Origin of the sequence: Phaeobacter sp. A36a-5a (assembly GCF_037911135.1) — a bacterium.
GTDB classification, from domain to species: Bacteria; Pseudomonadota; Alphaproteobacteria; order Rhodobacterales; family Rhodobacteraceae; genus Phaeobacter; species Phaeobacter bryozoorum.
In genome coordinates this window covers 225,901-341,243 of record NZ_JBBLYU010000001.1, presented here as the reverse complement: position 1 = coordinate 341,243, position 115,343 = coordinate 225,901, and the positions used below count along the sequence as shown (strand labels likewise).

The following is a 115,343-nucleotide window of genomic DNA, read 5'->3' as shown; positions in this document are numbered from 1 at the left end:
ATGTCGGAGCCCGGCATCAGCGCCACCGGTCGTTGTGCCAGCCGTGACAGCCAGACAATGGGCCGCCCATCAGCCACCACGAAATCCTGTGCGGCATAGGCTTTCAGAAAGGCAGGCGAGCTGTGCATTTTCACCAGGTGATCCAAATTCACCGTCGCCAGCGCAAAGCCACGACGGGTCTGGAAATGCCCCATCACCGCCTGTTCCAGCCGCGCCGGATCGGCAATGTTCACATCAATCCGTGTGTCCCGAATATCAAAATACACCCGCATCCCCCCTCATGCGCCAAAAGCGACGCCCCTCTTCGATCACATGGCCTTGCATCTGTTTCAAGAGTTTACCTCAGAATACGAATGCGGGCGACAGCGCAGACATCTGGGGCTAAACTTATGGTCACGGGGGCAAATACAGGAGCGCAGGGCCGCACGCGATGCCAAATGCTTTGGCCTATCTTATGCTGATCGCCTGGCCGGTGATCGCATACAAACTGTTTCGGCGTCTGCCGTTGCAGCAGGCTATTCTTTGGTGCGTCATCGGCGGCTATCTGTTCCTGCCACCGCTTGCGGTGTTCGACCTGCCATTGGTCCCGGATATGGACAAGGATTCCATTCCGGCCGTCGTCGCTTTTGTGATCTGTGTCTATATCCTGCGTAAGCGGGTGGAGATCTGGCCCCGCCATCCGGTGATGCGGGCGCTTGTGGCTCTCTTTCTCGGTTCGGTCATTGCAACCGTGCTGACCAATGGTGACCCGATCGTGTTCCGCGTTCTTGAAAACGCCGAACCCATCGTCTTTCCGACCTATGCCCTGCCCGGGCTGCGCTGGCGCGACCTCGGATCGGTGATGATCAACCAGTTGATCGTCTTGCTGCCATTCTTTCTGGCGCGCCGCTACCTCTCACATCCCGACCAGCAGCGGCAGCTGGTGATGGTGCTGATGGTGGCCGGGCTGAGCTATTCGATACCCTCGCTGTTCGAAGTCCGGTTCAGCCCGCAGATAAACACCTGGGTTTATGGGTTCTTTCAGCATGATTTCAGCCAGACCATGCGTCAGGGCGGGTTCCGACCGATTGTATTCCTGCCCCATAGTCTGTGGCTGGCGCTGTTCGTGCTGATGTCAGTGCTGGCCGCAACATCGCTGGCCCGCAGTGCCGAAGGCCCGGACAAGCGACGCTATACCATGGCGGCGATTTACCTTTTTGCGGTGCTGATCCTGTGCAAGAGCATCGCCTCGCTGGTCTATGGCCTGATCTTCACACCCATTGTGGCGACGGCTTCCTACCGGATGCAGATGCGGCTGGCGCTGGCATTGGGGGTGGTGGCGATTGTCTATCCGATGCTGCGCAACCTCGGGCTGGTGCCCGTGGATGCCATCCTTGCGCAGGCCCAGGCCTTCAGTCCCGAACGCGCGCAATCGCTGGGCTTTCGGTTCACCAATGAGGCGCTGATGCTGGATCGCGCCGCCGACAAACCCTGGTTCGGCTGGGGCGGCTGGGGGCGCAATCTGGTACGCAACCTCGAAAGTGGAGAGATCGAATCGATCCCGGACGGTCGCTGGATCCTTGTCTTTGGTACCTTTGGCTGGGTTGGCTATATCGCGGAGATGGGCCTTCTGGCCGGGCCCTTGGTGCTGCTGTGGCAACAGATGCGCCGCCATGCGGCTGCAACGCTGTCGCCCTTTGCCGCGCCTCTGGCGCTGATGCTGGCGGCGACGCTGGTCGATATGCTGCTGAACGCGACGCTGACCCCGGTGACCTGGCTCTGTGCCGGGTCGGTGCTTGGCTATGCTGAGCGCCTGCGATACCCCGGCCTGTTCACGCCAAAACGGCAGCTGTTCGACGGCCATCAGGCGCTCGCCACCGCGCCGCTGGCCAAGGCACGGCGCAGTGTGCTGTGATGCCGCATTCTCTTCGCAATTCAGGCCGAATTGGACACAATCTGTCCCTATCGATACCGTATATATTTTGCAGGGTTCACACTGCGCACAGGGTAATCCGTCGGCTTGGGGGCCAGCGGGCGCACGCCCTGTTCACAGATTGGGGACCAATTCGTGCCACTGTTGCAAGACCTTTGCGCTCGCAGGGTCAGTGTTGTTGATTGGTTAGGGTTACGTCCGGGCAAGGCTCTTGTCTCGGACACATGGGTTGAGGACGATTGGGGCAATTGAAAACATCCGCGAAAACCACAGATCGCACTCCGTTTGACGCGTCACGCTACAGTGGCGATATCGCCATTGTCGGCATGTCGCTCTGCGTGCCGGGAGCGCAGTCGCCGCAGGCGTTCTGGCAAAACCTGCGTGACGGTGTGGAATCGATCAAACCCGTCAGCGAGCAGGATCTGCTGGCCGCAGGCGAAGACCCCGAGACGCTGTCCGACCCCAATTACGTCGCCGCTACCGCTGCGCTGGACGGCTACGCCGAATTTGACGCCGAGTTCTTTGGCTTCAGCCCAAAAGAGGCGGCCATTCTCGACCCTCAGCACCGCAAATTCCTCGAAGTCGCCTGGGGCGCGATGGAGGATGCAGGTCACCCGCCCGAAAGCCAGAACGGCCCCATCGGGGTTTATGCGGGCTGCGGCATGGGCAGCTATTTCTACTTCAACATCTGCTCCAATAAACCGCTGGTGGATGACGTGGGCATGTTCCTGCTGCGCCATACCGGCAACGACAAGGATTTCCTGTCGACCCGCGTCAGCCATGTCTTTGATCTGAAGGGACCATCGGTCAACATTCAGACGGCCTGCTCCACCTCGCTGGTGGCGGTGCATTATGCCAGCAAGGCCCTGCGCGAGGGCGACTGCGACATGGCTCTTGCCGGCGGCGTCACCATCGAACTGCCACAGGGCCGCGGCTACCTGTTCAAGGAAAACGAGATCCTGTCGCCCGACGGCCACTGCCACGCCTTTGACCACCGCGCACAGGGCACGGTCTTTGGCTCCGGTGCCGGTGCGGTTGCCCTGCGCAGGCTGGAAGATGCGCTGGCGGATGGCGATCATATCTGGGCGGTGATCAAAGGCTCTGCGATCAACAATGATGGCGCCGACAAGGCCGGCTATCTGGCCCCCTCGGTCGAGGGGCAGGCCAGCGCCGTGCGACAGGCGCTGCGCGCCGCCAAGACCCCGCCGGACACCATCGACTATGTCGAATGCCACGGCACTGGCACCTATCTTGGTGACCCGATCGAGGTCACCGCGCTGACCGAAGCCTACCGCGAAACCACCGCCGCCGTGGGTTACTGCCGTATCGGATCGGTCAAGACCAATATCGGCCATCTGGATACCGCCGCCGGCGTCGCCGGGCTGATCAAGACCGCCTTGTCGCTGCATCATGGTCAGATCCCGCCCAGCCTCGGCTATGAGGCACCCAATCCGGCGATTGATTTTGAAACCGCGCCTTTTGTGGTCAATGACCGGTTGCGAGACTGGACCTCGGTCAAGGGACCGCGCCGCGCTGCGGTCAACGCCCTCGGGGTGGGCGGCACCAATGCCCATGTCGTGCTGGAACAGGCCGCACCCCGCCCCGCACCGGAGGACAGCGATTTTCCGTTTCAGGTGCTCTGCCTCTCGGGCCATTCGAAGGCCGCGCTGAATGCCAATGCCAGTGCCCTGGCCGCGCATCTGCGCGCGAACCCGGATCTGCCTCTAGCCGATGTGGCCTATACGCTGAAGGAGGGCCGCCGAAGCTTTGCCAAGCGTCGCACCCTAGTCGCCGAAACCGCCGAGGAGGCCGCCGCGCTGCTTGAGGCGGGCGACCCCAGACGCGTGTTTGACCACGACAGCGCCGACCGTCCGCCGGAGGTGGTTTTCATGTTCCCCGGCGGCGGCGCGCAATATGCGGGTATGGCGCGGGATCTCTACGAAACCGAGCCTGTCTTTGCCGATTGGATGGACCGGGGCCTCGACCACCTTCAGGCGCAGCTGGACTATGACATCCGCGCGCTGTGGCTGCCGGAACCGGGGGAAGAAGACGCCGCCAATGCCCGGCTGCAACAGCCGTCGGTGCAATTGCCGCTGATCATGATCGTGGAATTTGCGCTGGCGCAGCTCTGGATCAGCTGGGGCATCCGCCCTGCCGCGCTGGTGGGACATTCGATGGGTGAAAACACCGCCGCCTGTCTGGCCGGTGTGCTGTCGTTTGAGGATTGCATCGATCTGGTGCTGCTGCGCGGACGGCTGTTCGACAAGGTGCCTGCCGGCGGGATGCTGTCGATTTCCCTTCCACTGGATGGGGTTGAGGCCCGGCTTTCGCCGGATCTGGACATCGCCAGCGTCAATGCCCCACGCCTCACTGCCGTGTCCGGCCCGCAGGAGGCGCTGGATGCGCTTGCGGCTCAGCTCACCGCCGATGAGGTGGATCACCAGCGGATCCAGATTGATATTGCTGCCCATAGCCGAATGCTGGAGGGCATTCTGGATGAATACCGCCAGTTCCTGCGCGGGTTGACCCTGACAGCACCAGGACGCCCGATCCTGTCGAACCGCAGCGGCCAGATCCTGACCGACGCCGAGGCCACCGATCCCGAATACTGGGTTGCCCAGCTGCGCAATACGGTCATGTTCGCCGCCTGTCTTGATACGCTGGCTGACGTGCCGAACCGCATCTATCTGGAGGTCGGCCCCGGTAAGGCGCTGTCCTCGCTGGCGCAGATGGCGCCGAAGATCAAACCCGGTCAGGTGCTCAGCTCATTGCGCCATCCCGAGCAGATGATGGCGGATGATGCCTATTTCTTTGGGGTGATCGGACGGCTCTGGGCCTGCGGGCTGGACGCCGATTGGGATCAGATCTGGGGCGATGCACGGCGTCAGCGCCTGCCGCTGCCAACCTATGCGTTTCAGCGCAGCCGCTATTTCATCGAGCCCGCGGCCCCGGCCCGCGCCGAGGCTGCCATCATCACCCCGGCCCGCCACGACCAGCTGTCGCACTGGGGATCGCGCCCCAGCTGGCGGCCCGCATTGGCAAGCTGCGACCTGGACGTCACCGGCGAACTGGATCAGCAGCCCGAAACCTGGTTGCTGTTTGAAGACGACGCCGGACTCTGCTCTGAACTGGCCGCAAGGCTGGATCAGGCTGGCCACCGGGTGGTGCGGGTGTGCCCCGGCGACACCTATGCGCAACTGAGCGAGACCCGCTATATGCTGGCGCCCGAACAGGGGCGCGCGGGCTACGATGCGCTGCTTGCCGATCTGGCGCTGGCCGATCTTCTGCCCAGCCGTATCGGCCATTTCTGGCTGGTAACCGAGGGCGAGACCTTCCGGCCCGGCGCCTCCTTCTTTGATCGCAATCTGGAGATGGGATTTTATGCGCTGACCGCGCTGGGGCAGGCTCTGGCCCAGATCGACCTACCGCAGCCACTGCATATGACAGTGTTTACCACTGGCGCGGCCCAGCTGCGCGACGAGCCGCTGCCCTACCCCGAAAAGGCGATGATCGCCGGCCCTGCCGGTGTGCTGCCGCGCGAAATTCCCGACCTTACCTGCGCCACGGTCGATATCGAACTGCCGCGCCGCCCCGGTGGGCTGCGGCGCTGGCTGGCGGAGGACCAGCCCGCGTCGATTGCGGATCGCCTGCTGGAGGAGCTGCTGGCGGAGCCTGCAAATGACACCGCACTCTGGCGTGGTGACAAGCGCTACACCCTGCGGTGGCGCCCTGTGGAGCTGTCGGAGGAGGATCAGATCACATCGTCACTCCCCGGCTTCCGCGAGGGTGGCACCTATCTGATCACCGGCGGCTACGGCGGCATCGGACGCACCATCGCCGCGGATCTGATGCAGAGCTATGGCGCCAATGTGGTGCTGATCTCGCGCGGTGGCCTGCCCCCGCGTGACCAGTGGGACAGCTATCTGAACCGCCACAGCCCGGCCAATACAACCGCCCAGCGCATCCGCGCCGTGATGGCATTGGACGCCATTGGCAGGGGCCGGGTCTTGCCGCTGGCAGCCGATGTCTGCAACAGCGAACAGATGCGCGCCGCCGTCGCCAAGGCCGAGACCGCCTTTGGCCCCATCACCGGTGTCATCCATGGCGCAGGCCAGATCAATGACGCGCCGGTTCTGGCCAAGACCGAGGACGACATTTCCCAGGTGCTCGCCCCGAAAGTCAGCGGGTTGCGGGTACTGGACGCCATTTTCGGCACCGACACGCTGGAGCTGATGGTGCTGTTCTCCTCCTCCTCGACGGTGACGCGCCCGATCGGCCAGGTCGATTACGTCGCCGCGAATGAATATCTCAACGCCTTTGCCAAGCACCGCAGCGGTGCCGGGGCTGCGGGCAACACAACCCGTGTCGTTGCCGTCGATTGGGGGGTCTGGGCAGATGTCGGCATGGCGGCAGATGCCATTGGCGCCCGCCAGCAGGAGGTCGGTGATGATCCGATCCCCTGTGATCAGCCGTTGTTTGACAGCCGCCAGTTTGCCCCGGATGGCGGGGTGCTGTTTCATCGTCGGCTGAGCAGCGACCAGTGGATCCTTGATGAACACCGCACCAAGGATGGCACTGCATTGATCCCCGGCACCGGCTACATCGAATATGCCGCCGAGGCACTTGCCGAACTGGGGCATGAGGCGCCTTTTGCCCTGCGTGATCTCTATTTCCTGCGCCCGCTCGTGGTCTCGGAGACAGCCCCCTGCGATATGGTCGTGCGGCTGCTGCCGGTCGAGCGCGGTTATGAGTTTGCCGTCTACAGCCGCACGGCGGAGGGCTATGCCCTGCATGTTCAAGCGCTGCTGGAGACGGATATCGCGGCGCGGCAGCCCGGTCGGCACCCCCTGCCCGATCTGCTACCGGTGGCCATCGAAACGTCACCCTGTACCAAGCGCGAACGGCTACGGACACCACAGGAGGCGCATCTGAAGTTCGGCCCGCGCTGGCATGTCCTGCAACAGATGCGACAGGGGACGGGCGAAGGCATTGCCCGGCTGCAACTGCCGGCCATCGCCGCCAAGGACGGCACGCTGCTGCCACCCGGCCTGATGGATCTTGCCACCGGATGGGCGATTGACCTGATTCCCGCCTATCGCGGTGCCGCGCTCTGGGTGCCGGTGTCCTATGACGGTATCGAGGTCTTTGCTCCGCTGCCCTGCGACGTGCTCAGCCATATGCGGCTGATGGACAGCGATGCGACCAGTGCCCGGTTCGACATCACCCTGACCACCGAAGATGGCACCGTGCTGGTTGAGGTCCGGGGCTTTCAGATGCAGCAGCTGCCCGGTGCAACCAAACTGGCCCCGGCAGAGGGAGCAGACGCCAGCGGCGCGGATCTGGGGCTGGCCGCATCGCCGGGCGCACAGCCGCTGTCGCCCGAGGAACGCCGACTGCATCGCAATATCAGCCAGGGCATCCGCGCCGAAGAAGGCCCGGACGCGCTGCGCCGGGCGCTGGCGACTGGCCTGTCGCAGGTGGTGGTATCCTCCCTCGCGCTGCCGGATCTGATGGCACAGGCCGATCAGCCTCCGCAGCAGGCGCGCGAGGACAGCCAGAGCTTCGAACGGCCACAGCTCGACACCGACTACCTCGCCCCGCGCAACGCGGTAGAGGAGGAGATCGCGGCGCAGTTTGCCCGGCTGCTTGGGGTGGCGCAGGTCGGGGTCGACGACAGCTTCTTCGACCTTGGCGGCCATTCCCTTGTCGCGGTCCGGCTTTTTGCACAGATCAAGCGCAGCTTTGGAGTCGATCTGGCTATTTCCACCCTGTTTGAGGCACCCTCCGTCGCGAGGCTCGCCGAACTGGTGATCGCCCGCACCGGCGGCGGCCTCACCACCGAAACCTCTGCCGACCACACAGGCACGCCCCAGGCCGAGACGCCGGCATATACCCATCTGGTGCAGCTCCACCCCGGCGATGGCACCGGGCGACGGCCTTTCTTTCTGGTGGCCGGCATGTTCGGCAACGTTCTGAACCTGCGCCATCTGGCGCTGATGGTTGGCAAGGACCGCCCGGTCTACGGGCTGCAGGCCCGTGGCCTGATCGGCGACGACGCCCCGCATGACCGGCTTGATGCGGCAGCCCGCGACTATCTCGCCGAAATCCGCAGCATCCAGCCGGAGGGGCCTTATCTATTGGGCGGGTTTTCCGGCGGCGGGCTGACCGCCTATGAAATGGCCCAGCAATTGCGCGCCAGCGGCGAAGACACCGCCGCGCTGATCCTGCTGGACACACCGTTGCCGATGCGACCTGAGTTGAACCGCCGCGACAAGGCGCTGATCAAATGGGCCGAGCTGCGCCACAAGGGCATCGGGTATCTGGGCGAATGGATCGGCAATCGCATCGCCTGGGAGATCGAAAAACGCCGGTATGCCGCCAGCGAAGACAGCAGCGCACCGGTGTTCAACAACCGCAAGGTCGAACTGGCCTTCCGCGCCGCCTTGCCCGCTTATGAGCTGCGCCCGTGGAGCGGACCTCTCACATTGTTCCGCCCGCCGCTTGATCGCCATTGGCAGGTCTCGGCAGGGAACTGGGTCAGCCGCGAGCGCGAATATGTCTACGACGACAACGACTGGACCCGCTGGGCGCCAGCGATCGAGGTCGTCGAGGTGCCGGGTGATCACGACAGCATGGTGCTGGTGCCCAACGTCAGCGTGCTGGCAGGCGAGGTCAAGGCGCGGCTTGATGCAGCCGACGCCGCCGCGCTGCGCCAAAGCGCGCCAAAGGCGGCAGAATGACCATGACCGACAGCCCCGCCCCACAGCAGACGGAGACCTGCGCGCGCCCGGCAGCCGGGGCCGAACAGGCGCGTATTCTGACCATCATCCTGAACTACAAGACGCCCGAAATGACGCTGGACTGTGCCGCCGCCGCGCTGGAGCAGGTGAACGCGCTGCAAGGTGAGGTGGTGATCATAGACAATGGCTCTGGCGATGGGTCCTATGACAAATTACTGACGGCGGTGCAGGAGCGTGGCTGGCTGGACAGCGGCCGCCTGCGCCTGATCGCCAGCGACCGCAACGGCGGGTTTGGGGCGGGCATGAACATCGGCTTTCGCCTCGGCCTCGCCGATGGCAGCGCGCCTGAGTTTTATTATCTGCTGAACTCGGATGCCTTTGTGCAGCCGGGAGCGATCCGCGCATTGCGGGATTTCTTGCAGGCCACACCAACCGCCGGGCTGGTCGGCTCTTATGTGCGGGGCACCGATGGGACGCCGCATTGCACCGCCTTCCGGTTCCCGACCATTGCGGGGGAATTCGAATCCTCGGTGCGGACCGGCATCGTGACCCGCCTGCTGAAAGATGCCGTGGTGCCCATGGAGATCCCGACCGAGCCAACTCAGCTGGATTGGACCGCTGGTGCCAGCCTGATGATCCGACGCGAGGTGATCGAGGCGGTTGGAGGTTTTGACGAGACCTTCTTTCTCTATTTCGAGGAAACCGAATTGTGCCACCGTGCCGCCCGCGCCGGATGGAGCACGCATTATCTGCCGGAAAGCGAGGTGGCCCATGTGGGATCCGCCTCAACCGGGATGAAGGATTGGCAGCGCACACCGCAATACTGGTTCGACAGCAGGCTGCACTACTTTCTCAGCACCCATGGGCGCGCCTATACGGTCGGAGCCACATTGGCGCTGATCACGGGCAGCCTGCTCTATGGGCTGCGGCGGCTGGTGTCGGACAAACCCGCCTCGGATCCGCCCTATTTTCTGCGGGACCTGATCGTTCATCATAGCCGCGCGATCTTTCTCCGCCGCCAAACCCAGCCTATGGAAACGCGCCAGACCCCGTCTCAACCGGAGGAGCAGAAATGACCCCATTCTCCTGTATCGTGCTTGGCAATGAATCGCTGCTTGTCGCCTGTGCCGACACCTTGATGGCCCGTGGCCACAGCATCGCCGCCGTGGTGACCAAAGACGCCGAAATCCGCCAGTGGGCCGCTGACAAGGGGCTGAGCGTGCTGGAGGATGCGCGCGACTTTGGCGGATCGGTGGACTGGCTGCTGTCGATTGCCAATCTCGAAATCATCCCCGACAGCGTGCTGAGCCGCGCGACCAAGGGCGGCGTCAATTTCCATGATGGACCGTTGCCGCGCTATGCCGGTCTCAATACGCCGAACTGGGCCCTGATCGAAGGGGCGACGGAATACGGTATCACCTGGCATATGATCGAGGGCGGTGTGGATGAGGGCGACATCCTCGCCCAGCGCCTGTTTGAGATTGCCGGGGATGAGACGGCCTATAGTCTAAACGCCAAATGCTACGCCGCGGCGATGGACAGCTTCGGCGATGTGCTGAGCCAGCTGGAAACCGACACGCTGGCGCGGCAGGCGCAGGATTTCAGCACCCGCAAGCTCTATACCCGCGCTGATCGGCCCGAAGCCGGCGCCCTGCTGGACCTGTCGCAGCCCGCGGCTGATGTGCACCGGCTGATCCGCGCGCTTGATTTCAACGGCTATTGGAACCCGCTCTGCGCGGCCAAGCTACATCTGGGCACGGAGGACAGCGCGCCGGTGGTACTGATCGGCTCTGCCGAGGTGGTGCCGGGATCGGCGGCACCGGGCACCGTGCTAGCCATCGACGACACCAGCGTCACGCTGGCCTGCGGCGACGGCGCGCTGCGGCTGCTGGGGTTGCACCATAGCGATGGTCGCCTGATCCGCGCCGGCACCCATGTCCAAATCGGGGATGTGCTGCGGCAGCTGGATGCGGAGACGCGCCGCGATCTGACAGGGCGGCTGGCCGCAACACAGGCAAGCGAAGCCAGATGGCGCGCGGCCCTCGCCGCGCTGCCTGCCACGGATCTGCCGCTTGCCAGACCCGCGGGCGATGCCAGAGTCGATATCACCAGCCACGCGCTGAACCTGCCCGACGGCCATGCCATGACGGAGGCCGATGCGGTGACCACGGCGCTTGCCCTGGCGCTGTGCAGTTCAGGGTCCGGGGCTGCGGGGATCGCGCTTAGCAATGATGCGCTGCAACAGGCGGCGATCACAGGGATGATCTGTGACTGGGTGCCGATGCAATCCAGCCGCGACAGCTACCTGGCAGACCTGCAAACCCGCCTGCGCGAGGATCTCGACAGCATCCGCAACAGCGGCGGATTCGCATCCGATCTGATCGCCCGCGCACCAGAGCTGCGGCAGACCGCAGGCAGCGGCCTTTGCCCCGACATCGGCTGCAATCTGGGGAGCGACCGGCACATTGCGAGATGTGCGGCGACGCTTTGCCTGACGGATGGCAGGCTGACTCTGGAGGCCGATAGCACACGCCTTGATGCGCAGGCCGTCGACCTGCTGATCGCTCGGATCAACATGCTGGTCGCAGCGCGCGACGCAGCGGCCGAGGGGACTTTTGCCGATCTGCCCGTGCTGCCAGAGACCGAACGGCAACAGATGCTGGTGGCCTGGAATGAAACCGCTCTGACCGGGACGCAGGACACCACCATCCCGGCAGAATTTGCAGCCCAGGTGGCGCGGACCCCGGAGGCCACAGCGCTGGTCTACGAAAATCAAAGCCTGACCTACGCGGAGCTATCTGAGGAGGTCGAACAACTGGCGGCGCTGCTGCGCCACCGGGGTGTTGCGCCGGGCAGCCATGTCGGCATCTATCTGGGGCGGAGCCCTGCGCTGGTCATCGCGGCGCTGGCGACCATGGCCGCGGGCGGGGCCTATGTGCCGCTTGATCCGGCCTATCCGGCGGATCGGATCGCGCATTTCATCACCGACAGCGCGGCCAGTGTGATCCTGACCGACAGCCGTCTGCGCGACCAGCTGCCCGGCACCGCATCTGCCGATGTTCTCTGCCTGGATGATCTGCCGGAGACACCCGCAGGCAGCGGTGGGCCGACCACCCAGCCGGGACCGCAGGATCTGGCTTATCTGATCTATACCTCCGGCTCTACCGGCACCCCAAAGGGGGTGATGGTGCGCCATGGCAATGTGGCAAATTTCTTTGCTGCAATGGACCAGCGGGTTCCGCATCAGCCGGGCGATTGCTGGCTGGCAGTGACCAGCCTGTCGTTTGATATCTCCGTGCTTGAGCTGTTCTGGACCCTGTCGCGCGGCTTCAAGCTGGTGCTGTCCAGTGATGAGGCTCGGTTGCAGCTGTCCAATGGCCCCATCGCAACCAGCGACCGGGGCATGGACTTCAACCTGTTCTATTGGGGCAATGACGACGGCCCCGGTCCGCGCAAATATGAACTGCTGCTGGAGGGCGCGAAATTCGCCGATCAGCACGGGTTCAACGCGGTCTGGACACCGGAGCGGCATTTCCACGCCTTTGGCGGCCCCTATCCGAACCCGGCGGTAACCGGCGCGGCGGTGGCTGCGGTGACGAAGAATATCGGGGTGCGCGCGGGCTCCTGCGTGGCGCCGCTGCACCACCCGGCCCGGATTGCCGAGGAATGGTCGGTGATCGACAATCTGACCGGCGGCCGCGCCGGTATTGGCTTTGCCTCGGGCTGGCAGCCGGATGATTTCATCCTGCGCCCCGAAAACACCCCCCCCGCCAACAAGCCTGCGCTGTTTGAGGCGATCGAGACCGTGCGCAAGCTCTGGCGCGGCGAGGAGGTTGCCTTCCCGCGCAAGGATGGCGGCGACCACGCGGTGCTGACCCAGCCGCGCCCGGTGTCAAAGGAACTGCCGGTCTGGGTGACAACGGCCGGCAACCCCGAGACCTGGCGCGAAGCGGGCAGCATCGGGGCCAATGTGCTGACCCATCTGCTGGGCCAGAGCATCGACGAAGTCGCGGGCAAGATCGCCATATACCACGACGCCCTGCGCGCGGCTGGTCATGATCCGCGCGATCACAAGGTCACGTTGATGCTACACAGCTATCTTGCCGATACCCGCGAGGAAGCCCGCGCCACGGCCCGTGAACCGATGAAGGATTACCTGCGCGCAGCGGCCGGTCTGATCAAGCAATACGCCTGGGCCTTCCCCGCGTTCAAGAAACCCGAGGGGGTGAAAAACCCGTTTGAAATGGATCTCGGGATGCTCTCGACAGAGGAGCTGGAGGCCATTCTGGACTTCGCCTTTGAACGGTATTTCGAAGACTCCGGCCTGTTTGGAACCATTGCCGATGCCATGCAGCGGGTCGAACAGCTGAAGCGGATTGGCGTTGATGAAATCGCCTGTCTGATCGACTATGGCATCGCGCCCGAGGTGGTGCTGGAGGGGCTGAAACCCCTTGCGGAGGTGCTGCGTCTTGCCAATGCCCCGCAGGAACTGGCGGCGGAGGATGTCTCGCTGGCGGCACAGATCCTGCGCCATGGCGTCACCCATATGCAATGCACCCCGTCGATGGCGCGGATGATCACCGCGGATGCCGATGCGCGCCCGGTGCTGGGGCGGCTGTCGCACCTGCTGATCGGCGGGGAGGCGCTGCCGGGAGATCTGGTCGCGGATCTGCGCGGGGCGACCAGCGCAGAGATCCACAATATGTACGGACCGACCGAGACGACGATCTGGTCAACCATGCAGACCCTATCCGGCGTGCCCGCCGGGACCGCCCAAATCGGGGCGCCGATTGCCAATACCACTGTTTATGTCGTCAAGGAGGATCTGTCTCCGCAGCCGGTCGGAGTGCCGGGGGAGCTGCTGATCGGCGGCGCAGGCGTCACCGCCGGGTATTGGCAGCGCCCCGAGCTGACTGCGGAACGGTTTATTCCCGATCCCTTTGGTGATGCGGGCGCCGGGGTGACCTCGACCCGTCTGTATCGCACCGGCGATCTGGTCCGCTGGCGCGGCGATGGCCAGCTGGAATTCCTCGGCCGTAGTGACCATCAGGTCAAGATCCGGGGCCAGCGGATCGAGCTGGGCGAAATCGAGGCCGCGCTTGCTGCCATGGACGGGATAACCGGCGCGGTTGTGGTGGCGCGCGACAGCGGGGCAGACACCCGGCTGGTTGCCTATGTCACCGGCGCGCTGCCGCCGGATCAGGCAGCGCTCAAGGCCGCGCTGGCGCAGCAGCTCGCTGCCGTCATGGTGCCAAGCCATATCGAACATCTCGCCGCCTTCCCGCTGACGCCGAACAAGAAGATCGACCGTAAGGCCCTGCCGGACCCGAAACCGGTGCGGATCACTGCTCCCACCTCCGACACCCCGCTCAGCGCCGGAGCACAGAGCAAGATTGCCGAGATCTGGGCCGGGATCCTTGGGGTCAGCGGTATCGGGGCGGAGGACAATTTCTTCACCCTGGGCGGTCATTCCTTGCTGGCCGTGCAGGCCCATCGCGACATTCGCGGCGCTCTGGATGTGCCGAAGCTCTCGATCACGGATATCTTCCGGTTTCCGACGCTGTCGGGGCTGGCCAGCCATATCGACACGCTGACCGGAGCGGCCCCGGCAGAGGACACCGCCGCCCCCGCGGTCGATGCGGCGGCAAAATCCGATATGATGTCGAAACGCCGCGCGATGCGGGCCAACCGCAAGGCCCGCAGCGGATGAGCCTTGCCGATCCGCTCTCACGCAGCGCCCGGCACAAGGCGCTGATCCGCCGGTTGTTTGACGCCTGTGTCGTGGTGGAAACCTGTGATCCGCAGGACGATCCGCCTCCGCCCTTCCCTGAGGAGGCCGCCTGCCTGTCGCCAAATGCCGTGGAGAAGCGGCGGCGCGAGTTTGCGGCGGGCCGCGCTGCCGCGCATCGCGCGATGTCGTCCCTCGGCATGACGCCCAGCGCCATTCCGGTCGGCCCCAAACGGGCGCCGGTCTGGCCGCCTGAGGTTGTCGGCTCGATCAGCCATTGTCACAGCGCCGCCGTCGCCGTTATGGCCCTGCCCCAACAGATGCGCGGGATCGGGGTCGACGTGGAGGAGGACACGCCGCTGGCGGATGACCTGATCCCGCAGATCTGCCGCCCCGCCGAGCGTGACTGGCTCGCACAACAAAACAGCCCCGGCCAGCTCGCCAAAGTGATATTCTCGGCCAAGGAAGCGGCTTATAAATGTCAGTACCGCCTGAGCGAGCGGTTCTTTGGCTTTGACGGGATGGAACTGGAGATGGATTTGGCGCAGGGCACCGATCAGATCAGCGGGACGTTTTGCGCGCGGTTCACGGCGGATCAGCTGCCGTTTCGAAAAGGCGACGCCATTGACGGGCGTTTTGTTATCGGGGAGGGGCTGATCGCGACCGCCGCACAGCTGCCACAGGTACGATGATCGGACGGCGCGGATTTCTCGCCCTCTTGTCGCTGCTGCCACTGCGCGCGCAGGCCAGCCCCTTTGCCCTGCCCTTGTTGAAGGCCCCGACGGGCCCAATGCGGGTGTTCCACCTTGGCCATTCGCTGGTTGGTCGCGATATGCCGCATATGGTGCGGCAGCTGGCACCGGAAGGGCACAGCTACAACAGCCAGCTGGGATCGGGCACCCCGTTGCAGGATCACTGGGAGCCGGATCTGGATATCCTGCATTTCTATCAGGTCAATCACCCTCCGGTCTGGCGGGATGCACGCGAGGCGGTTGGCTCCGGTGAGTATGACGCCGTGATCCTGACGGAGATGGTCGAACTGCGCGACGCGCTGCGCTATTTCAAAGGCGCGCGATACTTTCGCCGCTGGGCTGATCTGGCCCGGGCGGGGTCGGATCGGACGCGGATATACCTCTATGAAACCTGGCACCCGCTGGATACGCCGGATGGCTGGCTGAAGCGGATCGACGGTGATCTGGAACAGCTCTGGCTGGGCGGGCTGGCCGGATCTGACAGCCGCCGCAATCCGAGACGTCCCGCCTATCTGATCCCCGCAGGACAGGTGATGGCCGCCGTCGTGCGCGCCGCCGAGGACGGCCAGATCGACGGGATGACTCATCGCGAGGCGCTTTTTGCCCGCACATCCGAGGGGGCGCTCGACCCGATCCATATCAACGATCTGGGCGCCTATGTTGTGGCGCTGACCCATGTCAGCGTGCTTTATCACAAAAACCCGGTTGGCCTGCCGCATCAGCTGCAACGCGCCGATGGCTCGCCTGCGGATGCTTTCAGCGCCAAAGCCGCGCGGCAGGTGCAGGAGATCGTCTGGCAGGTGGTCACGCGCCACCCCCGCACCGGTGTTTCCCCATGACGCTGGCAGATCTGGTGGCCAGTGTCGTCATGGTCGGGCATTCCCTGTTCGGACCCGACAATCCGGTGATGCTGGACCAGCTCCTGGCCCGGCAACCGGCCGCGACTGCCGGACAGATCGCCGAAGAGGTCAGGGTCGAGGCGCAGATCATCAACGGCGCGCCGCTCAGCTACAATTGGACACATGCCGATCAGGCCGAGGGGATCAATGCCCGCACCCGTCTGGCCGAAGGCGTGGATGCGCTGATCGTGACCGAGGCGATCCCCCTCACCAACCATCTGAAGTGGAGCGATACCGAGGGGGCGCTGACGCAGTTCTACAACCTTGCCCACACCGCCAACCCTGAGGTTGAGGTCTATCTGCAGGAAACCTGGCACAGCCTGAACAGCGGAACCGGGGTTGAGGTGCCTTTTGATCCGGGGGCGACCATGCAATGGCGCGACCGGCTGGCGGCGGATCTGCCGCGCTGGCAAAACGTCGTCGACACGGTCAACAAAAAGACCAGCGGAGAGATCAGGCTGCTCAAGGCCGGTCAGGCGATGGCGCGACTGGATGACGCCATACAGGCAGGTACGGTGCCGGGCCTTGCACGGATCGAAGATGTCTTTGCCGATGATATCCACCCCAATGATCTTGGGTTTTATTTTCTGTCGGCGCTGCAATACGCGGTGCTGACCGGTCAGTCTCCGGTGGGGCTGCCGCACCAGCTGCGCTCCAAATGGGGCGGTCGCTACGAGGCGCCCGCGGCGGACCTGGCGCGACGACTGCAGGAGATTGCCTGGGATGCCGCTCAGGACCGAACACAGCGGGCAGCCCTGCCTGCCGATCCGCCGCCGCTGCCCGACGACCCGATGCTGCCTGCGCTGAACCGAGTGGTTCCGGCCAGCCAGACCAGCGCGCCGCGCGACATCGCCGCAGCGCAGGGGCTGCCCCAGGGCGCCGAGGTGCCGCCTCAGCCGATTGCGATGAACCTGGCCTCGATTGCCGATTGGAGCCCGCAGGCTCCGTTTCTCGACCATTTCAAAACTGCCCGTCCGTGGATTGGTCATCTGGCCGGGCAATGGGGGGGCGCGGATTATGCCGATCTTGCAGCAGCGGGATATCTGGACCCTGATGGCTGGCCGACCGCAATTCCACCGGAGCTTGGCTCGGTCGGGACGCTGATCCTCACCGATTTGCCTGCGGAGGCCGCCAGCCTCGCTGGGCGCTATGTCCTGCTGTTTGACGGCGACGGGATTGTCGAGGTGACGGGGCGGGCCAAGAACATCCGCTACGGCAAGACCGAAATCCGCTTTGACTATACGCCCGGTCCCGGCGCGGTCGAAATCCGCATTCAGCGCAGCGACCGGCAGGGAACCGGTGACTACATCCGCAACATCGCGGTGGTGATGGAAAAACACCTGTCGGACTGGCAGGCCGGCGCCATCTTCAATCCGGATTTCATGGCGCGGATGCGTGGGTTTGCAGCGCTGCGATTCATGGACTGGATGGCCACCAACGACAGCACGCAGGTTGGCTGGGAGGATCGCCCAAGGGTGCAGGACTACAGCTGGGCGGCCAAAGGTGCGCCAGCGGAGGTGCTGGTGGCGCTGGCCAATCAGCTTGGCACCGCGCCCTGGTTCACCCTGCCCCATATGGCCGACGACAGCTATGTCCGTAACTACGCGCGGCTGGTGCGGGAGCAGCTGGACCCCGCGCTGACCGCCTATGTGGAATATTCCAACGAGGTCTGGAACTGGCAATTCGAACAGGCGGTCTGGGCTGATGATCAGGCCCGCGGCCGCTGGGGTGGCCAGGATCTGTGGATGCAATTCTACGGTGGCCGCGCTGCCGAGGTTGCCGCGATCTGGACGGAGGTTTTTGGCGCGGCGGCCGATGACCGGCTGGTGCGCGTTATCTCTACCCAGACCGGGTGGCTGGGGCTGGAGGAACAGGTGCTGACCGCGCCGCTCTGGGTTGCCGAAGATGCCACGCGCCGACCGCCGGCCCGCGCTTTTGACGCCTATGCGGTGACCGGCTATTTCGGCGGCGTTCTCGGCCTGCCGGAACGCGCGCCAATTCTGCGCGCCTGGATTGCCCAGAGCCGCGAGCAGGCTGAGGCCGCCGCCAGGGCCAAGGGTCTCAGCGGAACCGCCGCAGCCGATTTTGTCGAGGCGCATCAATATGATGCCGCCAGCGCATTGGCCGCGGCAGAATTGCAGGACGGGCTGGTTTCCGGCAGTTCAGACGACACGATCAGCGATCTTCTGGGCCGGGTTCTGCCCTATCATGCCAAAGTTGCAGAGGCCAACGGGCTCGACCTGATCATGTATGAGGGCGGCAGCCATGTGGTTGGCTTGGGTCCGATGGTCGATGACGACATGCTGACCGGTTTTTTCAGCCATTTCAATTACACCGAGGAGATGGGCGGCCTGTATCGCAGCCTGTTGCAGGGCTGGCCCGCCTTGGGCGGAAGTCTGTTCACCGCCTATTCGGATGTTTCGACACCCGGAAAATGGGGCAGCTGGGGCAGCCTGCGCTATCTGACCGACGACAACCCGCGCTGGCGCGCTGTGGAGGCGGCGAAATGAAACCGCTGTTGAGCGTGCTGATCCCCGCACATAATGAGGCGGGCTATATCGGGTCGTGTCTGTCGGCGCTGTTTGCCAGTGATCCGCTGCCGGATGGTGCCACCGCCGAGGTCTTGGTGATCGCCAACGGTTGCACTGACACCACGGTCGCGGCGGCGCAGGCGGTGACGGTGCCGCCCGGGTGGGATTGCAGGGTGATTGATCGGCGCGAGGGCGGCAAGATCGGGGCTCTTCAACGGGGAGAAGCGCAGGCCACCGGTGGCATCTTGGTATATCTTGACGCCGATGTGTGTGTCGCCCCACCGCTGATGGCGCAGATATGCCACGCGCTGGATTGCACCGCGCCGCGCTATGCCAGCGGGTCGCCCCGGCTGGCTCCGGCCAAGAGCCTGATCAGCCGCCTTTACGGGCGGTTCTGGGAAACACTGCCCTTTGTCCAGCAGGGGGTGCCGGGGTTTGGCCTCTTTGCGATGAACCGGGCCGGGCGCGGGCGCTGGGAAGACTGGCCGGACATAATCGCCGACGATATCTACGCGCGCCTCAGCTTTGCGCCCCACGAGCGGCTCCGGCTAGAGGCAAGCTACCAATGGCCGCTGATCGAGGGGTTTCGCAATCTGGTGCGCGTGCGCAGACGCCAGAATGCCGGGGTTGCAGAGATTGCCGCGCGGTTCCCCGCACTGCTGGCCAATGAGGACGTCACCCGCCCTGGCCCCGCAGCAATTGGGGCGCGGGCGCTGCGCGACCCGGCGGGATTTATGTCCTATGCGGCTGTTGCCATCGCGGTGAAGTCGCCGCTGTTTCGCGGCCGACAGGAAACCCGCTGGACGCGGGGCCGCTAGGCGGGCCATTGCGCTGGCCTAGCTGGACTGCCCAGCAATCGCCGATCGGAAATGCGCCGCCAGCTTTGCGGCCTCTGTGTCGCTGTCGTGCCGCTCCAGAACCCGGGCGCGCCCGGCCTGCCCCATGGCAACCCGTTTGGCATGGGGCGTCGCTGCCAGATCCCGGATGGCCTGCGCCAGAGCAGCAGGATCACCCGCAGGCACCAGCCAGCCGGTCTCTCCCGGCAGCACCAGTTCAGGCGTACCCGCGATATAGGTGGCAATAACCGGACGTGCGGCTGCCATGGCCTCCATCACCACCATGGGCAGACCTTCGGCAAAGGAGGGCATCACCAGCGCCTGCGCGCGGGCCAGTTCGGCCCTGACATCAGCCTCGGAGAGCCAGCCGGTCAGCGTGACATGATCGCCAAGCCGGTGCTTCGCTATGGCGGCCTCCAGATCGGGGCGCATCTCACCATCGCCGATCAGCGCAAGATGCAGATCGGGATAATCCGCGACCAGACGCTCCATGGCCTCGATCAGCATCATCTGGCCTTTCTGCTCCACAAAGCGACCGATGGCGGCAATCCGCAATGCGCCTTCCGGCAATGGCGCGGGATCTGCAAAACGTGCAGGCTCAATCCCGCAATGCACCACCTTCAACCGCTCCCAGCTGCCAAAGGCCGCCCATCGGCTCAGTTGACTGCGGCCAAAACTGCTGATGGCTACCGCAAATCTGGCGCGGTTCAGTTTCTCCCCCAGGGACAAGGGTTGCGGCGCGTCGAATTCCTCTGGCCCGTGGGTGGTGAAACTATAGCCCGGCCCGCCCAGTTCAGAGGCCAGAAGTGCAACGGTGGTCGCATTGGTGCCGAAATGCGCGTGCAGGTGAGCGATCTCCTGCTGCGCGGCATAATCGGCGACGTAGGCAGCCTCGGCCAGATAGATCAGATGACGCAGACGCCCCACGTGCGACGCCGCCCCCAGGCGCCAGGCCATACAGAGCGCGCCGATCAGACGTCGCGGCGTCCTGCGAGCAGACCGCATCAGCGCCCGGAGCAGACCGATTGCACCCCGGTCGAGGACGTAGATGGTGCGCGCCTGCTCGGCCTGATCGCCGGGATCCACCAGAGGGGCACTGCTGCGCCGCATGGCGATCCGATGGATCACGTGACCCTGGCGCTCCAGCGCCTGTACCTCGCGCCGGATGAAACTATGCGACGGCTGCGGATAGGTATTGAGAATATACGCTATTTTCACGAGGACGATGGCCCATTTTATGCAAGACTTGTCGCAGGCTATCGTCAGTTGTCACACTTGCCCAGCATTGCCGCGATCATGCCGCGGAATTGACGCCTTTTGGGATCAGTATCGCAAGTGTATCGCAAAACCTCGAGGATATTGATGCCGCAGGTCCTGTCGCTTTTCCAAGGAGAACGCCTCGCCGCCCGCGTGTTGCGCTCGGCCTCCTGGCTGATGATCGGCTATGGCGGCAGTCAGGCGCTGCGGTTGGCGGCGAATCTGGTGATGACGCGGCTGCTGTTCCCCGAAGCCTTTGGCCTGATGGCGCTGGTCAGCGTTGTGGTCACCGGGCTGGCGCTGTTTTCCGATATGGGGATCGGTCCGTCCATTGCCCAGAGCAAGCGCGGCGACGATCCGGATTTCCTCGACACGGCCTGGAGCGTGCAGGTGGTGCGTGGCTTTGTCCTGTGGGGGTTGACCCTGCTGTTGGCCTGGCCTGTTTCGCAATTCTATGGCGCAGCGGAATTGCTGTGGTACCTGCCGATTGCCGGTATCGCGCTGGTGCTCAACGGATTTGACCCGATCCGCGTGGAGACGGCCCATCGCCATTTGCTGGTCGGTCGACTAACGGCGCTGGAGCTGATCAGCCAGGCCATTGGCATTGGCGCCATGGTTCTGCTGGCCTGGTGGACGCAATCGGTTCTGGCCTTGGTCCTGGGCAGTGTCCTGCAGGCAGGCGTATTCCTGCTGAGCATGCATCTGGGACTGCCGGGACGGCCCAGCCGGTTTCGATGGGAGCCGACGGCGCTGCGTGAATTGCTGCATTTCGGCAAATGGATTTTCCTGTCGACCGCCTTCTGGTTTCTGACCTCGCAGGGCGATCGGGCCATTCTGGGCAAGTTCGTCCCGCTGGACGTGCTTGGTATCTACAATATCGGATTTTTCCTGGCGAGCTTCCCGATGGCACTCGGCCATGCGGTGAACCAGCGGCTGATGATCCCGGTTTACCGCGACAAGCCTGCCCATGCCGCACCGGAGTACCGGCGCAAACAGCGCCAGCTGCGCGCCGGGCTGAGCATGATGATCCTGTCGATCCTGCTGACGATGGCCTGGCTTGGCCCTTGGCTTGTCGATCTGCTCTATGATGCGCGATATGGCGATGCCGGTCCGATGGTGGTTCTGATCGCGCTTGCCATGGCTCCGGCTGTGATCACCATGACCTATGATCAGGCCGCGTTGGCCGCCGGGGACAGCCGGTCATTCTTTGTTTTTACGGCGGCGCGAGGGATTGCGCAGACGGTGCTGTTTCTGGCCGGGGTGATGCTGTTTGGCCTGACAGGCGGGATCGCCGCGCTGGGGCTGGCGATGGTAATGGCCTATCCGGTGATGATCTGGCTGGCCTGCAAACACCATGTCTGGGATCCGCTGCATGACCTGCTGTTTATGGTTCTGGCTCTGATGGTTGGCCTGTCCGCGATCTGGTGGCACTGGGACAGGCTGACGGCGATGATCGCCGCGGTTGGCTAAGAACCAGGACCGAACGCCTCTTTCAGCCGCTTGCTTCGGCCCCCGGCGGGCGCCGCCTGTTGAAGCCTCTGCGCAGCCGCGCGAGGAAGCCGCGCCGCCGGGGTGCCGTGTCCAGATAGGGGATCGCAACAACCGGTGTCAGGCCCGTTTCCCGCTCCATCTGCGCCACGCTGCGCAGCACCGGGTGCCGCAGCTCAAGCAGGAAGGCGATGCCAAGGGCCAGTCCGATACTGGCAACACCGCCCATCAGTGCCTTTTTCTTGCGCCCGCCTGTTGCCGGATAGTCCGGAAGCGGCGCGGATTCGATGATATTCAAGCGCTCCGACTGGCGCGAGGCTTCCAGACGAAAGCCCACTTCCGCCTCGGTCCGGCGCTGAGAAATCGCATCCAGCTCGCTTTGCAGCTGGCTCATCCTGCGCTCATAGACGCCGAGCTGGCGCTCCACCTCCGGTGTGGTTTCCAGCGATCGCTCAAGCGTCGACCTGCGGTTCAGCAGCAGTTCGCGCTGCGCGTCCAGCGTGGCCAGTTTCTCCTCAAAGACTTCAAGCATGCGACGGGCCGTGGCCTGACGCTGGTTCGATGTGGTCTGATCCGCCTGTCTGCGCAGCTCGATCTGCTCGCGCTCGATCTCCAGCAAGCCGGTATTGAGCGATGAAATCTCCTCGCGGCGCATCTCGATCCCGCCGGGAAGTGCAACGTTATTGGCGTTGCGATAGGCGGTGATCTCATTCTCGAGCTCGGCCACCTCGCCGATGAGCGCGGCTTCCTTGTCGGCAAAAAAGGTCAGGGTTTCCCGGGCCTGTTCGATGCGCGAGCTCTGGCTCAGTTCAATCGTGCGGGTGGCGAATTCACTGGCAACGGCCTGCGCCTGTTCCGGCGTCGGCATCAGCGCCGAGATGGTCAGCACCGAAATCGTGCCGTCATCGGCAAACCCCTCCCTCGCGGCAGCAACCCCGGTCAGCGAGACGGAGTCGCGCAGCAGCGCCACCTTTTCAGAGGGGACAAGGCCTGGCAGTTCCTTGTAGAGACCGTATTTCTCGATGATTTCCAGGACCGAACCACGCGCCATCAGACGCTGCTCGATCAGTTGCAGCCGCCGCGCCGAAGATCCGTCAACGGTGGATTTGGCAAGTTCGTCGGCGATCTTCGGCCGGGTGATCTGCAGGACCGCCGAGCTTTCGTAGAAATGCTGCTGCTTTGCCGCGACCCATAGCGACACCATGGCACCCAGCAGGACAACCCAAAGGATCACCGACGCGCGCCGTCGCAGCATATCCAAAATGTCATCCAGAGTGCGGATCGGTCCCATGTGTCGGCTCGTTTGATGGTTGGTTGCGGTTGGTCGTCGGTTCAGAAACGGCGCGCGCGCCGGGAGGCGGGATCAGGGACCTCGGCGAGGTCCCCGGTCGGATCTATTGGCCAAATTGCAGCAAACCGGCGCCCCGCGCGCGGTTCAGGCTGACGCCCAGCAACTGGGTTTGACCATCAAAGAGTTTTTCACAGGCCGCGAGATGTGCCGCCGTGGTACGGGTGCCGTCGGCAATCAGCAGAACGCCATCGACCTGCGGCAGAAAGGCGGCGGTATCGTCATGTTCCAGAACCGGCGGCAGATCGAACAATGTCACATCCGCGCTCGTGCTTAGCACCATGTCGTCGATCACGCTGGCGCACCGCCCGTCATGCAGGATTTCGGCGGCGTTGCGGTCCGGGGCTGCGGTCAGCCCGACGGCCAGAGACGCGGCGGGGCGGATCAGATGCTCTGCCAGTGTCAGCTCCCCTGATAGAAAGCCCGGCATATCGCCGGCCGGTGGCAGTTTCAGCGCGGAGGCGACACCGGGTCTGCGAAAATTCAGATCCATCAGCACCGTGCGTGTCCCCGGAACCCGCGCCATGCTGAGCGCGAGGTTGACGGCAGAGAACGTGGCCCCGCACCCGGCTGTCGGCGCCGCGACGGCAACCCGCTTCCAGCCCTGTGCCTTCAGACTGTGAAGCAGGCGGGTGCGCAGCAGGTCAAAGGCGTTTGCGGTGGGGGAGTTGCGAAAGAAATTCACCAGCGGCGAGCGCGCCACCTGATGACCGCGAATGTCCAGTGGGACGCGGTGGAGACGCTCCCACATCTCGGGCAGGTTCGCGGGCAGGCGCTGCGGCTTTGGATCCGTATCTGAGATCCCTTCGAGCGGCCTGTTTCTGCTGCTCTCAGGGCGCCGGGCAAAACGTCTGCCTTCATCGGCCTGCGCGCTGCGCGCGGCAGCCGCCATTTCTCGGGCATTTTCACCGCCCTGTTGTGGCGCGTTCGGCGCAGACTGAGGCTGCCCGGTCAGAGCCGTGTCATGCTCTGGGTCCGAGGAGTTGCGCCCCTTGCGGCGGCGAAATCTCTTAAAGCCTTGTTGCGTCATTGCAATGGGGTCGTCCCACTCCAGTTTCTGTCCACAGGTGCCAGGGGCCTCCGCGTCGTTGATCGCATCTTTCATGAAACCCCCTCGCAGTTCTACCACGTTAGGCAAGATGCGCCTATAGTCCGGCCCATCACAGTTAGATGCGATCGGTTAATATCCCGTGCCTCGCAGAACGACACCCACCGTCCGCAGCAAAAGATCGACATCCGTGCGCAGGCTCAGGTCGCCGTGATAGCTGGTATCGGCGCGGGCGCGGGTGGCAAATCCACTCTCATTACGCACCGAGACCTGCCAGAGACCGGTAATCCCGGGTTTGAGATCGAAATAGGCGGTGGCATCGCCATAGAGCGACAGTTGATCGGGCATCATCGGACGCGGGCCAACCAGGCTCATCTCACCGATCAGAACATTCCACAGCTGTGGCAGCTCATCCAGTGACGTGGTGCGCAGGAAGCGGCCGACCGGCGTGATGCGCGGATCTGCCTTCAGCTTCTGCGTCTCGTCCCATTCGCGCCGCATGGCCGGATTGCTGGCGAGATAACGCTCCAGCAGCTTGTCGGCATCGCGCACCATGGTGCGCAGTTTCAGGATCGAGAATACCCGCCCGCGCTGGCCAAGGCGATCCTGCGTGTAGAAGGGATTGCCCCCTTCCAGCCAAAGCGCAAGCGCGGCCATCAGGATCAAGGGCAGACTGATCGGCAGTGTGAGCAGAACCAGCGTGATATCGAGCATACGTTTGCCGAAAACGGCATAACCCTGACGAGACATTTTCGAGGACTGGGCCTGAACGTCGTCGCGCAGTCCGGTCAGGTGACTGTCGAGCGCCCGGCGCGGCGAAGATGATCGCGCCGAAATCTCTGCATTCATATTGGCAACGGACTTGGCGACAGACACAAAACGCGCTTCCCTGACCAATGCCACAGGATAGCCGTTTCCGACCAACGGCCAGCGCGACCATGTCGCCCGACCGACCGCAACACCAGACGGGCGAGCAGCCCCCTCTTGCACGAAATCCTTCATTTCCAACCCCAATCTAGGACCGCCCCCGCGATCCTCACCCGTGCGCTGAAACAACAGCGACATTGCCCCGCCAAAGCGGGCGTACTCGCACCAATCTGAGTATCCCGGCACGACAGCGCCCCGGGTCCCAAGTCCAATAAGATCGATGGTTCTTCTCCAGCCGCACCCCCATGAGGCTGGCACCTTCGTCCCAATCAGGCGGCCCGTTCAGGTCGCCCTCCGAACCGCAATTGCGGCCATTTCTTAATAAAGCAATTTTACGCAAATCTCAGTAAAATCGGAGATAGGGCAGTATTCGCTCAATTTTCAGTAAATCAGGGCGCCAACTGAGAAACAATTCCTCTAAAGGATAGGAACTATCTCCGCAGCCTACCCAAAAGTATAAGGAATCAACCAAGACTCATGGCTAAATTCGAGTCCACGCCCGGCTTATCCAATAAGGAATGTTAACCTTCTTCATCGGGCGGCTGGATCCGTTAACCATTTCCCCGCCATTGCCGAAACAAAAATAGCGCCAATCCGGGCCCGATTGTCGCCTGAAGCCAAATGGCGCCAAATCCGGGGCTGACGTTGATCATTGACCCGGAACTTGGCAAGGAGGGGCTTGGTGCCGGAAACCGCCGTCACCGCATTCCCGTTTCGGGATCCGGGCAAAAGGACATCAACATGTGCGCTGCATCTTCTGAGCCATTCTCTGCATCAACCGCCGGGGCCGCCCCGATGAAATCTGCCAACTGGGTGGCTGCGGATCACGCAGACGGTCGCTTGATGGTCTGGCTGATGAACGAAGGGGACGCAGTGCAACATGTCTCCGCCAGCACAGGCGCCGATTTGATGGCGGATCTGGCCGGGCTGGTTGGCACGCTGCATGGCTGCGCCCCGGAGACGCCGATCCTGCTCAATGATGACAGCCTGCGGGGCGGCACGACGGGCACGATCGCGGTGCCTGCCAAGGTCACGGAGCTGCCGATGGGAGAGGCGATGCTGGGGACGCACCCGCTGCGGCTGCTTGGCGGGCTGTCACAAAGCGCTCCGGTTGGAGTGATGCGCGGTGCCGTCAATCGCATTGCGGGGTTCCTCAGCCTCAACCCCGACTGGGACGGCGTGATCTGCATTGCTGGGGTGACGACCCATTGGGCACTGATCAGCGCAGAGGAAGTGGTCAGTTTTCAGAGCTTTCTGACACCCGGACTGTGGCGCAGCCTGGCGCCGGGATTGGGCATTGAGGGGGGCGCAGAATTTCAGAGTGCCGAGCGCACCGCTCTGACAGCGGCGATGGAAACCATCCAGTCCAAACCTGAAGCCCTGGCCGCGCGTTTGGCCGAGCTTCAGGTTCTGCGGGACGGATCAGACAGCGAAACCTCTGCGCGTCTTTGGGGGCTGCTCCTTGGTGCAGAGCTGTCGGCGGCGCGCCCCTATTGGTTAGGGCAGAATGTTGCCCTGATCGCAGCTGCGCCGCTGGATGTGCCCTATTGTCTTGCGCTCAATCACCAGGGCGTGCCGGTTACCCGTACCGACGCCGATCGCATGGCTCTGGCCGGTCTGGTCCGGGCCTGGCGGGGCATCACATCCTAGGATCTGCCAGAGCGCCTATGGCAGCGGATTGGTCTGGAACAGCCGGATCTTCAAACCGCCATGGGCCACCGGCGGACCAAAGGGTTTGAAGGGCAAATTCGTCGCCTTGGCCAAGGAGGTCTCGCTGGTAACGATGCCGACGCGCCAACCACTGAAACGGACCATCAGCGTTTCCCCAAGCGCCGCATAGAGCGCATAGAGCAGCTTCTTGTTGCCGATCCGCGCGCCATAAGGCGGGTTCACGATCACCAGACCCGGTTTGCCCTCCGGACCCAGATCCGGTGGCGTCAGGTCGCTGACCGCCTGCTGAACAATGGTCACCAGATCGCCGACCCCTGCCCGTTCGGCATTGGCGGTGGCCATGTCAACCGCGCCATCATTGCGGTCGGATCCGTAGCAGCGTGCGCTGGTCTGGCGCGGGTTCTGCTCAGCACGCAGGGCCTGCCAAGCATCGGGATCAAAGCTGGCCATCTGTTCAAACGCAAAACTGCGGCTGCGGCCGGGAAACAGCCCTCTGGCGATCTCGGCCGCCTCGATCACAAAGGTGCCGGAGCCGCACATCGGATCCACCACGGGCTCCTGCCCGTCATACCCGCAGTCCCGCAGGAACAGAGCGGCGAGGTTCTCGCGCATCGGCGCCTTGCCCACGGCTGTCTTGTGACCGCGCTTGTGCAGCCCCTCGCCGGAGGTATCGACGCTGAAGGTGCAGAGATTATCCTCGATCCGCAGTTTCACCGTGATGGGGGCATCGGCGCTGATCTCGGCGCCAAGCTCCTCTGTGATCGCACGTTCGATACGCTGGGTGGCCGCACCTGCGTGGTAGATCTTGGATTTCTTGTTGGTTGTGGTCTCCACGCGGACCGGGACATCCGCGCGCAGCACATCCGACCAGGGAAATTTGCGGGCGCGCTTGTCGAGCTGCGCGAGGTGAAACGCACGGAAAGAACCGATACGGGCCAGCACGCGCGCGGCGCCGCGCAATTGCAGATTGGCGCGCCAGACATCGGGCCAGCCGCCTTCAAAAGTGACGCCACCGGGTACCGTTTTGGCACCGGCAAAGCCAGCCTCCGTCGCTTCGCGCTGCAGGGTCTGCTCCATCCCCGGAGGGGCGGTCAGGAAGATCTCGAATGTATCACATGTATCCATGACCTCTCCTTAGCGGCAAAACCCCCTGTCAGCGACGGCAAATTTCGCCATTCGGCGCGGCGGCAATGGCCGCTACCGTTGCCGTGCACGCAAGTGCGGATCGCGCACTGTGGGATTCCCGCGACGATTGCCGCGATGCAGCACCGCAGAGCCCATCCGCACGGTCAGATCACTCGCCTCAAGGTGGATTTACTTATCTTTAAAATTCAGCGCCTTACGATAAACTAAAAAATTAGTTTGACAAGATAGACTGCGGTATGGAACCTGTTTGTCAGCCGGGTGCCACGGGGCATCTTTGGCCACAATAAATCACTAGGGAGGAGAAAGATGCGGAAGTATCTTTTGTCCGCAGCCGCGGTTATTGCCGTGGTCGCGGGACAGGCAGCCTATGCCGATGAGGCCGCTGCCAAGAAATGGATCGACGAAGAGTTCCAGCCCTCGGTTCTGACCAAGGATGAACAGCTCTCGGAGATGCAATGGTTCATCAAGGCGTCCGAGCCGTTCAAGGGCATGGAAATCAACGTCCTGTCCGAAGGCATTCCGACGCATAGCTACGAATCCGAGGTGCTGACCAAAGCGTTCGAGGAAATCACCGGCATCAAGGTGAATCACCAGATCCTCGGCGAGGGTGAAGTGGTTCAGGCCGTGCAGACGCAAATGCAGACCAAGCGGAACCTGTATGACGCCTATGTCAACGATTCCGACCTGATCGGCACCCACTCGCGCCTGCAACTGGCCTATAACCTGACCGACATGATGGAAGGCGACTTCTTCGACGTCACCAACCCCGGTCTGGATCTCGGCGATTTCATGGGCACCCAGTTCACCACGGGTCCAGATGGCGATCTCTACCAGCTGCCCGATCAGCAGTTTGCGAACCTCTACTGGTTCCGCAAGGACTGGTTTGACCGCGAAGACCTGCAGGCCGCGTTCAAAGAGAAATACGGCTATGATCTGGGCGTTCCGGTCAACTGGTCCGCATATGAAGACATCGCCGAATTCTTCAGCGAAGACGTCAAGGAAATCGACGGGACCACAATCTTTGGTCACATGGACTACGGCAAGCGCGCGCCTGACCTTGGCTGGCGGATGACCGACGCCTGGCTGTCGATGGCCGGTGCCGGTTCGAAAGGTGAGCCGAACGGTGTGCCGATCGACGAATGGGGCATCCGCATGGAAGCGGATTCCTGCAACCCTGCCGGTGCAAGCGTGACCCGCGGTGGTGCTGCCAATGGTCCGGCTGCGGTCTATGCGATCCGCAAGTGGGACGAATGGCTGCGCAAATACGCCCCTCCGGGTGCTGCATCCTATGACTTCTACCAGTCGCTGCCCGCTCTGGCACAGGGCAACGTAGCCCAGCAGATCTTCTGGTACACCGCCTTCACCGCCGATATGGTGAAGCCGAAGTCCGAAGGCAACAACACTGTTGACGACGAGGGCAACCCGCTGTGGCGGATGGCGCCCAGCCCGCATGGTCCCTACTGGGAAGAAGGCCAGAAGGTTGGCTATCAGGACGTGGGTTCCTGGACCTTCCTGAAATCCACCCCGGTTGATCGCGCCAAGGCGGCCTGGCTCTATGCTCAGTTTGTTGTGTCCAAGACCGTTGACGTGAAAAAATCCCACGTTGGTCTGACCTTCATCCGTGACTCTTCCGTGAACCACGAGAGCTTCACCGAGCGTGCGCCCAAGCTGGGTGGTCTGGTCGAATTCTACCGTTCGCCCGACCGCGTTGCATGGTCCCCGACCGGCGTGAACGTGCCTGACTATCCGAAGCTGGCCCAGATCTGGTGGCAGCAGATCGGTGACGTGAACTCCGGCGCCTTCACCCCGCAGGAAGCCATGGACCGTCTGGCCGAGGAAATGGACATCACCATGGCCCGTATGCAGCGTGCAGACGAGCAGGCGAATGTCTATGGCGGCTGCGGCCCGCGTCTGAACGAAGAGAAAGACGCCGAGTGGTGGTATGCCAATGGCGGCGCCAAGCCGAAACTGGAGAATGAGAAGCCGCAGGGCCAGACCGTCAACTATGACGAGCTGGTTGCCCGCTGGGCATCTGAGTAACCCCTCCTCCCCGTGGGGAGCGCGCGGACCTATCCGCTGCGCTCCCCGCTTTCGCCCCGGAGCGTGGCTGGCCCTCTCCGGGGCAATTTTTTCCCAAAATTAGATCGCGCATGCCGCGCGCAACAGGCCGTCCGCCGGAAAGTCAAAGCAAGATGGCACTCGAACTCAGAAACGTGACCAAACGCGTCGGCGCCCAGCTGCATATCAAGGAAACCTCCCTTGTGCTGGAGCCAGGTCACTTCAACGTCCTTCTGGGCGCCACCGGGTCAGGCAAGACCTCTCTTATCAAGATGATGGCGGGTCTTGACCCGATTGCCAGCGGACAGGTGCTGATGGATGGTCAGGATGTGACCTCGCTCAGCACTCAGAAGCGCAATATCAGCCTGGTGCACCAGTTTTTCATCAACTACCCCCATATGACCGTCTACGAGAACATCGCCTCGCCGCTGAAGGTGGCTGGTATGGCGAAGTCCGAGATCGAAGGCCGCGTCGAAGAAGCCGCAGACATCCTGCAGCTGCGCCCGATGCTGCACCGTCGCCCGCATGAGCTGTCCGGTGGTCAGCAGCAGCGAACCGCGCTGGCCCGCGCAATTGCCAAGGAAAGCCGTGCGGTGTTCCTGGATGAGCCGCTGGCGAACCTCGACTACAAGCTGCGCGAAGAGCTGCGCGATCAGCTGCCCGAGCTGTTTGCTGGTCGTGGCGCCGTTGTGGTCTATGCAACCTCCGAACCGGAAGAGGCGCTGCTGCTGGGTGGGAAGACCGCGCTGATGCAGGATGGCCGCGTCACCCAGTTCGGTACCACTGCCGATATCTATCGCAACCCCGATAATGTCGCAGCGGCGCGCGTATTCTCCGATCCGCCGATCAACACCGCCCCAATCGTGAAGCAGGGCAGCACAGCGCGCCTGGGCAATGACGTCAGCTGGTCGCTGACCGGCGCGGCGGCAGATCTGGCAGATGGCCCCTACACCATCGCGATCCGCCCCTACCACGTTCTGCCGATCGCCAGCCCTGCGACCACGGTGCAGCTGTCGGGCCGGGTGCAGGTGACGGAGCTGTCCGGCTCTGAAAGCAGTGCCCATTTCGACATGGGCTTGGATGCAGATCACGGCAGCTGGGTCTCCCTTGCTGCGGGGGTTCACCCCTATGAGGTCGGCGAACTGCATGATTTTTATATGGATCCCTCGGCGGCATATGTCTTTGCCCCTGATGGCTCCCGCGTGGCGTGAGGCGCAAATGGCAAAAATTACACTCTCAAAACTGCGGCACAGCTATGTGCCGACCCCCTCAAGCGAATCCGACTACGCCCTGAAGGAAATCGACCTCGACTGGACCGATGGCGGTGCCTACGCCCTGCTTGGTCCTTCGGGTTGCGGCAAATCCACGCTGCTGAACATCATATCCGGCCTGTTGGTGCCCTCCGAAGGGCAGATCCTCTTTGACGGCAAGGATGTCACCAAACTGCCCCCAGATCAGCGCAACATTGCGCAGGTGTTCCAGTTTCCGGTGATCTACGACACCATGACCGTTTACGACAACCTCGCCTTTCCGCTGCGCAACCGCGGCCGTGACGAGGCAACGGTCAAAGAGCGCGTGATGGCCATTGCCGAGATGCTGGAAGTGACTGATCTACTCAACACCCGCGCCGCAGGGTTGAGCCCGGACAACAAGCAGAAGATCTCCATGGGCCGGGGTCTGGTGCGCGAGGATGTGAACGTCGTGATGTTCGACGAGCCGCTCACCGTGATCGACCCGCATCTGAAGTGGAAACTGCGTTCGAAGCTGAAAGAACTGCATCAGCGCGTGAAGGCCACGATGATCTATGTGACCCATGACCAGACAGAGGCGCTGACCTTTGCCGATCAGGTGGTGGTGATGCAGGATGGTCTGGTGGTACAGATCGGCACCCCGGTTGAGCTGTTCGAACGCCCCGCACATACGTTTGTTGGCCATTTCATCGGCTCACCTGGCATGAACGTGCTGCCTTGCGACCTGCGCGCAGGCCAGCCCTATATCGGCACCCAGCCGATTGCACTGGAAGGCCCGATTTTGGGTGACGCCAAAGGCAAGACCGAGGTCGGCATCCGGCCCGAGTTTGTCACGCTCGCCGCGAACGGCCTGCCTGCAACTGTGACCAAGGTTTCGGATGTCGGGCGGCACACCGTTGTCGAATGTGAAGCTGAAGGCCAGCGGATCAATGCCGTGATCGAAGGTGCAGGCCCCGCCAAGGGCGAGGCGGTCCACCTGTCCTTCCGTCAGGACCAGACCCGGCTTTATGTCGATGGCTGGATCGCGACAGAAGCTGCCCAATCTGCCACCGCGACCGAGGAGCAGGCATAATGAAAACCGAAAACCAAAAGGCGTGGTTCTTTGTCCTGCCTGTCCTTCTGCTCGTTGCCTTCAACGCGCTGATCCCGATGATGACCGTCGTCAACTACTCCGTTCAGGAGACATTCGGCGACAACGTGTTCTTCTGGCAGGGGCTCGACTGGTTCCAGCAGATCCTGCGCTCTGACCGGTTCCATGCCGCGCTGGGACGCCAGTTCCTGTTCACCTTCCTGATCCTGATCATCGAGGTGCCGCTGGGCATCGCAATTGCGCTGTCGATGCCGCGCAAAGGGTTCTGGGTGCCGGTCTGTCTGGTGACCATGGCGCTGCCGATGCTGATCCCGTGGAATGTGGTCGGCGCGATGTGGAACATCTTCACCCTGCCGGATATCGGCCTCCTGGGGTATTTCCTGAACCACGTGCTGGGCATCAACTATGATATGACACAGGACCCGATTGCGGCCTGGGTGACCATCGTGACCATGGATGTCTGGCACTGGACCTCGCTGGTGGTACTGCTGAGCTATGCCGGTCTCGTGTCGATCCCCGACGCCTATTATCAGGCGGCCAAGATCGACGGCGCCTCCAACTGGGCCGTGTTCCGGTTCATCCAGCTGCCGAAGATGAAGACGGTGCTGACCATCGCGATCCTGTTGCGGTTCATGGACAGCTTCAACATCTACACCGAGCCGTTTGTTCTGACCGGCGGCGGACCCGGCAATTCCACCACGCTGTTGTCGATCGACCTAGTGAAGATCGCCCTTGGTCAGTTCGACCTAGGCCCGGCTGCCGCCATGTCGCTCATCTATTTCGCAATCACACTTCTGGTCAGCTGGCTGTTTTACACGCTGATGACCAAAGACGACCAGAATTGAGGATCTGATACGATGCAAAAACGTACCATCGTCCCCATCGTCTATATCCTGTTCCTCATGCTGCCGATCTACTGGCTGGTGGCGATGAGCTTCAAGACGACGAATGAAATCCTGTCCGGGTTCTCGCTGTTCCCGCAAACCTTTACGCTTGAGAACTATGCAACGATCTTTACCGATCCGAGCTGGTATTGGGGCTACATCAACTCGATCATCTATGTGTCGATCAATACGGTGATCTCCGTCGCTGTTGCCCTGCCTGCGGCCTATGCGTTCTCGCGCTACCGCTTTCTTGGCGACAAGCAGCTGTTTTTCTGGCTGCTGACCAACCGGATGGCGCCGGCCGCGGTGTTTGCGCTGCCGTTCTTCCAGCTTTATTCCGCTGTCGGCCTGTTCGACACCCATCTCGCGGTGGCTCTGGCGCACTGCCTGTTCAACATTCCACTGGCGGTCTGGATCCTTGAAGGGTTCATGGGCGGCATCCCCAAAGAGCTGGATGAAACCGCCTATGTGGACGGCTATTCCTTCCCGCGCTTCTTTGCCACGATCTTCATCCCGTCGATCAAGGCAGGCGTCGGCGTGGCGGCTTTCTTCTGCTTCATGTTCTCTTGGGTGGAACTGCTGCTGGCCAAGACATTGACCGCCGTTGCCGCAAAACCCATCGCGGCCACCATGACCAAAACCGCCTCAAGTGCCGGGTATGAGCTGGGCCTGCTGGCGGCTGCGGGCACATTGACAATCATTCCGGGCGCGATCGTGATCTATTTCGTCCGCAACTACATCGCAAAAGGCTTTGCGATGGGGAGGGTATAATGCTGAGTTGGATGGCCTGGACCTGGCCCACCGCCCTTGTGTTCATCGGGATCTTTTCGGCCATCGGCCTGATGATCGTTCTGGAAATCCGTCAACCCGGAGGCGACACCCGCAAAGGCGCGCTGGGGCTGGTGACAACCCGTGGCGACCGGCTGTTCATCAGCCTGCTGGGCACCTCCTACATCTTCCTGGCCTGGCTGGGTCTGGTGGGGATGCCGCTGTGGTGGCCGCTGGGGCTCTCGATCGGCTGGTTTGTCTTCACCTTCTGGAAGGTCTGACCGCAGTTCATTGGCAAAGGGCCCCTTGGCGGGCCCTTTGTCGCAAGACCATCACCGTGTTTTTCGCGGTCTCGGGACCACTCTCTTAAAAAAGTAGTTTTCAAACCTCCCCCCAATCCCCTAGCATGATCAAAGCCCAGGACAACCGGACAGACATGATGCGAAAGAAACAGGACAACCCGCTTTTGACAGAGGTTGAACTCGAATTCATGACTGTTGTCTGGGAAACCGGCGGCGGCACGGTGCGCGATATCCTGGCCGAACTGAACAAAAGCCAGGAACGGGCCTACACATCGGTCGCGACTGTGCTGAAGATTATGGAACAAAAAGGGTTTCTGAGCAGCGAACGAGCTGACAGATCCTTGGTCTACCGCCCTGCGGTGCCCAAGGCGGATTATCAGAAAACCACTCTCAAGAACCTTTCGAGCAAGCTCTTCAACGGCGCCCCGGCGGCCCTCGTCGCCCGCCTGGTGGATGACGAGGATGTCACCGACGAGATGCTCGTGGAGATACGGGCCTTGCTGAATGAAAGGTTGGGGGACGATGAACGCTGAGAGTTTTCTGAACGCCTATATTGACCTGAATTTACTGCTCCTTGCCGGCACCGTTCTTTGGCTGGCTCTGCGGGCGATCCTGGCACGCAGTCGGCTGGGCCCGGCGTTTCGCCCACAGCTCAGGCTGCTGAACGGCATGACGCTTTTGCTGACGGTGTCACCGATACTGGTGGTTGCTCTGACCACCTATGTCGTCTCCCAGCCGCCCACCCTGTCGGACATGCTGGTGGCGCAGTATCTGCAGGGCAATGTCAACATGAGCGCCACACGGTTTGAGAGCATCCTTGGCCTGCGCGAAGATCTGGTGAGGGCGTTGATGGCGCAGACCAGCCTCTGGGCGCAGCTTGCCATTGCCGCGCTCATTGTCGGTGCCCTCCTTTCCCTCGCGCAGCTGGGCTTGGCCGTGCTGCGGCTGCGAGCGGGATTGCGACAGGCCTATATCTGGAAGCGTCTTGGCCGTATCGAAATCCGCATCAGCGACCGGAGCACAGTCGCCTTCTCCACGCGCGGCCTGTTTACCCGCTATGTTGTGCTGCCCTCCGCGCTGGTCACAAACCCATCGGATCTGCGGTTGAGCGTTGCCCATGAATTGCAGCATTTCCGCCAGTGGGATGTGGAATGCGAATTCCTGCTGGAGGCACTGCGCCCCTTCCTGTTCTGGAACCCCGCCTATCACCTCTGGCGTCGTGAAGTGCAGATGCTGCGGGAATTTGCCTGTGACCAGGCGCTGATGACGCGCGGGCAGCGGGATATCCGCGCCTACTGCGAATGTCTGATCCGGGCCTGCACCCTGGCGGCGCGGGATCCGATCCGCTTCGTGCAGCGCAGCCCCTCGGTCGCATTGGTAGATCGGCGCGAACTGCGCCGTGGGGCCACGCTGGCCCGGCGCATTGATGTGGTCACCGCAGCGCAGCAGCCCCAAGATCCCCATATGTTCGGCTGGATGCTGGTTTCGACGATGCTGGCGACCGGGGTGATTGCCACCGCGCTCCTGATGCAGCGGCCCGGCGACTGGAGCCATGACCGGATCATGTTGTCGACCATCGTCAATCTCGAGCGGATGGCCCACCGCAACGCTGTGACCGATACCAATCAGACGGCTGTCACTGCCTTGCAGGGTGGGTTCATGACGCTCACCAAATAACCCCTTTCGGTGGTTCACGACCTGCGACGGCTGTCAGAACTGCATCCATTTCTGCTGATCGAGACATCCTCTAGGGCGTACCGGTGAGTTTGCGCAGCTGCGGTGTCGATCCCGGAAAAACAAACACCCGATCACAAAAAATCGCCCGATCTGAAAATCAGACCGGGCGCTTCTGTCTCATGTCTTGATGCGGTCAGCCGTAGGCTGAGTGAGCGCCAGCAGCCCCATCCGCCGCCCAGTCACCTGAGCCTGCGCTGGCTGCGCCATTGCCGAGCTGGAACCGCGAAACCACGCCGGTCAGCGCCTGTGCTTCATGTTGCAGCAGCTGGCTGGCGGCAGAGGCTTCCTCGGACATTGCGGCGTTTTGCTGAGTGGTGCCATCTAGACGCCCCATAGCGCCGTTGATGTTCTCCAACCCTTTGGATTGTTTCTGCACGCCATCTGCGATTTCAGTGATGAGGTCGGATACATTCGTGACCTTTTCGATGATCCCGCTGAGCGCATCCCCCGCACGCCCGACCATGGCCACCCCGTTTGCGACATGTTCCTCGCTTGCCGACGTCAGCCCCTTGATCTGCCCAGCAGCTTTGGAGGCCCGCATCGCGAGGGCACGCACCTCAGAGGCGACAACTGCAAAACCAGCACCGGCCTCACCGGCCCGTGCCGCCTCGACGCCTGCGTTCAGTGCCAGAAGATTGGTCTGGAAGGCGATATCGTCAATCATGTTGATAATCTGCGAAATCTGCTCGGAGGCATCCTGAATCTGGTCCATCGCCTGGACCGCAGACGTCACGATATGGTTGCTGTGTTCGGCCTCGTCGCGTGTACCGCGCATGGTCTCATCGACCTGCCCGGCCCGGTCGGCGGTCTCTCGAATGCTATTGGTCAGGTCCTGCAGCGCTGCTGCGGTTTCCTCCAAAGTGCCGGCCTGCGCTTCGGTCCGATGCGCCATTTCCTCGGCGGAGGCACGCTGCTCTTCGGAAAACTTGTCGACGTTATGAGCCGCATCCACCACCTCAGACAGTGAATCGCGCAGGTTGACCAGGCTGCGATTGAAATTCTCGCGCAGCGTTTCGTAGTGCTCCGCAAAAGGTTGTTGGATGTCGCAGGCCAGGTTGCCGCGCTGCAACTCGGCCAGGGCGCCGCTCATCTCCTCGACAACCGCAGCGGTCTGTTTTGCGGCTTCTTCTTCGCGCTCGGCGGCCTCATCCGCGATCAGCAGCTTGTAGCGGAACATATCCAGACTCCGGGCCAGATCGCCCAGCTCATCACCACGGCCACGACCGCTGATTTCACTTGCGTAATCTTCGGCAGCCAGCGCATTCGTAGCCTCGCGCAGCGCCAGAATCGGGCGGGTGACATGGCGTGCCGCGACGAAAGACACCACGATAGCAATCAGGACCGAAACCCCGATCATCAGCATCGCCACAAGCCGGATGTCGCGAACCTTTGCAAAAGCTGCCTGTTCTTCGGTCTGTAGCACCAAAGACCAGTCAAAGCCCGCAATGTCCAATGGCCGCACCATGGCAATGATGGGTTTACCAGAGATGGATGTGGCGCTCTCAAACAGACCGCTATCGCCCGCCGCGGCCGCCTTGGTTACGGCGTTCTCCGGCAGGGCATCGCCAATGGCAAACTCCCCTTCGATCACCGAAGTACTGCGTGCGGTGCCGTCGCTGCCAACCAGGAAGATGTTCTGATGTCCGTCGACGTCCATGTTGGATGTCAGCGCGGCCACGACCGCAGCGCTTGAAATCTGAACCGCCATCACGCCGATGACTTCTTTTTTCTTGTTGAATACCGGCACCGCCATAAAGGCACCTGCACCGCCGCCGCCCGGCGCGTAGGTCGCAAAATCAGCGGTCACAACCTGACCTTCCTCGGCGTTGAGCGCTGCGCTGAACACTTTGCCTAGGCCGCTTTCGGCATTCTCGCCCGAACCGAATTGCTGAATGAAGTCTTCGCGTTTCTTTACCGAATACAACAGCTGGCCCGATGCGTTCAGAAGATAGAGATCCTCATAGCCGTTGACCTCCAGCGACTGCAGGAAAGTCGGGTGATAGGTCGCATGGGACTGGCTGTAATAGGAGCCATCGCCCGGATCGCTCAGCAGATGACGCTCGTTCGCCGCGTTGGGGTTTTCCTCGATGTAGTGACGCCGCAGGAACCCAACCGGCTCTTCTTCGATCATCGTGTAGACGCGGTCGAAGTTGCTGATGGCCCGGAATACCGTTGGCTGCGACGCGTTGATCGACAAGTCGCGGCGCGCGGCCTCCATCATGAAGCTCAACGCCTGCTCACCGGAACGGGCGGTGGTCGCTTTCGACGCATAAACGAAATCGCGAATGCTCTTCTCCGCCATCGAATAGACGAGGAATGAGACTGTCACCAGAAACGTTGCCGTCAAGGCCACCATAATCAGGGGCAATTTCAGCTTGAGCGAGAGTTTCGGGGCCTTGGGCATGACGCGCATGTCTCCTCTTAAAAGTGCCGATTCTGTCGCAAGGCGACCGAATAGCCTAAGAGATAGCCAGACAATTCCTTCTATTTCGTTCACGTTCGGTTTGCGAACAACTGTGGAAAAAACAACGCCGCGCCTTTCGGCACGGCGAAAACGACAATAGATGCAGACGGTTGTGTCAGAAGCGATCCGCTGCAAAGGCAGAGAGGTCGATGGCGGGCCGACGCGCCTCGACCAGATCCGCGACCAGCTCGGCCGTGGCCGCCGATTGTGTCAGGCCGACATGGCCATGGCCAAAGGCATAGATCACGCGCGTGTCACGGGTGGCGGTACCGATCACTGGCAGGCTATCGGGCAATGAGGGGCGATAACCCATCCACTGGGTGCCATTGGCCGTGTCCAGTTCGGGCATGAACTGCGCGGCCTTTGCCAGGAGCGTGTCCGCGCGTTTAAAGTTCGCAGGCAGTTTCAGCCCGCCCAGTTCGACCGCGCCGCCAACACGGACTCCCCCGCGAATCCGGCTCACCACAAAGCCATGTCGGCTGAAGGTAATATGCGTGCGCAGATCAAAACACCCCGCCGGCAGGGTCGTATTATAGCCGCGCTCGGTTTCCAGCGGCAGCCGGTCCCCCAGCCTGCGTGCCAGGTGATGTGACCAGGCACCGGCGGCTATCACGACATGATCCGCCAAGAGCGGCTCGCCCTCGGTCATGATGCGAATGCCATCGTCGCCGGTCTCCAGATCGCGCACATCGCCCTTGCGAAACTGGCCACCGCGCGCTGTGAAGGCCTGAAACAGATGCTCAACCCAGGCCTTGGGATCGCAGGTGTTCATCCAGTCGGGCGTGAACCCTGCGTGGGTAAACCGGGAGCTGAGACCGGGTTGGATCTCGGCGATTTCAGCCGGGCTGTGGAGCAGAGAAAACCGGATGCCGTGATCACGGCGCAGCTGCCAGCCGTATTGGCTGGCCGCGAACTCGGCCTCGGATTCATATAGCTGCAGGGCGCCTTCCCGCTGGATCATCGCTTCGCCGCCGGTATCGGAGATCTGGCGTTCCGTCGCGGCCTTGGCAAGGTGCATCAGAGCGGCCTGGGCCTTTACCACGGCCTGATAACGATCCCGCCAGCTGGCCCGCCAGAAGCGGATCAACCAGGGCGTCAGCTGCAGCGCGTAGGCAGGCGGCACAGACAGCGGGCCAAGCGGATCAAGGAGCCAGCCCGGCGCCTTTTTCATGATGCCGGGCGTCGCAAGCGGCTCAACATCGGTGAAGGCAAAGGCCCCGGCGTTGCCTGCGGAGGTTTCCTCGGCCACGCCCTTGCGATCCAGCAGGACAACCTGCCCGCCGCTGGCTGCAAGCTCGCTTTGCAACCGTAGAGCCGTGCTGACACCCACGACACCTGCACCGATAACCACAACCGTCTTTGTCATCTGCCCCCCATTCGTGACTGTGGCGAGGCCCCCGCCCCGCCACCTGCTAACCGGCGTTACGCCAAGGTATAGGCAGTTTTGACTTTTGTATAAAAGTCTTTCGCATGGCTGCCCTGCTCACGGGCACCAAAACTGGACCCTTTGGTGCCGCCAAATGGAACGTGATAATCCACCCCGGCGGTCGGAAGATTCGCCATCGCCATGCCGGCCTCGACATTGGCCTTGAAATGCGTCGCATATTTGAGCGATCCGGTGCAAATCCCTGCGCTGAGACCAAACGGTGTGTCATTGGCAACCATCAGCGCCTCGTCATAGTCGGCAACGCGAATAACCGATGCCAGCGGGCCAAAGACCTCTTCCTGATTGATGCGCATCTCGTTGGACGTCTCGGTCACCAGAGCAGGCGAAAGATAAAATCCCTTGGTGCTGCGCTGAAGCGTCTGGCCTCCGAGCACCCGCCCGCCTTCGCTGGCGGCGACATCTATATAGTAGAGATCCTTCTCCAGCTGCCGCTCATCCACAACCGGACCAATCTGGGTCTCCTGATCCAGCGCATTGCCGACCCGAAGATCTGTCATCCGCTGGCCCAGAGCCGCGACAAAACGGTCGTGGATGCCTTCGGTCACGATCAGCCGCGAAGAGGCCGTGCAGCGCTGACCGGTGGAGAAGAACGCGCCATTGAGGCTGGCCTCGACCGCGGTCTCCAGATCGGCATCATCCAGCACCACCATTGGGTTTTTGCCACCCATTTCCAGCTGCAGCTTCTTGCGCTGCGCGCCGCAGGCAGCCGCAATGGCGCTGCCGGTCTCAACCGAACCGGTAAAGGAGACAGCATCAACATCACGGCTGTCCACAAGCCGCTGACCAACGGTGCTGCCGGTGCCAAAGACGATGTTGAAGACACCATCGGGCAAACCGGAGCGGTTGATGATCTCGGCCAGCGCATGGGCGCAACCCGGTGTCAGCTCGGCCGGTTTCAGAACAACCGCATTGCCATAGGCCAGTGCCGGGGCGACTTTCCAGGCCGGGATGGCGATGGGGAAGTTCCAGGGCGTGATGAGGCCGACAACGCCGACCGGAGAGCGGGTCACCTCGACACCGACGCCGGGGCGAACCGAGGCAAGTATCTCACCCGCCTGGCGCAGGGTTTCACCCGCGAAGAACTTGAAAATCTGCCCGGCCCGCGCCGCCTCGCCGATGCCTTCGGGCAGCGTCTTGCCTTCTTCGCGCGACAGCAGCCGACCCAGTTCGGCCTTGCGGGCCAGGATTTCGGTGCCGATGGCGTCCAATATATCAAATCGCTGTTGCGGCGTGCTGGCGGCCCAGCTCGGGGCGGCGGCCTTCGCCGCGGCAATCGCGCGATCCATGTCTTCGGCCTGGCTGTTGGCGGCGTAGCCCAACATGTCCTGCGTGTCGGACGGGTTGATATTGGCGCTGGCGGCGGCGGTCTCCGACCAGTCGCCGGCGATCAGGTTGCGATAGTCCATCAAAATACCTCTTGGGTGGTGATCCCCGCCCGATAGGGGTCTGCGGGATCAAAGTTCAAAACTGTGTCTCCGGTCACAAAGGCCGTGCCGGTTATGGTCGCAATCACTCCGCCGCTGGAGCCTCTGCGGTATTGCAGCGAATAGGTGCTGCCGATCACGCTTTCCTGAATCCAGGTCACGCCGGGCGCAAGATCGCCATCAGCAGCAAGGCAGGCCAGTTTCGCCGCCGAACCGGTGCCACAGGGCGAGCGGTCATAGGCTGTTCCCGGGCAAAGCACGAAGTTGCGTGCATGCCCTTCGGAGGTCAGCGGTGGCGCGACATACTCGACGTGGTCGATCATGGCGCCGTCGCGCCCGGTGATCCCCTGCTCGGCCAAGGCAAGCCGCAAGGCAACGGCCCGCGCGGTCAGCTGGTCGATATGGGCCAAAGTGAGCGGTGCCGGTGCATCGGAGGTCAGGAAGAACCAGTTTCCACCCCAGGCGATATCGCCCGTGACGGGGCCTTGATCTGGCACCTCGACCACGACGTTGGCGCGATAGCGGTAGCTCTCGACATTTTCGACAGCGGCGCGATTGGCGGACTGCAAATGGACGCCGACGGTCCCAACCGGCGTTTCGATATGATGTCGGCCCCGATCAAGGCGCCCGAGATGATGCAGGCTCACTGCGGTTCCTATGGTGGCATGGCCACACATGCCCAAGGGCCCGACCGGGTTGAAATAGATGACACCGACGGCGCAGCCGGGATCTGTCGGCGGCACCAGCAGGGCACCAACGATGGCGTCGTGACCACGTGGCTCTGACAGCACCGATGTGCAAAAGCTCCGATGCTCGCGGAACAGGCGCTCGGCCCGCTCCGCCAGTGATCCACTGCCAAGGTCCGGCCCGCCCGAGAGGATCAGACGGGTCGGCTCTCCAGCGGTATGGCTGTCGATTACCCGCATAGCGCCGCAACATCGGGTTGCTGGCTCCAGTCGGCGTACCAGCTGCGGAAGAGGTCATATTGCGCTTCGACATAGGCTTTCTGGCTGGCGCTGAGCCGGTCGCTTTCGTTGAAATGCAGCTGGTATTCGCTGTCGCCGTTCAGCACCATCAGGTGCTTGTAGTAGAGAACCAGATCCGCACCTTCGTCGAAGGAGGACAGCACCGCCAGTGCAGCTTCCAGTTCAAGCGCCTGCCGACGGGCTGTTGCATTGCCCTTGGCCGCCAACTGGCAAAGCGAAACAAGATGCAGCACCTCAGCAGGCAGCGCATTGCCGATCCCGGTGATCGCGCCCCCGGCTCCACAGTTCACATAGCCGTGGAACACGGTGGTATCGACGCCGATCATCAGGGTAACGCTGCTGTCCTGCGAGGTGATGTTCTCGGCTGCATACCGCAGGTCCTCAGCGCCGCCGAATTCCTTGAATCCGATCAGGTTCGGATGGTCACGACGCAGGTCAAAGAACAGATCAGCGCGCGTAGCGAACCCATAATAGGGGCTGTTGTAGATCACCGCAGGCAGCGTGGGTGCGGCAGAGAGCACGGCCGCGAAATGGTCGCGCTGCGCGGCCACGGAACTGCCGCGCGACAGAACGCGCGGTATCACCATCAGACCGGCGGCCCCGACCTCGGCGGCATGAGCGGCATGGGCAGCGGCCTGCGCCGTATTGACAGCGCCAGTACCGACGATAGTCGGCACGCCAGCGGCAACCAATCGGGCAACGCCTTCCATCCGCTCGGCATCGCTGATCAGTGGCCAGTCTCCCATCGATCCGCAATAGACCACCGCCGACATGCCCTTCGAAATCAGCTCCTGCCCCTTTTTGACCAGCGCATCGAAGTCCGGTCGGCGGTCGGCGGTGCAGGGGGTCATCAGGGCCGGGATACAGCCGGAGAATACGGGGTGTGTCATTGTTGGATCCTCTTCAATGGATATGAACCCGAGGGTGCTGGCTCTCGGCGCTATGCTTTATTGCATAATACATATTGGATCCAATATTCAATATGATATTTATCTGCACTTTCCCCGCAATGACGATCAAGGGTATAAACCGGACAAGGAGCGAAGATATGAAGTTGAAATCCGTTGATATATCCAAGACCGCGTCTGCCTCGACGATCGTCTTTGACGCCCTGCGCAAGGCGATTATCGAAGGAGACCTGAAGGAAGGTGAGCCGCTGCGGCAGGATGAGATTGCCCAGATGTTCAACACCAGCCGAATCCCCGTTCGCGAAGCGATTTCCAGACTTGAGGAACAGGGCCTGGTCAAAACCCAGCGCTACAAGGGCGCTGTCGTCTCAGGCCTGTCGGCGCAGGAAGCCAAGGAGATTTTCGATTTCCGCGCGGTTCTGGAATCGGAGGTGATCCGCCGTGCTGTCCCGCGGATGTCGCCTTTGGCGCTGGCCAACGCCAAGGCCTGCCTGGAAGCGTTCTCGCAGTCGGAAGATCCGATGACCTGGGGCGAGTTGAACCGGGATTTCCACTCCACACTCTATCGAGAGAGCGGGTTGCAATACCACATGGATGTGATCGACAATGCGATGGACCGCGTTGACAGCTACTTGAGGGCGCAGCTGGTGCTGACCAATGGTAACGAACGGGCCAATCGTGAGCACATCGCTATCTGGGAGGCCTGTGTTGCAGGCGACGCTGACCTTGCAGCGGCGCTCACACGTGACCACATCACCGGCTCCTGCGAAACGCTGCTGCAACGATTGGAGGATTTCGGCTAAGCGCCCGGAGCCGCCGCAATCTCCCTTAAGACGTCTTGAGCGCCTTCTTGCGACGCCGCCGCTCGGATAAAATGAAGCCCAGCACCGACCAGGGATGCTTCAAGGCCGATTTGTCCAGTTTCCGCAGCCCGCCCTTCAGATAGGTGCGGCGAAGTTGCCGTTCCTCAAGTCGGCTGCGAATGGCCTCGAGAATCGGGTCACCTTCGGTCAGACCGAAAACCTGCGCATCGGACAGGCGCTGGCGCAAAAGCGAAACCTCGCGGCCGACCTCTGCCAGACGTTTTTTTCGAAAAGCCTCGGCATCTGTGATGGATTGCTGCGTGCTGGTCTGCCCCATACCGACCCGATAGATGATAAGATCTTCGTCGATGAATGCGACGCGCCCCTCCAGCGCAGCACGGAACCCAAGCACAAGGTCCTCGTAGCAGTCTGCATATTGGATCGGACCATACTTGCGGAAGAGATCCTTGTGCCAGGCGCAGGTCGCCCCAAGGAACAACTGCATTGAACAGGCCGCGGACATGGCATCGGTCCGGGTGTAGAATGTTGCCTTGGCATAGGTTTTGGGCATCGGTTTGCCGTCCAATGTCTCGACCTGGCCGTGCGAGAAGACCAGAAGCGGATCGTCACGCTCAAAGACTTCAATGGTCCGTGCCACGCGCCCCGGAAGAGAGATATCATCGCCGGACGCGGCAATGATGACATCACCTGTACTCAGGTTGAAGCATCGTTCGATATGTTTGTTGACGCCCAGGTTCTGCGGGTTCTTGTTGAGCACAACGGAATGTGGCCCGGAGTAATCGGCGACCAGCGCCTCCATCGCCTCAAAGGTGCCATCCTGCGAACAATCGTCCGACAGCAGAATCTCGATAGGATCGCAGTCTTGTGCCAGCACGGCCTCAACCGCCTCTTTCACATAGTCCCGCTGATTGTAGGTAAGAAGCACAACTGAGTAGCTGTATCTGTTCATTTCAACCCAATCCAACCTGCACGCACGCGCAGAAAATCCATTGCTGTTGCCCCGGCGGGTCTCAGGCCTGTCTGACCACCTGGACGCCGACGCCGTTAGACCACCAATACTGCAGTTTGCAAGAAGGAGCCATGCCCGACAGCTGCGGTTGCCCGTGTGCGCAGCCAATGAAACTGCCTGCCCGCTGGCACCGCAATCGAGTGATCCCGGCGCTCTTCTGGCGGTCACAGTCACTTAGGCCAAGTTCCGCAATGCAGGCGCGGCATGCGCCAATTCGATTGATCGGAGATGACAATATGGTAGACAGCTGTGCCAATAGACCAGACTGGATCGCTCTTATTCGATGATAGATCCGACGTTTGCTCCGATCAGCTGCCAAAGCCGGTCGTTGCCACAAGACCGGAGTACGGATTTGCCACTCAGCGATTGCAAATTTATTGACCTGCCCAAGATCGAAGACGCACGCGGCAACCTGACATTTGTCGAAGGGATGAACCACATCCCGTTTGATATCAAACGCGTCTATTACCTCTACGATGTGCCGGGCGGATCGGATCGCGGCGCGCATGCGCACAAGGGTCTGCACCAGTTCATGATCGCGATGTCCGGCAGCTTTGACGTTGTTCTGGATGACGGGTTCGACAAGAAACGCTTTCATCTGAACCGCTCATATTTCGGCATCTACATCTGCCCGATGATGTGGCGATATCTCGATAACTTCTCCTCCGGTGCGGTCTGCATGGTGATGGCATCCGCGCCTTATGACGAAGGCGATTATATTCGCGACTACACCGACTTCCGGCAGGCCGTGGGGGCAACGTGATGCAGGTTCCGTTTCTCGATCTGAAAGCGGCCTATGATGAGCTGGCAGAGCGCAGCGAACCCCGGATGCTGGAGAGCCTGCGCTCCGGCTGGTATATCCTCGGCCCGGATGTTGCCGGGTTCGAGCAGGCGTTTGCCCGCTACTGCGGCGTCTCGCATGCGCTTGGTGTTGCTAACGGGCTGGATGCCTTGCGCCTGGCACTTGTGGCGCTGGAAATCGGGCCGGGAGATCGGGTGCTGGTTCCCTCCAACACCTATATCGCCACCTGGCTGGCAGTATCGCAATGTGGCGCGATCCCGGTACCGGTGGAGCCTGATCCGGCAACCCATAATATCACGGCTGACGGCATACGCGCCGCCATGGTGCCCGGCGCCAAGGCGGTTATTCCCGTTCACCTATATGGCCAGCCCGCAGACATGACCGCGATCATGGCGGTTGCCCGCGAATTGGGGCTGAAGGTGATCGAGGACGCCGCGCAGGCGCATGGCGCGCGCTGGGACGGACGCTCCATCGGCGGAACCGGTGATATCGTCTGCTGGAGTTTTTATCCGGGGAAGAACCTCGGAGCATTGGGAGACGGCGGCGCGGTCACCACCAATGACGATGCACTGGCCGACCGGCTATCGCTGCTGCGCAATTACGGGTCTCACGAAAAATACCGCAATGAGGTTGCAGGGTTCAACAGCCGCCTCGATCCGGTTCAGGCCAGCTTCCTGACCGTGAAGCTGGCGGTGCTGGACGACTGGAACGCACGGCGGGCGCAGATCGCCGCGCGCTACCTGTCGGAATTGTGCGATCTTGGCATTGCGCTGCCCAATGTCGCGGCCAAGGCCGATCCCGTCTGGCATCTGTTTGTGGTGCGGCACCCGGACCGGGACCGGCTGGCGAAAGATCTGGCCGATGTCGGCGTCCAGACCCTGGTCCATTATCCGATCCCGCCACATGCGCAGGCGGCTTATGCTTCCTTGGGTCTGACGGATTCGATGCTGCCACTGGCAACGCAGCTGGCCCGGGAGGTGATCAGCCTACCCATCGGCCCGCATCAAAGCCACGCGCAGACCGATCATGTGATCAGCTGCCTCAGGCGGCTGGCCTGACCCCTGCCCCCTGCCCAGGTCAGAGCATGGTGCCATCAGGGATTTATCGGCTGGAAAGCATTGTCGAGATGATCGACCACCTCAACCCTTGCCGGGCTGCGCAGGAGCTTTGCGTATTTGTATTTGAAGGCACCGCTGGACAGTTCCACAATCCGCCCGGCCACCCAGCCGGGGTCAAGCATGGTCGATGTGTCTTCCGTGGTGCCGTCCCAGAAATTCGTACGTATTGCTGACGGAGCGACGACCAGCACCTTGCCGATCCCCTCGCCGCGCACCAGCGCCGCCCCCAACATGCCAAGACCGGCCTTGGTCGCGCAGTAGGCAGGCATTCCCGCCTGCGGTTTATACTGTGAGCTTGAGGTGATCAGCATCAGTTTGAGCGGTCCGGACGCCTGCCGGACCAGTCGCTGGATCAGCATCATAGGCCCCAGCAATCCGACATTGGTCATCTGCGCAAGCGCGGCATCCTCTAGCGAGGCAATCGTCCCCTGCTGCAAAAAGCCCGCGCAATAGATCAGGGTCTGCACATCTCCGACCTGCCGCGCCAACCGATCCAGTTCCGTGATCAGATCGCTGGAATCCTCAGTCACCGAAAGTGCATGAAACCGTGCGCCGCTGCAGCCCGGATCGGCCCGTCCGGTGATGGTGACCCGGTGTCCCTCGGCAACGTAGTGCCGCGCCAGTGCTAGACCGACGCCAGAGCTTCCGCCGACAATCAGAATGTTCTTCTTCACAGTCACCTCGCCCCCGCATCCACGAGGCAACTGATAGCCCTGCCCAGGAGCATCCGCAACATCGCCTGCGACACCGTCGCCGATCGACACGGAGCCGGGATTCAAGGCGGATCCCAGCCCGCAACCGCTTGCGATGAACATCTGCCGGAGCCGCGGAAACCATTGTCAGGCAGCGGCCAAATCCACGCTGGAGGCTGTACTCCCTGCCACTTGGAGCGGCGGTTTGGGCCCGATTTGGCCGTTTCAACTGAACTTTAAGCACCATCTTCTAATTTAGTCGCTCAGATCTGGACGGCTCCAGCACCGGTACAAACAACGCGTTTTGCGTATCGCACAGTAACCCGAGGTGAAAATTGGTAACTAGAACAATTGAATCGTTTTACCTCGGAACGTTTTCCGATCTGGATCCAAACGAAGCCAACTTTGCATCTGAAAACTCCTCCATCCTGGTTGGCGCCACGTTCGGCAGCTCGGGCGCGCCGCTTTATGACAACATCGACAGCCTCACAGTAAACGACCTCAACAGTGACGGGCAGCTCCTTGAGAACGACAACGGACAAAGCGCCGATCAGCTGATCTATGGCGGAATATCCTCCGATATCGACAGCGCCATCGACTACAATGTCCTTGTCACCTATTCCGATGGCACCACGGCTACGACGCAGATGCTGATCCTGCAGGATACATCAGGTCGGGTGTTCCTTAACCCCTACAGAGAAGGTGACCCTGCCAACAACGTTCTCGACGACAAGCCGATCGAATCCATTCAGCTCACGTCAGTCATCGGTGACAACTACTCCTTTGCCTTTGCCGACCTCGAACAGGATGCCTTTATCGACGCCACGGTCGACGGCACCGCAGGGAATGACAGCATCGGCGCCAGCTATATCGATGCCGACGGCACCCAGATGAACGCCTATGGCGGCGACGATATCGTGGATGCTGGAGCGGGCGACGATACAATCTATGCCGTAGCCGGCAACGACAGCATCGTCGCGGGCGCGGGCAACGATATCGTCTACGGCGGAAGCGGCAGCGATACCCTGATCGGCGGAGACGGCAAAGACACGATCTACGGCGGAACCGAGGCCGACCTGATGACTGGCGGCGCAGGCGACGACGTCTTTGTCACAGGTGCTGGCGATACAGCACAGGGCGGGACCGGCGACGATACCTTCTATAACTATGCACCAGAAGGCATAGGCGGCACGATCAGCATCATCGGTGGCGAAGGGGACGAAGACGGGAATGGCGACTGGCTACGACTGACGTTTGAGGACGGCGGCGCCTGGGAAAACGATCCGCTTACCGTCACGCTAACCAGTAGCGAGGCCGGTTCCGTGACCGGTGGCAGTTCGACCATCAATTTCTCCGAGATTGAATTCATCTCCACAGGCCTTGGAAACGACACCATCGACCTGTCGAGTGGCAGCACCGGTATGCGGATTGATGCCTCATCTGGGGATGACAGCGTGACCGGCGGCACCGGCGCCGACACAATTGATGGCGGTATCGGCAACGACGTTCTAAGCGGCGGTGCCGGGGCCGACACAATCGATGGTGGTACAGGCGACGACGTGCTGGACGGCGGCGGCGGCGCCGACACAATCGATGGCGGAAGCGGCAATGATACGCTTCTGGCCAATTTCGGCGCCGACACCTTTATCGGAGGTGCCGGGATTGATACCTACGATATCGTCAATTCTGATGCGTCCTATGTCAACTTCAACATCGATCTCACGACCGGTACGGACCAGCACGGCAACACCTATAGCGGGATCGAGAACATTCTCGGCGGCACAGCCAATGACAGCCTGACAGGCGACGGCGCCAATAACCTGCTGGACGGCGGCGCGGGCGCGGACACGATTTCGGGCGGTACTGGCGCTGATAGCCTGTCGGGCGGGGACGATGCCGACACGTTTGTGGTCGAGGACGGCTTTGGCGCGGACACGATCATCGGCGGCGAAGGGGTCACCACCGGCACGGATTACGACACCATCGACCTTTCCGCCGTGACCAACCCGGTCACCGTGACCTTCACCGGCTCCGGCGCGGGCACGATCAGCGACGGGACAAGCACGCTCAGCTTCTCGCAGATCGAGCGGCTGATCCTGGGCGCCTCAGCCGATGTGGTGGATATTACCAGCGACACAGGCGGAATGGAGATTATCGCCGGGGCCGGCAATGACACCGTGACCGGCGGCTCCGGCAACGACACGATTGCGGGCGGCGACGGGGATGATCTGATCGACGGCGGTGATGGCGACGACTTCCTCACAACCGGCCTTGGCAACGATACCCTGATCGGTGGCTCCGGCAATGACACGTTGATGAACTCCGACGGCGATGACAGCCTGGTCGGCGGTGCGGGCAATGACAGCATCGTTGCCACCGGCGGCAATGACACGCTCGAAGGCAACGACGGCGACGATACGCTTGAAGGCGGTGCTGACAATGACAGGCTGGTCGGTGGCACTGGCGCCGACAGTATGTCGGGTGGCGACGATGCTGACACGTTTGTCATCGAGGACAACTTTGGCGCGGACACGATCATCGGCGGCGAAGGGGTCACCACCGGCACGGATTACGACACGCTTGATCTGTCGGCCGTCACCGTTCCGGTCACGGTAACCTTTACCGGTACCGGCGCGGGCACGATCAGCGACGGCACCAGCACGCTCACCTTCTCCGAAATCGAGCGCGTAATCCTGGGCGACTCAGCCGATGTGGTGGACGCCACCAACGACGCAGGCGGGATCGAGATTATCGCAGGCGGCGGCAACGACACCGTGACCGGCGGATCCGGGAACGATACAATCGACGGTGGCGATGGCGAGGATACCATCGACGGTGGCGCGGGCAATGACAGCCTTCTTGGTGGACTCGGTGCCGACACTATCTCGGGTGGTGCCGGGGCGGACACGATTGACGGCGGCAACCAAAGCGATCTGATTCTGGGCGGTGACGGCAACGACGTGATCATCGACTCAGGCCTGAACCTATCGGATGACACAATAGACGGTGGCTTGGGCGATGACACCATCGACGGCGGTCTGGGCAAAGACAGCCTCACCGGCGGCGATGGAAACGATAGTATCGCTGGTGGTGATGGTCAGGATACCCTTCAAGGCGGAGATGGCGCGGACTCCCTCGACGGCGGCAACAATAATGACGTGATCGACGGCGGCGCGGGTGCCGATACAATCACCGGCGGCACCGGTGCCGACACGATTGAGGGTGGCACCGGGGACGACGTTATTGACCTTGGTGCCGATAGCGACAGGGATATCCTGGGAGTGTCCGATCTTGCCGGGTCGGATATCGTGACGAATTTCGACATGACCGACAGCGGCGATGGCACCACGGTAGACCAATTCGATGTCTCGAATCTGGTCGATGCAGATGGCAATCCGGTCAATGCCTGGGATGTTGTCGTCAGCGACACCAATGGCGACGGGACAGGTGATGCGGTGCTGACCTTTGTCAACGGCGAGTCGGTGACGCTGGTTGGCGTTCAGCGTTCGCAGGTGGACAACGCCCAGAAACTCAATTCGATGGGCATCCCGTGTTTCACGCCCGGTACGATGATCGCAACCCCAAGCGGCGAAACCAAGATAGAAACGCTGAAGCCCGGCGATCTGGTCACAACTCTTGAATACGGCCCGATGCCGATACGCTGGCTGGCCCTGTCGGAAGTCGCAGTTAAAACTGCGTCTCTACCGCAGAACCTCACGCCGGTCCGGATCAGGCCGGGCGTGCTGGGCAATGCACGTGCGCTGGTGGTGTCGCCGCAGCACTGCGTCCTGCTGACAGATCAGCTCACGAATGCGTCCTACTATGTGCGGGCCAAGCATCTGGCTGAAGAAACTACATTGGCTTCTTTTGCGCGGGGTCGTCAGAGCGTCACGTATATCCATCTTATGCTCGACAAACATGCGACGCTGATTTCCAATGATATCCCGAGCGAAAGCTTCTATCCTGGGCCGATGGCTATGAAGATGATGTCGGCCGTAACTCGCCTGGAACTATACGCCCTACTCCCTGAATTGGATCAGATGCCTGTCGAACAAGCCTTCGGGACGCGGGCCGCAACCGTTCTGTCACGCAATGAACTGCAAAAACTCAACGGGCGCCTTGGACTTCTTCAAGGCAGGCGGCTGGCGGGCACCCCACCCTATTGGACTCACAGCCACAGGGGGCGCGAAACTGGCAGCCCACTAAGGTTTCACCCGATAACCAACCGCAGTTTTTGTGTCGAAAACGTCGACAGGTGACAGCCGGTTAACGGCTCTCTGCCAGTTGGCCCTCACCCGGAAGAGACACGGTGAAATCGCAATCCTATTCAGTCCTGCGCGTCCGCCAGCTGGTTGCGCACGATTACGTCGATCCTTGTGTCGTTGAAGCGAAAGATACCTGTTTGCTTCAGAGCATCCCGGACCGAGGTGCTTTCAGATAGCCGTTTCCAGACGGTCGGCGACGAGTATGGGGCCATACGCGGTTTGGTGGCGACGCCCATTGTCATCCCGTTCAGATATCTGACCTGTTGGCGATGCGCGGGAAACAGAATGGACTCCGACAAGAATCCATCCTCGCTGTTTGCGCTTTCCAACAGGTAGATGCGATTGCCCTTATAGGCTGCCAGCCCGGTATATTTCGTCCGTTGAACGATGCTTTGATCATCGCTCAAGGCACGTTCGAAGGTATGCGAAACGATATAGCCGTCCTGTTCACGCAGCCAGATCAGCGTGCGCATGATCTTGCCTTCCCAGGTCGGCGTTGTGAAATGGCCGTGATAGAACCCCAGATACCGACGCAGCGGACCGGCCTGGTTCTCGAAAATTCTGGACAGCACGCGCGCCGGGCTTTTGCGGGAGGGCGCCGTCAATCTGTTCATCCTGCCCAGGAAGGCCGGGTGATCCAAGTCGAGGTCCTGTTCGCTGATATTGAAATGCCGGGCGATGCGCCGAAGGTTGTGCGCCGAGGGCATTCCACCGCCATTGAGGTATCGATTGAATTGCTGACGGTTCAAGCCGATATCGCGGCAGACCTGCGCAATGCTGCCGTAGTCAGCGCAGAGGGATCGCAGGTTCCGCGAAAAGTTTTCCGACATGCGACAAGTCCTTCGCACATAGACGCATTAATGCTTACAAAAGCTTAAACCTGCGTACAGTCGCTTACTAGGTGGTTTTTGATTTTCGTTCCAATTTTCGCTTGTGAGTCGCAAACGGTGATCGGCGTGCAAAACGAAATCAAGACACTAGAGAATGAGTGGATCCCTCTTCCGGACGGGCGAAAACTGGCGGCACGGGTCTGGCTTCCCGCTCTGCCGGGGGCTGCGCCGGCGATCCTGGAGTATCTCCCCTATCGCAAGCGGGACGGAACCGCAGCGCGTGATGAAACCACACATCGGGTGTTTGCCGCCCATGGCTATGCCTGTGTGCGGGTCGACATTGCCGGGACCGGCGACAGCCAGGGCCGTTTTGACGATGAATATTCCGAACAGGAGCTCTGCGATGGCGAAGAGGTTCTGAAATGGATCGCAGGCCAGGACTGGTGTGATGGCAACGTCGGAATGATCGGGATCAGCTGGGGTGGCTTCAACGGCTTGCAGCTTGCGTATCGCCGACCGCCGGAATTAAAGGCGGTTGTCACCATGGCCTCGACGGCTGACCGCTATGCCGATGACATTCACTACATGGGCGGCTGCCTGCTCAGCGATAACGCCAATTGGGCAGCACAGATGTTTGCCTATCTGTCTCGCCCTGCTGACCCCGACCTGCGGCCCGACTGGCGCGATGACTGGATCGCGCGGTTGGAGCTTCTGCCTGATCTTGCCGCCGACTGGCTGGCACACCCCACACGCGATGAGTTCTGGAAACACGGATCGGTTTGCGAAGACTGGTCACGGATCGAGGTGCCGGTTCTGGCAATCACAGGCTGGGCGGACGCTTATGTCAACACGCCCCTTACCCTGGTTGAGAACCTGACTTCGCCGACCAAGGCGCTGATCGGCCCCTGGGAGCACCGCTATCCGCATATCTCAAAGATCGAGGCCGCAGACGCCCACTCGGAGATCATCGGATGGTTCGACCGGTGGCTGAAAGGCGAGTTGAACGGGGCTGAAACACTGCCTGCCTTGCGAACATTCGTGCAGGAACATGACAACCCGTCCGGCAAGAACAAGCCGCGCAGGGGTCGGTGGGTGTCAGAGGAAAGCTGGCCATCGAACACCATTCAGGAGCGCATTTATTTTCTCGGCGATGGTGCGCTGTGCCCAGCAGCCAAAGCCGGGGAGGTCGATATTGCCAATCCTGCCAGCGTCGGGTCCGCCAGCGGCTATTTCTGCCCGGGGATGCGGATCGACAACGAGCTGCCGGGCGATCAGGTCGAGGACGACAGGCACTCCACCTGCTTTGACATTTCGCTGGACGCGCCGCTTGAGATCGTTGGACGCCCGCGTCTGAAGCTGGCGTTTCGTGTTGATCAACCGGTTGCCCAGGTGGTGGCCCGGCTCTGTGATGTCGCGCCGGATGGCGTGTCGCAACGCATCACCTATCGGCCCTTCAACCTGACCCATCACAAAAGCCACGAAACCCCGGACGCTTTGGTGCCGGGCGAACGCTACGAGGTTGAGTTCGAACTGAACGCCTGTGCCCATCGGCTGCGCGCGGGGCATCGCCTCCGTCTGGCGCTGTCGACATCCTACTGGCCGATCGTCTGGCCCTCGCCCAAACCTGTGACGATCACGCTGGACTGCCCGGGCAGCCAGTTGACACTGCCTCAGCGCCGCGTGGCTGGTGAACCGGAGCCTGCCAACCCCGGACCGCCAGAGAAATTTCCGACATTGGCTGCGGATGTCCTGCGTGATCCGTCGAGCACGTCACGGCGTGGAACCGACGATGAAGGACGGACAACGCTCGACGCATTTGACGATTTCGGCATGTCGCGCGATCCCTATCACGGCCTTATCAGCGGCAGCCATGTAGCGACGCATTATTCCATCCATCCCGACGATCCGGCCAGCGCCAAGATGGTGGCCGACTGGCGGTTCGAGTTCCGCCGCGACCACTGGCAGGTTCGGATCGACACGCATTCGCGCATGTCCTGCGACGAGACGCATTTCTACCTGCACCGCAGTTTGCGGGCCACGGAAGGGCCCGATGAAACCGAAGTCCTGTCAAAAGAATGGTCGCGGACCATTCCGCGCGGGCTTCTCTGAACAACCCAACGGGGAGATCACAATGAAGATCGAATGGATGAAGGCACCAACAGGACGCCGAAACTTCCTAAAAGGCGCGACAGCGCTTGGTGCGGCCGCCGCAATGCCTATGGGCTGGGCGGGGACCGCTTTTGCCCAGGATGATGGCGTCCTGCGCGTCCGCGCCTATGGCGACGCTCCGAACATGGATCCCGCGCATAGTGTCGGCGTTGTGGAAGAGGAGATCCACGCCGCAATTTACAACAAGCTGATCCAGTACAAGCCCGGCTCCGAATGGGGCTGGCAACTTGATGCGGCGTCGATGATCGAACAGGTGGACCCGACCCATATCAAATTCGCCCTGCGCGATGACATCGGCTTTACCAACGGCCATGGCGCGATGACAGCCGAGGATGTCAAATTCAGCTTCGAACGGATCGTGGCCGAGGCCACCGAAAGCCCGAACAAGCCGGATATGGGACCGCTCAGCCATGTTGAGGTCACTGGCGAGCGCGAAGGCACCATCGTGCTGAACGAGCCCTTCGCGCCGCTCTGGTCTATTGCCTTGCCCTATATCACCGGCAACATCGTGTCCAAGGCCGCGGTTGAGGCCACTGGCGGGCGGATCGGCTCCGACCCGGTCGCCGAAAGCGGCCCCTATCTGCGCGCGAGCTGGAGCCCCAAGGAAAAGACAGTGTTGCAGCGCAACCCCAACTGGAAAGGGGACGCACCGGCCTGGGATACGATCGAAGTCTACCCGATCGACGATGAAAACACCGCCGAGATCGCATTCGAGGCAGGCGAGCTGGACCTGACCCGCGTCTCGCTAGGATCGGTCGCGCGCTACCGTGGTGGCGTTCCAAACGGCGGGACCCTCGTCGAAAACCCCTCGCTGTTCTATGTCTGGCTGGGGATGAATCTGGATCATCCGAAACTACAGAACCAGAAACTGCGGCAGGCGATCCAGCATGCCATCGACGTGCCGACAATCCTGGAGGCCTCCTACTTTGGCGCGGCGGACCCGTCGACAGGCATCATCGCACCGGGTCTGGCAGGAAACCGTGCTCAGGGTCTTGTGGCGCCGCAGGCCAACATTGAAAAGGCAATGGCACTGCTTGCGGAATCCGGCGAGACAAATGTCTCCCTCACGCTCGATATCCTGAACAAGACGACCTACACGACGATGGCTCAGGTCATTCAGGCGATGCTGGCGCAAATCGGGATCACGCTGGAAATCAACGTTCTGGAATCCGGTGCGTTCTGGGCGAGCGGCGAAAACGAAGATCTGCAACTGGTGCTGAACCGCTTCTCGATGGCGCCTGATCCCTCCTATGCAACGGCCTGGTTCACCACTGAACAGGCAGGCATCTGGAACTGGGAACGTTTCCGCAACGACGAATTCGACAAACTCCACGCCGCCGCATCTGCGGAAACCGACAATGCAGAACGCGCTGCAATGTATCAGCGAGCGCAGGACCTGATGGAAGAAAGCGGCGCCTATCGCTTTATCACCCATGAAGCAACGCCGGTCGTGCATTCCTCGCGTGTTGTTCCGGCCCTGCGCCCGGATGGGCTTTCGCTGCTCAGATACTTCGGCAAGGCGTAACCTCCCTACGTCTCTGCGTGTGGCTGCCCTCGGGCGGCCGCACGTGATTACCCCGCCCAGAAAGGCCCGATCGATGTTCAACTTTGCTCTGAGGCGGTTTGCGCTTGCGGCGCTGATCCTCTTTGTTGCGGTAACACTCATGTTCCTGATGATCCGTGCAGTCCCCGGCGATCCGGTGCAGATCATGCTTGGTCCGCGAGCGACCCCGGAGCTTCAGGCACGGCTCACCGCCGAACTGGCGCTGGATCAGCCGATTTGGCGGCAACTGGTGATCTTTTACGGCAACATGATGCAGGGCGATCTGGGCACCGACGTGTTTTCGGGCCGCTCGGTTACCCAGATTGTCTTTCAACAGCTTCCCTTCACGCTTGAGCTGATCTTTGCGTCGATCCTCTGGTCTGCCGCCCTCGGCATCGGGCTTGGCGCCTATGCCGCGGCCCATCCCAACACCCTGATCGACCGAAGCGTCGCGGTGCTGTCGGTGAGTTTCGTCGCGGCCCCCGCATTTGTCGTGGCGCTTTTGTCGCTTTTGCTGTTTGCCGTGCAGCTCCAGTGGTTCCCGGCGATTGGTGTCGGTGACGGGTTCTGGGAGCGGCTGGATCATCTGGTGTTGCCCGCGTTTGCAATCGGGCTGAGTTGGGTCGGGTATATCGCGCGGCTTGTACGTGCTTCGATGCTGGAAGTGCTTGGTGAACACCACATCCGGACCGCCCGCGCCTTTGGTCTCTCCGAGCGACGGATCGTCATGGTCTACGCCTTGCGGATCGCCGTTCTGCCGGTCGTCACCGTGATCGGCGTCGGGATGGGCTTTCTGCTCAGTGCTGCCGTTTTTGCCGAGATCGTCTTTGCCCGACCCGGTCTGGGCAAATTGGTGATCGATAGCATCACCACCCGCAACTACCCGATCGTCATGGGCTCGGTGCTCATCTCGACGGGGCTGTTCGTTATCTCGACCGCCGTTGCGGACCTCGTTAACGCCTGGCTGGACCCGCGCGCGAGGACCTCGACATGACGGCCTCGACCATGGGTAAACCGCGCTCCGAACTCGGCATTATTCTCAAAGGCGTCGCCGGAAACCCGCTGGGCCTGATGGGGCTGATCATCGTCGGGGCCATCGTGTTCAGCGCCATCTTCGCGCCATGGATTGTGCCCTACGATCCGATTGCCATGAATATTCAGGACCGTATGCAAGGCCCATCGGCCAGCCATTGGCTGGGCACCGACCAGCTGGGTCGAGATACCTTCAGCCGCGTGATCATGGGCGGACAGGTGGCGCTGAAGGTCGCCTTGCCTGCGGTCTTTGGTGCCATGGTGATCGGTCTGACACTGGGAATGATCGCGGGCTACGGGCCAAAATGGCTCGACAATCTGCTGATGCTTCTGTTTGACACCATCCGGTCATTCCCAACCGTGATGTTCGCGCTGGCCGTCGTCGCGCTGGTGGGTCCCAGCCTGCAAACTGTGGTTTTTGTGGTCATGGCGACCTCGATCCCGACCTATGGCCGTGTGGCGCGCACGCAGACGCTCACATTGCGCAACTCGGAGTTCATACTGGCCGAACGCTCCATGGGGGCCAGCATGGCCCGTATTCTGGGTGTCCATTTGCTGCCAAATATCATTGGCGTCCTGGCGGTTCTGGCTGCCATGGACATCCCCACGGTGATCGCGCTTGAGGCCGGTCTGTCGTTCCTCGGTCTCGGGGTAAAACCGCCGACACCCAGCTGGGGTGCATTGTTGAAAGATGGCTATGCCCTGATCCGGCAAACGCCGTGGCTGGTGGTCGGAGGCGGCCTGCCGATCATCATCGCAACGCTGGGCTTCACCTTCCTCGGCGAATCCCTGCGCGACGTGGTTGACCCGAAATTGAGAAAGAACCGATGACCGAAACCTTGTTGGAGATCGACCATCTCAGCGTCGACTATAAAACCGAACGCGGCGACCTGAAAGCCTTGCGCGATATCACCTTTGACGTCCGCAAAGGGGAAATCGTCGGGATCGTCGGCGAAAGCGGCTGCGGAAAGTCGACGCTGATCTCGTCGATCCTGCGGTTGACGGCACCGAACACGCGGTTCCGTGAGGGCGCGGTACGGTTCAAGGGGCAGGACCTGTTGCAGGCCAACGAGCGTCAGATGCGCGCCCTGCGCGGCGACGATATCTCAATCGTCTTCCAGGACCCGATGCAGACCCACAACCCGGTGCTGACCGTCGGTCAGCAGATGGTCGATATCCAGCACCGGTCCTCCGCATCCAAGGCCGCAAAACGCGCAACCGCCGCGAAAATGCTGGGGGCTGTGGGCATTCCCGATCCCGACGCGCGGCTGAACCAGTTCCCGCATGAATTCTCCGGCGGGATGCGCCAGCGGATCGCCATTGCCATGGCGCTGATGTCCGAGCCTGACCTGCTGATCGCCGATGAACCCACAACGGCACTGGATGCCACGCTTGAAGTACAGATTATCGAACGCTTGCAGGAGCTTCAGCGCGAAATGAACTGCGCGATCCTATTCATCTCGCATCATCTGGGCGTGATTGCGGAACTCTGTGACAGGGTGGTGGTGATGTATGCGGGCGCAGTCGTCGAAAGCGGCGATGTGCGCGAGATCTTTCACAACCCGAAACATCCCTACACCCGCCGCCTGATCGAATGTGATCCGGGCCACATCAAGACCCGCGCCCGTGTCCTGCCGACCATTCCGGGCGAAGTTCCCGATCTGGCGAACCTGCCCGGCGGCTGCATTTTTCGCGACCGGTGCGATCAGGCAATCGCCCGCTGCGCGGCAGACGTGCCGCCACTTGAGCGACTGGGAGACGACGGTCATCTGGCTGCCTGTTGGCTGAACCATGAGGAGATGACGGCGTGAGCCTTCTGTCTGTTGATAACCTTCAAACCAGCTATGGTCAGGTCAATGTGCTGGCTGGCGTCAGCTTTGACGTGGCCCCGGGCGAAACCTACGCGCTTGTCGGCGAAAGCGGATCGGGCAAGACAACCGTCATTCGCGCAATTGCCGGGCTGGCCCCGGCGCAGGCCGGTTCGGTCAAATTCGACGGCAGGGAAATCCGCGGCCTGCCCGAACGGCAGCTGCGCCCCCTGCGCAAGGACATCGCCATGATGTTTCAGGATCCGGTCGGAAGCCTGTCTCCGCGGCTGACCATCGGCAGTCTGATCACGGAACCCTACAGGATTCAGGGCATGAAGAGCCGCGATCAGCACGCCGAGGCCAAGCGCCTGCTGGAGATGGTCAACCTGCCTGCGCATTTTGCCGACCGCTATCCCTATCAATTGTCCGGCGGTCAGGCACGGCGTGTCGGGGTGGCCCGCGCACTGGCGCTGGAACCCAGGTTGATCCTGGCCGACGAACCGACAGCGGGATTGGACGTCTCCGTGCAGGGCGAGTTGCTGAACCTGCTCAATGAACTGCGCGAACGGCTGGGGCTGGCCATGGTGATCATCACCCATAACCTCAGCGTCGTGCGCCATGTGGCCGACCGTATGGGGATCATGTATCTGGGGCGGCTGGTGGAAGAAGGCACCACCGAAGCAATATTCGAAAGCCCGCGCCATCCCTACACCCGCTGCCTTCTCAGCGCGAACCCGGAACCTGACCCTGACGCCCGGCTGGAACGCATCGCGCTGAAGGGCGAACCGCCGAGTCTGCTGAACCGGCCAACGGGATGCGAGTTCCGCGAGCGCTGCCCCTTTGGCCAGGACATTTGCACCCAAACACCCAGATGGGAGGTAACCGCAGGCCATGGCCTGCGCTGCCTCGCGCCACTCTCGTAGCGAGCCCGCAATGACAGCCACGCTTTATTCCAACGGCACCATCCTGACGATGGACGCCGAAAACTCTCAGCCCGAGGCGGTGCTGACCGAAGGCGGATTGATCCGTGCCGTCGGCGACGAAACCGTCCTGCGCGCCCAGATGCCCGGCGGCACGCGGCTCCATGACCTGCAGGGCCAGACGCTTATCCCGGCCTTTATCGACCCGCATGGGCACTTTCCCGATCCGGGGTTCATTGCGCTTTTCCGTGTCGATCTTGCGTCACCGCCACGTGGCGACTGCATCGATATGGCAACGGCGCTGCACCGCCTGCGTGCCAAGGCAGCCGACACCCCAAAAGGCGAATGGGTCATGGGGGTTCTTTTTGACAACACCGCAATCGCCGAGGGTCGGATGCCGACCCGGGCTGAACTGGACGACGTGTCCACAGATCATCCCATCTGGGTGCTTCATGCCTCGGGCCACAATGGCGTCGCGAACTCTGCCGCCCTTGAAATGCGCGGCATCTCACGCGATACGCCGGACCCACTGGGCGGCCGCTATGGCCGCCGGGATGACGGCGCGCTGACAGGTCTCATCGAAGGCCTGTCGGCCATGGGCGAAATGGGCGATACCGATTTCCTGATCAATCGCGAAAGATTCTGGCAGGGTTTCGCGGTCTGCCGCGACGATTACCTCGCCCATGGCGTGACCTATGCGCAGAACGCCTGGACCTCGCGGGTAATGCTGGAGCATTTTGCCTCGCTCGGGCCAGACAAAGATCCCGGTATCGACCTGATGCTGCTGCCCATTGGAGAGCTTGAACCGGGGCTTTGGGACACTCTCGACTGGCCCGGCAATCGGCATTTCACCCTTGGCCCGCGCAAGCTATTTACCGATGGGGCATTCCAGCTTCAGACCGCCTATCTCTCTGCGCCCTATCACCGGCCAATTGACCCGAAACATTCCTGCGGGATGCCCTATGTGGCGGCTGAGGAACACCGCCGCGAAGTCAGGAAACTGCATGACCTCGGCCACCAGATCCATTGCCACTGCAACGGTGATGCCGGGGCCGACATGTTCATCGATGCCGTGGCCGCCGCCTTGGCCGACACCCCGCGCGCGGATCACCGCCACACGATCATTCACGGCCAGACCCTGCGCGACGACCAGCTTGGCCGTATGGCTGAGCTTGGCATCACGGTCAGCTTCTTCTCGGCCCATATCCATTTCTGGGGCGATCGCCATTACAGTACGTTTCTCGGCCCCGAGCGCGCCAGCCGCCTGTCCCCCGCCGCGTCGGCCGAGCGATTTGGGGTCCGCTACACCCTGCACAATGACGCCTCCGTAACGCCAACCAGGCCGCTGCATCTGGCCCATTGCGCCGTCAACCGCACCACATCAAGCGGGCGGCTGCTCGGGGAAAGCCAGAAAATCAGCGTCCTCTCGGCCCTGCGGGCACAAACGATAGACGCGGCCTGGCAGGTCTTCCAGGAAGATATTCGTGGATCAATAGAGCCGGGAAAATGCGCCGATCTTGCAGTTCTCTCAGGCAATCCGATTGCGGCCTCAGAGAACCTTCTGGATTTGAAAGTGACGGCGACAATTCGAGCGGGCAAAATGGTGTCGGGAGACTGACCCTCCGACGAGGTCTGTGTGACTGTGGTCGTGACGGGTTCATTTTTGATCCCTTCACAACCTATTCAGAGAGACCATAGCCGAGGACACAGATTGCAGCAGCTTTGCATTTGGCAATTACCCAATCTCGTATACGTGTGCGCCGGCAACATGCCTCATCTCCATTGCGCTGTTGCATTGGGAGGGGATGCCACGCTCAAGCGTTGCAAAGAACCAATAGGACGCAGACCTGCTAGAATACCCGCCGCACAAGCGCAGCGTCATGGGCGATTACAAGGGTTCGCGATCCAGCCGCGCGACCAGCAATCATCTTTTTTCAGAAATCCACGCAGGTATTGTCGGATTTGCATTGGCCCGCGCGTTCTTGCAGCATGTGATCAGTGCACTGGAGAAAACCATGATCTATGCAATTACAATCTACGGAGAAGCCGGGCTTTTTGAAACACTCCCCAAAGAACGGCAGGACGAAGTGCTGGCCGGACATGGCGCGTTGCAGGAGGCACTGAAGAAACGAGGGGAGTTCATCTCGATCAAGCTGATGCCGCCAACCTCGGCAGTGATGCTTGACCCTGCACCGGTGGTCGATCACCCCCCGTTGATTGTGGATGGGCCCTATGCCGAGACAAAAGAGAGTTTCCTGGGATTTTACGCCGCCGACTTTGAAAACTTGGACGATGCTCTAACCCACGCCAAGATGATCTCATCCCCGGTGGTTCGGCTAGAAGTGCGGCCCGTGGCCTGGGCTGGAGGTGCGATTTCGTCGGAATAGGCATGTGTCGGACTGGCTAGAAGCAACAATCACCAGACAGCGTCCGCAGGCGCTGGCCGCGCTGACCCGCTACTTCCGCGATATAGATATCGCGGAGGACGCCTTTGCAGAGGCCTGTCTCAAAGCCCTCAAGGTCTGGACGGACATCGGCGCACCCCGTGATCCTTTGGCCTGGCTGCTGGCCACCGCCCGCAACGCGGGGCTCGACGCGCTGCGCAAGTCCCAGCGGCACCATGCCATCCTTGCGCGGCACTGTGCAGAGTTTCAACCCATGACAGAGGCACCCCCTGATCCCGATGAACTGCGCGATGACGTCCTGCGCCTGTTGTTCATCTGTTGCCACCCGGAGCTGGAACGGCGCGATCAGATTGCCATCGCGCTGCGGATCGTCGCCGGGCTCAGCGTTGCGGAAATTGCACGCGGCTTCCTGATCAAACCGAAGGCCATGGAACAACGGATCACCCGCGCGAAGAAGAAAATTGCCAGTGGTACCGTCGCCTTTGAAACGCCCAGCCCGCAGGAGCGGGGCGCGCGGCTGGGTGAGGTCTCGCTGATGGTCTACCTGATGTTCAACGAGGGCTGGTCGGCTTCTGGTGGTGAGACCCAGATCAAGCTCACAGTCTGCGAAGAGGCAATCCGCCTCGCTCGTCTGCTGGCAAACCTGTTCCCGGCCATGGGCGAGCAGGCGGCGCTTCTGTCGCTCCTGCTGTTTCAACATTCGCGATGTGACGCGCGCATGGATGCTGATGGCCAGCTCGTCCCGTTGGAGGATCAGAACCGCAGCCGATGGGATCTCTCCCAAATCGCCGAGGCGACGGCGCTGCTACAAAAGGCCCAGAGGATCAATCATCGGGGGGTTTACATCATTCAGGCCGCGATTGCTGCGGTCCATGCCCGCGCGCCCTCCGCAGAAGAGACCGATTGGTCACTGATCGCTGCGCATTACGCCGCGCTCTATGCCCTGCAGCCTTCGCCCGTTGTGCGTCTCAACCTCATCGCATCCGAGGCACGGATTGAAGGCCCTGCCTACGCGTTGGCCGCGTTGGAGCCGCTGGCTGACGATCTGTCGCAATACCGCTGGTTTCATGCCATGAGAGGCCGGCTGTTGCAGGACACCGGCAATCATCTAGCGGCCATCAAGGCGTTTGAAGCAGCGCTTTCACTCAACCCGACAGCACCGGAACGCGCCGCCGTTCAAGGAAAAATCGCGCTCAGCAAAAAAGAACTGCCCGACGTGTAGGGGTTGGGAGTGGTCATGCGTCCTTGGGTCAGACCTGCATTCGGGCAGGCAAACAGGGAGAAGACATATGAGCATTCTTGAGATGACAGCAATTGGAAACGCCGGCTGGATCGGGCACTCCGGGCCGGATCAGGAGAAGGCCAAAACCTTTTATCAGGAGGTGCTAGGCTGGACGATCAACAATATGCCGATGCAGGACGGGTCCAGCTACTCGGCGATTGCGGTGGGCGAAACGGCGATTGGCGGTTTTTCTCCCATGCCCGAGGAGAGCGGAAGTTGGACGATTTTCTTTACCGTTGCCGATGTGGACAGCTGCGTGGCCACCGCAAAGGCCAAAGGCGCAACCGTCCTGCAAGCCCCCATGGATATGCCCGGTGTCGGTCGCATGGCAACGCTCACAGATCCGCAGGGCGCCCGCTTTGCAGTGATCACCTATGCCCAGAACCCGGCCTAAGGACGCGCTCAGATGGAACAAACACCACAGATCGCGCTGGCCGTAACGGCGATTTTCGTCCTTCTCAGCATCCCGATGGCGATCTCGGTCGGGGTGCGCCGGGCCAAAACCGGCATCCTGCTGCTGCATGGTGACGATGATGTGCTGCTGCGTCGGATCCGGGCCCATGGCAACTTTGTCGAATATGTCCCGCTTGCGCTTCTGGCCCTCGCCGGTGCTGAAATCGCCGGAACCGCAGCTTGGCTGGTGGCCCTCTGCGGTGCCGTGCTCATCCTGGCGCGGCTCATCCACTACTTTGGCCTGCTTGCATCGGCGGATAGCAAAGGGCGCGCCGTCGGTGCCGCGCTGACAACCTTGGCGATGTTCATGCTCGCCATCGCCATCCTGTGGCAACTATTTGGGGCTGCCTGATGCCTTATGACGAAGGCCTTAGCCAACACATGCGCGGCGCACTCGCCGCGCATGTGGGGATCACTGAAAAGCGGATGATGGGCGGTGTGTGTTTTTTCCTGAACGGCAATATGCTTTGCGGTGCGCGACGGCACAAAGATGGTGTCGGGCGGTTTATGTTCCGTATCGGCAAGGAGAACGAAGCGGCCGCCCTTGCAGACCCGACGGCCCGCGTCGTCATCCACGGCAAGCGCAAGCTGGGTGGCTTCATCCTGGTAGATGAGGCCGATTGCCCGGACCCCGCGATGAAGCGCTGGCTGCAGCAATGCCTGGCACATGAAGCAGCCCTGCCCGCCAAAAATTGAGGGACAATCATGAATACATTCGACAGCTACAGCCCCGATGCGCTGCAATTCCTGCGCGATCTGAAGGCGAACAACACCAAAGACTGGTTCACGGCACATAAAACGACATATGAACACTGCATCAAAGATCCCACCAAGGTCTTTGCAGCTCACATGGAGAGCGCACTTGGTGCGCTGACCGGTCAACCGCATAGCAGCAAGATCTTCCGTATCCATCGCGACGTCCGCTTCTCCAAGGTCAAGACGCCCTACAACGCTCATATCCACGTCGCCTTGAGACCAGAAAGAACAACAGCGCAGCCGCCCATGTGGTTCTTCGGTCTCTCGCCTGAGAAGCTGACGCTGGGCTGTGGCGTGTTTCAATACGACAACGAAGCACTCGCCAATTTCCGCAGGGCGATGGCGGGTCCTAAAGGGGCCGAGTTGATCGCATTGACGGACGAACTGCGTGCCTCAGGTATCCGCATCGGTGAGCCGGACCTGAAACGGGTCCCCAAAGGTTTTGATAAGGATCATCCGAACGAGGTTGCACTGCGACGCAAGGGGTTTGCCGCATGGATCGACATCACCGACACAGCCTTTGTCACGGAGCCAAATCTCGTCGAACGTAGCACTGCGACGTTTCAAAAGCTCATCCCGGTATTTGACCTGCTTTCCGACATCGGTTCCCCTACCGGCCCCTGCTAAAGAATCCGCAGTATCATCGGCACGGTCGCAATATGACACTTGTGTGGGAATACAGGCGGTTGACGCGCGTCATTTGATAGGCCTGAAGCACCTCTAGATGACAGAGCCCGATAGACGGCGGCAGAGCGGAGGCCGATCTCAGCGTGGCGCGGTGACCATAATGAATTTACTCGGCTTGCTTATCGCCGCAAAACCATATCGGGCGACCGGCCGCCAAGTCGGTTGGCGAAGGCCTCGGTGAACGACTATTTGCATCCATGGCCATGTGCTTACAGCCGAGCGCGACCGGTAAGCGGATTGCTTCACGGACACAGAGAGGATTCCGGCGCGATTGCCGACGTTGTCCGCTTGGAGCATGGCGCCTTGAGCGAGATAGTGGCAGCCCGCCGCTCGATCCAAGACACAGGCTGATCCAGACCGTTTCGCGCGGCCTGCACCTGCGATACCGGCGCCCGACGCGAAAGCGAAGGTGGTCAAGAGGACCACATTCACGGCCCTCAGGGCAGAGCGATCCCCAATATGTGCGGCTCATCAGCCGGATGGAAATCCATCGTGGGCGCCCTATTCCACCCCAACATTAAGAGAAACAGAATACGACAATATTGAGGAAGATGGCGGAGACGATGGGATTCGAACCCACGAGACCCTTCCGGGCCTACTCCCTTAGCAGGGGAGCGCCTTCGACCACTCGGCCACGTCTCCGCTGACCCGTCTATCAGCGCAACCAAGCCAAGAACAAGGGCGAAATGCTGTTTTCGGCAAAAAAATTGCAGCCCTTGACCAGGGGGACAAAAACAGCAATCGCCCCGCCGCAGGCGTGCTGCAGCGGGGCGATGTGAGACGCTGTTCGGACGAAGGAAACCGTCGTCGCGCACCGCTTCAGGGCAGGATGGCAAGCCGCTTCAGGAACAGAGTTTTCACCGCATCGGCGTCAACTGCCATGTAGACGTCGATCGGCTTGCGGTCGCTGTCTGTGGCGAGGCGGGTTTCGCCTGACGTTTCACCGTCGCAGGACACCTCCATTGCAACCGAGCGCGCCGTGAACAACTCAGGATGCGTGCAGGCAATGACTGCGGCCGGATCATGAAGCGAGCAGCCGTCAAACTTGCCGACGGTTTCATAGAAATGCAGGTAGAAGACTGACATTTCCTGCAACATCCCACCCAGCTCCGGGGATTGCGCGGCAATGGCGGAGAAATCCTCGGCGGTGCACAGAATGCGATGCGTGACATCCAGACCGACCATCTCAACCTGCGCGCCGGAACCGAAGACGACGTCGGCCGCGTGGGGGTCGTGATAGATGTTGGCTTCGGCGTGGGGGGTGATATTGCCGCCCTCTTCCAGCGAGCCACCCATGATCACGATCCGTTTCACATTTTTTGCAAACTCGGCGTCGCGCTGAATCGCATGGGCGATATTGGTCAGCGGACCAATCGGACAGATCACCAGCTCACCCTTGTGCTCACGCGCCATGCGGATCAGGAAGTCAGCTGCATCCTCCTCCAGAGCTTGCCCTTTCGGCGTCTTGGCCGGAATGTCGCCAAACCCTTCGGCGCCATGCACATGGGCAGAGGGCGTAAACGGCGGCAGCACCAGCGGGGTCTCGGCGCCGTGGGCGACAGGCAGGTCCAGACCCGCAGCTTCCAGCAAACGCAACGCGTTACGGGTGGCCGTTTTGGTGGTCACATTGCCAAAGATTGTCGTCAGCCCGAGTAGCTCGATATCCGGGGCCGCGGCCGCATAGAAAATCGCCATGGCATCGTCGATACCGGGATCCGTGTCGATGATCAGCTTTGTCATTTTTATCCTTCCGACTAATTAATCGTGCGGGTTTAGCATTTCCGTTAGCGGCAACTCAAGCCTGCCACTTTCAGGAATAGACAACAGCTGTATCAAGAAAATGCCCGCCTTCACTGGAAGACGGGCACCAATATTGTCGCGGAGAGCAGAAAGATCAGGTGTTGAACAGGAAGTGCAGCACATCGCCATCCTTGACGATGTAGCTTTTGCCCTCGGCGCGCATCTTGCCCGCTTCCTTGGCACCCTGTTCGCCGTTATGGGCGATGAAATCGTCATAGGCGATGGTTTCAGCGCGGATGAAACCTTTCTCGAAATCGCCGTGGATGACGCCCGCCGCCTGTGGTGCCGCAGTACCGGACCGGATGGTCCAGGCACGTGCTTCCTTGGGGCCGACGGTGAAATAGGTCTCCAGGTGCAACAGCTGGTAGCCTGCACGGATCAGCCGGTCGAGACCAGCCTCGGCAAGTCCCATTTCGGAGAGGAACATCTCTGCTTCCTCCGGCTCCAGCTGGCTGATTTCTTCTTCGATCTGGGCGGAGATGATTACATGGCTGTTGCCCTGAGCCGCTGCCATGCCCGCCACTTTGGCCGAATGCTCGTTGCCCTCGACCGATTCCGACTCGCCGACGTTGCAGACATAAAGCACTGGCTTGGTTGTCAGCAGTTGCAGCATTTTCCAGGCCTTGGCATCCTCTGCATCGACCTCGACCAGGCGCGCGGGTTGGCCATCTTCCAACATCGCCTGTGCCGCCGCCAGAAGGCGGTCCTGCTGCTGAGCTTCCTTGTCGTTGCCCTTCAGCTTACGCACCAGATTGGCGCGGCGTTTTTCAATGCTTTCTAGGTCGGCCAGCATCAGTTCAGTCTCGATCACCTCGGCATCGGCAACCGGGTCAACGCGCCCTTCAACATGGGTCACATCGCCATCTTCAAAGCAGCGCAGGACATGGGCGATGGCATCGGTTTCGCGGATGTTGGCGAGAAACTGGTTGCCCAGACCCTCGCCCTGCGAAGCGCCTTTGACCAGGCCTGCGATATCAACAAATGTCATCCGCGTCGGGATGATCTGTTTAGAGCCCGCAATGGCCGCCAGCTTGTCCAGCCGGGCATCGGGCACGCCGACTTCACCGACATTCGGTTCGATCGTGCAAAACGGAAAGTTCGCCGCCTGCGCCGATGCGGTTTTCGTCAATGCGTTGAACAGAGTCGACTTGCCGACGTTCGGCAGACCCACGATTCCCATTTTAAAGCCCATTTCGGCCTCCTGATGCCACTTGGGAGGTGCTTCTAGGCAGCATTTCGAAGTGACGCAAGCGCGCATCTCCCGCCCCCTCCGCCAAGCGCCCCGGTCGAGGCTGGTGCAAAGAGCAGTGAAGACCTAGTCCCGATGCGGAGGTTCTGAGCAAGGAAAATTTCAAAACAAGGTGCAACCAATTGGCGACACTCGCGTTCCTTTGATCGGAATGTGATCCCTTTGCCCCGCCAGAAGGTAGACATTCTTATGATTTAACGGCTCATTTCAGCTAGGCTGACCAAAACGAGACTATTGACAATGACATTACGCACCTTCGTTACCGCGACGCCCCTCGCCTGCGCCCTGACGCTTGCCAGCGCCCTCCCTTCGGCTGCCGCCGACTGGATCTTTGGTGCAGGATATTCAAGCTTTTCCCGTGAAGGGGCAGAGGATAGCGCATTGATCTCGGTGGAGTACCAGCATGATGCGTTCTGGCAGCGTGGCAACTTCGACGCAGCCTTTGGTGCCGCACTTGATTTGCAAACCACTGGCGATCTGTTCATCGGCGCAGGTGCGGTCGGCACGTGGCATCTCCAGCGCGGCTGGTTCATTGAAACCAGCGTAATGCCCGGTGCCTACGCCGAGAGTGTCCGGCTCAACGATCTGGGCTCAACATTTGAAATTCGCAGCGCAATCGCCCTTGGCAAGGAATTCGCAAATGGCAAATCTCTGTCGCTGGCGCTGACCCATAAATCAAACGCATCCACAGCCGATATCAACCCCGGGGTAAATTCGCTTCTGCTACGCTGGCACGTCCCCTTCAAGGGCTAGAGGCAGGCGCCCGCCTGGCGGAGGAGCAGCGTGGCAATAAGGCGAGCGGGATTGATTTCCGCCGCAACATTCGGCACACCGAAGCGGACACATTCAAAAGGCCCGATCATGACCCGCATTGATGCCAAATTCGCCGAACTGAAAGCTGCCAGCAAAAAGGCCTTTGTCGCCTATGTCATGGCGGGTGACCCTGACTTCGACACCTCGCTTGAACTGGTAAAGGGGCTGCCCGCGGCGGGCGTCGATGTGATCGAACTGGGCCTACCCTTTACCGATCCGATGGCCGATGGCCCGACCATTCAGCTGGCCGGACAGCGCGCGCTGGAAGCCGGTATGACCCTTGAGCGCACACTTGAGCTGGCGCGTGCGTTCCGCGCCGAAGACGACACCACACCCATCGTGATGATGGGATACTACAATCCTATCTATAGCCGGGGCGTTGATAAGTTCCTCAAAGACGCCAAGGCAGCTGGCATCGACGGGTTGATCGTGGTTGACCTGCCGCCGGAAGAAGACAGCGAATTGTGCCTCCCCGCGCAGGAGGCAGGGCTGAATTTCATTCGACTGGCCACTCCTACCACCGACGACAAGCGCCTGCCCCGCGTCCTGCAAAACACCTCCGGTTTCGTCTATTACGTCTCGATCACCGGGATCACAGGTGCAGCCGAAGCCGAAGCGACCAATGTCGGACCGGAAGTGGCGCGGATCAAAGCCAATACCGATCTGCCTGTTATCGTCGGCTTTGGCATCAATACGCCTGAAAAATCAAAGGCCATCGCCTCCGTCGCCGATGGCGCGGTGGTCGGCTCTGCCATTGTCGGCCAGATTGGCGCAGGCAAATCCGTCGCCGAGGTCCTCAGTTTCGTAAAGTCTCTCTCTGACGGGGCACACGCTGCCTGATCGCAATCAGCTGATCGCCGCCAACAATCATCAGGCCGCATCCCATCGGGTGCGGCTTTTTTGCCGGTCACATCCGCGCGCGAGCATCCTGCATTGCATCTCACCCGATGGATTGGTAATAAATTATTACCAAGCAAGGGCGAGGATGACACCGTGCCAGTCATTACCAATATCGACGATCTGAAACGCATCTATGAACGGCGTGTCCCGCGCATGTTCTATGATTATGCAGAAAGTGGCAGCTGGACCGAGCAGACCTTTCGCGACAACACCAGCGATTTTGAAAAGATTCGACTGCGCCAACGGGTGGCGGTCGATATGGCTGGCCGCAGCACCGCAAGCCGGATGATCGGGCAGGAAGTGTCGATGCCTGTTGCCCTCGCGCCGGTTGGTCTGACCGGTATGCAACATGCCGATGGCGAGATAAAAGCAGCCCGCGCCGCCGAGGCTTTCGGCGTGCCGTTCACGCTGTCGACAATGTCCATCAACTCGATCGAGGACGTGGCCGAGGCTACGACAAAACCCTTTTGGTTTCAGCTTTATACGATGAAGGACGAGGATTATGTCCGTCGTCTGATCCGGCGTGCAAAAGACGCCAAATGCTCCGCACTGGTAATCACGTTGGACCTCCAAATTCTTGGCCAGCGGCACAAGGATCTGAAAAACGGCCTTTCCGCACCGCCGAAGCTGACCCCAAAGACCATCGCCAACCTGATGACCAAATGGACCTGGGGCCTGCAGATGCTGGGCGCCAAGCGGCGTAACTTCGGCAATATCGTCGGCCATGTGGACGGGATTTCGGACGCCTCGTCACTGGGTGCCTGGACAGCGGAACAGTTCGACCCCTCGCTCGACTGGGGGAAGATTGCCAAGCTGATCGAGCTTTGGGATGGCAAGGTCATCCTGAAGGGAATTCTAGATGTAGAAGATGCCAGGATGGCAGCAAAAGTTGGTGCCGACGCGATCGTGGTCTCCAATCATGGTGGCCGCCAGTTGGATGGCGCACTGAGCTCCATTCAGATGCTTCCTGCAATCATGGAGGCTGTAGGCGATCAGATCGAGGTTCATTTGGACAGCGGCATCCGCTCCGGCCAGGATATCCTGAAGGCACTTGCCCTTGGCGCGACGGGAACCATGATCGGGCGCGCCTTTGTTTACGGGCTCGGCGCTATGGGACAGGCCGGCGTCACCCGGGCACTGGAGGTGCTGCACAAGGAGCTGGATACAACAATGGCGCTATGCGGTGAGAAATCTGTCGCCAATCTGGGTCGTCACAACCTGCTGATCCCCGAAGATTTCGGCGGGCGCTGGCAGTAACATACGGCGCGGCGACAGCCGTATTTCCGGTTTGCGACTTGCAATATCAGCCAATCCGGTCTATGCGCACGGCTTCACGCGGGGTGACAGCCTTGGAGGCACCCCCATTATCAAATTGGAGAATTATCATGGCTGGTCAGATTCCTGATCTTGTTTGCCAAGAACGTACGGGGTCGGGCAAGGGCGCCGCTCGTGCAGCACGTCGTGCTGGCATGGTTCCTGGTGTTGTTTTCGGTGGCGATGCCGAACCGATGTCGATCCAGATCCCCTTCAACGAACTGCTGAAAAAACTGAAAGCCGGCCGCTTCAAGTCCACCCTGTGGAACCTGAAAGTGGAAGGCCAGGAAGACGTGCGCGTGATCTGCCGCGACGTTCAGCGTGACGTTGTCAAGGACCTGCCGACACACTTCGACCTGATGCGTCTGCGTCGCACCTCGAAGGTGAATCTCTTCGTTCCCGTAGAGTTCATCAACGAAGACAAAGCCCCCGGCATCAAGCGTGGCGGCGTTCTGACCGCCGTCCGTCCCGAGGTTGAGCTGGTTGTGACCGCTGGCGACATCCCCGAGAAGCTGGTTGTTGATCTTGACGGTCTGAATGTTGGCGACACCGTCACCATCTCCTCAATCAAACTGCCGGAAGGCGCAAAGCCGACCATCGACCGCGATTTCGTTGTAGCCAACATCTCCGCTCCGTCGGGCCTGAAGTCCGCTGACAACGAAGCGTCTGAAGACGAAGCCGAAGTGGCCGCAGAAGAATAAGCTCCGACCGAAATGTCCGGAACGATGAAGCGAGGCCATCTTTGGCCTCGCTTTTTTTTGTAGATATGGGCGGCAGTCTTGGCAGGTCGCCACCTTTCAAACGGATGTCGAATCGCGTCAGGGGCTGGATTTTTTTTCGCAAACGCGCCATGTAGCCTGATGAGATAGAGCCCCACACCAAACACATCGTAGAATTGTCCATGAAACTTTTTGTTGGCCTCGGAAACCCCGGCGCGAAATATGCAGGCAACCGGCACAATATCGGCTTTATGGCGCTGGATCAGATTGCTAGCGACCACGGGTTTTCGCCTTGGAAATCAAAGTTCCAGGCCCAGATCAGTGAAGGTGTGCTTGGCGGAACCAAAGTCCTGCTGCTGAAACCGCAGACCTTTATGAACCTGTCCGGTCAGTCCGTCGGCGAAGCTATGCGGTTCTATAAACTCGCCCCCGTCGATGTGATTGTCCTGCACGATGAGCTGGACCTTGCACCGGGGAAGGCGCGGGTGAAACAGGGTGGCGGCCATGCAGGCCATAATGGGCTGCGCTCGATCCATTCTCATATCGGTGCAGATTACGGTCGCGTGCGGCTCGGTATCGGTCACCCGGGTCACAAGGACGCCGTTGCAGGATATGTGCTACGCGATTTCGCGAAGGCAGATGAGGTCTGGCTCGATGATCTAATGCGCGGTATCTCCGACGGCGCCGCCCATTTGGCGGCGGGAGATGGCGGAAAATTCATGAATGCCGTTGCCCTGCGCGTGGCTCCACCGCGCAGCTCGAGCGCCGGGTCGGCGCCAAAGGGGCAGAAAGCTGCCGTACCTTCGGAAAAAGCGGCAAAATCCGGAGACACGGCCAAGTCGCAGCCCTCCCAGCCTTCACAAGCCGATAGAACTGACACCGGCAATCAACCCCAGCCATCCGCCATGGAGCGGCTGCTGAACAAGTTCAAGTAATTAAAGTTTCCGTTGCGTCCTGTTTGCGCGGGCAGGCTCCGGCTGGCTAGGCTCAGCCGCGCCCGAGGAGGATTTTTATGCGTCGATATTTAGAGCTATTTTCCTATTTTCTGATAACCTTACTGATCTGCGCGACCGCCCTTGCCTATTGGCAGCGAGAGTCGCTGAGCCGTCTGATGGCCGTGAACAGGCTGTTTGATGCAGATCGTATTGTTTCTAATTTCTCAAATATGGAGGCGGCATTCCTGACGGTCCCCCTTGATCGTGGCGACACTGCGGTCAGCCCCCTACCGCGCGGCGTCGAAATGACACTGCCAGCCGGCGCCCAAGACTGGATCAATGAGCGGACGGTTACGTCTCTCTTGGTACTGAAGGGCGGTCAGCTTCGTCACGAAAGCTATTATCAGGGGACCGAACCGGGTGATCTGCGGATTTCCTGGTCGATGGCCAAGAGCTACCTCTCGGCGCTGCTGGGCATTCTGTTGCAGGAGGATAAGATCCGCTCGCTCGATGATCTTGTCATCGAGTATGCGCCCGAGCTGAAGGGCAGTGCCTATGAGCGGGCCAGCATCCGCAATGTGTTGAATATGGCCAGCGGAGTTAAGTTCAACGAGGATTATCTGGACTATAACTCCGACATCAACCGTATGGGGCGCACGCTGGCGCTTGGCGGCACGCTGGATGAGTTCGCCGCCGGCCTGACCGAAACAATCGGAGCCCCGGGCGAGGCCTGGCAGTATGTCTCCATCGACACCCATGTGCTGGGAATGGTCATCCGCGGGGCAACGGGCCGCACCGTCCCGGACCTTCTGTCAGAGAAAATACTGCGGCATCTCGGCCTGGAACAGGCGGGCTATTATCTGACGGATGGCGAGGGCGTTGCCTTTGTGCTGGGAGGGATCAACCAGACCACGCGAGACTATGCACGCTTTGGTCAGATGATTGCCCTGAACGGCCACTACAACGGCATCCAGGTGGTTCCGCAGGCCTGGATCACCGCCTCCACCCGGCCATCGGCGCCGACAAAGGCCGGTCGTATCGGGTATGGGTTTCAATGGTGGATCCCCAAGAATGCCGTACCGGGCGAATTTCTGGCCAGAGGGGTCTACGGGCAGTATATCTATATCAATCAGGCCCGCGAGGTGGTGATTGTGGTAACCAGCGCTGATCGGCGGTTCCGTGATCCCGGTGTCGCTGATGAAAACGTCAGAATACTGCGGGCCCTTGCCAAATCTCTGTAGGATCCGACCATGGACCAAGACGACAGCATAAACGTATTCGGGAGAGCCCTGGCCTCCTGTTCCACCGCTCCGATGACCGGGTTCTTTCGTGACGGCCATTGCAACACCTGCGCGCAGGATCAGGGCAGCCATACGGTCTGCGCGGTGATGACGGATGAGTTTCTGGCCTATTCCAAATACGTCGGCAATGACCTCTCCACACCGCGCCCCGAATTCGGCTTTGCCGGGCTGAAGGCCGGGGACAGCTGGTGCCTTTGTGCCGCGCGTTTCCTTCAGGCGGCTGACGAAGGTTGCGCACCACAGGTCAACCTTGCGGCGACACATAAGCGTGCTTTGGAGATCGTTCCGCTCAGCGTGCTGAAAAACCATGCTGCATCAGGGGAAACCTCTTAGGCGCAGCGAACCGCCTGCGAGCCTAGAGCCACGAATAAAGGCGCCCGCGATGCGAGGCGCCTTTTTCTTGATTATTCGCGCATTGTGGCAGGTTCAGTCGCTGTCGCGGCCTTCGGTGTCAGACATGTCAAAGCCGAGGTGACGGGCGACGGTAAAGATATCCTTGTCGCCACGACCACACATGTTCATCACGATGATATGGTCTTTTGGCAGATCCGGTGCGATCTTCATCACATGCGCCAGTGCATGGCTTGGCTCAAGCGCCGGGATGATCCCCTCCAGCGCACAGGACAGCTGAAACGCTTCCAGCGCCTCCTTATCGGTGATGGAGACGTAGTCGGCGCGGCCGATATCATTCAGCCAGGCGTGTTCCGGCCCGATCCCCGGGTAGTCCAGTCCGGCAGAGATCGAAAAGCCCTCAAGGATCTGCCCGTCGTCGTCCTGCAACAGGTAGGTTCGGTTGCCGTGAAGCACCCCCGGGCGACCGCCAGTTAGAGATGCGCAATGCTGCATCTTCTCGTCAACCCCCTTGCCGCCGGCCTCGACCCCGATGATGTTGACCGATTTGTCATCAAGGAAGGGGTAGAACAGGCCCATGGCGTTCGATCCGCCACCGATGGCCGCAATCACAGTGTCAGGCAGGCGACCCTCCCCCTCCTGCTCCGCGAGCTGCCAGCGGACCTCTTTGCCGATCACCGCCTGGAAGTCGCGCACCATCGCCGGATAGGGGTGTGGGCCAGCCACCGTCCCGATGCAGTAAAAGGTGTCGTGGACGTTGGTCACCCAGTCGCGCAGCGCGTCATTCATGGCATCTTTCAGCGTTCCACGCCCCGAGGTGACCGGGATCACCTCAGCACCCAGAAGCCGCATACGGAAGACATTGGGCGCCTGACGCTGCACATCATGAGCGCCCATATAGACCACGCATTTCAGGCCGAACTTAGCGCAGACCGTTGCTGTTGCAACACCATGCTGCCCGGCGCCCGTCTCGGCGATGATCCGGTTCTTGCCCATGCGGCGGGCGAGCAGGATCTGCCCCAGAACATTGTTGATCTTATGCGCGCCAGTGTGGTTCAGCTCATCACGCTTCAGATAAACCTTGGCACCGCCGAGATGGTCCGTCAACCGCTCGGCGAAATAGAGCGGGCTGGGGCGACCCACATAGTTCTTCCAAAGGTCATCCATCTCCGCCCAGAAACTTGGATCATCCTTGGCGCGATCATACTCCTCTTCCAGGCTGAGGATCAGCGGCATCAGGGTCTCGCTGACAAACCGTCCCCCGAAAATACCAAACCGTCCCTGTTCGTCAGGACCGTTCATGAAGCTGTTGAATAGATCTTCGGCCATGGTTCTTTCCTTCTTCGCGGCGCTCGATATGAGTATAGCGCAGCCTGCCCCGGGTAAAGAGAGGTGCAGCGGATTATCGAGGCTGATGCGCAATGTCGCGGCGCTGGTGTTGGATCGCCGGAGCCAAGGTGCCGCTCAGCGGCGTGGCGCACCGGCGGCTTCACAGAATGCACGAATGCGGGCCGGATCCTTCACGCCAACCGTGCTCTCTGCACCGGAGGCCACATCGACCTGACGCGCGCCGGTGACCCGGATCGCCTCGGCGACATTCTCAGGCGTCAAGCCGCCTGCCAGCATCCAGGGCCGCCGCCAGTATTTCTTGCGCGCCAGCAGACCCCAGTCAAAGATGACCCCATTGCCGCCGGGAAGAACGGCCCCCTTCGGCGCCTTGGCATCGACGAGAATCTGGTCCGCAACGGATTCGTAGACTTCGATCCCCTGGATATCCTCAGCATTCGAGACTCCTAGAACCTTCATCACCGGCAGGCCGTAGCGTGCTTTGACCTGCGCAACCCGCTCCGGCGTTTCCTGCCCGTGCAACTGAATCATGTCCAATGGTACAACACTGGTGATTTCATCCAGCAGGGCGTCATCCGGATTGACCACCAACGCGACCTTGCACAAGCCCATCGGCGCCTCAACAGCAAGTACTGCCGCCTCCTGCGGGGTAACAGACCGGGGGGATTTCGGAAAGAAGTTGAAACCAATATAGGCGGCGCCCGCCTCAGCCGCAGCCGCGATGTCGCCCGGCGTTTTCAGCCCACAGATCTTGACCCGAATGTCCATGGGGCGTCAGCTCGCTTCGTCGAGAATAGCGAGGACCTCGTCCTTGCCCTCGTGTTTCTGCTTCTTCAGGCGATTGACCTCGCGCGAGAGCTTCTTCGCCTCGCGAGCCTTCAGATCTGCTTCGCGGCGATGTTTGTGTTCACGCAGCCATTCGATGATGAAGCCGATGATCAATCCAACCGCAATGCCACCCAGAACCACCACAAACAGCGGCAACGTGATCTGAAAATTATATCCCAGAAGTTCGGCAAAAGCCGTGGGCATCAGTTTGAGTTCAACCAGCCCCCGATTCGCCAAAGAAACAGAGATAAGAGCGATAGCAATCACCCCAAGATAGGCATAGCGAATATAGCGCATCAGGCTTTTCCGTTCAGGCGATCCCTCAAGAGTTTACCTGTCTTGAAGAACGGCACGTGTTTTTCTTCAACATGGACCGTTTCGCCGGTACGGGGATTGCGACCAACCCGCGCATCCCGCTGTTTCACCGAAAAGGCGCCAAAGCCCCGCAGCTCCACACGATCACCGCGCGCCATTGCGTCGGTCACCTCTTCGAACACGGTATTCACGATCCGCTCCACATCACGCTGATACAGGTGCGGGTTTTCGTCTGCAATCTTCTGGATCAATTCCGAGCGGATCATCTCTCGGCCCTCCCAAGCCAAGCTAGGCACAGTTTCTATCCACCGACTATAGGTACAAAACCTCAAACCGGGAACAGTGGATACGGGCCTGCCCCGCAAATAAGTCAGCGTTTGCCTATCATTAGGCTCGTTCAGGCGGCTTTCACCCACAAAGCAGAGATGGGGCACGCCGGATTCATCTGCAAGGGTGGGGACAGATTTTGTGATTCGCAGTCAGGCCCGGCGGTGTTTTCCCCCCGCCTGCCGCCACGGGAGAGACGATTGGCCTGCGACAAAAAGAAACGGCCCCACCCAACAGGGCAGGACCGTTCATACTCGTCAGCCTAGGCTGGCTGCTGAAATCAGTCGCCTGTTTTCAGCGCTGCGCCGAGGATATCGCCCAGCGATGCGCCGGAATCCGAGGAGCCGTACTGTTCGACAGCTTCTTTTTCTTCCGCGATTTCGCGTGCTTTGATCGACAGGCCCAGACGGCGGGTCTTGCTGTCCACGTTGGTCACGCGCACATCAACCTTGTCACCAACCGAGAAGCGCTCAGGGCGCTGTTCGGCACGGTCACGCGACAGATCGGAGCGGCGGATGAAGGACTTCATGCCTTCGTATTCCACTTCGATGCCGCCTTCTTCGATGGCGGTGACGTTCACGGTCACGATGGAGCCGCGCTTCACGCCGCCCACGGCTTCTGCGAACTTGTCGCCGCCCAGGGCTTTGATCGACAGCGAGATACGCTCTTTCTCGACATCCACTTCGGAAACAACGGCCGAAACCATGTCGCCTTTGCGGTAGTTCTGAATCGCGTCTTCGCCGCGCTCGTCCCAGCTGAGGTCGGAGAGGTGAACCATGCCGTCGATGTCGCCGTCGAGGCCAATGAACAGACCGAATTCGGTGATGTTCTTGACTTCGCCTTCGACCTGGGTGCCCTCCGGGTGAGTCTCAGCAAAGACTTCCCACGGGTTGCGCATGGTCTGCTTGAGGCCCAGAGACACGCGGCGCTTGGCACCGTCGATTTCCAGAACCATGACGTCGACTTCCTGGGAAGTTGAGACGATCTTGCCCGGGTGGACGTTCTTCTTGGTCCAGGACATCTCGGAGACGTGAACCAGACCTTCGACACCCGGCTCCAGCTCAACAAATGCACCGTAATCGGTGATGTTGGTGACGCGACCCTTGTGCACGGAGGACAGCGGGTACTTGGCGCCAACCAGATCCCACGGATCTTCCTGCAGCTGCTTCATGCCGAGGCTGATGCGGTGGGTGTCTTTGTTGATCTTGATGACCTGAACCTTGACGGTTTCGCCGATCGACAGGATCTCGGAGGGGTGGTTCACACGGCGCCATGCCATGTCGGTGACGTGCAGCAGGCCGTCAACGCCGCCCAGGTCAACAAACGCACCGTATTCGGTGATGTTCTTGACGACACCGTCCACTGCCTGGCCTTCGGACAGGTTGCCGATAACTTCGGCGCGCTGCTCGGCGCGGGACTCTTCGAGGATCGCACGGCGGGACACAACGATGTTGCCACGACGACGATCCATCTTCAGGATCTGGAACGGCTGCTTCAGACCCATCAGCGGGCCAGCGTCGCGCACGGGGCGCACGTCAACCTGCGAACCGGGCAGGAATGCAACTGCGCCGCCCAGATCGACGGTGAAGCCGCCTTTGACACGACCGAAGATCGCACCTTCGACGCGCTGGTCGTCTGCGTATGCTTTTTCCAGGCGATCCCATGCTTCTTCGCGGCGGGCCATCTCGCGGGAGATAACTGCTTCGCCACGGGCGTTCTCAGCAGCGCGCAGGAAGACTTCTACTTCGTCGCCAACAGAGATTTCGGGAGCTTCGCCAGGGTTTGCGAATTCTTTAAGCTCAACGCGGCCTTCCATTTTGTAGCCGACGTCGATGATGGCCTGGCCCGCTTCGATTGCGATGACCTTGCCTTTTACGACAGACCCTTCTTCGGGTGTGTCCATTTCGAAGCTTTCGTTCAGGAGGGCTTCGAATTCCTCCATCGATGTGTCTTGAGCCATGTGGTCTCAGGTTTCCTTTACAAATCGGTTTTATCTGGCCGGGCGGTTGTCTCCGCCGGTCTTGAAGATTGGTCCGTATGAGGCGCAGCACATGCCGGTCTGATCAGACAAACACAAAGGGCCGAGGTATGCCCCGACCCTGCTCAGAATGCCGCCCGTGCGTTAACCGCCTCTATAGTGACAGCGCGCTTAGTATGCGGATTCCCCCTTCGGCGCAAGGGAAACCGTCATAAATCTCCGCAAAGGACGGGCCGGCACACCGACAATAACCGCTGGAACGAGCAAAAACACGCGAGGTTTCGCTCTGCCATGGGACGCAACAGCGGCTTATCGCCGTGACATGGCTATCTGATCTGCCCTGCAAACTGCGGATTAGGGATTGCCAACGGCCGCTAGCGGCGTGCCTCAATGGCTGCAATGGCCATCGCCACAGCTTCCTCGATGCTCAACGCGCTGGTGTCCAGGATCACCGCATCGCTGGCAGGTTTCAGAGGCGACTCGGAACGGTTTGTGTCGCGTGCATCGCGGGCCTTCACATCTTCCAGCACCTCGGCAAAGCTGGTGGGGTTTCCAGCAGCCATCAGCTCCTGCAAACGTCGCTGCGCGCGCACTTCGGCGCTTGCCGTCACGAAAAGCTTTGCCTGCGCACGCGGGCAGATCACGGTGCCGATGTCCCGCCCGTCCAGCACCGCGCCGCCAGCCCGACGGGCAAAGGCGCGTTGAAAATCGACCAAGGCCGCGCGCACTTCAGGGATCACAGCAACCTTTGAGGCGGCCTGGGCCACCTGTGCCGTACGCAGTTCAGGGCGCTCAAGATCCTCAGGCAGCAGCGCAAGCGCGGCCTCAATCGGCTTATCACCTGCGAGCATCCGCGCGCCAACGGCACGATAGAGCAGCCCGGTGTCCAGGTGACCAAAGCCGAAATGAGCCGCAACCGCCCGCGATATCGTGCCCTTACCCGCAGCAGCGGGGCCATCAACTGCGACCGTGAAGCTCATGACGGTGTCTCTAGCCGTGCCCCCAAACCGGTCATCAGGGACGTGAAAATCGGAAAGGAGGTGGCAATTGGCGTGCCATCGTCAACCGTCACCGGTTTCTGCGCTCCCATGCCCATGACCATGAAGGACATTGCAATGCGGTGATCGAGAAAACTCTCGCAGGTGCCGCCACCGGGCACACCTTCCGGACCGAGACCAGAGACCGCCCACCAGTCGTCGCCCTCCTCGACCATCACTCCGTTGGCCCGCAGGCCACGGGCCATCGCGTCGATCCTGTCGCTTTCCTTGACGCGCAGCTCCTTCACACCGGTCATCATCGTTTTGCCGGTGGCAAAAGACGCCACCACAGACAGAACCGGATATTCGTCGATCATCGAGGCGGCGCGTTCTGGCGGAACATCAATCCCCTTCATTTCGGGCGAATAGCGTGCGCGCAGGTCGGCCACCGGCTCCCCACCCTCTTCGCGCATGTTTTCAAAGGTGAGATCCGCGCCCATATCCTGAAGCGTGTAGAACAGCCCCGCCCGCGTCGGATTCAGGCCGATACCGGGGACCAGCACATCAGATCCGGGAGTGATCAACGCAGCACATACCGGGAAGGCCGCGCTGGAAGGATCACGCGGCACCGCAATGACCTGCGGCTTCAATTCGGGCTGTCCTGTCAGCGTGATAACGCGCCCCTCATCGGTATCCTCGACAGTGATTTCGGCGCCGAAGCCTGCCAGCATGCGCTCAGAGTGGTCGCGGGTCGCCTCTTTCTCGATCACCACCGTCTTTCCGGGTGCGTTCAGACCGGCCAGCAAGACTGCGGATTTCACCTGCGCCGAGGGAACTGGAACGGTATAGCGCACGGGGGTTGGATCCGCGGCACCGACAATCGTCATCGGCAGACGTCCGCCCGAGCGGCCAACAGACTGCGCACCAAACAGGGCCAGCGGATCGGTCACCCGCGCCATAGGCCGCTTGTTGAGGCTGGCATCGCCGGTAAATGTCACTGTGATGGGAGAGGTCGCCATAACCCCCATGATCAGGCGTACGCCCGTACCGGAGTTGCCGCAGTCGATCACCTGATCCGGCTCGGCCAGACCACCGACGCCGACGCCATGCACCGACCAGTTTCCGCCACCATGGTTGATGACCTCCGCCCCCATCGCCTGCATCGCCTTGGCTGTATCCAGGACATCCTCACCTTCCAGCAAGCCCGAAATCTTGGTCTCGCCAACGGCCAGCGCCCCAAGGATCAGCGAGCGATGCGAAATCGACTTGTCGCCTGGAACCTCAGCGATGCCGGTCAGCGGATCGGCGCGGTGCGAGGTCATCGGGATGGGCGTACCGTGTCCGGACATGAGGAACCTTTCGAAATGCTAGCGTTCACAATTGGACCTACCCAATCGCTCGGTTTCGGTCCAGCGTGTTTTCCCGCTGCCGCCATTCCCGGCAGAATATCGTGTTCGTCGAGCGGGCCGAATGAGATCAGAGGCGACGAAAGGTCATATAGTGGGGCGTACGGCCTTCGCGCAGGGCCTTTTGCTCATAGCGGGTCGAGATCCAGTCATCCCAGGCCACGCGCCAGTCATCCGGCCCCTCTGCCAGCCACTCGAATCCGGCCTGCGGCACCTCTTCCATGGTTTGGCGGACATAATCGGGGATATCGGTTGCCACCCGGAAGATCGCGCCCGGTTTCAGGCATTTTGCCAGCGGCTCGAGATGCTCTTGGGTCACGAAACGGCGACGGTGATGGCGGGCCTTAGGCCAGGGGTCGGGGTAGAGCAAAAAGGCACGGGAGATCGACTGTTCCGGCAGAACATCCATCAGGTCGCGTGCATCGCCGTGATGGACCTTTATATTGTCCACCCCCGCGCGGCGGATCTTGCCCAAGAGCATAGCGACACCGTTGATATAGGGTTCTGCGCCGATGATCCCGACATCCGGGTTCGACTTCGCCTGATGCACCAGATGTTCGCCGCCGCCGAAACCAACTTCCAGCCAGACATCGCGCCCTCCGAACATCGCCGCCAGATCAAGATCGGAGCGATCGGGGTTCACGTCCCAGCCAACAGCGCCCGGGCTGAGTGAGGCGAGATCTTCGTCGATGTAGCGCTGCTGGCTGTCTTTCAGCTGCTTGCCTTTGAGCCGCCCGTAAAAGTTCCGCCAGGGCGCACCGCTCTGATGTTTGTCAACCGCATTGGGCCGGCTGTCGCCAGTAGGCGCCTGGGTGGGTTTGCTGTCATCAGACATCGGGAGACTTTCCTATCGCGCGTTCAAAACCTGGCCGCCCCTCTGCCCCATGCTTGCGTCTGGGTCAAGTCAGCCGGCAATAGATGCTGTTCGGGGCAGGCCCTATCAAGGCTTCTCGCGCAGCACCCCGGCCGCCATCAGCCGCAACCGGGTCGGGTACCAGACGTCCTCGGGCTCGGTCTTCAACGTTTCGATCGCAAAGGCCGGATCAACACCGCGCTGCATCATATACTTCAGATGCCGAAAGACCTCCGACTGCGTGTCGCGATAGATCCAGGTGCCGAACTCAAAGGGCGTCGCCCAGTTCTCATCCTTGCGCCACAGGCGATAATAGCTCTGCACCGCTTTGGGCGCCCAATCACGCTGATGAAAGCCGATCTTTGATCCCAGCGTCATCTGGCGACGATCACCGGCCAGAAAGATATCGACGCAGGCGCTGATACATTCGCCGACCACCCAGGTGTCAAGCGCGTGGCCCTGAACGATGTCGGCAATCGTCTCACCTGCGTAGACGCTGCCGCCGCCGCTATTGAGCTGCAGCCGTGTTATGGCCGGGTTCGCATCAAGGATTTCACGGAAGGGTTCGATATCATCATCCGTAATCTCACCGGCTGTCTCCTGAGATGTGCCATCCCCGTTGTCAGCAAACTGGGCGTCGGTGTCATAGATCAGCGTATTGCCGTCTATCTTGAACTTCGCGGGCAGCGTCTCGCGGGCCATGGCGGGGCCAAGCCCGGTGAGGCCAACAGACATCAGAGCGACAAGTCCAAGCAAGCCGCATCGCGCAGCCCTGACAGGGGCGCGTTGAGAAAATAACAGAACATGACGAAGACAGGGCAAACGCAATTCCATGTAGATCCGGGTTCACAGCTATATTGCCAGCAAAGCGCCCGATCTTCCACGTCTTTTGCCAAGGCCGTTATGAGCGGCTACGGCCGGATGAAAAAAGGCGGGGACTTCCCCGCCTTTGTCGTATTTGTCTCATCGCCTAATGGCGTCAGATCGCTTTTGTCAGCGCGTCGACCAGATCGGTGCGCTCCCAGCTGAACCCGCCATCTGTGTCAGGCTCACGGCCAAAATGCCCATAAGCCGCTGTTCGCTCGTAGATCGGTTTGTTCAAGCCGAGGTGATGACGAATGCCACGAGGCGTGAGGTCCATTATCTGATCAATGGCCGCCTCGATCCGGGCCGCATCAACATCGCCGGTGCCGTGGGTATCCGCATAGATCGACAGCGGCTTGGCCACGCCGATCGCATAGGACAACTGGATTGTACATTTATCGGCGAGGCCCGCAGCGACGACGTTCTTGGCCAGATAGCGCGCGGCATAGGCGGCCGAACGGTCGACCTTGGTCGGATCCTTGCCGGAAAACGCGCCGCCGCCATGAGGCGCCGCACCACCGTAGGTATCCACGATAATCTTGCGACCGGTCAGCCCCGCATCCCCATCCGGTCCGCCGATGACGAATTTTCCCGTCGGGTTGACGTGCCATACCGTCTCATCCGTCAGCCAGCCATCCGGCAGGGTTTCGCGGATATAAGGCTCGACGATGGCACGGATATCGTTGGAGGTCAGCGTTTCATCGAGATGCTGTGTCGACAGAACCAATGAGCTGACGCGTGTGGGTTTGCCGTTTTCATAGACCACCGACAGCTGCGATTTTGCGTCCGGGCCAAGCGTCGGCTCGGAGCCATTCTTGCGCACTTCCGCAAGCCGGCGCAGGATCGCATGGCTGTACTGGATCGGGGCCGGCATCAGCGCTGGGGTCTCATTCGTGGCAAAGCCAAACATGATGCCTTGATCGCCGGCACCCTCTTCCTTGTCGGCGGCCGCATCAACACCCTGTGCGATATGGGCAGACTGCTCGTGCAGCAGATTGGTGATTTCGACGGTTTCGTGGTGAAACTTGTCCTGCTCGTAGCCGATGTCTTTGATACAGGCGCGGGCGATTTCGTCGATCCGGCCCATGTAGTCGTGCAGTTTGTCCTGATCCGACAAACCCACTTCCCCCCCGATCACCACGCGATTGGTGGTAGCAAAGGTTTCGGCCGCAACGCGGGCCTCAGGCTCTTCGCTCAGAAAGGCGTCAAGAACAGCGTCCGAGATACGGTCACAGACCTTATCCGGATGGCCCTCGGAAACCGATTCCGAGGTGAAGGTGTAGTTCGTGCGGGTCATGAAAGGTGCTCCGTTGGGTTTAGCCTGCCACGCCAGGAAGCCGTTGTGGCAGTAATCGATCCGCAGTACGCGGGGAGACGTGTGTCGTCAATCTATAAAGCCGAGAGGTTAAGCAGCTATGACCCGCGCGCAACTGTGGTTCTGCGTCGCAGCGCCAACCCGCCGAGGAGGATGCAGCCGAGAAACACTGGCAGGTCACCGGTCCGCGAATAGAGCGTAGGCGGCAGCGGCGCAGGCAGGGCTGCGTCCAGATAGCCGGCCTCCCCCAAAGGCAGCGCATCCAGGACGCGGCCATGTGGATCAATCATTGCCGAGATGCCGGTATTGGCAACCCGCACCATGGGCAGCCCCTGCTCAATAGCACGCATCCGCGCCTGGACCAGATGCTGATACGGACCGGAATAGGTGCCAAACCAGGCATCATTGGTGATCTGAATCAGCAGATCAGCCCGGTCCGGTGCCCCGTTCACATCCTGTGGGAAAACCGCTTCGTAGCAGATCAGTGGCAGCGCTTTGCCGACCGGCAGATCCAACAGCCGCGGTCCCGGCCCCGGTGCGTAACCTGCCCCGGTCTGAGAGGCGAACCCATGGACGCCAAAACGCGCCATCAGATTGCCAGCTGGAATATACTCACCAAAGGGAACCAGATGCGCCTTGTCGTAGATCTGGCCAACGTTACCATCGCCATCCAGCACGATTGCTGAATTGTAATAGCGGCCCTCGTCCCGGCGCTGGATGCCCAGCAGAACTGGAGTGGTTCCAGCCGCATCCGCAATCTCGCTCAACACGTCATCCGCATAATTCAGCATCAACGGAACGGCTGTTTCAGGCCAGACAATCAGATCGACCGGCTGTCCGCTGCGAGCTGGCGCGCGCGAATAGTCCAGCTGGCGATCAACAAACGACCAGCGCAGATCCGGGTGCCATTTCTCGTCCTGCGGCGCATTGGGCTGAACGAGACGAATAATCTTACCCGTCAGCATGGCAGAGGGCTGCTGCGGCATCAGCAGGATAGCCCCACCGACAAGCAGCAGGGGCAGCAGCGCAACGACCGGACGACGCGATATCAGCCCTAGCGGTACAGTCGCGACGAGGGTGAAGAAGGCTAGACCATGTGGCCCGATCCAGGGCAGCAGCCCTGCGGCAGGCGTATCAATCCAGAATTGCCCGAACGCTGCCCAGGGCAGCCCAGTGAGGACATAGGCCCGCGCAAACTCGGCAAGCGACAGCGCGGCAATCAGCAGGACGATCCGGTGGCCACCGCGCCTGAGCCGAACAGCCAAACCGAACGCCAGGGCCCAAAACAGCGCCAATCCGGCGGCAAGACCGACGACGGCAAAGGGCGCCATCCAGGCGTAGCGTTCTGCATCAATCTGAAACGGCTCGTAGATCCAGATCATGCCGACGGAAAAATAGGCCGTCCCCAGAAGCCAGCCGAAAAGTGCGCCCTGCCGGGAGGTCGAAAGCTGAAGCAGTTGATATCCCACTGCGCCCAGGCAGAACGGAGCCAGCCAGAGCATATGGAACGGTGCAAGCGCGAAGGCCAGAAGACCACCCGCAGCAACCGCCGTCACCAATGGCAGAATGACCGGCCGCAGCCCGACATACCGCCGGACCGCAGCAATCATCCCGAACAATCGGGCAACCGCACCCGCAGGCGTTTGATCCGGCGCGGGTCGGCGTCCATAACCTCGAACTCAGGCCCGTCGGGATGCTGGATGACCTCACCCCGTGCAGGGACGCGTCCTGACAGCATGAAGACCAGACCGCCAAGGGAATCGATCTCCTCGCCGTCGACGTCATCGTGACTGGTCAGCGACCGACCGATTTCATTCTCGAACTCATCCAGCGGGGTACGTGCCTGCGCGACATAACAGCCCTGTTTCTCACGGAACCAGGTCTGATCTTCGCCCGCGTCATGTTCGTCCTCAATTTCGCCGACAACCTGCTCGATCAGGTCTTCGATGGTCAGCAAACCATCAACGCCGCCATATTCATCAATCACCAACGCCATGTGGCGACGCTCTGCCTGCATTTTTGTCAGCAGAACGCCAATCGTCATGGACGGCGGGACAAACAGCAAAGGACGCACCATAGCGTCCAGCGCGAAATCGGCATCGGTGCCGTTGAAACCGTGCATCAGGGCAAAGTCCTTGAGGTGGACAAAGCCGATGGGTGTATCCAGCGTGCCCTCGTAGACGGGGATGCGGGTAAAACCGCTTTCGCGGAAGACCTGAACAAGTTCATCTTTCGGAGTCGAGGCCGGGATTGCCACGATTTCCGCTGCGGGAATGGCAACGTCCTCGACCCGCAAACGCCGCAGATTGATCATCCCGTGCGGCTGGTTCGCCAGGCGTGTTTCCGGTCCGGAATCCACGTCTTCCTCGCTTTCGGTCGGAGTAAAGGAGCTGAAAATACGCCCCAGAAACCCCGTCGATTGTCCAGCCGCTGCGGTGTCGCCAGCGCTGTCCTTGTTCTCCAGCGCGCCCTGCGCTGCGTTAGAACTTCCGTCTATATCGTCCATCGTTCCTATCCGATACGCCCGTGATTGGGGCTGTCATCCAATGTATATGGGTCATCGATACCCATTTTGCCAAGTATCTCCACCTCAAGACCTTCCATCAAAGTGGCGTCCGGGTCACGAATGTGATCGTAACCCAAAAGATGCAACACTCCGTGAACGATCAGATGACGCAAATGGTCGGCCAATGGCTTGCCAGCGGCCTCGGCCTCGCCTGCGCAGGTCTCATAGGCAATCGCAATGTCGCCGAGCGGTATTTCGCCGGTAAAATCCGCCTCGGGTCGCAGCGGATCACCCCCCGGTTCCTCGGCGGCAAGTTCCTCAGCTGGCCAGCTGAGCACATTTGTCGGCTTGGCCTTCTGACGGAACTCAGTGTTCAATTCCATGATCCGCGCATCATTGCAGGCCAGCAGGGATAGTTCGCAGTCTTCCGGATCGAGATTGAAATGCGACAGCACCGCATCAACGGCCTGCTCGGCATGCGCTGACAAGCCGATGTCCTGCCAGCGAGCGTCTTCAATGGAGATGTCGAGAGTCATAGTCCAGTCTCAATGCCAAGGCAGCCCGTTCCGACAGGTCCGGGAGGGCGTTTCTTGGGTGGTTTTCCATGAAGGCCCCAACCCAATATGAATTTGCATCCCCCTCGTTCAGCAACCGAAGGCTGGTTCAGGCGGATTTCTCATCCGCCTCATAGGCCTCGATGATGGCCGCCACAAGCGGATGTCGCACCACGTCACGTGATGTGAAGTAGTTAAAGCTCACCTTGGGGATTTTGCTCAGCAGACGTTCCGCATCCGCCAGCCCCGACGCCACGCCGCGCGGCAGGTCAACTTGGCTGCGGTCGCCGGTGATGACCATGCGCGATCCCTCACCTAAACGTGTCAGGAACATCTTCATCTGCATGGTGGTGGCATTCTGCGCCTCATCCAGCACCACAAAAGCATTGGATAGCGTACGCCCCCGCATAAAGGCCAGCGGCGCGATCTCGATCTGTTTTTCTTCCAGCAGCTTCGCCAACTGTTTGCCGGGTAGGAAATCATTCAGCGCGTCATAGAGCGGCTGCATATAGGGATCGACCTTATCTTTCATGTCGCCGGGCAGATAGCCGAGCTTCTCGCCCGCCTCCACCGCAGGGCGGCTGAGGATGATCTTGTCGACATGCCCGGTAATGAACATGCTCACGCCAACAGCAACAGCAAGATAGGTTTTGCCGGTGCCAGCCGGACCGATCCCAAAGGCAAGCTCATGTTCGAACAGCGACTGGACATAGGCTTTCTGAGCGTCGGTACGTGGCTCGACGAGTTTCTTACGCGTCTTGATCTCAACCTTGCCGCCCCGGAACATCTCCAGCTGGCTGCCGGGGTCGGCGACCTGCTCCTGTCCCATCCGCAATTCACGGTCAATATCGCCGGCCTCAACACTGCGGCCGGTTTCCAACCGGTCATATAGCGCTGCCAGAACCGCCGCGGCCTGATCGCGCGCAGCTTCTTCGCCCAGCACCGAAAGCTGGTTGCCGCGCCGGACAATCTGAACACCAAGCGTCTGCTCGAGCATCGCGAGATTGCGGTCGTATTCACCGCACAGATCAATCAGCAGTCGGTTATCAGGAAATTCGAGCAGCGCCTCATGTGAGGAATCCTGCTCATGCGATGGGGTCAAAGTGCCAATGGCCAATCCGGTCTCCTGTCTTTGACGTTGCTCTTTCAGTGTGCCTCTCCGGTCGCCCCGGCGCAAGCTACGCGTCGGCAATTTCACGCGATTGAAACAAAATGGCCGCCCGAAAAGGACGGCCAATAGGCAGTTGTTTGCAGTGGTAACGAAATCCCGTCAAATCGGGTCCTCGATGCTGGACCCGGATTTGAACGGACCAACCGCCGTATTCGGAGGGGCGACGCCGGAACAGACCGGGCGGCCATCCGGCGCCAGCCGTTGCGACAGGTAACCTTCGACCCCGTCGTCAATGATCCAATGATCGCAGCCGGTCGGATCAACCCAAATCCCCGCCTTCAGCTGAGACAGATCCTTGCTGTCAAAACCACGATCCACGGTTTTGTCGACCTTGTCGCCACAGGCAGACAGACCGATCGCCAAGGACGCAAGAAGCGCTGTTCTGGTGAATGACATAACGATGCTCCTCAGCGCAGGCAGATAATTTCGACGCGACGGTTCTGCGCCATATTCACGGCCGAGTCGTTCGGCACGCGCGGATCACGCTCGCCATAGCCCCGCGCCTCAAGGATGCGGGCGCCAACCGATTGGCCGACTTTTGCGACCGCATCGGCACGGCGCTGAGACAGCCGCATGTTATATTCATCTGATGCGCGACTGTCGGTATGGCCCGTGATGATGAAGGATCGGGCATTCGCGGACTGGAAAAACTCGCGCAGGCGCTGTTGCCCGGCGGCGCTGATGTGATGCCTGTTGGTGGCAAAGAACTGATCGCTGGGCATCACGCCGCAGATATTGCCCCGACGGCAAACCGGTTTCCCGTCTCGCGTGACATGGGGTGTCATAAAGCCTTCGGCGCCATCGTCCATCACCCAATGCTCGCAACCGTCGGGATCAACCCAGATGGTTGGAATATAGCTTTGACCGATCACACCGGCGTCCTGCGCCAGCAAAGCGCCCACATTCAAGCCGACAGTCGCGACAACGGTGGCCACGAGTCCGCAGAGTTGTTTCCTCATTGGTTTCAACACACCCAATATCCCCCTTACACCAGTCATTCGCAGGCGTCATTCTTGCGGCCACGCAGGCTTTGTGCGGGCCGTTACCGTGATATTCGCAGGTATAGAACGCAAATTGCAATCATTTGCTTAAGGAAATCAGAAGTTTCACGACGCCATGTCGCGCTGGGGGCGCTATCGGCTGCGCGACCGCCCCCGCCCATGATCAATCGATCAGAGCGCCCGCCAGCGAGTTGGCCCCAGAGGACAGGATCCGCACGCGGGCAAGATCACCGATGGCGCGATCACAATCCGCAACATGCACCGCATGCAGGTAATCGGATTTGCCAACCATCTGGCCCGCGAAGCGGCCCGCCTTTTCAAACAGAACACCAACCTCGCGGCCAACCATGCTGTCCTGAACCTCGCGCTGTTGCTTGGTCAGCAGGGCCTGCAGGCGCTGAAGCCGGTCGTCAGCCGCAGCCGGGTCAACCTGGGGACGCTCGGCCGCCGGGGTGCCAGGCCGGGTGGAGTATTTGAAGGAATAGGCGGTGCCGTATTTCACCTCTTCCACCAGGTCCATGGTGGCCTGGAAATCCTCTTCGGTTTCTTCCGGGAAGCCAACAATGAAGTCGCCTGAGATCAGGATGTCTGGGCGCGCGGCGCGGATCCGCTCGATCAGGCGGATATACCTCTCGGCGGTATGTGCGCGGTTCATCCGCTTGAGGATCTTGTCGGAACCCGCCTGTACCGGCAGGTGCAGATAGGGCATCAGCTTGGCACAGGTGCCATGCGCCTCGATCAGGTCGTCCTGCATGTCATTCGGGTGCGAGGTGGTGAAGCGGATGCGCTCCAGCCCGTCGACCTTGTCCAGCTCCCAGATCAGCTGCGCCAGGGTCAGGTCGCCGTTGGCGCCAGCACCGTGATAAGCGTTCACGTTCTGGCCGAGGAGCGTGATTTCGCGCACGCCACGCTCCACCAATTCCTGAGCCTCGCGCAGGATGCGGTCCGCCGGGCGCGACACTTCGGCGCCGCGGGTGTAGGGCACCACGCAGAAGGCGCAGAACTTGTCGCAGCCCTCCTGCACGGTCAGAAACGCCGTCGGGCCGCGCTTGGCTTTGGGGCGGTTCTTCAGCTTCTCGAATTTGTCTTCCTCGGGGAAATCGGTGTCCAGCACCTTCTCCCCCTTGCGGGCCTTCGCTTCCATCTCCGGCAGCCGGTGATAACTCTGCGGGCCGACCACCAGATCGACCAGCGGCTGACGGCGCATGATCTCCTCGCCCTCGGCCTGGGCGACGCAGCCCGCGACGCCAATCTTCAGGTCCGGCTTCTGCGCTTTCAGCCCCTTGAAGCGCCCCAGTTCGGAATAGACCTTCTCCGCCGCCTTTTCCCGGATGTGGCAGGTGTTCAGCAGGATCATGTCGGCGTCATCCGGCGATTTGGTTTCAACGTAACCTTCGCCGCCCAGCGCCTCGGCCATGCGTTCACTGTCATAGACATTCATCTGACAGCCATAGGTCTTGATAAACAGCTTCTTCGGGGCGCTCATGGGGACAACCTTTTCACCGGAGGGTCGCAACAGCGGCGTGGCATAGCCGGAAACGGCTCTGCTTGCAATGGCGCGCGGATTACCCGACTTTAGCAGCAATCGCCAGACAGGGAAGTCGGCAGAGAACAGCAGGCAATCAGATATGATGCATTCATCACTCGAAGGGTTTCTTGGCGCCGGGGACAAGATCCTGACAACAGGGCCCGTCGCTCTGATCTTTGTCGAGGATAAGGTGGAGATTGCGACCACCCTGCGCCACCATCTTGATCTCGGCTTTACAACCGTTGTGGCCTTTATGCCGGACGCTTTTGACATCCCCTACGATCTGGAGACGCGCATCCACCGTGTGCCCTTTGACTGTAGCGCGCGTGAAGCGGTGATCGAGGCCATCAACAAGGTGATCGCGAGAGCCGCACCGGGTTGCTGGCTCTATTACTGCTACAATGCAGAGTACCTGTTCTACCCCTTCTGTGAGAGTCGCAATGTTGTCGAACTCTTGGGGTTTCATGGCGAAGAGCGGCGCGCGGCCATGCTGACCTATGTCGTTGATCTTTATGCCGCCGATCTGGACGCAGCACCAAACGGCGTATCGCTGGAAACCGCGCATCTGGATAAATCCGGCTACTATGCACAGGCTCGCATTGATCCACAGACCGGCCATCCGCTTGATCGCCAGCTGGATTTCTACGGCGGCATACGCTGGCGCTATGAAGAACATATCCCCGCAGCAAGCCGAAAGATCGACCGGATTTCGCTGTTCCGTGCAAAACCGGAACTACGGCTGTTTGAGGACCACCGGTTCAACGAACCGGAGTACAACACCTACGCCTGCCCCTGGCACCACAATCTGACCGCCGCGATTTGCTCTTTTCGCACCGCAAAGGCGTTGAAACGCAACCCGGGATCCTCCTTTGAGATCGACAGTTTTCGATGGCACAACTCGGCCCCCTTTGACTGGCATTCTCGTCAGCTGCTTGATCTGGGCCTGATGGAGCCGGGACAGTGGTTCTAGGCTCCGAGCGCCAATGCAGCGCGACCCTGTCATAGCTTAGCGCTGCAATAGAACGGGAAACCAATCCTCGCGGAGGGTCTGACCCGACACCATGTCATGACCCGGATAGGGCGGCGAGGTTGGGCCGGGGCGTTCAATATAGCGTGCGTCCTCCCCGACCAGACGCAACGAAAAGGCGCGGCGACGGGTTTCGCTGGTATTGGCGCGGGCGCCGTGCAGCGTCCGGTAATTAAAGGCGACGGCGTCACCTGGCTGCATCTCCCACTCCAGGATTGTCATCCCTTCGGCATCGGGATCCGGCACCGGCATGTACTGCCCCTCATCGGCAAAGAAGCCCTCCTCGGAGACCCAGCGCGTTGGCAACACCTCCTTCTCCCAGCGGTGCGAGCCTGCAACGCATCGCAGCGAGGCGTTCGTGACAGGATCGAGCGGCGACCAGAAGCTGATGGTCTGCTGTCCTTCGACGAAATAATAAGGCCCATCCTGATGCCAGGGCGTCGCCATGGAGGTGCCCGGCTCTTTCACCAGCACGTGGTCGTGGAACATCTGCACCCGTTTGGACTGCATCAGATCTGCGGCCACCTCCGCCACGGGCGATTGTTCGATTGCCTGCTGAAACTGAGGGATCCGGGTCCAATTGCAATAGTCATCAAAGAACCGCCCGGTCTGCCCGGGTTTTTCATTGTTGGAAGCATAGGGGCCGGGCTGCGCCATATTCGCCTCGACGCCGTCGCGCAGAATATCGACCTGATCGACGAAGAGACCGCGGATCAACACAACGCCATCGCGTTGGAAATCGTCAATATGGTCTCGGGTGATGAGGGGATGGGGCATCGATCAATCCTTGGTATCGGGAGTACGGGTGACAGCATCTGGTTGCAGTCACCCGTTTCGGGCCGATGTTGCACCCGGCGGGGCGGCGTGCTCAAATAATATCTTAGTATGCAGAAAATAAACTGATGTTATACCTAACTCTACGCCACTACGAATATGTCTGCGCGATCGCTCAGCACGGCAGCCTGTCGGCGGCGGCTGCCGCTGTGCATGTCAGCCAGCCCGCGTTGTCCACAGCGCTTGCCCGGATCGAGGCGCAGCTGGGGGAGCCCCTGTTCCTGAGGCGTCGCGGGGCCGGCATGATCCTGACTCCACAAGGCCGCAGTTTCGCAGACCGTGCGCAAGCGCTCCTAGATCAGGCCGCGCGGCTGGAACGTCGGGGCACAGATCAAACCGACGGCCAGCAGCTGACCCTGGGATGTTTTACCGATCTGGCTCCCTTTCTGTTGGCCCCAGCGCTGCAGCGCCTTCGGATCGGCTTGCCCGGTGTGGCCATCCGCTACAGGACGGATCACTTTGAACCGCTGCTGGCCTCGATGACCGCCGGGAATATCGACTTGGCGATCAGCTATGACCTGGGCGTGGATGCAAGCTTCGTCCGGCAGGAGGTGTTGCGGCGCGGCCCCGTAGCGCTGATGCCCAATGGTCACCCACTTGCAGATCGTGACCGCCTGTCCTTGGCCGATCTGGCCGAACAGCCCCTGATTCTGTCCGAAGAAGGATTGTCCGTGCGCCACATGCTTGGCCTGTTCAAATCCATTGGCGCGCTGCCCCGAATTGCCCACCGGGCGGCATCGGTCGAGCTGCTGCGCAGCCTGGCCGCCCATGGCGAAGGGATCGGCATCACCTACAGCAGGCCCCCCGATTTACGCTCCTACGATGGCAAGCCACTGGTCGCGATACCCATCAGCGACACATCGGCAGAGGAGCCCTTGGTCCTGATCAGCCACAGCCCGCCGTCAAAAGGCAGCGTGATAGAGACCGCGCAGCAGATTCTGGCGAAAACGGTTACGGAAATACTCTAGCACGCACATGAGCGCAGCGCCCGGCGTTCCAACGATCAGACCTTGCGCAGTCGGATCACAACGTCGACGGACGCGATTTCAACGCCCTGCGGCGCCGCGGGCAGGCTCTTGATCACCAGCTGATCGGATGGCGCATCCGACAGACGCCCCTCGTCTTCCCAGTAAAAATGGGGGTGGTCGTGCGTATTGGTGTCAAAATAGCTTTTGGACCCATCGACTGTGATTTCCTGCAAGACGCCAGCATCGCAAAAGGCGCGCAACGTGTTGTAGACCGTCGCAAGTGAAACAGCTGCACCCTTGTCCTTTGCCGCGTCAAACAGGCTCTCGGCGGTCACATGGCGATGCTTGCCGTCGCCCACCAACAACTCTGCCAGCGCCACCCGCTGACGGGTCGGGCGCAATCCGGCTGTTTCCAGCCAGTTGGTAGCGATATCTGCTGGTGTTGGCGTCATGTAGCGGTCCTGCATAGCGTTGCTGGCCGCATTTATAGGCCGAAAGGGTCCTTGCATTCAATTCAATTTGCGTAGCTCCGATCTGTATCTGTAGACTGTCACAGTTGAAAAACCTGAAGGCCACAGGCTGAATGCTGGTGTGCCCTCGGCACCCGGAACCCTTGCAGGAGAGTCGAAACGGGTGCTACAGGGAGCCAGATACACGATCATAACATAGGCAGGAGAAGCGCCAGCATGGCCGATTACCCCAGCAGCTTTGACAAAGACGATTTGCTGAAATGCGCCAGAGGCGAGCTGTTCGGCCCTGGCAACGCACAGCTGCCCGCCCCTCCCATGTTGATGATGGATCGCATCACCGATGTGTCGGCCGATGGCGGCGCCCACGGCAAGGGTCACATTACGGCCGAGTTCGATATCACGCCTGACCTGTGGTTCTTTGACTGTCATTTCCCCGGCAACCCGATCATGCCCGGATGTCTGGGTCTTGACGGCCTCTGGCAGCTCACTGGCTTCAACCTGGGCTGGCGTGGCTGGCAGGGTCGCGGCTATGCGCTGGGTGTAGGCGAGGTGAAACTGACTGGGATGGTGCGCCCCGACCGCAAGATGCTGACCTATAAGATCGATTTCACCAAAGCGATCCAGACCCGTCGCCTGACCATGGGGGTTGCCGACGGCATCGTGGAAGCCGATGGTGAAGTTATCTACCAGGTCAAGGACATGAAGGTGGCCCTCTCCGAGAGCTGATCCGCAGCTCTCCCCGCCCCTTGAACAAGAAATAGGAGTACGCATCATGCGTCGCGTCGTCGTCACCGGTCTGGGCATCGTCTCGTCCATCGGGAACAATGCCGAAGAGGTTCTCGCCTCTCTCAAAGCAGGAAAATCTGGCATCGAGGCCAGCCCCGAAATGGTCGAGCATGGCTTTCGCAGCCAAATTGCGGGAACGCTCAAGCTGAATGTTGCTGACCATGTCGACAAGCGTACCCTGCGTTTTATGGGGGCTGGCGCGGCCTATGCCCATATAGCGATGAGCCAGGCAATTGCCGATGCCGGCCTCTCCGAAGATCAAGTGGTGAATGAGCGGACCGGTCTGGTGGCCGGTTCGGGCGGGCCGTCCACATCGGCCATGCTGGCAGCCCATCAGACCGTGCTGAAAACCGGAGCCACGAAGCGGATCGGGCCGTTTGCTGTTCCCAAGTGCATGTCTTCCACGATCTCGGCAAATCTGGCCACAGCCTTCAAAATCAAAGGTATCAACTACTCGATCACCTCGGCCTGCTCGACCTCGCTGCACTGTATCGGCAATGCGGCTGAGCAGATCATGATGGGTAAGCAGGATGTGATGTTCGCCGGTGGTGGCGAGGAACTGGACTGGACCCTGTCGTGCCTGTTCGATGCGATGGGCGCGATGTCGTCCAAATACAACGACACGCCGGAGAAAGCCTCCCGCGCGTTTGATCAGGACCGTGACGGTTTCGTGATCTCTGGTGGCGGCGGTATCGTCGTGCTGGAGGATCTGGATCACGCCCTGGCGCGCGGTGCCAAGATCTACGCCGAAGTGACCGGCTTTGCCGCCACCTCCGATGGCCACGATATGGTCGCCCCCTCCGGCGAAGGCGGCGAGCGCGCTATGCGTCTGGCCCTGCAATCCCTGCCGGACGGCCGCAAGGTGGACTATATCAACGCCCACGGCACCTCGACCCCGGTCGGCGACGTCGGCGAGATCGAAGCGGCCCGCCGGGTTTTCGGCGCGGGCAACGTGCCGCCGATTTCTTCGACCAAATCAATGACCGGTCATGCGCAGGGCGCGGCGGGCGCACTGGAGGCGATCTTCTGCCTTCTGATGCTGGACAATGACTTCATCACGCCGTCGATCAACGTCGACACGCTGGCCGAGGGCATCGAGCCGGGAGAGGTCGCAACCCAGCTGGTGGAAAACGCGGGCCTTGACAGCGTAATGACCAACAGCTTCGGCTTTGGCGGCACCAATGGCTCAATGGTATTGAGCAAATACAAAGGATAACGGCGGATGTCAGGAGTATTGACGGGCAAACGTGGCCTGATCATGGGGGTCGCAAACGACCGTTCGATCGCTTGGGGCATCGCTAAGGCCATGGCCGATGCGGGGGCCGAACTGGCATTCACCTATCAGGGTGAAGCCTTTGGTAAACGGTTGGAACCGCTGGCCCAGAGCGTTGGCAGCGACTTTATGGTCGATGTGGACGTCACCGATGATGCGTCGCTCGACACCGCGTTCGAGCAATTGGCGGCACGCTGGGACAGCGTCGACTTCGTGGTGCACGCCATCGCCTATTCGGACAAGACCGAGCTGACCGGACGCTTCCTCGACACCAGCCGCGAGAACTTCAAGAATTCGATGGATATCTCCGCCTATTCCTTTGTCGAGGTGGCGCGCCGCGCCTACCCGCTGATGAAGGCCAATGGCGGCACGTTGCTGACCCTGACCTACCAGGGATCGAACCGAGTGGTGCCCAACTACAACGTGATGGGTGTCGCAAAGGCGGCATTGGAAAGCGCCACGCGTTACCTGGCCAATGATCTCGGCCCCGAAGGCATCCGTGTGAACGCCATCTCCCCCGGCCCGATGAAAACCCTGGCAGGGGCCGCCATCGGTGGTGCCCGCAAGACGTTTAAACATACGGCGCAGAACGCCCCATTGCGCGATAACGCCACGTTGGAAGCGGTTGGTGGTACAGCCGTCTATCTCGCCTCCGACGCAGGGGCCTGCACGACGGGCGAGATCATCCGCGTCGACGGTGGTTTTCATGTCCTTGGCATGCCGCAGCAGGACAATCTCTGACCTGCTGCCAATCCCTGTCACAAGAACCAAGGGCACCCAGCGGGTGCCCTTTCTTGTTGCTGTCTCCGCTTGAAATCACTGTTCCGCAGCCAGTTCTGAAAGAAGCTGCTGCATGAGATCAGCCGCGGGCATAGCACGAACTCCGGCAGCGCCCTGTCCGGCCCATTGCGCGCCATATCCGAGCTCGCCAGCCTGCTTCGCCGCAGTGTTCAGGGCTTTCCCGGCATCATAGGCAATGGGGTAATCCGGAATGATCGTCGGATCGAGCTTCTGCGCAAGGTCGGTGAAACGGTTTCTCAGACAGCGGGCCGGGCGACCTGAAATTACCGTCGTCATCTCTGTTTTCGGATCCGCGGCCAACAAGGCGGCCCGATAGCCCGCATCGGCACTGCTCTCGGGACAGGCGATGAACGCGGTGCCCAACTGCGCAGCGACGGCACCTGCTGCCAGCGCCTTTGCAATATCGGCACCGGTCATCAACCCGCCTGCGGCGATCACCGGCAGGTTCAGGTTGGTGACCAGTTCGCGGACCAGTTCAAGAGTTCCAAGCCTGGGATCCGCGCCGCGCGGATCAAAGATACCCCGATGGCCTCCGGCCTCCCACCCCTGTGCAACAATGGCGTCGATCCCGGCGCTCACCAACACAGCAGCCTCGGCAAGTGAGGTTGCTGTGGCCAGCAAGATAATGCCGGCTGACTTCAGAGCCGAGATCACCCCCTGCGGCGGCAAACCGAAGTGGAAGCTGACAACTGCCGGGCGCTGCGCAATCAGCATCTCCTGCATATCGGTATCAACGCAGAAGCTGGTGTAGATTTCGCGCAGCGCCTCCGGCGGCGCCGTGTTGTAGCTGTGAAACACCGGTGCCAAGGCGCTGAGCCAGGCCGCCTCGCGGGAGGAATCCTCAAGCGCTGGCCGGTGGCAGAACACATTGACGTTAAAGGGTCGGCCAGTCAGTGCCACCGTTTGACGCAGCATCTCCTCAGCCTGGTCGATGCTTGCCGCTCCGATACCCAGGGCGCCCAACCCACCGGCATTGCTGACAGCCGCCGCCATCTGGGGCGTGCTGACGCCGGCCATGGGAGACTGGAGAATCGGCACGGATATACCCAGAAGATCCATCAATGCGGCTGACGTAGAAATATCAGTCATTCCGTCCTCTTTCACCACGGCATATCCCACTGCAAAAGAGCCGGTTTGACGAGGCGGCGCAAGAGGCACCGCCTCAGATGCGATCAGTTGATCGAGACCAGCTCGATATCAAAGATCAGGTCTTTGCCTGCCAGGGGATGATTGGCATCAAGGGTCACAGTCGCCTCGCTCACCTCAACCACGGTCACCGGCAGCACTTCGCCCGTCGGAGCCTGCATCTGCAATTGTGTTCCAACCTCAAGCGGGATGTCATCAGGGATCCCTTCACGCGGAATGCTCTGCCGCGCCTCGTCGTGGCTGGGGCCATAGGCCTGATCCGCGGGAATGTTGAGCGTTTTCGTCTCGCCTGCGGCCATGCCGAGCAGACCGGCGTCCATACCCTCGATAACCTGACCAGAGCCGACGGTGAACTCAAGCGGCTCGCGCCCTTCAGAGCTGTCAAAGACACTGCCGTCTGTCAGCTTGCCTGTGTAGTGGATGCGTACGGTATCGCCGCTTTTTACCTCGGTCATGGGACCTCCAGTTGCTTTCACGTTACAAAGGCGCGCACAGTATAGGACACCACCGTGATGTAAACCCGATGATCCGAAGCAGCCCCGGTCGCACCCTTCCCGGGCGTCCGTAGAGCGGCGAGAAATGATTGTGGCTGGAATTTGCGCCCCGTTTGCGCCTAGGCTGGGACAACCGCAGGACATCGAACCGGAGGCCCCATGGCAATCAGCACCTGTATCTTTGATGCCTATGGCACATTGTTCGATGTGACAGCGGCCGCACGGCAAGCTGCAGGTGAGCCGGAGTTTCCGCATCTGATCGACAATTGGGCAGAGCTGGCCAACCACTGGCGGCTGAAGCAGCTACAATACACTTGGCTGCGTGTAATCACAAACTCACATGCCGATTTCTGGCAGGTCACCCAGGACGGGTTGGATTGGGCCATGGAGGCCACCGGCCTGAGCGGTGACCCGCAGCTGCGAAAGCGCCTGCTGGATCTCTACTGGCAGCTTCAGGCCTATGATGAGGTTCCGCAGATGCTGCGCGCCCTCAAGACTGCGGGCTTGCAGACCGCAATCCTCTCCAACGGATCACCCGAGATGCTGGACGGAGCCGTTCAATCCGCAGGGGTCGGCGACCTGCTGGACGATGTGCTCTCTGTCGAAAGCGTTGGTGTCTTTAAACCGGACCCGCAGGTCTATGACCTTGTCGGCAAACGCTTTGGCTGCCAGCGCGATGAAGTGCTTTTCGTGTCCTCCAACGGCTGGGACGCTGCCGGTGCGGCGGGATACGGGTTTACCACGGCTTGGGTGAACCGAAGTGGTGAACCTATGGATCGCCTGCCGTGGAGGCCGCATCACGTGCTGAGGGATCTGGCCAGTATCCCTGACCTGGCGGGGGGATAAACCCGTGCTGAACACGCCACGCGCATTCTCATATTTTACCAGCTCTGACGGGCTGGAGCTGGCCTATGACGATCCAGACTTCGCCCCCCAGACAACAGCCATTTCCCGCCCACCCCTATTGTGCCTGGCAGGGCTCACACGTGACGGGCAGGACTTTCGCTACCTGCGGCCGCATATTCATGGCCATCGCCTGATCACCCTGGACGCCCGGGGTCGGGGCCGGTCTCAATATGCAGACGATATCCATAGCTATTCGGCCCCGCGCGAGGCGCAGGATGTGATCGAGCTGCTGGACCATCTGGGCATTGATCGCGTGACGCTACTCGGCACCTCGCGCGGCGGGTTGGTGGCGATGGCACTGGCCGCTCTACACAAGGAGCGATTGGCCGGTGTGATCCTGAACGATGTCGGGCCAGAAATTCCGGCAGATGGGATCACCCGGATTATGGCCTATGTCGGATATCGTCCGGCAGCCAAAACCCACGAAGAAGCCGCCTCCGCGCTTGCGACCCATATGGCGCCAGCGTTTCCCGATGTGCCGATGACACGCTGGCGCGAAGAAGCCGAGGTTTTTTACACGCAGACCCGGACGGGTTTGGCGCTGCGCTATGACGCCCGGTTGCGTGAAGCTCTCTTGGCGCAGGCTGCAGCGGGGCCAGCGCCGGATCTCTGGCCATTGTTTCAATCACTTGAAGGTCTGCCCTGCGGCGTGATCCGCGGCGCGAACTCCGACATTCTGACGGCTGAGACCTACGAGAACATGCAGCGCCGTCTGCCGGACCTGATCGCCATGGAAGTGCCGGATCGCGGCCATGTCCCGTTTCTGGACGAACCCAAGGCGCTTGCCCTTATCCACCGAATTCTCGAGGTCGCCCAATGACATCCTTTGCCGCAATCAGTGCCGCTGCGGAGCGCCTGCGGGGCCACGCCCGCGAAACGCCGTTGCTCTCCTCCCCCTTTCTGGACGACATCGCGGGTCGCCGGGTACTGATCAAGGCCGAGTGCCTGCAACATACCGGATCGTTCAAGTTCCGGGGGGGCTGGGCCGCGCTGTCTGCGCTCAGCCAGGATCAGCGCAAGAAAGGCGTGCTTGCTTATTCAAGTGGCAATCATGCGCAGGGTGTGGCCGCAGCGGCGGCCGCCCATGGCACACCCGCCGTGATCCTGATGCCGCAGGACGCCCCAAGAATTAAGATCGCCAACACCCGTGCGCTCGGCGCAGAGGTGGTGCTGTTCAATCGCGCCACCGATAATCGTGACGCCATTGGGGCAGAGCTGGCAGAGGCTCGCGGCCTCACCCTGATCAAGCCCTACGACGACGACGAGGTCATCGCCGGTCAGGGCACAGTTGGTCTGGAAATCGCCCGACAGGCTGCTGAACAAGACGTGACCGAGGCGGATGTTCTGGTCTGCTGCGGCGGTGGTGGTTTGACTTCGGGGGTTGCCTTGGCGCTGGAACACGCTGCGCCAAAAATGCGGGTTCGCCCCTGTGAACCGCAGGGGTTCGATGACGTTGCCAGGTCACTGGCCGCCGGGCGGATCTGTCGCAATGACACCACGGCCGGCTCACTCTGTGACGCTATTCTCACGCCTGCACCCGGCGAAATCACCTTCCCGATCCTGTCACGGCTCTGCGGTTCCGGAATTGCTGTCAGCGAAGACGAGGCCATGCACGCCATGGCGCTGGCCTATTCGAGGCTCAAAATCGTGCTGGAGCCTGGCGGTGCTGTCTCGCTGGCGGCAGCTTTGTTTCACGCAGACCACCTCAACGGATCGAGCGCCATTGCCATTGCGACCGGTGGCAATGTCGACCCCGCCATTTTTGCCGAAGCGCTACAAAAGTTCGGATAGGCTTCACACTCGCGCCGATCGATCCGGTGCCCTTCGCCCCTGGAGTGCCCCTATGACCGAGTTCACTATCGCCTCCTTCAATGTGAAGAACCTGATCGGTCCCGATCAAGAATACTACAGGTTTCAAAGCTACACGCCCGAGGAATATGCTTGGAAATCCGATTGGTTGGCCGATCAGCTGCTGACGCTCGATGCCGATATCGTGGGGTTTCAGGAAATCTTCGATGAGGCGACGCTGCGCGAGGTGATCGCCGAAACCGATCGGCGTGGCAAACAGGTAAACGCCGCGACCCTGCCCGATCGCTCCAAACGCTACCACCGCAAAGCCATATTCCGCAAACTGGTCTATACGCCCTATACCGATGCCAAGCTGGCCTATGCTGCCAATACAAATGACCACGACACTCCGGGCAAGCGTCGCCCCGGTCTCGCGATTCTGTCACGTACGGGTTTTGTGGAACCGGTCGAGATTATTCAGGACCTGCCGCTGCCGCTGGATATCCCGATGGCCTGCCTGGGCGGCGAGGATGACGCAGGCTACTACACGCTGCGACGGCTGTCTCGACCGATCATGAAGGCCCGCATTCCCGTCGCGGACCAAATCATCAGCGTATTCAACTGCCACCTGAAATCGAAACTGGGCGAGTTCATAACACCACTTGGGGCGCCTTATGCGCCCGAAACCGTGCTCACGGCTTATGATGCCAGTGGGCGGGCCATGGGCGCGTTGCGGGCAGCTCTGCGGCGTATGGCCGAGGCCTGGGTTCTGCGCCGCGCCATCCTGGACGAGCTGGAACAGGACCGGCCGGTCATGGTCCTGGGAGACTTCAATGATAGCGAGGATGCCGTCAGCTCTGAAATCATCAGCGGCGAGACACCGTTTCGCAACTACTCCTGGATGCTGCGGCATGACGCTCGCCACTCGGGAGATCGCTACAACCCGGACGAAGACCGTCAGATCCGGGAAATGATCGACCGGGTTCGCCTGCGTTCGGCGGAAAAGCTGTTTCTCAAGAAATCTCTCCGTGACGTGGTATACACCACCACATTCGGAGGCGTGCACCAGAGCATCGATCAGATCTATATATCCCGCCATTTTGATCCCGAATGGACAGGGGCCATCGGCGAAATGCAATATTTCAGCGTCTTCAACGACCACCTTACTGATGGCAGCCACCCCGAAGCGCCTTATAACAAGCTGGCCTCCGACCATGGGCAAATCATGGCCCATATGCGGCTCGAGACTGCCGAATAGAGCCGCGATCCAGCCGCATGGCGGTGCTCGGATCGGGTTTACGTCCTGAAACACGCAGGCTAGGGAAGCGCATCGAATAAGCTCAGGAGGAGTTCCATGCCGCTTGCAGATCTGGGTGACATCCGGGTGAACTATCAATTGGATGGAACGCCTGACGGCCCGACGCTGGTGTTCGCCAATTCACTCGGCACCGATCTGCATGTCTGGGACGACGTGGTGACGCGCTTGCCGCCGTCGCTGCGCATCATTCGCTATGACCTGCGCGGCCATGGCGGCACGTCGGCCACGCCCGCTCCCTATTCGATGGGCGCTCTGGTACGCGATGCCGAGCGCCTGCTGGATCATCTGGGGGTGCGGGACTGTATTTTTGTTGGTTTGTCGATCGGCGGGATGATCGCGCAGGGGCTGGCCGTCAAGCGGCTGGATCTGATACGCGGACTGGTGCTCTCGAATACGGCGGCCAAGATTGGCACCGCCGCCAAATGGCAACAGCGCATTGATGCGATCAAGCAGGATGGGCTTGATGCGGTCGCCGACACGATCATGCAGAACTGGTTTGCTCCAGCCTTCTACAGGTCCCCGGAGCTGGCCCACTGGCGCGCCCAGCTGCTTGGGCAATCGGTCGAAGGCTATATCGGCTGCTGCGCGGCCATCGCCGGAACTGATTTTTACACCCCAACCAGCGGCCTGCGCCTGCCAACCTTGGGCATCGCGGGATCGGATGATGGTGCAACGCCGGCAGATCTGGTTCGCGAAACGGTGGATTTAATCCCCGGATCAAGGTTCGAGCTGATCCGCCGCGCCGGACATCTTCCCTGTGTCGAACAGCCCGATATCTTTGCCGACCGTTTGGTGACCTTCCTGAGGGAGCTCGGGCATATTGACTGATCTGCTGCTGGTCCACGGCTCCTGCCACGGTTCGTGGTGCTGGCGCGACGTCCTGCCTCAACTGGAAGCACGCGGGATCAACGCACGAACCATCGACCTTCCCGGCCCTCGTATAGGCGGCAACGCGCGGGGGTGCGATCCAGTCGCTGTCACTTTGGAGGAAACCGTAGCCGCTGTCCGCGACGCCGCGCGATCAGAGACTATCGTTGTGGGCCATTCCTGGGCCGGCTACCCGATTTCAGCCGCAGCCGATATCGGCCCACCGCTGCGTGGATTGATTTACCTTTGCGCCTATGTCCCCCGGAATGGCCTGTCGATGATCGACATGCGCAAACGCGGCCCAAGCCAACCGCTCATCGGCAAGGTTTTGAAAACCGCGGACGGGCAAAGCTACTGTTTCGACCCCGAAGCCGCACCGGATTTGCTATACCACGATTGCCCGAGGTCAGTGGTGGACTATGCGCTGTCGCGACTGGCACCGCAGCCGATCAGGCCGCAAGACACGCCCGTGAAACTGGGTCCACAATGGGCCGCGACACCAAAAGCCTATATTCGATGCACCCAAGATCGCGTCATCCCGCCAGAGTATCAGGCAGAAATGGTGGCGGATTGGCCCACTGATCGGGTAAAAAATCTCGACACGTCACATTCGCCGTTCTTTGCCGCGCCCGATCAACTGGCAACGGTGATGGCAACCATAGTGAAAGATCTCTGATGGCCGCTTCTCTTTTTGACAGTCAGCTCTATGCCGCGCTTTTTCCTGCCGGAGATGTCTCCCGGCTGTTTTCAGACAGTGCTGAAATCCGTGCCATGCTGCTGGTCGAAGGTGCGCTAGCGAAGGCGCAGGGCAAAGTCGGCATGATCCCCGAAGACAGCGCCGCCGCGATCGGACGCGCCGTGATGGAGGTCGCCCTTGATCCTGGGGCACTGGCTGCTGCGGCTGGGCAGAACGGCGTGCCGGTTCCAGGTCTGGTCGCAGCACTGCGGAGCGAGATGAGCGCGCCGGAACATGCACAATATATTCATTGGGGCGCCACCTCGCAGGACATCATGGACAGCGCGCTGATGCTACGCCTGCGACAGGCGCTTGCGGCGGTGGAAGGAGATCTGCTGGCGCTGCTGGCCCAGCTCTCCGATTTGGCTGAAGCCCATGCCAGCCTGCCGATGGCCGCACGCACCTACGGCCAGCTGGCCACGCCAACAAGTTTTGGCGCTGTCGTGGCCGCCTGGGGACAGCCCCTGCTTGGGCTGTTGGACGAATTGCCAAGGTTGCGCGACAGCTGTCTGCTGGTGTCACTTTCAGGCGCCGCGGGCACCTCTGGCGCGCTTGGCCCCCGGGTTGCGGAGCTGCGCGCAGAACTGGCCGCCGGTCTGTCGCTCGCCGATCCGGGTCGCAGCTGGCATACCGACCGCACGCCGGTCTTGCGTATTGCCGATTGGTTTACCCGGGTCTGCGTTGCATTGGGCAAACTGGGTACTGACTGCCTCGCCCTCCGTCAGAGTGGTATTGATGAGATTGCGATCAGCAGCAGTCGCGGCGCCTCATCCACAATGCCACAGAAGCAAAACCCGGTAGGCGCCTCCGCATTGGTTGCGCTGACGTCGCAGGCAAACGCCCAGCTCTCGGCCCTGCATCATTCTGCTGGTCATCAGCACCAACGGGACGGCACAAGCTGGTTCGGCGAATGGTTAAGCCTGCCGCAGACCGTTTTCTGCGCCGCCAGTGCCGTGCGGATTGCCAATTCCATGACCCGGGGGCTGACACCGGATGTCGACCGCATGCGGCACAATCTGAACGCTGCCAACGGTACCATTCATGCCGAAGCGTTGAGCTTTGCTCTGGCTGAGCATATGCGGCGTGGTGAGGCGCAGGCGATGGTCAAGGAGCTCTGTGCCAAGGCCGCCCAAGACGGAAAATCGTTGCAGGAGATCACGGTCGCGCATTATCCAGAGCTTGATCACACCGCGATATTTGACGCAGTACGGCAACTTGGCTCTGCCCCGGAAGAGGCACAGCAATTTGCGAAAAGCGTCACCGCACTGCAAGCCAGACGAAATCCCTCCTGACCCGGCGGTGATCGGCGCAACCGTTTCCCTGCCCCCTGCGCCAATTCGTCTTCAAGATACGACGCGTCACAGACGGTTTCGGGCTTGCGGGCTCGCTTCCCCCGGTCCACCGTGACCACAAAAGGGGAGAGACGCGACATGCCTATCGTTAAAGCAGCCGTATGCCATCAGTTCGGCAGCCCGCTTGTGATCGAGGATGTCCAGCTTGCCGCGCCGCGTAGCGGTGAAGTGGAGGTCACACTGGATGCCGTCGCGATCTGCCACAGTGATATCTCCTATGCGGAGGGTGCCTGGGGCGGTTTCCTGCCCGCTGTCTATGGTCACGAGGCTGCCGGCGTGATCAGCGCCGTTGGCGAGCATGTTCATGGCTTCGCCGAAGGCGACAGCGTGGTCGTGACCCTGATCCGCTCCTGCGGCAGCTGTCCCAGCTGTGCAGGGGGCGCTCCAACGCTGTGCGAGACCCCCTATGATGCTATCAATGGCCCGCTGAAAACCCTTGCAGGTTCCCCCCTGATGCAGGCCATGGCCTGCGGTGCATTTGCAGAACGGGTGGTGGTTGACCAACGCCAGATTGTGAAAATTCCGGCAGATCTGGGTAAAGACGTTGCGGCACTTCTGTCCTGCGGCGTGATCACCGGTGTCGGCGCTGCGGTGAACGCCGCCCGGCTGCGCGCAGGCCAGGATGTTGTGGTGATTGGTGCAGGCGGTGTCGGCCTCAATGCGATTCAGGGCGCCCGTATCGCCGGCGCCCGCCGCATCGTCGCTGTCGACCTCAGCGAGGACAAGCTGGCCATTGCCGAAGAGTTCGGGGCCACCCATACGGTTCTCGGCAGTCTGGATGCCCCTTGGAAGGCCGCCTACAAAGCGCTTGGCGGTCGCGGTGCAGATGTCGTCCTGGTCACCGTTGGTGCGATCCCCGCCTACGATCAGGCCACAAGGTATCTCGGTGTCGGTGGGCGCATGGTGATGATCGGCATGCCCCATTCCGGCGCGAAAGCCAGCTACGAACCCGTGATCATGGCGGCTATCGGTCAGGGCATGATCGGGTCGAAAATGGGCGACGTCGTTATCCAGCGCGATATTCCATGGATGGTAGACCTCTACAAACAAGGACGTTTGAAGCTGGACGAGCTGATCTCCGGCCGGTGGCGGCTTGAAGAGATCAATGCAGCGATCGCAGACACCAAGACGGGCTCGGCGCGCCGCAACATCATCGTTTTCGACCAATAAACCGTTCATTAGCCACGGGGAAATGACATGAAACTGCAAGACCTCGACATCATCGTCACAGCCCCACCCGCGCCCGGCTGGGGAGGGCGCTATTGGATCCTCGTCAAAGTGACCACCGATACCGGCATCATCGGCTGGGGCGAATGCTACGCGGCCTCGATCGGCCCAGACGCGATGAGCCACGTGATCCGTGATGTATTTGACCGCCACATGCTGGGACAATCGCCAGAAAACATCGAATGGATGTTCCGACGGGCGTACTCGTCAGGTTTCACCCAGCGGCCCGACCTCAGCGTCATGGGCGCATTCTCAGGACTGGAAATCGCCTGTTGGGACATTCTCGGAAAGGATCGCAATCGTCCGGTTCACGCACTTATCGGCGGGCGAATGAACGAGCGGCTGCGCGCCTATACTTATCTCTATCCGCAACCCCATCACGACATGGATGCGTTCTGGAACAGCCCCGAGCTGGCAGCTGAATCCGCCATTGCAGCTGTGGAGAACGGATATACAGCGATCAAATTCGACCCCGCCGGTCCCTATACGATGCGCGGCGGGCATATGCCGGCGCAATCTGACATCACGAAATCCGTCGCCTTCTGCCGAGCGATCCGTGAGGCTGTGGGAGATCGTGCCGACCTACTATTCGGAACCCATGGCCAGTTCACGCCCGCCGGCGCCATTCGGTTGGGGAAGGCTCTTGAACCCTATAGCCCCTTATGGTTCGAGGAGCCGACCCCCCCCGATTTGGTCGCGGATATGGCCCGTGTCGCTGAACGGGTGCGCATTCCCGTTGCCACCGGAGAACGACTGACCACCAAGGCTGAGTTTGCCGCTGTGCTGCGCGCTGGCGCGGCCGAAATCCTGCAACCCGCATTGGGGCGGGCAGGTGGCATCTGGGAGGTCAAGAAGATTGCGGCCATCGCCGAGGTTTTTGGTGCCCAAATGGCCCCGCATCTCTACGCCGGTCCGGTGGAATGGGCTGCCAATATCCAGTTGGCAGCGTCGATCCCCAACCTTCTGATGATTGAGACCATTGAAACGCCGTTCCACATGTCGTTGATCAAGCAGAGTATCACGATCGAAGCTGGGTTCGTCATCCCCTCGGACGCCCCCGGCCTTGGTATCGAAGTAGACGAAGATCTCGCCCGCGCCCATCCATTCGAGGGAGACGATTTGCACCTCAATATGCAGGATACCCCCTGCAACTACGCCGATGGTAACAGTTTTGTCGGCGGCGCGCCGCCCAAAACCAAATAACAGAACTACCCGTCGCAGTAGGATTTCGAACCTGTCGCTCATGCGCGCCGCCTGTCTGACCATCCGGCCTGCGCGTGCCCTGCCACAAGTCTCGGCCGCGCTAGCTCGACACGTAGCCAGCAACCACCTGCAACAGTTTGAAAGCCGTGGCGGCATCGTTTTCGACAACTGCGAGGAACTCCTCCTCACCGATCCGCAAACACGTCAGCTCGCTTTCGGCAATCATGCTCAGCGCCCTGGGTTCCTTCCGGATCAATCCCAGTTCGCCAACCAGGCGACCGGCACCGACCTTGGCTACGAGACGGCTGTCATCACCTTCCTGCGGCAGATATAGGCCCGCTTCGCCCTCCAGAATCATATAAGCGCCGTCACTCGCTTCATCGTCCTTGAGAAACACCGTGTCACCAGCCTTGGCGGTATACCAGCGCGCCCCAAAGGCAAGAAGCCGGAGCTGGCGACGGTTGAGCTCGGAGAACAGCTCCGTTTGCTCAAGCGCCCGTAGTTTCCGTGCAAGATCAGCACTGCCCGCACCATCACTGACCGCATCCGCAGCGGGGGTGTCACTCACCAACCGGCCCTGGCGAAGCTCATAATAACTGTCGAAGACATCCGGGCTTTCAAAACTGCTGCCCAGATAGATCAGCGTCGTCTCTGGCAAAAGATGGCGCAGGTTCTTGTGAATGGCGATGCGTGTATCCAGATCGTAGCTCGCCATTGCAGCGTCTAGGATCAGGATATCCGGGCGCTTGATCGAAGCGCGCGAGAAGGCAAGCGGCTCGGCAAAGCTGGCTGCAAGCCCCTGCCCGCCTATCGCAATCGGCAGATCAAAAATCAGCTCAACAACCCGATCACGCACGCCGTTCTCGACAAGAACCTCTGAGACCAGCTTCTGCACTTCCTCGGCTCGCCCGCCGGCGCTATCGGAGATCTTGCCGAACAGGGCATTCTCGAGCACCGTCAGACCCGGAGCAAAGGCCGCCTCATCAAGCGGCTCGAAAATATCACCCAGCGTAGCCGTCAATTGCTTGGAGTGGCTTTGGCGGAACGCAAGAATGCGCTCTTCTATCTCATCGCTGAACGCAGCACCGATTTGCTCGGCAGAGATGCTGAAAGGCACGATAAGTAACCGCGCAAGTTCTTCATGGCTCAGCGTAGAGACGCCATCGTTCCGGGTCTTGTCGACCAGAGCCAGCGCCCCCTCATAGGCCGAAGCCTCCAGCCCAAGCTTGCGGAAGAGCGGATGATCGGTACCGTCAATGCCAAAGATCTGCCGCAGCATTTCCACCACGTCACGGCTGAGCGCGACGAGATCGACGTCAAGATCGAGTGCCCTGAGTTGATCCAGAAAATCACTCTGTTGCCTCAGGACGTCTTCGGTGATCCGCGCTTGCGTGGTTGCATAGAGAAGGTTCTCCGCCACCGGCAGGGCCGGATTGTACCGATCTGACGCCAGAAAGTGCACGTATTGTTCCAGGCCCGCCTTGGTAACCGCCTGCTGCACCTTTGGCCGCAGTTCGACCAGCTGAAGCGCCAATTCTGAATGACTCTTGGCATCAAAACGCTGTTCGACGCCACGACGGAACAGGGCGGTATCGGACCCGATCCCCGACACCAACCGCAACCACCAGTCGCGCAGCTCCGCCTCGCTGGAGAACCCGGCCAGGCTCGGGTCCAGCCAGGAGGCGTCCAGTGGATCTGGGCTGTTACCCGCACGCTGCGCCACATCATAGCGCCGCAGGTCCTGCGCAGTACCAAGCGGCCGCTGCCTGATCGGCATCATCACATTGTCGCCAAAAGAGCCTTGAAACAGCACCGGGCGGGACGTGGCATGACCGATGCGGGCAGCGATCACCGCCTGATGAATTTCACGCATGTTCTGGTCATCGATACAGACCTTGCCCGCCGAAGGCAGCAATTCGCGGGTCAACAATCCCGCCAACGCACGGCGATCCTCCTCCGAAGGCGCGGCAACCCCGATCACCTTGCCTGCCGGGAAGCGGGCATTGAGATCTTCCAGAACAAGATTGCCATCCGCATCGCGGACGTTGACCCCCTCCACGACGATATCGCCCCGAAGCCGTTTCAAATCCTCGGGCGCGCCCGTCATCAAGGCCTCATCGACCATGCCGGGCGGGTCAAATCGCTCCAGGATCACATCCCAGCGCAACGCCATATCCTGCGTCTGGTTGTAATAGGCCAGAAGTTCCTTCCAGGGCGATGCCAAGTCCTTGTAGGCGGCAAGGGCTGCAACCAGTGCACCGAGCGAGACCTTGCCTTCAAGCACCAGATAGCCGCCAACTGCATAGAACAGAAACGGTGTCAGCTGGGTAATGAAGTTGTTGAGAAACTTCATGAAGAATTTTTTCTGATAGATCGCAAACCGGATGTCATAGAGCCATCCGAGCCGATCCGTGATGACAGCCATCCGGTAACGCCAACCGCCGTTCAGACGTAGGGTAGATGCGCCAGCAGCGCTTTCGCCGATCTCGGAGGCCAAAGCGCGGATCTGATGAATACGCTTCTTGTTCAACAGGTTGATTTGCCGCTGCAACATCGGGATCAACCAGCCCTGCAAGGGAATTAGCGCAACCGCCGCCAGACCGAACCAGACACTCTGCATGAACAGAAAATAGAGGATCGTCAGCATCTGACCGGCCTGTAGCACCGGCTGGCTGACCGCATCCCCCATCAACCCCCCCATCGGCTCACTTTCCGAGGTGATCATAGACACCAGTTCGCCCTGGCTTACCCGCTCGAAATACGGCTGTGGGAATCGCACAACACGCGAGATCAACCGATAGCGAAACCGCCGCAGCATCCGCTCGGCCAGAACCCCCTTCATCGTGTTGATGCGCATTTTCAGCAGACCATGCGCGAGAACCGCCAGAAGAAATCCACCGCAGAGAAGCCAGAGATAATGCAGCTGGTTCAACTCGTACCCAAGCAGGTCAATTGTGGAGCTCTGCGCCCCGATAGCATCGTTGATGATGCGTTTTGGCAGTTCCAGAGTGAGATAGAGAAGTGGAAACAGGCAGGCCGTGACCACCAACAGAACCAGTTGGTCGCGCTTTGAGTAGTTCCAGATAAACCGAAAAAGAGTGCGTTCTATGGGACGGCTCCGAAATGGAAAATGTTACGGAAACTGATCCCGATATGCCTAGCCCGGATTGCCAGTTGCAGGCAATGGCAAGACGGACGTCACACGCCGTGTTGTCCGGCTCAATCCAGCTGACCTTGCCCAAAGCCTATCCAGATGACGGAGCGTCGTGGCGATTAGTGCCACAGGCCATTTGCCTGTTTCGAAAAAATACGTAAGCTTTCAGCGCGCGACACAAAACGGGGCCATTGCTTTGACAGACCACCTCGCATCCCTTTTGGGATTGCTTTGCCTGCTTCAGATCAAACACATGTTTGCGGATTTCTACCTGCAAACACCCAAGATGCTCTCGGGTCGTGGTGAATATCTGCATGCCGGACGGGCACAACATGCGGGGGTGCATGTGATGGGATCCATTATTGCCTTTGTTATCATGGGGGCTCCGGTTGGCTTCATCTTGATCATCTGCGCGCTGGAATGGGTGGCACATTTCAACATCGACTATTGCAAGGCCTGCTATTCCAAACGCAAGGAACTGGCACCGAATATGGCTGTCTACTGGCGCGCGATGGGCACCGACCAGGCCTTACACCAACTCACCTATCTTGCGATGGCAGCTGCCTGGGCGCATGTCAGTTTCGGCTGAAAGCCGAAGCAGCGCGACCTAAGCTGTCGGCGCCCGGGACAAAGCTCAGCGCGTGACAGGTTCGTCGCGCTTGATGGTCCGCAGCACCACGTTTGTTTGCGCACTGGCAACCGCAGGCAGGCGGAACAGAAACTCCTCAAGAAACCGATTGTAGGCGTCAAGATCAGGCGCCAATACCCGCAGGTGGTAATCCGACTGCCCCGTGGTCGCATAGCATTCCTGAACCAGACGGCTGGTCTCAACCGCCTTGATGAAGTCCGCCAGCTTTTCGCGGTCGTGACGGGTCAGCTGCACATGGACAATCGCGTGAAATCCCAGCCCCATAGCCGCCGCGTTCACCACCGCGCCATAGCGCTCAATGACACCCGCCTCCTCCAGTGCGCGCACCCGCCGCCACAACGCCGAAGCTGACATCCCCACCGCCTCTGCCAGATCCGCATTCGACATCCGCGCATCCTGTTGCAGCAGCGTCAGGATCCGACGGTCCCGATCATCAAGGGTGAGATCATCATCCATGGTAAAATCATCCAAATTCTTACATCACATGGAAATATCATTCATGAATGGAGTAATACAGAGGTAATCTGGCAAGAATATCCAGACAATGTGGATTATCATTTCGCGCATATGATCGTATCATTGCAAGGGATACTCCAATGACCCAGCTCAGCCACGATTTTCGCAGTTACCAGCTGGATGACCGGTATGAGATGACGACGGGCCGCGTCTTTCTGACCGGCACCCAGGCACTGGCGCGCGTGATGCTGGATCAGGCACGGCGCGACAGATCGGCCGGATTGAATACCGCAGGCTTTGTATCCGGCTATCGCGGCTCTCCGCTAGGCGGCGTTGATCTGGAATTCTGGCGCAGCCGCACACGCATGGACGCCAATAACATCACCTTCATGCCCGCCGTGAACGAAGATCTGGGCGCAACCGCCGTCTTGGGCGCGCAGCAGGCCATTCTTGACCCTCACTGCGAGGTCGAGGGCGTGTTCTCCATGTGGTATGGCAAGGGACCGGGGGTCGACAGGTCCGGCGATGCGCTGAAGCACGGCAACGCCTATGGCTCATCCGAGAAGGGCGGCGTTCTGGTCGTTGCAGGCGATGACCATGGTTGCGTCAGCTCCTCAATGCCACATCAGTCCGACGTGGCCTTCATGTCCTGGTTCATGCCGGTCCTGAACCCGGCCGATGTCGGGGAATTCCTGCAGTTTGGCGAATACGGCTTTGCGCTGTCGCGCTATTCGGGCACTTGGGTAGGGTTCAAAGCCGTCTCGGAAACCGTGGAAAGCGCACGCTCCGTGGACCTGCGCCCGGACCGCGCTTTCTCCTACCCCGAACTGCCCGATTATCCAGGCGGGCTGCACATCCGCAGATCAGACCTGCCCTCGCCCGAGATTGAGACCCGGATCCACGCCAAGCTGCGTGCGGTGCGTGCCTTCGCCGAGGCAAATCCGATTGATACGCGGATCTACGATCTGCCGGAGGCAAAATTCGGCTTTGTCACCACGGGCAAGGGACATCTGGACCTGATGGAGGCGCTGCGCCTGCTCGGACTTGATGCGGCCGCCTGCAAACGTCTCGGTATTGATATCTACAAGGTTGGGATGGTTTGGCCCCTAGCCCGCACCGAGGCACTGCGTTTTGTAAAAGGCAAACAGGAAGTTCTGGTAGTCGAGGAAAAACGCGGCATCATCGAGAGCCAGTTCAAGGAATATTTCTACGACTGGCCAGGCGACAAACCGGAACGGATGGTCGGCAAACATGACAGTCAGGGCAACCCGCTGATCCCCTGGACAGGTGAGCTGTCGCCTTTGCAGCTGGTGCCGATCGTGGCGGAACGCCTGAACCGG

97 protein-coding genes, 1 tRNA gene and 1 riboswitch (2 of these 99 only partly in view) are annotated in these 115,343 nt (G+C 60.9%); of the genes, 58 read left to right on the top strand and 40 right to left on the bottom strand.

The window, feature by feature from the left end:
* On the bottom strand, positions 1 to 266 hold the 5' end (the start) of the coding sequence (locus WLQ66_RS01565; protein ID WP_340544538.1) for a WecB/TagA/CpsF family glycosyltransferase. 487 nt of this gene lie to the left of the window's left edge; the window shows 266 of its 753 coding nt (coding positions 1-266); it begins with the start codon at positions 264 to 266; its stop codon lies off the left edge, out of view.
* A gap of 164 nt (positions 267 to 430) precedes the next feature.
* Between WLQ66_RS01565 and WLQ66_RS01560 the strand changes: the two genes are divergently transcribed.
* The 8 genes from WLQ66_RS01560 (at position 431) to WLQ66_RS01525 (ending at position 19,380) form a co-directional block, all read left to right on the top strand.
* Positions 431 to 1,894: an O-antigen ligase family protein gene (locus WLQ66_RS01560; RefSeq protein WP_340544536.1), complete on the top strand. Its 1,464-nt coding sequence runs from the start codon at positions 431 to 433 to the stop codon at positions 1,892 to 1,894.
* 266 nt (positions 1,895 to 2,160) lie between these two features.
* Positions 2,161 to 8,652 (top strand): type I polyketide synthase, encoded by a 6,492-nt coding sequence (locus WLQ66_RS01555; protein WP_340544534.1) that lies wholly within the window; start codon positions 2,161 to 2,163, stop codon positions 8,650 to 8,652.
* Between the two features lie 2 nt (positions 8,653 to 8,654).
* On the top strand, positions 8,655 to 9,728 hold the full coding sequence (locus WLQ66_RS01550; RefSeq protein ID WP_374015631.1) for a glycosyltransferase family 2 protein: 1,074 nt from the start codon (positions 8,655 to 8,657) through the stop codon (positions 9,726 to 9,728).
* Positions 9,725 to 14,362 (top strand): MupA/Atu3671 family FMN-dependent luciferase-like monooxygenase, encoded by a 4,638-nt coding sequence (locus tag WLQ66_RS01545; RefSeq protein WP_340544532.1) that lies wholly within the window; start codon positions 9,725 to 9,727, stop codon positions 14,360 to 14,362. Before WLQ66_RS01550 ends, WLQ66_RS01545 begins: the two co-directional genes overlap by 4 nt.
* Positions 14,359 to 15,072, top strand: a complete 714-nt coding sequence (locus tag WLQ66_RS01540) for a 4'-phosphopantetheinyl transferase family protein (protein ID WP_340544530.1) — start codon at positions 14,359 to 14,361, stop codon at positions 15,070 to 15,072. The genes WLQ66_RS01545 and WLQ66_RS01540 overlap by 4 nt, the downstream gene beginning before the upstream one ends.
* On the top strand, positions 15,069 to 15,971 hold the full coding sequence (locus WLQ66_RS01535; RefSeq protein ID WP_340544528.1) for a hypothetical protein: 903 nt from the start codon (positions 15,069 to 15,071) through the stop codon (positions 15,969 to 15,971). The genes WLQ66_RS01540 and WLQ66_RS01535 overlap by 4 nt, the downstream gene beginning before the upstream one ends.
* The gene (locus WLQ66_RS01530) at positions 15,968 to 18,541 is read left to right on the top strand and encodes a hypothetical protein (RefSeq protein WP_340544526.1); all 2,574 of its coding nucleotides are present in this window, start codon (positions 15,968 to 15,970) and stop codon (positions 18,539 to 18,541) included. The genes WLQ66_RS01535 and WLQ66_RS01530 overlap by 4 nt, the downstream gene beginning before the upstream one ends.
* On the top strand, positions 18,538 to 19,380 hold the full coding sequence (locus WLQ66_RS01525; RefSeq protein ID WP_340544525.1) for a glycosyltransferase family 2 protein: 843 nt from the start codon (positions 18,538 to 18,540) through the stop codon (positions 19,378 to 19,380). Before WLQ66_RS01530 ends, WLQ66_RS01525 begins: the two co-directional genes overlap by 4 nt.
* Positions 19,381 to 19,398: 18 nt before the next feature.
* On the opposite strand, the gene WLQ66_RS01520 is transcribed toward WLQ66_RS01525, so the two are convergent.
* Complete coding sequence (locus WLQ66_RS01520) at positions 19,399 to 20,616, bottom strand: glycosyltransferase (protein ID WP_340544523.1); 1,218 nt, start codon at positions 20,614 to 20,616, stop codon at positions 19,399 to 19,401.
* A 144-nt stretch (positions 20,617 to 20,760) separates the two neighbouring features.
* On the opposite strand from WLQ66_RS01520, the gene WLQ66_RS01515 reads away from it, so the two are divergent.
* On the top strand, positions 20,761 to 22,125 hold the full coding sequence (locus WLQ66_RS01515) for an oligosaccharide flippase family protein (RefSeq protein WP_340544521.1): 1,365 nt from the start codon (positions 20,761 to 20,763) through the stop codon (positions 22,123 to 22,125).
* A gap of 22 nt (positions 22,126 to 22,147) precedes the next feature.
* Here the strand turns inward: WLQ66_RS01515 and WLQ66_RS01510 are convergent, their stop codons facing one another.
* The 3 genes from WLQ66_RS01510 to WLQ66_RS01500 all read right to left on the bottom strand — a co-directional run bounded on the left by WLQ66_RS01510 (position 22,148) and on the right by WLQ66_RS01500 (position 25,388).
* Positions 22,148 to 23,434, bottom strand: coding sequence for a GumC domain-containing protein (locus WLQ66_RS01510; protein ID WP_340544519.1), 1,287 nt, complete (start codon positions 23,432 to 23,434; stop codon positions 22,148 to 22,150).
* A 103-nt stretch (positions 23,435 to 23,537) separates the two neighbouring features.
* Positions 23,538 to 24,596 (bottom strand): CpsD/CapB family tyrosine-protein kinase, encoded by a 1,059-nt coding sequence (locus tag WLQ66_RS01505; RefSeq protein WP_340544517.1) that lies wholly within the window; start codon positions 24,594 to 24,596, stop codon positions 23,538 to 23,540.
* A 75-nt stretch (positions 24,597 to 24,671) separates the two neighbouring features.
* Positions 24,672 to 25,388 (bottom strand): sugar transferase, encoded by a 717-nt coding sequence (locus tag WLQ66_RS01500; protein WP_340546278.1) that lies wholly within the window; start codon positions 25,386 to 25,388, stop codon positions 24,672 to 24,674.
* A gap of 873 nt (positions 25,389 to 26,261) precedes the next feature.
* On the opposite strand from WLQ66_RS01500, the gene WLQ66_RS01495 reads away from it, so the two are divergent.
* Positions 26,262 to 27,116 carry a 2-dehydro-3-deoxygalactonokinase gene (locus WLQ66_RS01495; protein WP_340544515.1) on the top strand — a complete coding sequence of 285 codons (855 nt, stop codon included), beginning with the start codon at positions 26,262 to 26,264 and terminating at the stop codon, positions 27,114 to 27,116.
* 15 nt (positions 27,117 to 27,131) lie between these two features.
* On the opposite strand, the gene WLQ66_RS01490 is transcribed toward WLQ66_RS01495, so the two are convergent.
* Positions 27,132 to 28,262 carry a THUMP domain-containing class I SAM-dependent RNA methyltransferase gene (locus WLQ66_RS01490; RefSeq protein WP_340544513.1) on the bottom strand — a complete coding sequence of 377 codons (1,131 nt, stop codon included), beginning with the start codon at positions 28,260 to 28,262 and terminating at the stop codon, positions 27,132 to 27,134.
* Between the two features lie 327 nt (positions 28,263 to 28,589).
* Here WLQ66_RS01490 and WLQ66_RS01485 point away from each other — a divergent pair, with 327 nt between their 5' ends.
* From WLQ66_RS01485 to WLQ66_RS01450, 8 genes are all read left to right on the top strand, one after another.
* A complete protein-coding gene (locus tag WLQ66_RS01485; protein ID WP_340544511.1) occupies positions 28,590 to 30,323 on the top strand; it encodes an ABC transporter substrate-binding protein in 1,734 nt (577 codons plus the stop codon).
* Positions 30,324 to 30,475: 152 nt separating this feature from the next.
* Positions 30,476 to 31,552: an ABC transporter ATP-binding protein gene (locus WLQ66_RS01480; RefSeq protein ID WP_340544508.1), complete on the top strand. Its 1,077-nt coding sequence runs from the start codon at positions 30,476 to 30,478 to the stop codon at positions 31,550 to 31,552.
* A gap of 7 nt (positions 31,553 to 31,559) precedes the next feature.
* Positions 31,560 to 32,663: an ABC transporter ATP-binding protein gene (locus WLQ66_RS01475; protein ID WP_340544505.1), complete on the top strand. Its 1,104-nt coding sequence runs from the start codon at positions 31,560 to 31,562 to the stop codon at positions 32,661 to 32,663.
* Entirely contained in the window at positions 32,663 to 33,526 is an 864-nt protein-coding gene (locus tag WLQ66_RS01470; protein ID WP_340544503.1) for a carbohydrate ABC transporter permease, read from the top strand. The genes WLQ66_RS01475 and WLQ66_RS01470 overlap by 1 nt, the downstream gene beginning before the upstream one ends.
* 12 nt (positions 33,527 to 33,538) lie before the next feature.
* Complete coding sequence (locus WLQ66_RS01465; RefSeq protein WP_008561997.1) at positions 33,539 to 34,336, top strand: carbohydrate ABC transporter permease; 798 nt, start codon at positions 33,539 to 33,541, stop codon at positions 34,334 to 34,336.
* Positions 34,336 to 34,614, top strand: a complete 279-nt coding sequence (locus WLQ66_RS01460; RefSeq protein WP_340544496.1) for a DUF2160 domain-containing protein — start codon at positions 34,336 to 34,338, stop codon at positions 34,612 to 34,614. The genes WLQ66_RS01465 and WLQ66_RS01460 overlap by 1 nt, the downstream gene beginning before the upstream one ends.
* Before the next feature lie 158 nt (positions 34,615 to 34,772).
* Positions 34,773 to 35,168, top strand: coding sequence for a BlaI/MecI/CopY family transcriptional regulator (locus tag WLQ66_RS01455; RefSeq protein WP_340544494.1), 396 nt, complete (start codon positions 34,773 to 34,775; stop codon positions 35,166 to 35,168).
* The gene (locus WLQ66_RS01450) at positions 35,158 to 36,312 is read left to right on the top strand and encodes a M56 family metallopeptidase (protein WP_340544492.1); all 1,155 of its coding nucleotides are present in this window, start codon (positions 35,158 to 35,160) and stop codon (positions 36,310 to 36,312) included. The genes WLQ66_RS01455 and WLQ66_RS01450 overlap by 11 nt, the downstream gene beginning before the upstream one ends.
* A gap of 193 nt (positions 36,313 to 36,505) precedes the next feature.
* Here WLQ66_RS01450 and WLQ66_RS01445 read toward each other — a convergent pair whose 3' ends face one another.
* From WLQ66_RS01445 to WLQ66_RS01425, 5 genes are all read right to left on the bottom strand, one after another.
* Complete coding sequence (locus WLQ66_RS01445; RefSeq protein WP_340544491.1) at positions 36,506 to 38,785, bottom strand: methyl-accepting chemotaxis protein; 2,280 nt, start codon at positions 38,783 to 38,785, stop codon at positions 36,506 to 36,508.
* 166 nt (positions 38,786 to 38,951) lie between these two features.
* The gene (locus WLQ66_RS01440; RefSeq protein WP_340544490.1) at positions 38,952 to 40,202 is read right to left on the bottom strand and encodes an NAD(P)/FAD-dependent oxidoreductase; all 1,251 of its coding nucleotides are present in this window, start codon (positions 40,200 to 40,202) and stop codon (positions 38,952 to 38,954) included.
* A gap of 56 nt (positions 40,203 to 40,258) precedes the next feature.
* Entirely contained in the window at positions 40,259 to 41,689 is a 1,431-nt protein-coding gene (locus tag WLQ66_RS01435; protein WP_340544489.1) for an aldehyde dehydrogenase family protein, read from the bottom strand.
* Positions 41,689 to 42,633: a 4-hydroxyproline epimerase gene (locus WLQ66_RS01430; protein ID WP_340544487.1), complete on the bottom strand. Its 945-nt coding sequence runs from the start codon at positions 42,631 to 42,633 to the stop codon at positions 41,689 to 41,691. The genes WLQ66_RS01435 and WLQ66_RS01430 overlap by 1 nt, the downstream gene beginning before the upstream one ends.
* Entirely contained in the window at positions 42,624 to 43,583 is a 960-nt protein-coding gene (locus WLQ66_RS01425) for a dihydrodipicolinate synthase family protein (protein WP_340544485.1), read from the bottom strand. The genes WLQ66_RS01430 and WLQ66_RS01425 overlap by 10 nt, the downstream gene beginning before the upstream one ends.
* A 158-nt stretch (positions 43,584 to 43,741) precedes the next feature.
* Here WLQ66_RS01425 and WLQ66_RS01420 point away from each other — a divergent pair, with 158 nt between their 5' ends.
* Positions 43,742 to 44,404: a GntR family transcriptional regulator gene (locus WLQ66_RS01420; RefSeq protein WP_340544483.1), complete on the top strand. Its 663-nt coding sequence runs from the start codon at positions 43,742 to 43,744 to the stop codon at positions 44,402 to 44,404.
* A gap of 25 nt (positions 44,405 to 44,429) precedes the next feature.
* Here WLQ66_RS01420 and WLQ66_RS01415 read toward each other — a convergent pair whose 3' ends face one another.
* Positions 44,430 to 45,374 (bottom strand): glycosyltransferase, encoded by a 945-nt coding sequence (locus tag WLQ66_RS01415; RefSeq protein ID WP_340544482.1) that lies wholly within the window; start codon positions 45,372 to 45,374, stop codon positions 44,430 to 44,432.
* Positions 45,375 to 45,786: 412 nt separating this feature from the next.
* Here WLQ66_RS01415 and WLQ66_RS01410 point away from each other — a divergent pair, with 412 nt between their 5' ends.
* Together WLQ66_RS01410 and WLQ66_RS01405 are read left to right on the top strand one after the other, a co-directional pair.
* Entirely contained in the window at positions 45,787 to 46,197 is a 411-nt protein-coding gene (locus tag WLQ66_RS01410) for a sugar 3,4-ketoisomerase (protein WP_340544481.1), read from the top strand.
* Complete coding sequence (locus WLQ66_RS01405) at positions 46,197 to 47,294, top strand: DegT/DnrJ/EryC1/StrS family aminotransferase (protein ID WP_340544480.1); 1,098 nt, start codon at positions 46,197 to 46,199, stop codon at positions 47,292 to 47,294. Before WLQ66_RS01410 ends, WLQ66_RS01405 begins: the two co-directional genes overlap by 1 nt.
* Before the next feature lie 35 nt (positions 47,295 to 47,329).
* On the opposite strand, the gene WLQ66_RS01400 is transcribed toward WLQ66_RS01405, so the two are convergent.
* Positions 47,330 to 48,169: an SDR family NAD(P)-dependent oxidoreductase gene (locus WLQ66_RS01400; protein ID WP_340544479.1), complete on the bottom strand. Its 840-nt coding sequence runs from the start codon at positions 48,167 to 48,169 to the stop codon at positions 47,330 to 47,332.
* A 212-nt stretch (positions 48,170 to 48,381) separates the two neighbouring features.
* Here WLQ66_RS01400 and WLQ66_RS01395 point away from each other — a divergent pair, with 212 nt between their 5' ends.
* Positions 48,382 to 52,305, top strand: coding sequence for a Hint domain-containing protein (locus WLQ66_RS01395; RefSeq protein ID WP_340544477.1), 3,924 nt, complete (start codon positions 48,382 to 48,384; stop codon positions 52,303 to 52,305).
* Between the two features lie 68 nt (positions 52,306 to 52,373).
* Here the strand turns inward: WLQ66_RS01395 and WLQ66_RS01390 are convergent, their stop codons facing one another.
* Positions 52,374 to 53,141 (bottom strand): helix-turn-helix transcriptional regulator, encoded by a 768-nt coding sequence (locus WLQ66_RS01390; RefSeq protein WP_340544476.1) that lies wholly within the window; start codon positions 53,139 to 53,141, stop codon positions 52,374 to 52,376.
* A gap of 126 nt (positions 53,142 to 53,267) precedes the next feature.
* On the opposite strand from WLQ66_RS01390, the gene WLQ66_RS01385 reads away from it, so the two are divergent.
* The 13 genes from WLQ66_RS01385 to WLQ66_RS01325 all read left to right on the top strand — a co-directional run bounded on the left by WLQ66_RS01385 (position 53,268) and on the right by WLQ66_RS01325 (position 66,136).
* The gene (locus tag WLQ66_RS01385) at positions 53,268 to 55,250 is read left to right on the top strand and encodes a CocE/NonD family hydrolase (protein WP_340544475.1); all 1,983 of its coding nucleotides are present in this window, start codon (positions 53,268 to 53,270) and stop codon (positions 55,248 to 55,250) included.
* 22 nt (positions 55,251 to 55,272) lie between these two features.
* The gene (locus WLQ66_RS01380) at positions 55,273 to 56,835 is read left to right on the top strand and encodes an ABC transporter substrate-binding protein (RefSeq protein ID WP_340544474.1); all 1,563 of its coding nucleotides are present in this window, start codon (positions 55,273 to 55,275) and stop codon (positions 56,833 to 56,835) included.
* Between the two features lie 73 nt (positions 56,836 to 56,908).
* Positions 56,909 to 57,847: an ABC transporter permease gene (locus tag WLQ66_RS01375; RefSeq protein WP_340544473.1), complete on the top strand. Its 939-nt coding sequence runs from the start codon at positions 56,909 to 56,911 to the stop codon at positions 57,845 to 57,847.
* Positions 57,848 to 57,858: 11 nt separating this feature from the next.
* Positions 57,859 to 58,716, top strand: a complete 858-nt coding sequence (locus WLQ66_RS01370; protein ID WP_340546277.1) for an ABC transporter permease — start codon at positions 57,859 to 57,861, stop codon at positions 58,714 to 58,716.
* On the top strand, positions 58,713 to 59,696 hold the full coding sequence (locus tag WLQ66_RS01365) for an ABC transporter ATP-binding protein (protein ID WP_340544472.1): 984 nt from the start codon (positions 58,713 to 58,715) through the stop codon (positions 59,694 to 59,696). The genes WLQ66_RS01370 and WLQ66_RS01365 overlap by 4 nt, the downstream gene beginning before the upstream one ends.
* Entirely contained in the window at positions 59,693 to 60,616 is a 924-nt protein-coding gene (locus WLQ66_RS01360) for an oligopeptide/dipeptide ABC transporter ATP-binding protein (protein ID WP_340544471.1), read from the top strand. Before WLQ66_RS01365 ends, WLQ66_RS01360 begins: the two co-directional genes overlap by 4 nt.
* 10 nt (positions 60,617 to 60,626) lie before the next feature.
* A complete protein-coding gene (locus WLQ66_RS01355; RefSeq protein ID WP_340544470.1) occupies positions 60,627 to 62,231 on the top strand; it encodes an amidohydrolase in 1,605 nt (534 codons plus the stop codon).
* A 262-nt stretch (positions 62,232 to 62,493) separates the two neighbouring features.
* Complete coding sequence (locus WLQ66_RS01350; RefSeq protein ID WP_340544469.1) at positions 62,494 to 63,000, top strand: YciI family protein; 507 nt, start codon at positions 62,494 to 62,496, stop codon at positions 62,998 to 63,000.
* A 4-nt stretch (positions 63,001 to 63,004) separates the two neighbouring features.
* The gene (locus WLQ66_RS01345; protein ID WP_340544467.1) at positions 63,005 to 64,240 is read left to right on the top strand and encodes an RNA polymerase sigma factor; all 1,236 of its coding nucleotides are present in this window, start codon (positions 63,005 to 63,007) and stop codon (positions 64,238 to 64,240) included.
* Positions 64,241 to 64,307: 67 nt separating this feature from the next.
* The gene (locus tag WLQ66_RS01340; protein ID WP_340544466.1) at positions 64,308 to 64,694 is read left to right on the top strand and encodes a VOC family protein; all 387 of its coding nucleotides are present in this window, start codon (positions 64,308 to 64,310) and stop codon (positions 64,692 to 64,694) included.
* Between the two features lie 12 nt (positions 64,695 to 64,706).
* Positions 64,707 to 65,105, top strand: a complete 399-nt coding sequence (locus WLQ66_RS01335; RefSeq protein ID WP_340544464.1) for an MAPEG family protein — start codon at positions 64,707 to 64,709, stop codon at positions 65,103 to 65,105.
* Entirely contained in the window at positions 65,105 to 65,449 is a 345-nt protein-coding gene (locus WLQ66_RS01330) for a TfoX/Sxy family protein (RefSeq protein WP_340544463.1), read from the top strand. Before WLQ66_RS01335 ends, WLQ66_RS01330 begins: the two co-directional genes overlap by 1 nt.
* 9 nt (positions 65,450 to 65,458) lie before the next feature.
* Positions 65,459 to 66,136 carry a DUF2461 domain-containing protein gene (locus tag WLQ66_RS01325; RefSeq protein ID WP_340544461.1) on the top strand — a complete coding sequence of 226 codons (678 nt, stop codon included), beginning with the start codon at positions 65,459 to 65,461 and terminating at the stop codon, positions 66,134 to 66,136.
* A 612-nt stretch (positions 66,137 to 66,748) separates the two neighbouring features.
* Here WLQ66_RS01325 and WLQ66_RS01320 read toward each other — a convergent pair.
* From WLQ66_RS01320 to ychF, 3 genes are all read right to left on the bottom strand, one after another.
* Positions 66,749 to 66,838, bottom strand: a tRNA-Ser gene (locus tag WLQ66_RS01320).
* Positions 66,839 to 67,015: 177 nt separating this feature from the next.
* On the bottom strand, positions 67,016 to 67,936 hold the full coding sequence (locus WLQ66_RS01315; protein ID WP_340544460.1) for a nucleoside hydrolase: 921 nt from the start codon (positions 67,934 to 67,936) through the stop codon (positions 67,016 to 67,018).
* Positions 67,937 to 68,090: 154 nt separating this feature from the next.
* Entirely contained in the window at positions 68,091 to 69,188 is a 1,098-nt protein-coding gene (gene ychF, locus WLQ66_RS01310) for a redox-regulated ATPase YchF (RefSeq protein ID WP_340544458.1), read from the bottom strand.
* 297 nt (positions 69,189 to 69,485) lie between these two features.
* On the opposite strand from ychF, the gene WLQ66_RS01305 reads away from it, so the two are divergent.
* The 7 genes from WLQ66_RS01305 (at position 69,486) to WLQ66_RS01275 (ending at position 75,560) form a co-directional block, all read left to right on the top strand.
* Entirely contained in the window at positions 69,486 to 69,998 is a 513-nt protein-coding gene (locus WLQ66_RS01305; RefSeq protein WP_340544457.1) for an acyloxyacyl hydrolase, read from the top strand.
* A 108-nt stretch (positions 69,999 to 70,106) separates the two neighbouring features.
* Positions 70,107 to 70,898 (top strand): tryptophan synthase subunit alpha, encoded by a 792-nt coding sequence (gene trpA / locus WLQ66_RS01300; protein ID WP_340544456.1) that lies wholly within the window; start codon positions 70,107 to 70,109, stop codon positions 70,896 to 70,898.
* 153 nt (positions 70,899 to 71,051) lie between these two features.
* Positions 71,052 to 72,215 (top strand): alpha-hydroxy acid oxidase, encoded by a 1,164-nt coding sequence (locus WLQ66_RS01295; RefSeq protein ID WP_340544455.1) that lies wholly within the window; start codon positions 71,052 to 71,054, stop codon positions 72,213 to 72,215.
* A gap of 128 nt (positions 72,216 to 72,343) precedes the next feature.
* Positions 72,344 to 72,973, top strand: a complete 630-nt coding sequence (locus WLQ66_RS01290) for a 50S ribosomal protein L25/general stress protein Ctc (protein WP_340544454.1) — start codon at positions 72,344 to 72,346, stop codon at positions 72,971 to 72,973.
* A 200-nt stretch (positions 72,974 to 73,173) separates the two neighbouring features.
* Entirely contained in the window at positions 73,174 to 73,926 is a 753-nt protein-coding gene (pth, locus tag WLQ66_RS01285) for an aminoacyl-tRNA hydrolase (protein WP_340544453.1), read from the top strand.
* A 77-nt stretch (positions 73,927 to 74,003) separates the two neighbouring features.
* Positions 74,004 to 75,167, top strand: coding sequence for a serine hydrolase domain-containing protein (locus WLQ66_RS01280; protein ID WP_340544452.1), 1,164 nt, complete (start codon positions 74,004 to 74,006; stop codon positions 75,165 to 75,167).
* A gap of 9 nt (positions 75,168 to 75,176) precedes the next feature.
* Positions 75,177 to 75,560, top strand: a complete 384-nt coding sequence (locus WLQ66_RS01275; RefSeq protein ID WP_340544451.1) for a DUF2237 family protein — start codon at positions 75,177 to 75,179, stop codon at positions 75,558 to 75,560.
* Between the two features lie 93 nt (positions 75,561 to 75,653).
* Here the strand turns inward: WLQ66_RS01275 and trpB are convergent, their stop codons facing one another.
* The 17 genes from trpB to miaB form a co-directional block, all read right to left on the bottom strand.
* Entirely contained in the window at positions 75,654 to 76,907 is a 1,254-nt protein-coding gene (trpB, locus tag WLQ66_RS01270; protein ID WP_340544450.1) for a tryptophan synthase subunit beta, read from the bottom strand.
* Between the two features lie 135 nt (positions 76,908 to 77,042).
* The gene (locus tag WLQ66_RS01265; RefSeq protein ID WP_340544449.1) at positions 77,043 to 77,693 is read right to left on the bottom strand and encodes a phosphoribosylanthranilate isomerase; all 651 of its coding nucleotides are present in this window, start codon (positions 77,691 to 77,693) and stop codon (positions 77,043 to 77,045) included.
* Positions 77,694 to 77,699: 6 nt separating this feature from the next.
* The gene (locus WLQ66_RS01260) at positions 77,700 to 78,050 is read right to left on the bottom strand and encodes a lipopolysaccharide assembly protein LapA domain-containing protein (RefSeq protein ID WP_340544448.1); all 351 of its coding nucleotides are present in this window, start codon (positions 78,048 to 78,050) and stop codon (positions 77,700 to 77,702) included.
* Positions 78,050 to 78,334, bottom strand: coding sequence for an integration host factor subunit beta (gene ihfB, locus WLQ66_RS01255; RefSeq protein WP_008560927.1), 285 nt, complete (start codon positions 78,332 to 78,334; stop codon positions 78,050 to 78,052). The genes WLQ66_RS01260 and ihfB overlap by 1 nt, the downstream gene beginning before the upstream one ends.
* 341 nt (positions 78,335 to 78,675) lie before the next feature.
* The gene (gene rpsA / locus WLQ66_RS01250; RefSeq protein WP_340544437.1) at positions 78,676 to 80,355 is read right to left on the bottom strand and encodes a 30S ribosomal protein S1; all 1,680 of its coding nucleotides are present in this window, start codon (positions 80,353 to 80,355) and stop codon (positions 78,676 to 78,678) included.
* A 392-nt stretch (positions 80,356 to 80,747) separates the two neighbouring features.
* Positions 80,748 to 81,353, bottom strand: coding sequence for a (d)CMP kinase (gene cmk / locus WLQ66_RS01245; protein WP_340544436.1), 606 nt, complete (start codon positions 81,351 to 81,353; stop codon positions 80,748 to 80,750).
* Positions 81,350 to 82,699 carry a 3-phosphoshikimate 1-carboxyvinyltransferase gene (gene aroA / locus WLQ66_RS01240; RefSeq protein WP_340544435.1) on the bottom strand — a complete coding sequence of 450 codons (1,350 nt, stop codon included), beginning with the start codon at positions 82,697 to 82,699 and terminating at the stop codon, positions 81,350 to 81,352. The genes cmk and aroA overlap by 4 nt, the downstream gene beginning before the upstream one ends.
* A 127-nt stretch (positions 82,700 to 82,826) precedes the next feature.
* Positions 82,827 to 83,591, bottom strand: coding sequence for a tRNA (guanine(46)-N(7))-methyltransferase TrmB (trmB, locus tag WLQ66_RS01235; RefSeq protein WP_340544433.1), 765 nt, complete (start codon positions 83,589 to 83,591; stop codon positions 82,827 to 82,829).
* Between the two features lie 105 nt (positions 83,592 to 83,696).
* A complete protein-coding gene (locus WLQ66_RS01230; RefSeq protein WP_340544432.1) occupies positions 83,697 to 84,344 on the bottom strand; it encodes a COG3904 family protein in 648 nt (215 codons plus the stop codon).
* Positions 84,345 to 84,588: 244 nt separating this feature from the next.
* Positions 84,589 to 85,770: a methionine adenosyltransferase gene (gene metK / locus WLQ66_RS01225; protein WP_340544431.1), complete on the bottom strand. Its 1,182-nt coding sequence runs from the start codon at positions 85,768 to 85,770 to the stop codon at positions 84,589 to 84,591.
* A 6-nt stretch (positions 85,771 to 85,776) separates the two neighbouring features.
* Positions 85,777 to 85,825: riboswitch (SAM-SAH riboswitch) on the bottom strand.
* Positions 85,826 to 85,886: 61 nt separating this feature from the next.
* On the bottom strand, positions 85,887 to 87,398 hold the full coding sequence (lnt, locus tag WLQ66_RS01220; protein WP_340544430.1) for an apolipoprotein N-acyltransferase: 1,512 nt from the start codon (positions 87,396 to 87,398) through the stop codon (positions 85,887 to 85,889).
* Entirely contained in the window at positions 87,395 to 88,294 is a 900-nt protein-coding gene (locus WLQ66_RS01215) for a hemolysin family protein (RefSeq protein ID WP_340544429.1), read from the bottom strand. Before WLQ66_RS01215 ends, lnt begins: the two co-directional genes overlap by 4 nt.
* A gap of 5 nt (positions 88,295 to 88,299) precedes the next feature.
* A complete protein-coding gene (ybeY, locus tag WLQ66_RS01210; RefSeq protein WP_340544428.1) occupies positions 88,300 to 88,830 on the bottom strand; it encodes an rRNA maturation RNase YbeY in 531 nt (176 codons plus the stop codon).
* Between the two features lie 127 nt (positions 88,831 to 88,957).
* The gene (locus WLQ66_RS01205) at positions 88,958 to 89,965 is read right to left on the bottom strand and encodes a PhoH family protein (protein WP_340544427.1); all 1,008 of its coding nucleotides are present in this window, start codon (positions 89,963 to 89,965) and stop codon (positions 88,958 to 88,960) included.
* A 153-nt stretch (positions 89,966 to 90,118) separates the two neighbouring features.
* The gene (locus WLQ66_RS01200) at positions 90,119 to 90,415 is read right to left on the bottom strand and encodes a hypothetical protein (RefSeq protein WP_340544426.1); all 297 of its coding nucleotides are present in this window, start codon (positions 90,413 to 90,415) and stop codon (positions 90,119 to 90,121) included.
* A gap of 11 nt (positions 90,416 to 90,426) precedes the next feature.
* Positions 90,427 to 90,978, bottom strand: a complete 552-nt coding sequence (locus WLQ66_RS01195; RefSeq protein WP_340544425.1) for an OmpA family protein — start codon at positions 90,976 to 90,978, stop codon at positions 90,427 to 90,429.
* A 205-nt stretch (positions 90,979 to 91,183) separates the two neighbouring features.
* Complete coding sequence (miaB, locus tag WLQ66_RS01190; RefSeq protein WP_340544423.1) at positions 91,184 to 92,506, bottom strand: tRNA (N6-isopentenyl adenosine(37)-C2)-methylthiotransferase MiaB; 1,323 nt, start codon at positions 92,504 to 92,506, stop codon at positions 91,184 to 91,186.
* Positions 92,507 to 92,648: 142 nt separating this feature from the next.
* Here miaB and WLQ66_RS01185 point away from each other — a divergent pair, with 142 nt between their 5' ends.
* A complete protein-coding gene (locus WLQ66_RS01185; RefSeq protein ID WP_340544422.1) occupies positions 92,649 to 93,518 on the top strand; it encodes a glycosyltransferase family protein in 870 nt (289 codons plus the stop codon).
* Between the two features lie 36 nt (positions 93,519 to 93,554).
* On the opposite strand, the gene WLQ66_RS01180 is transcribed toward WLQ66_RS01185, so the two are convergent.
* Complete coding sequence (locus WLQ66_RS01180) at positions 93,555 to 94,352, bottom strand: phytanoyl-CoA dioxygenase family protein (RefSeq protein WP_340544421.1); 798 nt, start codon at positions 94,350 to 94,352, stop codon at positions 93,555 to 93,557.
* 125 nt (positions 94,353 to 94,477) lie between these two features.
* On the opposite strand from WLQ66_RS01180, the gene WLQ66_RS01175 reads away from it, so the two are divergent.
* Positions 94,478 to 95,377 (top strand): LysR family transcriptional regulator, encoded by a 900-nt coding sequence (locus tag WLQ66_RS01175; protein WP_340544419.1) that lies wholly within the window; start codon positions 94,478 to 94,480, stop codon positions 95,375 to 95,377.
* A 35-nt stretch (positions 95,378 to 95,412) separates the two neighbouring features.
* Here the strand turns inward: WLQ66_RS01175 and irrA are convergent, their stop codons facing one another.
* Positions 95,413 to 95,829 (bottom strand): iron response transcriptional regulator IrrA, encoded by a 417-nt coding sequence (irrA, locus tag WLQ66_RS01170; RefSeq protein ID WP_260099685.1) that lies wholly within the window; start codon positions 95,827 to 95,829, stop codon positions 95,413 to 95,415.
* A gap of 234 nt (positions 95,830 to 96,063) precedes the next feature.
* Here irrA and fabA point away from each other — a divergent pair, with 234 nt between their 5' ends.
* From fabA to WLQ66_RS01155, 3 genes are read left to right on the top strand one after another with little or no spacing between them, the layout of a single operon-like run.
* Positions 96,064 to 96,573, top strand: coding sequence for a bifunctional 3-hydroxydecanoyl-ACP dehydratase/trans-2-decenoyl-ACP isomerase (gene fabA / locus WLQ66_RS01165; protein WP_340544418.1), 510 nt, complete (start codon positions 96,064 to 96,066; stop codon positions 96,571 to 96,573).
* 46 nt (positions 96,574 to 96,619) lie between these two features.
* Positions 96,620 to 97,849, top strand: coding sequence for a beta-ketoacyl-ACP synthase I (fabB, locus tag WLQ66_RS01160; protein ID WP_340544416.1), 1,230 nt, complete (start codon positions 96,620 to 96,622; stop codon positions 97,847 to 97,849).
* Positions 97,850 to 97,855: 6 nt separating this feature from the next.
* On the top strand, positions 97,856 to 98,647 hold the full coding sequence (locus WLQ66_RS01155) for an enoyl-ACP reductase FabI (protein WP_340544415.1): 792 nt from the start codon (positions 97,856 to 97,858) through the stop codon (positions 98,645 to 98,647).
* A gap of 75 nt (positions 98,648 to 98,722) precedes the next feature.
* Here WLQ66_RS01155 and WLQ66_RS01150 read toward each other — a convergent pair whose 3' ends face one another.
* Together WLQ66_RS01150 and WLQ66_RS01145 are read right to left on the bottom strand one after the other, a co-directional pair.
* A complete protein-coding gene (locus WLQ66_RS01150; protein ID WP_340544414.1) occupies positions 98,723 to 99,796 on the bottom strand; it encodes an NAD(P)H-dependent flavin oxidoreductase in 1,074 nt (357 codons plus the stop codon).
* A gap of 83 nt (positions 99,797 to 99,879) precedes the next feature.
* Entirely contained in the window at positions 99,880 to 100,308 is a 429-nt protein-coding gene (locus WLQ66_RS01145) for an FKBP-type peptidyl-prolyl cis-trans isomerase (RefSeq protein WP_340544413.1), read from the bottom strand.
* 198 nt (positions 100,309 to 100,506) lie between these two features.
* Here WLQ66_RS01145 and WLQ66_RS01140 point away from each other — a divergent pair, with 198 nt between their 5' ends.
* From WLQ66_RS01140 to WLQ66_RS01100, 9 genes are all read left to right on the top strand, one after another.
* Positions 100,507 to 101,193, top strand: a complete 687-nt coding sequence (locus tag WLQ66_RS01140; RefSeq protein WP_340544411.1) for a haloacid dehalogenase type II — start codon at positions 100,507 to 100,509, stop codon at positions 101,191 to 101,193.
* 7 nt (positions 101,194 to 101,200) lie between these two features.
* Positions 101,201 to 102,073, top strand: a complete 873-nt coding sequence (locus tag WLQ66_RS01135; RefSeq protein WP_340546276.1) for an alpha/beta fold hydrolase — start codon at positions 101,201 to 101,203, stop codon at positions 102,071 to 102,073.
* Positions 102,070 to 103,044, top strand: coding sequence for a threonine ammonia-lyase (locus WLQ66_RS01130; protein WP_340544410.1), 975 nt, complete (start codon positions 102,070 to 102,072; stop codon positions 103,042 to 103,044). The genes WLQ66_RS01135 and WLQ66_RS01130 overlap by 4 nt, the downstream gene beginning before the upstream one ends.
* A gap of 52 nt (positions 103,045 to 103,096) precedes the next feature.
* Positions 103,097 to 104,299, top strand: coding sequence for an endonuclease/exonuclease/phosphatase family protein (locus tag WLQ66_RS01125; protein WP_340544409.1), 1,203 nt, complete (start codon positions 103,097 to 103,099; stop codon positions 104,297 to 104,299).
* A 96-nt stretch (positions 104,300 to 104,395) separates the two neighbouring features.
* Positions 104,396 to 105,187 carry a 3-oxoadipate enol-lactonase gene (gene pcaD, locus WLQ66_RS01120; protein ID WP_340544407.1) on the top strand — a complete coding sequence of 264 codons (792 nt, stop codon included), beginning with the start codon at positions 104,396 to 104,398 and terminating at the stop codon, positions 105,185 to 105,187.
* Positions 105,180 to 105,902: an alpha/beta fold hydrolase gene (locus tag WLQ66_RS01115; RefSeq protein WP_340544405.1), complete on the top strand. Its 723-nt coding sequence runs from the start codon at positions 105,180 to 105,182 to the stop codon at positions 105,900 to 105,902. The genes pcaD and WLQ66_RS01115 overlap by 8 nt, the downstream gene beginning before the upstream one ends.
* Entirely contained in the window at positions 105,902 to 107,254 is a 1,353-nt protein-coding gene (locus tag WLQ66_RS01110) for a class-II fumarase/aspartase family protein (protein WP_340544404.1), read from the top strand. The genes WLQ66_RS01115 and WLQ66_RS01110 overlap by 1 nt, the downstream gene beginning before the upstream one ends.
* 138 nt (positions 107,255 to 107,392) lie before the next feature.
* Positions 107,393 to 108,484, top strand: a complete 1,092-nt coding sequence (locus tag WLQ66_RS01105; RefSeq protein WP_340544403.1) for a zinc-binding dehydrogenase — start codon at positions 107,393 to 107,395, stop codon at positions 108,482 to 108,484.
* A 27-nt stretch (positions 108,485 to 108,511) separates the two neighbouring features.
* A complete protein-coding gene (locus WLQ66_RS01100; protein ID WP_340544402.1) occupies positions 108,512 to 109,744 on the top strand; it encodes a mandelate racemase/muconate lactonizing enzyme family protein in 1,233 nt (410 codons plus the stop codon).
* Positions 109,745 to 109,844: 100 nt separating this feature from the next.
* On the opposite strand, the gene WLQ66_RS01095 is transcribed toward WLQ66_RS01100, so the two are convergent.
* Complete coding sequence (locus WLQ66_RS01095; RefSeq protein ID WP_340546275.1) at positions 109,845 to 112,802, bottom strand: ABC transporter transmembrane domain-containing protein; 2,958 nt, start codon at positions 112,800 to 112,802, stop codon at positions 109,845 to 109,847.
* Between the two features lie 292 nt (positions 112,803 to 113,094).
* Between WLQ66_RS01095 and WLQ66_RS01090 the strand changes: the two genes are divergently transcribed.
* Positions 113,095 to 113,487, top strand: a complete 393-nt coding sequence (locus WLQ66_RS01090; RefSeq protein ID WP_340544401.1) for a DUF3307 domain-containing protein — start codon at positions 113,095 to 113,097, stop codon at positions 113,485 to 113,487.
* 45 nt (positions 113,488 to 113,532) lie between these two features.
* On the opposite strand, the gene WLQ66_RS01085 is transcribed toward WLQ66_RS01090, so the two are convergent.
* Positions 113,533 to 114,003: an Lrp/AsnC family transcriptional regulator gene (locus WLQ66_RS01085; RefSeq protein ID WP_340544400.1), complete on the bottom strand. Its 471-nt coding sequence runs from the start codon at positions 114,001 to 114,003 to the stop codon at positions 113,533 to 113,535.
* 140 nt (positions 114,004 to 114,143) lie between these two features.
* On the opposite strand from WLQ66_RS01085, the gene WLQ66_RS01080 reads away from it, so the two are divergent.
* Positions 114,144 to 115,343: the start of an indolepyruvate ferredoxin oxidoreductase family protein gene (locus WLQ66_RS01080; protein WP_340544399.1), read on the top strand. It continues 2,223 nt past the right edge of the window; 1,200 of the gene's 3,423 nt are visible here — the first part of the coding sequence; its start codon is at positions 114,144 to 114,146; its stop codon lies off the right edge, out of view.

Coding starts and splice junctions, on each gene's coding strand:
- WLQ66_RS01560 (WP_340544536.1), top strand. CDS start 431: ATGCCAAATGCTTTGGCCTATCTTATGCTGATCGCCTGGCCGGTGATC.
- WLQ66_RS01550 (WP_374015631.1), top strand. CDS start 8,655: ATGACCGACAGCCCCGCCCCACAGCAGACGGAGACCTGCGCGCGCCCG.
- WLQ66_RS01545 (WP_340544532.1), top strand. CDS start 9,725: ATGACCCCATTCTCCTGTATCGTGCTTGGCAATGAATCGCTGCTTGTC.
- WLQ66_RS01540 (WP_340544530.1), top strand. CDS start 14,359: ATGAGCCTTGCCGATCCGCTCTCACGCAGCGCCCGGCACAAGGCGCTG.
- WLQ66_RS01535 (WP_340544528.1), top strand. CDS start 15,069: ATGATCGGACGGCGCGGATTTCTCGCCCTCTTGTCGCTGCTGCCACTG.
- WLQ66_RS01530 (WP_340544526.1), top strand. CDS start 15,968: ATGACGCTGGCAGATCTGGTGGCCAGTGTCGTCATGGTCGGGCATTCC.
- WLQ66_RS01525 (WP_340544525.1), top strand. CDS start 18,538: ATGAAACCGCTGTTGAGCGTGCTGATCCCCGCACATAATGAGGCGGGC.
- WLQ66_RS01515 (WP_340544521.1), top strand. CDS start 20,761: ATGCCGCAGGTCCTGTCGCTTTTCCAAGGAGAACGCCTCGCCGCCCGC.
- WLQ66_RS01510 (WP_340544519.1), bottom strand. CDS start 23,434: ATGGGACCGATCCGCACTCTGGATGACATTTTGGATATGCTGCGACGG.
- WLQ66_RS01505 (WP_340544517.1), bottom strand. CDS start 24,596: ATGAAAGATGCGATCAACGACGCGGAGGCCCCTGGCACCTGTGGACAG.
- WLQ66_RS01500 (WP_340546278.1), bottom strand. CDS start 25,388: ATGAATGCAGAGATTTCGGCGCGATCATCTTCGCCGCGCCGGGCGCTC.
- WLQ66_RS01495 (WP_340544515.1), top strand. CDS start 26,262: ATGAAATCTGCCAACTGGGTGGCTGCGGATCACGCAGACGGTCGCTTG.
- WLQ66_RS01490 (WP_340544513.1), bottom strand. CDS start 28,262: ATGGATACATGTGATACATTCGAGATCTTCCTGACCGCCCCTCCGGGG.
- WLQ66_RS01485 (WP_340544511.1), top strand. CDS start 28,590: ATGCGGAAGTATCTTTTGTCCGCAGCCGCGGTTATTGCCGTGGTCGCG.
- WLQ66_RS01480 (WP_340544508.1), top strand. CDS start 30,476: ATGGCACTCGAACTCAGAAACGTGACCAAACGCGTCGGCGCCCAGCTG.
- WLQ66_RS01475 (WP_340544505.1), top strand. CDS start 31,560: ATGGCAAAAATTACACTCTCAAAACTGCGGCACAGCTATGTGCCGACC.
- WLQ66_RS01470 (WP_340544503.1), top strand. CDS start 32,663: ATGAAAACCGAAAACCAAAAGGCGTGGTTCTTTGTCCTGCCTGTCCTT.
- WLQ66_RS01465 (WP_008561997.1), top strand. CDS start 33,539: ATGCAAAAACGTACCATCGTCCCCATCGTCTATATCCTGTTCCTCATG.
- WLQ66_RS01460 (WP_340544496.1), top strand. CDS start 34,336: ATGCTGAGTTGGATGGCCTGGACCTGGCCCACCGCCCTTGTGTTCATC.
- WLQ66_RS01455 (WP_340544494.1), top strand. CDS start 34,773: ATGCGAAAGAAACAGGACAACCCGCTTTTGACAGAGGTTGAACTCGAA.
- WLQ66_RS01450 (WP_340544492.1), top strand. CDS start 35,158: ATGAACGCTGAGAGTTTTCTGAACGCCTATATTGACCTGAATTTACTG.
- WLQ66_RS01445 (WP_340544491.1), bottom strand. CDS start 38,785: ATGCGCGTCATGCCCAAGGCCCCGAAACTCTCGCTCAAGCTGAAATTG.
- WLQ66_RS01440 (WP_340544490.1), bottom strand. CDS start 40,202: ATGACAAAGACGGTTGTGGTTATCGGTGCAGGTGTCGTGGGTGTCAGC.
- WLQ66_RS01435 (WP_340544489.1), bottom strand. CDS start 41,689: ATGGACTATCGCAACCTGATCGCCGGCGACTGGTCGGAGACCGCCGCC.
- WLQ66_RS01430 (WP_340544487.1), bottom strand. CDS start 42,633: ATGCGGGTAATCGACAGCCATACCGCTGGAGAGCCGACCCGTCTGATC.
- WLQ66_RS01425 (WP_340544485.1), bottom strand. CDS start 43,583: ATGACACACCCCGTATTCTCCGGCTGTATCCCGGCCCTGATGACCCCC.
- WLQ66_RS01420 (WP_340544483.1), top strand. CDS start 43,742: ATGAAGTTGAAATCCGTTGATATATCCAAGACCGCGTCTGCCTCGACG.
- WLQ66_RS01415 (WP_340544482.1), bottom strand. CDS start 45,374: ATGAACAGATACAGCTACTCAGTTGTGCTTCTTACCTACAATCAGCGG.
- WLQ66_RS01405 (WP_340544480.1), top strand. CDS start 46,197: ATGCAGGTTCCGTTTCTCGATCTGAAAGCGGCCTATGATGAGCTGGCA.
- WLQ66_RS01400 (WP_340544479.1), bottom strand. CDS start 48,169: ATGTTCATCGCAAGCGGTTGCGGGCTGGGATCCGCCTTGAATCCCGGC.
- WLQ66_RS01390 (WP_340544476.1), bottom strand. CDS start 53,141: ATGTCGGAAAACTTTTCGCGGAACCTGCGATCCCTCTGCGCTGACTAC.
- WLQ66_RS01380 (WP_340544474.1), top strand. CDS start 55,273: ATGAAGATCGAATGGATGAAGGCACCAACAGGACGCCGAAACTTCCTA.
- WLQ66_RS01375 (WP_340544473.1), top strand. CDS start 56,909: ATGTTCAACTTTGCTCTGAGGCGGTTTGCGCTTGCGGCGCTGATCCTC.
- WLQ66_RS01370 (WP_340546277.1), top strand. CDS start 57,859: ATGGGTAAACCGCGCTCCGAACTCGGCATTATTCTCAAAGGCGTCGCC.
- WLQ66_RS01365 (WP_340544472.1), top strand. CDS start 58,713: ATGACCGAAACCTTGTTGGAGATCGACCATCTCAGCGTCGACTATAAA.
- WLQ66_RS01355 (WP_340544470.1), top strand. CDS start 60,627: ATGACAGCCACGCTTTATTCCAACGGCACCATCCTGACGATGGACGCC.
- WLQ66_RS01350 (WP_340544469.1), top strand. CDS start 62,494: ATGGGCGATTACAAGGGTTCGCGATCCAGCCGCGCGACCAGCAATCAT.
- WLQ66_RS01340 (WP_340544466.1), top strand. CDS start 64,308: ATGAGCATTCTTGAGATGACAGCAATTGGAAACGCCGGCTGGATCGGG.
- WLQ66_RS01335 (WP_340544464.1), top strand. CDS start 64,707: ATGGAACAAACACCACAGATCGCGCTGGCCGTAACGGCGATTTTCGTC.
- WLQ66_RS01330 (WP_340544463.1), top strand. CDS start 65,105: ATGCCTTATGACGAAGGCCTTAGCCAACACATGCGCGGCGCACTCGCC.
- WLQ66_RS01325 (WP_340544461.1), top strand. CDS start 65,459: ATGAATACATTCGACAGCTACAGCCCCGATGCGCTGCAATTCCTGCGC.
- WLQ66_RS01315 (WP_340544460.1), bottom strand. CDS start 67,936: ATGACAAAGCTGATCATCGACACGGATCCCGGTATCGACGATGCCATG.
- ychF (WP_340544458.1), bottom strand. CDS start 69,188: ATGGGCTTTAAAATGGGAATCGTGGGTCTGCCGAACGTCGGCAAGTCG.
- WLQ66_RS01305 (WP_340544457.1), top strand. CDS start 69,486: ATGACATTACGCACCTTCGTTACCGCGACGCCCCTCGCCTGCGCCCTG.
- trpA (WP_340544456.1), top strand. CDS start 70,107: ATGACCCGCATTGATGCCAAATTCGCCGAACTGAAAGCTGCCAGCAAA.
- WLQ66_RS01290 (WP_340544454.1), top strand. CDS start 72,344: ATGGCTGGTCAGATTCCTGATCTTGTTTGCCAAGAACGTACGGGGTCG.
- pth (WP_340544453.1), top strand. CDS start 73,174: ATGAAACTTTTTGTTGGCCTCGGAAACCCCGGCGCGAAATATGCAGGC.
- WLQ66_RS01280 (WP_340544452.1), top strand. CDS start 74,004: ATGCGTCGATATTTAGAGCTATTTTCCTATTTTCTGATAACCTTACTG.
- WLQ66_RS01275 (WP_340544451.1), top strand. CDS start 75,177: ATGGACCAAGACGACAGCATAAACGTATTCGGGAGAGCCCTGGCCTCC.
- trpB (WP_340544450.1), bottom strand. CDS start 76,907: ATGGCCGAAGATCTATTCAACAGCTTCATGAACGGTCCTGACGAACAG.
- WLQ66_RS01265 (WP_340544449.1), bottom strand. CDS start 77,693: ATGGACATTCGGGTCAAGATCTGTGGGCTGAAAACGCCGGGCGACATC.
- WLQ66_RS01260 (WP_340544448.1), bottom strand. CDS start 78,050: ATGCGCTATATTCGCTATGCCTATCTTGGGGTGATTGCTATCGCTCTT.
- ihfB (WP_008560927.1), bottom strand. CDS start 78,334: ATGATCCGCTCGGAATTGATCCAGAAGATTGCAGACGAAAACCCGCAC.
- rpsA (WP_340544437.1), bottom strand. CDS start 80,355: ATGGCTCAAGACACATCGATGGAGGAATTCGAAGCCCTCCTGAACGAA.
- cmk (WP_340544436.1), bottom strand. CDS start 81,353: ATGAGCTTCACGGTCGCAGTTGATGGCCCCGCTGCTGCGGGTAAGGGC.
- aroA (WP_340544435.1), bottom strand. CDS start 82,699: ATGTCCGGACACGGTACGCCCATCCCGATGACCTCGCACCGCGCCGAT.
- trmB (WP_340544433.1), bottom strand. CDS start 83,591: ATGTCTGATGACAGCAAACCCACCCAGGCGCCTACTGGCGACAGCCGG.
- WLQ66_RS01230 (WP_340544432.1), bottom strand. CDS start 84,344: ATGTCTGTTGGCCTCACCGGGCTTGGCCCCGCCATGGCCCGCGAGACG.
- metK (WP_340544431.1), bottom strand. CDS start 85,770: ATGACCCGCACGAACTACACCTTCACCTCGGAATCGGTTTCCGAGGGC.
- lnt (WP_340544430.1), bottom strand. CDS start 87,398: ATGATTGCTGCGGTCCGGCGGTATGTCGGGCTGCGGCCGGTCATTCTG.
- WLQ66_RS01215 (WP_340544429.1), bottom strand. CDS start 88,294: ATGGACGATATAGACGGAAGTTCTAACGCAGCGCAGGGCGCGCTGGAG.
- ybeY (WP_340544428.1), bottom strand. CDS start 88,830: ATGACTCTCGACATCTCCATTGAAGACGCTCGCTGGCAGGACATCGGC.
- WLQ66_RS01200 (WP_340544426.1), bottom strand. CDS start 90,415: ATGTCATTCACCAGAACAGCGCTTCTTGCGTCCTTGGCGATCGGTCTG.
- WLQ66_RS01195 (WP_340544425.1), bottom strand. CDS start 90,978: ATGAGGAAACAACTCTGCGGACTCGTGGCCACCGTTGTCGCGACTGTC.
- miaB (WP_340544423.1), bottom strand. CDS start 92,506: ATGAGCGCCCCGAAGAAGCTGTTTATCAAGACCTATGGCTGTCAGATG.
- WLQ66_RS01185 (WP_340544422.1), top strand. CDS start 92,649: ATGATGCATTCATCACTCGAAGGGTTTCTTGGCGCCGGGGACAAGATC.
- WLQ66_RS01180 (WP_340544421.1), bottom strand. CDS start 94,352: ATGCCCCATCCCCTCATCACCCGAGACCATATTGACGATTTCCAACGC.
- WLQ66_RS01175 (WP_340544419.1), top strand. CDS start 94,478: ATGTTATACCTAACTCTACGCCACTACGAATATGTCTGCGCGATCGCT.
- irrA (WP_260099685.1), bottom strand. CDS start 95,829: ATGACGCCAACACCAGCAGATATCGCTACCAACTGGCTGGAAACAGCC.
- fabA (WP_340544418.1), top strand. CDS start 96,064: ATGGCCGATTACCCCAGCAGCTTTGACAAAGACGATTTGCTGAAATGC.
- fabB (WP_340544416.1), top strand. CDS start 96,620: ATGCGTCGCGTCGTCGTCACCGGTCTGGGCATCGTCTCGTCCATCGGG.
- WLQ66_RS01155 (WP_340544415.1), top strand. CDS start 97,856: ATGTCAGGAGTATTGACGGGCAAACGTGGCCTGATCATGGGGGTCGCA.
- WLQ66_RS01150 (WP_340544414.1), bottom strand. CDS start 99,796: ATGACTGATATTTCTACGTCAGCCGCATTGATGGATCTTCTGGGTATA.
- WLQ66_RS01145 (WP_340544413.1), bottom strand. CDS start 100,308: ATGACCGAGGTAAAAAGCGGCGATACCGTACGCATCCACTACACAGGC.
- WLQ66_RS01140 (WP_340544411.1), top strand. CDS start 100,507: ATGGCAATCAGCACCTGTATCTTTGATGCCTATGGCACATTGTTCGAT.
- WLQ66_RS01130 (WP_340544410.1), top strand. CDS start 102,070: ATGACATCCTTTGCCGCAATCAGTGCCGCTGCGGAGCGCCTGCGGGGC.
- WLQ66_RS01125 (WP_340544409.1), top strand. CDS start 103,097: ATGACCGAGTTCACTATCGCCTCCTTCAATGTGAAGAACCTGATCGGT.
- pcaD (WP_340544407.1), top strand. CDS start 104,396: ATGCCGCTTGCAGATCTGGGTGACATCCGGGTGAACTATCAATTGGAT.
- WLQ66_RS01110 (WP_340544404.1), top strand. CDS start 105,902: ATGGCCGCTTCTCTTTTTGACAGTCAGCTCTATGCCGCGCTTTTTCCT.
- WLQ66_RS01105 (WP_340544403.1), top strand. CDS start 107,393: ATGCCTATCGTTAAAGCAGCCGTATGCCATCAGTTCGGCAGCCCGCTT.
- WLQ66_RS01100 (WP_340544402.1), top strand. CDS start 108,512: ATGAAACTGCAAGACCTCGACATCATCGTCACAGCCCCACCCGCGCCC.
- WLQ66_RS01085 (WP_340544400.1), bottom strand. CDS start 114,003: ATGGATGATGATCTCACCCTTGATGATCGGGACCGTCGGATCCTGACG.